Origin of the sequence: Streptomyces sp. NBC_00414 (genome assembly GCF_036038375.1) — a bacterium.
GTDB lineage: Bacteria > Actinomycetota > Actinomycetes > Streptomycetales > Streptomycetaceae > Streptomyces.
Window position 1 is genome coordinate 3,213,831 of sequence record NZ_CP107935.1, and the last position, 115,097, is coordinate 3,328,927.

102 protein-coding genes, 5 tRNA genes and 2 pseudogenes (2 of these 109 cut by a window edge) are annotated in these 115,097 nt (G+C 70.4%); 37 read left to right on the forward strand and 72 right to left on the reverse strand.

Annotated features, from left to right (window positions below):
* Nucleotides 1-483: the final stretch of a glycoside hydrolase family 76 protein gene (locus tag OHS59_RS13615; protein ID WP_328493675.1), read on the forward strand. The gene continues 1,434 nt to the left of window position 1, outside the view; 483 of the gene's 1,917 nt are visible here — the last part of the coding sequence; its start codon lies off the left edge, out of view; the stop codon is at nt 481-483.
* Between the two features lie 213 nt (nt 484-696).
* Here OHS59_RS13615 and OHS59_RS13620 read toward each other — a convergent pair whose 3' ends face one another.
* The 3 genes from OHS59_RS13620 to OHS59_RS13630 form a co-directional block, all read right to left on the reverse strand.
* Complete coding sequence (locus OHS59_RS13620; RefSeq protein WP_328493676.1) at nt 697-1,860, reverse strand: ABC transporter substrate-binding protein; 1,164 nt, start codon at nt 1,858-1,860, stop codon at nt 697-699.
* Between the two features lie 300 nt (nt 1,861-2,160).
* Nucleotides 2,161-3,450 carry a sensor histidine kinase gene (locus tag OHS59_RS13625; RefSeq protein ID WP_328493677.1) on the reverse strand — a complete coding sequence of 430 codons (1,290 nt, stop codon included), beginning with the start codon at nt 3,448-3,450 and terminating at the stop codon, nt 2,161-2,163.
* Nucleotides 3,447-4,100, reverse strand: coding sequence for a response regulator transcription factor (locus OHS59_RS13630; protein ID WP_328493678.1), 654 nt, complete (start codon nt 4,098-4,100; stop codon nt 3,447-3,449). Before OHS59_RS13630 ends, OHS59_RS13625 begins: the two co-directional genes overlap by 4 nt.
* 173 nt (nt 4,101-4,273) lie before the next feature.
* On the opposite strand from OHS59_RS13630, the gene OHS59_RS13635 reads away from it, so the two are divergent.
* Nucleotides 4,274-4,840, forward strand: a complete 567-nt coding sequence (locus tag OHS59_RS13635; RefSeq protein WP_328493679.1) for a hypothetical protein — start codon at nt 4,274-4,276, stop codon at nt 4,838-4,840.
* Nucleotides 4,841-5,065: 225 nt separating this feature from the next.
* Here the strand turns inward: OHS59_RS13635 and OHS59_RS13640 are convergent, their stop codons facing one another.
* Complete coding sequence (locus OHS59_RS13640) at nt 5,066-6,502, reverse strand: gamma-aminobutyraldehyde dehydrogenase (RefSeq protein ID WP_328493680.1); 1,437 nt, start codon at nt 6,500-6,502, stop codon at nt 5,066-5,068.
* A gap of 275 nt (nt 6,503-6,777) precedes the next feature.
* On the opposite strand from OHS59_RS13640, the gene OHS59_RS13645 reads away from it, so the two are divergent.
* The 7 genes from OHS59_RS13645 to OHS59_RS13675 all read left to right on the forward strand — a co-directional run bounded on the left by OHS59_RS13645 (nt 6,778) and on the right by OHS59_RS13675 (nt 13,938).
* Complete coding sequence (locus OHS59_RS13645; RefSeq protein WP_328493681.1) at nt 6,778-7,293, forward strand: Lrp/AsnC family transcriptional regulator; 516 nt, start codon at nt 6,778-6,780, stop codon at nt 7,291-7,293.
* Complete coding sequence (locus OHS59_RS13650) at nt 7,278-8,675, forward strand: aspartate aminotransferase family protein (RefSeq protein WP_328493682.1); 1,398 nt, start codon at nt 7,278-7,280, stop codon at nt 8,673-8,675. Before OHS59_RS13645 ends, OHS59_RS13650 begins: the two co-directional genes overlap by 16 nt.
* A 270-nt stretch (nt 8,676-8,945) precedes the next feature.
* Nucleotides 8,946-9,755 carry an ABC transporter ATP-binding protein gene (locus OHS59_RS13655; RefSeq protein WP_328493683.1) on the forward strand — a complete coding sequence of 270 codons (810 nt, stop codon included), beginning with the start codon at nt 8,946-8,948 and terminating at the stop codon, nt 9,753-9,755.
* Nucleotides 9,737-11,362 carry a hypothetical protein gene (locus OHS59_RS13660; protein ID WP_328493684.1) on the forward strand — a complete coding sequence of 542 codons (1,626 nt, stop codon included), beginning with the start codon at nt 9,737-9,739 and terminating at the stop codon, nt 11,360-11,362. Before OHS59_RS13655 ends, OHS59_RS13660 begins: the two co-directional genes overlap by 19 nt.
* A 154-nt stretch (nt 11,363-11,516) precedes the next feature.
* Nucleotides 11,517-11,924, forward strand: a complete 408-nt coding sequence (locus OHS59_RS13665) for a VOC family protein (protein WP_328493685.1) — start codon at nt 11,517-11,519, stop codon at nt 11,922-11,924.
* Between the two features lie 57 nt (nt 11,925-11,981).
* Nucleotides 11,982-13,115 carry an LOG family protein gene (locus OHS59_RS13670; RefSeq protein WP_328493686.1) on the forward strand — a complete coding sequence of 378 codons (1,134 nt, stop codon included), beginning with the start codon at nt 11,982-11,984 and terminating at the stop codon, nt 13,113-13,115.
* 166 nt (nt 13,116-13,281) lie between these two features.
* Entirely contained in the window at nt 13,282-13,938 is a 657-nt protein-coding gene (locus OHS59_RS13675) for an LAETG motif-containing sortase-dependent surface protein (RefSeq protein WP_328493687.1), read from the forward strand.
* A 189-nt stretch (nt 13,939-14,127) separates the two neighbouring features.
* Here the strand turns inward: OHS59_RS13675 and OHS59_RS13680 are convergent, their stop codons facing one another.
* The 5 genes from OHS59_RS13680 to rlmN all read right to left on the reverse strand — a co-directional run bounded on the left by OHS59_RS13680 (nt 14,128) and on the right by rlmN (nt 20,149).
* A complete protein-coding gene (locus OHS59_RS13680) occupies nt 14,128-14,937 on the reverse strand; it encodes a maleylpyruvate isomerase N-terminal domain-containing protein (protein ID WP_328493688.1) in 810 nt (269 codons plus the stop codon).
* 10 nt (nt 14,938-14,947) lie between these two features.
* The gene (locus tag OHS59_RS13685; RefSeq protein WP_328493689.1) at nt 14,948-15,979 is read right to left on the reverse strand and encodes an ABC transporter ATP-binding protein; all 1,032 of its coding nucleotides are present in this window, start codon (nt 15,977-15,979) and stop codon (nt 14,948-14,950) included.
* A gap of 2 nt (nt 15,980-15,981) precedes the next feature.
* Entirely contained in the window at nt 15,982-17,727 is a 1,746-nt protein-coding gene (locus OHS59_RS13690; RefSeq protein ID WP_443061437.1) for an ABC transporter permease, read from the reverse strand.
* A complete protein-coding gene (locus OHS59_RS13695) occupies nt 17,703-18,806 on the reverse strand; it encodes a thiamine ABC transporter substrate-binding protein (RefSeq protein ID WP_328493690.1) in 1,104 nt (367 codons plus the stop codon). The genes OHS59_RS13690 and OHS59_RS13695 overlap by 25 nt, the downstream gene beginning before the upstream one ends.
* A 236-nt stretch (nt 18,807-19,042) precedes the next feature.
* Complete coding sequence (rlmN, locus tag OHS59_RS13700) at nt 19,043-20,149, reverse strand: 23S rRNA (adenine(2503)-C(2))-methyltransferase RlmN (RefSeq protein ID WP_328493691.1); 1,107 nt, start codon at nt 20,147-20,149, stop codon at nt 19,043-19,045.
* 347 nt (nt 20,150-20,496) lie between these two features.
* On the opposite strand from rlmN, the gene OHS59_RS13705 reads away from it, so the two are divergent.
* Complete coding sequence (locus OHS59_RS13705; protein ID WP_328493692.1) at nt 20,497-20,838, forward strand: DUF6233 domain-containing protein; 342 nt, start codon at nt 20,497-20,499, stop codon at nt 20,836-20,838.
* Nucleotides 20,839-20,894: 56 nt separating this feature from the next.
* Nucleotides 20,895-21,116, forward strand: a complete 222-nt coding sequence (locus OHS59_RS13710) for a hypothetical protein (RefSeq protein ID WP_328493693.1) — start codon at nt 20,895-20,897, stop codon at nt 21,114-21,116.
* Nucleotides 21,117-21,158: 42 nt separating this feature from the next.
* On the opposite strand, the gene OHS59_RS13715 is transcribed toward OHS59_RS13710, so the two are convergent.
* The 5 genes from OHS59_RS13715 to rpsB form a co-directional block, all read right to left on the reverse strand.
* Entirely contained in the window at nt 21,159-22,295 is a 1,137-nt protein-coding gene (locus tag OHS59_RS13715) for a phosphatidate cytidylyltransferase (protein WP_328493694.1), read from the reverse strand.
* Nucleotides 22,295-22,852: a ribosome recycling factor gene (gene frr, locus OHS59_RS13720; protein WP_107021830.1), complete on the reverse strand. Its 558-nt coding sequence runs from the start codon at nt 22,850-22,852 to the stop codon at nt 22,295-22,297. Before frr ends, OHS59_RS13715 begins: the two co-directional genes overlap by 1 nt.
* 120 nt (nt 22,853-22,972) lie before the next feature.
* Nucleotides 22,973-23,746, reverse strand: a complete 774-nt coding sequence (gene pyrH / locus OHS59_RS13725) for a UMP kinase (RefSeq protein ID WP_328493695.1) — start codon at nt 23,744-23,746, stop codon at nt 22,973-22,975.
* Nucleotides 23,747-23,956: 210 nt separating this feature from the next.
* A complete protein-coding gene (tsf, locus tag OHS59_RS13730) occupies nt 23,957-24,793 on the reverse strand; it encodes a translation elongation factor Ts (protein ID WP_328493696.1) in 837 nt (278 codons plus the stop codon).
* Nucleotides 24,794-24,944: 151 nt separating this feature from the next.
* Entirely contained in the window at nt 24,945-25,907 is a 963-nt protein-coding gene (gene rpsB, locus OHS59_RS13735) for a 30S ribosomal protein S2 (RefSeq protein WP_328493697.1), read from the reverse strand.
* A 281-nt stretch (nt 25,908-26,188) separates the two neighbouring features.
* On the opposite strand from rpsB, the pseudogene OHS59_RS13740 reads away from it, so the two are divergent.
* Nucleotides 26,189-26,857, forward strand: a pseudogene (locus OHS59_RS13740) (peptidoglycan DD-metalloendopeptidase family protein); the annotation flags it as partial.
* Nucleotides 26,858-27,000: 143 nt separating this feature from the next.
* Here the strand turns inward: OHS59_RS13740 and OHS59_RS13745 are convergent.
* The 17 genes from OHS59_RS13745 to OHS59_RS13825 all read right to left on the reverse strand — a co-directional run bounded on the left by OHS59_RS13745 (nt 27,001) and on the right by OHS59_RS13825 (nt 40,512).
* Nucleotides 27,001-27,558, reverse strand: a complete 558-nt coding sequence (locus OHS59_RS13745; protein ID WP_328499194.1) for a TetR/AcrR family transcriptional regulator — start codon at nt 27,556-27,558, stop codon at nt 27,001-27,003.
* A gap of 320 nt (nt 27,559-27,878) precedes the next feature.
* Entirely contained in the window at nt 27,879-28,718 is an 840-nt protein-coding gene (whiG, locus tag OHS59_RS13750; protein WP_328493698.1) for an RNA polymerase sigma factor WhiG, read from the reverse strand.
* 278 nt (nt 28,719-28,996) lie between these two features.
* Nucleotides 28,997-30,139 carry a DNA-processing protein DprA gene (dprA, locus tag OHS59_RS13755; protein WP_328493699.1) on the reverse strand — a complete coding sequence of 381 codons (1,143 nt, stop codon included), beginning with the start codon at nt 30,137-30,139 and terminating at the stop codon, nt 28,997-28,999.
* Complete coding sequence (locus OHS59_RS13760) at nt 30,136-31,758, reverse strand: YifB family Mg chelatase-like AAA ATPase (protein ID WP_328493700.1); 1,623 nt, start codon at nt 31,756-31,758, stop codon at nt 30,136-30,138. Before OHS59_RS13760 ends, dprA begins: the two co-directional genes overlap by 4 nt.
* The gene (locus OHS59_RS13765) at nt 31,758-32,183 is read right to left on the reverse strand and encodes a YraN family protein (RefSeq protein ID WP_328499195.1); all 426 of its coding nucleotides are present in this window, start codon (nt 32,181-32,183) and stop codon (nt 31,758-31,760) included. The genes OHS59_RS13760 and OHS59_RS13765 overlap by 1 nt, the downstream gene beginning before the upstream one ends.
* Before the next feature lie 201 nt (nt 32,184-32,384).
* A complete protein-coding gene (locus OHS59_RS13770) occupies nt 32,385-32,693 on the reverse strand; it encodes a DUF2469 domain-containing protein (RefSeq protein WP_055510545.1) in 309 nt (102 codons plus the stop codon).
* Nucleotides 32,694-32,748: 55 nt separating this feature from the next.
* Nucleotides 32,749-33,225 carry an NUDIX hydrolase gene (locus OHS59_RS13775; protein WP_328499196.1) on the reverse strand — a complete coding sequence of 159 codons (477 nt, stop codon included), beginning with the start codon at nt 33,223-33,225 and terminating at the stop codon, nt 32,749-32,751.
* Nucleotides 33,226-33,325: 100 nt separating this feature from the next.
* Nucleotides 33,326-34,072: a signal peptidase I gene (gene lepB, locus OHS59_RS13780; RefSeq protein WP_328493701.1), complete on the reverse strand. Its 747-nt coding sequence runs from the start codon at nt 34,070-34,072 to the stop codon at nt 33,326-33,328.
* A gap of 78 nt (nt 34,073-34,150) precedes the next feature.
* On the reverse strand, nt 34,151-35,101 hold the full coding sequence (gene lepB, locus OHS59_RS13785) for a signal peptidase I (RefSeq protein ID WP_328493702.1): 951 nt from the start codon (nt 35,099-35,101) through the stop codon (nt 34,151-34,153).
* Entirely contained in the window at nt 34,989-36,071 is a 1,083-nt protein-coding gene (gene lepB, locus OHS59_RS13790; RefSeq protein WP_328493703.1) for a signal peptidase I, read from the reverse strand. The genes lepB (OHS59_RS13785) and lepB (OHS59_RS13790) overlap by 113 nt, the downstream gene beginning before the upstream one ends.
* Complete coding sequence (lepB, locus tag OHS59_RS13795) at nt 36,064-36,822, reverse strand: signal peptidase I (protein ID WP_328493704.1); 759 nt, start codon at nt 36,820-36,822, stop codon at nt 36,064-36,066. The genes lepB (OHS59_RS13790) and lepB (OHS59_RS13795) overlap by 8 nt, the downstream gene beginning before the upstream one ends.
* Nucleotides 36,823-36,867: 45 nt before the next feature.
* On the reverse strand, nt 36,868-37,218 hold the full coding sequence (gene rplS / locus OHS59_RS13800; protein ID WP_107021806.1) for a 50S ribosomal protein L19: 351 nt from the start codon (nt 37,216-37,218) through the stop codon (nt 36,868-36,870).
* Between the two features lie 135 nt (nt 37,219-37,353).
* On the reverse strand, nt 37,354-38,175 hold the full coding sequence (trmD, locus tag OHS59_RS13805; RefSeq protein WP_328493705.1) for a tRNA (guanosine(37)-N1)-methyltransferase TrmD: 822 nt from the start codon (nt 38,173-38,175) through the stop codon (nt 37,354-37,356).
* Nucleotides 38,175-38,807, reverse strand: a complete 633-nt coding sequence (gene rimM, locus OHS59_RS13810; RefSeq protein WP_328493706.1) for a ribosome maturation factor RimM — start codon at nt 38,805-38,807, stop codon at nt 38,175-38,177. The genes trmD and rimM overlap by 1 nt, the downstream gene beginning before the upstream one ends.
* A 105-nt stretch (nt 38,808-38,912) precedes the next feature.
* Nucleotides 38,913-39,152 (reverse strand): RNA-binding protein, encoded by a 240-nt coding sequence (locus OHS59_RS13815; RefSeq protein ID WP_005479813.1) that lies wholly within the window; start codon nt 39,150-39,152, stop codon nt 38,913-38,915.
* 2 nt (nt 39,153-39,154) lie between these two features.
* Complete coding sequence (gene rpsP / locus OHS59_RS13820; RefSeq protein ID WP_328493707.1) at nt 39,155-39,574, reverse strand: 30S ribosomal protein S16; 420 nt, start codon at nt 39,572-39,574, stop codon at nt 39,155-39,157.
* A 341-nt stretch (nt 39,575-39,915) separates the two neighbouring features.
* Nucleotides 39,916-40,512 (reverse strand): hypothetical protein, encoded by a 597-nt coding sequence (locus tag OHS59_RS13825; protein WP_149515389.1) that lies wholly within the window; start codon nt 40,510-40,512, stop codon nt 39,916-39,918.
* A gap of 865 nt (nt 40,513-41,377) precedes the next feature.
* On the opposite strand from OHS59_RS13825, the gene OHS59_RS13830 reads away from it, so the two are divergent.
* Entirely contained in the window at nt 41,378-42,235 is an 858-nt protein-coding gene (locus OHS59_RS13830) for an SAM-dependent methyltransferase (RefSeq protein ID WP_328493708.1), read from the forward strand.
* Between the two features lie 148 nt (nt 42,236-42,383).
* Here the strand turns inward: OHS59_RS13830 and ffh are convergent, their stop codons facing one another.
* The 5 genes from ffh to nsdA form a co-directional block, all read right to left on the reverse strand.
* Nucleotides 42,384-43,940 carry a signal recognition particle protein gene (gene ffh, locus OHS59_RS13835; protein WP_328493709.1) on the reverse strand — a complete coding sequence of 519 codons (1,557 nt, stop codon included), beginning with the start codon at nt 43,938-43,940 and terminating at the stop codon, nt 42,384-42,386.
* Between the two features lie 207 nt (nt 43,941-44,147).
* Entirely contained in the window at nt 44,148-46,601 is a 2,454-nt protein-coding gene (locus tag OHS59_RS13840; protein WP_328493710.1) for a [protein-PII] uridylyltransferase, read from the reverse strand.
* A gap of 25 nt (nt 46,602-46,626) precedes the next feature.
* The gene (locus OHS59_RS13845; RefSeq protein ID WP_143640660.1) at nt 46,627-46,965 is read right to left on the reverse strand and encodes a P-II family nitrogen regulator; all 339 of its coding nucleotides are present in this window, start codon (nt 46,963-46,965) and stop codon (nt 46,627-46,629) included.
* The gene (locus OHS59_RS13850) at nt 46,962-48,302 is read right to left on the reverse strand and encodes an ammonium transporter (RefSeq protein WP_328493711.1); all 1,341 of its coding nucleotides are present in this window, start codon (nt 48,300-48,302) and stop codon (nt 46,962-46,964) included. Before OHS59_RS13850 ends, OHS59_RS13845 begins: the two co-directional genes overlap by 4 nt.
* A gap of 410 nt (nt 48,303-48,712) precedes the next feature.
* A complete protein-coding gene (gene nsdA / locus OHS59_RS13855) occupies nt 48,713-50,200 on the reverse strand; it encodes a transcriptional repressor NsdA (protein ID WP_328493712.1) in 1,488 nt (495 codons plus the stop codon).
* Between the two features lie 440 nt (nt 50,201-50,640).
* Here nsdA and OHS59_RS13860 point away from each other — a divergent pair, with 440 nt between their 5' ends.
* Nucleotides 50,641-51,294 (forward strand): bifunctional DNA primase/polymerase, encoded by a 654-nt coding sequence (locus OHS59_RS13860; protein ID WP_328493713.1) that lies wholly within the window; start codon nt 50,641-50,643, stop codon nt 51,292-51,294.
* A gap of 177 nt (nt 51,295-51,471) precedes the next feature.
* Here OHS59_RS13860 and ftsY read toward each other — a convergent pair whose 3' ends face one another.
* Entirely contained in the window at nt 51,472-52,659 is a 1,188-nt protein-coding gene (gene ftsY, locus OHS59_RS13865) for a signal recognition particle-docking protein FtsY (protein WP_328493714.1), read from the reverse strand.
* 151 nt (nt 52,660-52,810) lie between these two features.
* On the opposite strand from ftsY, the gene OHS59_RS13870 reads away from it, so the two are divergent.
* Nucleotides 52,811-54,268 (forward strand): cytosine permease, encoded by a 1,458-nt coding sequence (locus OHS59_RS13870; RefSeq protein ID WP_328493715.1) that lies wholly within the window; start codon nt 52,811-52,813, stop codon nt 54,266-54,268.
* An 86-nt stretch (nt 54,269-54,354) separates the two neighbouring features.
* Nucleotides 54,355-55,329, forward strand: a complete 975-nt coding sequence (locus OHS59_RS13875; protein ID WP_328493716.1) for an LLM class flavin-dependent oxidoreductase — start codon at nt 54,355-54,357, stop codon at nt 55,327-55,329.
* Between the two features lie 89 nt (nt 55,330-55,418).
* On the opposite strand, the gene OHS59_RS13880 is transcribed toward OHS59_RS13875, so the two are convergent.
* The 4 genes from OHS59_RS13880 to OHS59_RS13895 all read right to left on the reverse strand — a co-directional run bounded on the left by OHS59_RS13880 (nt 55,419) and on the right by OHS59_RS13895 (nt 61,962).
* On the reverse strand, nt 55,419-56,834 hold the full coding sequence (locus OHS59_RS13880) for a sugar porter family MFS transporter (protein ID WP_328493717.1): 1,416 nt from the start codon (nt 56,832-56,834) through the stop codon (nt 55,419-55,421).
* A 405-nt stretch (nt 56,835-57,239) separates the two neighbouring features.
* On the reverse strand, nt 57,240-60,851 hold the full coding sequence (gene smc, locus OHS59_RS13885) for a chromosome segregation protein SMC (RefSeq protein WP_328493718.1): 3,612 nt from the start codon (nt 60,849-60,851) through the stop codon (nt 57,240-57,242).
* Between the two features lie 232 nt (nt 60,852-61,083).
* Nucleotides 61,084-61,287 carry a hypothetical protein gene (locus OHS59_RS13890; protein ID WP_314412480.1) on the reverse strand — a complete coding sequence of 68 codons (204 nt, stop codon included), beginning with the start codon at nt 61,285-61,287 and terminating at the stop codon, nt 61,084-61,086.
* Nucleotides 61,288-61,680: 393 nt separating this feature from the next.
* Nucleotides 61,681-61,962 carry an acylphosphatase gene (locus OHS59_RS13895; protein ID WP_328493719.1) on the reverse strand — a complete coding sequence of 94 codons (282 nt, stop codon included), beginning with the start codon at nt 61,960-61,962 and terminating at the stop codon, nt 61,681-61,683.
* A 131-nt stretch (nt 61,963-62,093) separates the two neighbouring features.
* On the opposite strand from OHS59_RS13895, the gene OHS59_RS13900 reads away from it, so the two are divergent.
* Together OHS59_RS13900 and OHS59_RS13905 are read left to right on the forward strand one after the other, a co-directional pair.
* The gene (locus OHS59_RS13900) at nt 62,094-63,230 is read left to right on the forward strand and encodes a CAP domain-containing protein (protein ID WP_328493720.1); all 1,137 of its coding nucleotides are present in this window, start codon (nt 62,094-62,096) and stop codon (nt 63,228-63,230) included.
* Between the two features lie 69 nt (nt 63,231-63,299).
* Nucleotides 63,300-63,698, forward strand: a complete 399-nt coding sequence (locus tag OHS59_RS13905) for a winged helix-turn-helix transcriptional regulator (RefSeq protein ID WP_328493721.1) — start codon at nt 63,300-63,302, stop codon at nt 63,696-63,698.
* Here OHS59_RS13905 and mutM read toward each other — a convergent pair.
* The 8 genes and pseudogenes from mutM to recG all read right to left on the reverse strand — a co-directional run bounded on the left by mutM (nt 63,671) and on the right by recG (nt 71,559).
* Nucleotides 63,671-64,531 (reverse strand): bifunctional DNA-formamidopyrimidine glycosylase/DNA-(apurinic or apyrimidinic site) lyase, encoded by an 861-nt coding sequence (gene mutM / locus OHS59_RS13910; protein WP_328493722.1) that lies wholly within the window; start codon nt 64,529-64,531, stop codon nt 63,671-63,673. The genes OHS59_RS13905 and mutM overlap by 28 nt on opposite strands.
* Nucleotides 64,532-64,794: 263 nt before the next feature.
* Complete coding sequence (gene rnc, locus OHS59_RS13915) at nt 64,795-65,670, reverse strand: ribonuclease III (protein WP_328493723.1); 876 nt, start codon at nt 65,668-65,670, stop codon at nt 64,795-64,797.
* Nucleotides 65,671-65,677: 7 nt separating this feature from the next.
* Entirely contained in the window at nt 65,678-65,851 is a 174-nt protein-coding gene (gene rpmF, locus OHS59_RS13920; protein ID WP_006139588.1) for a 50S ribosomal protein L32, read from the reverse strand.
* A gap of 2 nt (nt 65,852-65,853) precedes the next feature.
* A complete protein-coding gene (locus OHS59_RS13925) occupies nt 65,854-66,504 on the reverse strand; it encodes a YceD family protein (protein ID WP_328493724.1) in 651 nt (216 codons plus the stop codon).
* 160 nt (nt 66,505-66,664) lie between these two features.
* Complete coding sequence (locus OHS59_RS13930) at nt 66,665-67,756, reverse strand: cell division initiation protein (protein WP_328493725.1); 1,092 nt, start codon at nt 67,754-67,756, stop codon at nt 66,665-66,667.
* A 143-nt stretch (nt 67,757-67,899) separates the two neighbouring features.
* Entirely contained in the window at nt 67,900-68,379 is a 480-nt protein-coding gene (gene coaD / locus OHS59_RS13935; RefSeq protein WP_189775483.1) for a pantetheine-phosphate adenylyltransferase, read from the reverse strand.
* Nucleotides 68,380-68,405: 26 nt separating this feature from the next.
* Nucleotides 68,406-69,002 (reverse strand): annotated as a pseudogene (gene rsmD, locus OHS59_RS13940) (16S rRNA (guanine(966)-N(2))-methyltransferase RsmD); the annotation flags it as partial.
* Nucleotides 69,003-69,345: 343 nt separating this feature from the next.
* A complete protein-coding gene (recG, locus tag OHS59_RS13945) occupies nt 69,346-71,559 on the reverse strand; it encodes an ATP-dependent DNA helicase RecG (protein WP_328493726.1) in 2,214 nt (737 codons plus the stop codon).
* A 163-nt stretch (nt 71,560-71,722) separates the two neighbouring features.
* Here recG and OHS59_RS13950 point away from each other — a divergent pair, with 163 nt between their 5' ends.
* Nucleotides 71,723-73,561, forward strand: coding sequence for an HSP90 family protein (locus tag OHS59_RS13950; RefSeq protein WP_328493727.1), 1,839 nt, complete (start codon nt 71,723-71,725; stop codon nt 73,559-73,561).
* Nucleotides 73,558-76,656, forward strand: coding sequence for a tetratricopeptide repeat protein (locus OHS59_RS13955; RefSeq protein WP_328493728.1), 3,099 nt, complete (start codon nt 73,558-73,560; stop codon nt 76,654-76,656). The genes OHS59_RS13950 and OHS59_RS13955 overlap by 4 nt, the downstream gene beginning before the upstream one ends.
* Before the next feature lie 148 nt (nt 76,657-76,804).
* On the opposite strand, the gene OHS59_RS13960 is transcribed toward OHS59_RS13955, so the two are convergent.
* A complete protein-coding gene (locus OHS59_RS13960; RefSeq protein ID WP_328499197.1) occupies nt 76,805-78,532 on the reverse strand; it encodes a DAK2 domain-containing protein in 1,728 nt (575 codons plus the stop codon).
* A gap of 250 nt (nt 78,533-78,782) precedes the next feature.
* On the opposite strand from OHS59_RS13960, the gene rpmB reads away from it, so the two are divergent.
* A complete protein-coding gene (rpmB, locus tag OHS59_RS13965; RefSeq protein WP_107021922.1) occupies nt 78,783-78,968 on the forward strand; it encodes a 50S ribosomal protein L28 in 186 nt (61 codons plus the stop codon).
* Between the two features lie 127 nt (nt 78,969-79,095).
* Here the strand turns inward: rpmB and thiD are convergent, their stop codons facing one another.
* Together thiD and OHS59_RS13975 are read right to left on the reverse strand one after the other, a co-directional pair.
* Nucleotides 79,096-79,908 carry a bifunctional hydroxymethylpyrimidine kinase/phosphomethylpyrimidine kinase gene (gene thiD, locus OHS59_RS13970; protein WP_328493729.1) on the reverse strand — a complete coding sequence of 271 codons (813 nt, stop codon included), beginning with the start codon at nt 79,906-79,908 and terminating at the stop codon, nt 79,096-79,098.
* Nucleotides 79,905-80,870: a thiamine-phosphate kinase gene (locus tag OHS59_RS13975; RefSeq protein ID WP_189775452.1), complete on the reverse strand. Its 966-nt coding sequence runs from the start codon at nt 80,868-80,870 to the stop codon at nt 79,905-79,907. The genes thiD and OHS59_RS13975 overlap by 4 nt, the downstream gene beginning before the upstream one ends.
* Before the next feature lie 297 nt (nt 80,871-81,167).
* Between OHS59_RS13975 and OHS59_RS13980 the strand changes: the two genes are divergently transcribed.
* A complete protein-coding gene (locus tag OHS59_RS13980; protein ID WP_081219627.1) occupies nt 81,168-81,401 on the forward strand; it encodes an Lrp/AsnC ligand binding domain-containing protein in 234 nt (77 codons plus the stop codon).
* Between the two features lie 20 nt (nt 81,402-81,421).
* Nucleotides 81,422-81,931, forward strand: a complete 510-nt coding sequence (locus tag OHS59_RS13985; protein ID WP_328493730.1) for a DUF3515 domain-containing protein — start codon at nt 81,422-81,424, stop codon at nt 81,929-81,931.
* A 111-nt stretch (nt 81,932-82,042) separates the two neighbouring features.
* Here OHS59_RS13985 and OHS59_RS13990 read toward each other — a convergent pair whose 3' ends face one another.
* Genes OHS59_RS13990 through OHS59_RS14000 form a run of 3 tightly spaced genes read right to left on the reverse strand, consistent with a single transcriptional unit; the run spans nt 82,043 to nt 85,126 of the window.
* Nucleotides 82,043-83,200 carry a D-alanine--D-alanine ligase family protein gene (locus OHS59_RS13990; protein WP_328493731.1) on the reverse strand — a complete coding sequence of 386 codons (1,158 nt, stop codon included), beginning with the start codon at nt 83,198-83,200 and terminating at the stop codon, nt 82,043-82,045.
* A gap of 58 nt (nt 83,201-83,258) precedes the next feature.
* Nucleotides 83,259-84,278, reverse strand: coding sequence for an NAD(P)H-dependent glycerol-3-phosphate dehydrogenase (locus tag OHS59_RS13995; protein WP_328493732.1), 1,020 nt, complete (start codon nt 84,276-84,278; stop codon nt 83,259-83,261).
* Nucleotides 84,275-85,126 (reverse strand): lysophospholipid acyltransferase family protein, encoded by an 852-nt coding sequence (locus OHS59_RS14000; protein WP_328493733.1) that lies wholly within the window; start codon nt 85,124-85,126, stop codon nt 84,275-84,277. Before OHS59_RS14000 ends, OHS59_RS13995 begins: the two co-directional genes overlap by 4 nt.
* Nucleotides 85,127-85,270: 144 nt before the next feature.
* Here OHS59_RS14000 and cofC point away from each other — a divergent pair, with 144 nt between their 5' ends.
* The gene (gene cofC, locus OHS59_RS14005; protein WP_328493734.1) at nt 85,271-85,903 is read left to right on the forward strand and encodes a 2-phospho-L-lactate guanylyltransferase; all 633 of its coding nucleotides are present in this window, start codon (nt 85,271-85,273) and stop codon (nt 85,901-85,903) included.
* 135 nt (nt 85,904-86,038) lie between these two features.
* Complete coding sequence (locus OHS59_RS14010) at nt 86,039-86,242, forward strand: hypothetical protein (RefSeq protein ID WP_328493735.1); 204 nt, start codon at nt 86,039-86,041, stop codon at nt 86,240-86,242.
* A 121-nt stretch (nt 86,243-86,363) separates the two neighbouring features.
* On the opposite strand, the gene OHS59_RS14015 is transcribed toward OHS59_RS14010, so the two are convergent.
* From OHS59_RS14015 to leuC, 4 genes are all read right to left on the reverse strand, one after another.
* Nucleotides 86,364-87,056 carry an HU family DNA-binding protein gene (locus OHS59_RS14015; RefSeq protein ID WP_328493736.1) on the reverse strand — a complete coding sequence of 231 codons (693 nt, stop codon included), beginning with the start codon at nt 87,054-87,056 and terminating at the stop codon, nt 86,364-86,366.
* Nucleotides 87,057-87,195: 139 nt separating this feature from the next.
* Nucleotides 87,196-87,426, reverse strand: coding sequence for a hypothetical protein (locus OHS59_RS14020; RefSeq protein WP_328493737.1), 231 nt, complete (start codon nt 87,424-87,426; stop codon nt 87,196-87,198).
* Nucleotides 87,427-87,692: 266 nt separating this feature from the next.
* Nucleotides 87,693-88,286: a 3-isopropylmalate dehydratase small subunit gene (leuD, locus tag OHS59_RS14025; RefSeq protein ID WP_328493738.1), complete on the reverse strand. Its 594-nt coding sequence runs from the start codon at nt 88,284-88,286 to the stop codon at nt 87,693-87,695.
* A 5-nt stretch (nt 88,287-88,291) separates the two neighbouring features.
* The gene (gene leuC / locus OHS59_RS14030; protein WP_328493739.1) at nt 88,292-89,722 is read right to left on the reverse strand and encodes a 3-isopropylmalate dehydratase large subunit; all 1,431 of its coding nucleotides are present in this window, start codon (nt 89,720-89,722) and stop codon (nt 88,292-88,294) included.
* Nucleotides 89,723-89,912: 190 nt separating this feature from the next.
* Here leuC and ndgR point away from each other — a divergent pair, with 190 nt between their 5' ends.
* On the forward strand, nt 89,913-90,629 hold the full coding sequence (gene ndgR / locus OHS59_RS14035; RefSeq protein WP_328493740.1) for an IclR family transcriptional regulator NdgR: 717 nt from the start codon (nt 89,913-89,915) through the stop codon (nt 90,627-90,629).
* 150 nt (nt 90,630-90,779) lie between these two features.
* Here the strand turns inward: ndgR and OHS59_RS14040 are convergent.
* The 9 genes from OHS59_RS14040 to OHS59_RS14080 all read right to left on the reverse strand — a co-directional run bounded on the left by OHS59_RS14040 (nt 90,780) and on the right by OHS59_RS14080 (nt 94,831).
* Nucleotides 90,780-90,852, reverse strand: a tRNA-Glu gene (locus OHS59_RS14040).
* 20 nt (nt 90,853-90,872) lie between these two features.
* Nucleotides 90,873-90,944, reverse strand: a tRNA-Gln gene (locus OHS59_RS14045).
* A gap of 20 nt (nt 90,945-90,964) precedes the next feature.
* A tRNA-Glu gene (locus OHS59_RS14050) sits at nt 90,965-91,037 on the reverse strand.
* Nucleotides 91,038-91,099: 62 nt separating this feature from the next.
* Nucleotides 91,100-91,172: transfer RNA gene (locus OHS59_RS14055), tRNA-Glu, on the reverse strand.
* Between the two features lie 42 nt (nt 91,173-91,214).
* A tRNA-Gln gene (locus tag OHS59_RS14060) sits at nt 91,215-91,286 on the reverse strand.
* Nucleotides 91,287-91,375: 89 nt separating this feature from the next.
* Complete coding sequence (locus OHS59_RS14065) at nt 91,376-92,143, reverse strand: HAD family hydrolase (protein ID WP_328493741.1); 768 nt, start codon at nt 92,141-92,143, stop codon at nt 91,376-91,378.
* A 94-nt stretch (nt 92,144-92,237) separates the two neighbouring features.
* Nucleotides 92,238-93,752, reverse strand: a complete 1,515-nt coding sequence (gene gltX / locus OHS59_RS14070; RefSeq protein WP_328493742.1) for a glutamate--tRNA ligase — start codon at nt 93,750-93,752, stop codon at nt 92,238-92,240.
* Complete coding sequence (locus tag OHS59_RS14075; protein WP_328493743.1) at nt 93,745-94,533, reverse strand: fumarylacetoacetate hydrolase family protein; 789 nt, start codon at nt 94,531-94,533, stop codon at nt 93,745-93,747. The genes gltX and OHS59_RS14075 overlap by 8 nt, the downstream gene beginning before the upstream one ends.
* Before the next feature lie 109 nt (nt 94,534-94,642).
* Nucleotides 94,643-94,831 carry a hypothetical protein gene (locus tag OHS59_RS14080; protein ID WP_328493744.1) on the reverse strand — a complete coding sequence of 63 codons (189 nt, stop codon included), beginning with the start codon at nt 94,829-94,831 and terminating at the stop codon, nt 94,643-94,645.
* 599 nt (nt 94,832-95,430) lie between these two features.
* On the opposite strand from OHS59_RS14080, the gene OHS59_RS14085 reads away from it, so the two are divergent.
* The 9 genes from OHS59_RS14085 (at nt 95,431) to OHS59_RS14125 (ending at nt 109,267) form a co-directional block, all read left to right on the forward strand.
* Nucleotides 95,431-99,234, forward strand: a complete 3,804-nt coding sequence (locus OHS59_RS14085) for a nitrate- and nitrite sensing domain-containing protein (protein ID WP_328493745.1) — start codon at nt 95,431-95,433, stop codon at nt 99,232-99,234.
* A 9-nt stretch (nt 99,235-99,243) separates the two neighbouring features.
* Nucleotides 99,244-99,657, forward strand: a complete 414-nt coding sequence (locus tag OHS59_RS14090; RefSeq protein WP_055520031.1) for a roadblock/LC7 domain-containing protein — start codon at nt 99,244-99,246, stop codon at nt 99,655-99,657.
* A gap of 102 nt (nt 99,658-99,759) precedes the next feature.
* On the forward strand, nt 99,760-100,158 hold the full coding sequence (locus tag OHS59_RS14095) for a DUF742 domain-containing protein (RefSeq protein WP_055520025.1): 399 nt from the start codon (nt 99,760-99,762) through the stop codon (nt 100,156-100,158).
* Nucleotides 100,139-100,714 (forward strand): GTP-binding protein, encoded by a 576-nt coding sequence (locus OHS59_RS14100; protein ID WP_055520027.1) that lies wholly within the window; start codon nt 100,139-100,141, stop codon nt 100,712-100,714. Before OHS59_RS14095 ends, OHS59_RS14100 begins: the two co-directional genes overlap by 20 nt.
* Nucleotides 100,715-101,088: 374 nt before the next feature.
* Nucleotides 101,089-104,385: a sensor histidine kinase gene (locus tag OHS59_RS14105; RefSeq protein ID WP_328493746.1), complete on the forward strand. Its 3,297-nt coding sequence runs from the start codon at nt 101,089-101,091 to the stop codon at nt 104,383-104,385.
* A 10-nt stretch (nt 104,386-104,395) separates the two neighbouring features.
* Nucleotides 104,396-104,809: a roadblock/LC7 domain-containing protein gene (locus OHS59_RS14110; RefSeq protein ID WP_033321188.1), complete on the forward strand. Its 414-nt coding sequence runs from the start codon at nt 104,396-104,398 to the stop codon at nt 104,807-104,809.
* Nucleotides 104,810-104,901: 92 nt separating this feature from the next.
* Nucleotides 104,902-105,483, forward strand: a complete 582-nt coding sequence (locus OHS59_RS14115; protein ID WP_267027418.1) for a DUF742 domain-containing protein — start codon at nt 104,902-104,904, stop codon at nt 105,481-105,483.
* Nucleotides 105,464-106,045 (forward strand): GTP-binding protein, encoded by a 582-nt coding sequence (locus OHS59_RS14120; RefSeq protein WP_006375305.1) that lies wholly within the window; start codon nt 105,464-105,466, stop codon nt 106,043-106,045. The genes OHS59_RS14115 and OHS59_RS14120 overlap by 20 nt, the downstream gene beginning before the upstream one ends.
* A 117-nt stretch (nt 106,046-106,162) precedes the next feature.
* Complete coding sequence (locus tag OHS59_RS14125) at nt 106,163-109,267, forward strand: NACHT domain-containing protein (RefSeq protein WP_328493747.1); 3,105 nt, start codon at nt 106,163-106,165, stop codon at nt 109,265-109,267.
* Between the two features lie 29 nt (nt 109,268-109,296).
* Here the strand turns inward: OHS59_RS14125 and OHS59_RS14130 are convergent, their stop codons facing one another.
* On the reverse strand, nt 109,297-109,839 hold the full coding sequence (locus OHS59_RS14130; protein ID WP_328493748.1) for an ATP-binding protein: 543 nt from the start codon (nt 109,837-109,839) through the stop codon (nt 109,297-109,299).
* A 169-nt stretch (nt 109,840-110,008) separates the two neighbouring features.
* On the opposite strand from OHS59_RS14130, the gene OHS59_RS14135 reads away from it, so the two are divergent.
* Entirely contained in the window at nt 110,009-110,863 is an 855-nt protein-coding gene (locus OHS59_RS14135) for a helix-turn-helix domain-containing protein (RefSeq protein WP_328493749.1), read from the forward strand.
* Nucleotides 110,864-110,875: 12 nt separating this feature from the next.
* Entirely contained in the window at nt 110,876-111,061 is a 186-nt protein-coding gene (locus OHS59_RS14140) for a DUF397 domain-containing protein (protein ID WP_328493750.1), read from the forward strand.
* A 64-nt stretch (nt 111,062-111,125) separates the two neighbouring features.
* Here the strand turns inward: OHS59_RS14140 and OHS59_RS14145 are convergent, their stop codons facing one another.
* From OHS59_RS14145 to OHS59_RS14155, 3 genes are all read right to left on the reverse strand, one after another.
* Nucleotides 111,126-111,323 (reverse strand): acyl-CoA carboxylase subunit epsilon, encoded by a 198-nt coding sequence (locus OHS59_RS14145; protein WP_328493751.1) that lies wholly within the window; start codon nt 111,321-111,323, stop codon nt 111,126-111,128.
* Between the two features lie 61 nt (nt 111,324-111,384).
* Nucleotides 111,385-112,977: an acyl-CoA carboxylase subunit beta gene (locus tag OHS59_RS14150; protein ID WP_328493752.1), complete on the reverse strand. Its 1,593-nt coding sequence runs from the start codon at nt 112,975-112,977 to the stop codon at nt 111,385-111,387.
* A 154-nt stretch (nt 112,978-113,131) separates the two neighbouring features.
* On the reverse strand, nt 113,132-115,097 hold the 3' portion of the coding sequence (locus OHS59_RS14155; RefSeq protein WP_328493753.1) for a polysaccharide lyase 8 family protein. Its footprint extends 389 nt past the window's final position; 1,966 of the gene's 2,355 nt are visible here — the last part of the coding sequence; its start codon lies off the right edge, out of view; its stop codon occupies nt 113,132-113,134.

Consider the following 115,097-nt stretch of genomic DNA (forward strand, 5'->3'; position numbering starts at 1 on the left):
TCCTCCGGCCTTGTGAACGACGGGCTGAACTCGTCCTGCGCCAACAACGGCAGCACGGTGTGGAGTTACAACCAGGGACTGGCCATCGGCGGCTTCACCGAACTGTGGAGGGTGACCGGGGACGGTTCCCTGCTGACCACAGCGCGGACCCTGGCCGACGCCGCCGTCAGCAGTCCTGCGCTGACCCGGGACGGAGTGCTCACCGAGTCCTGCGACGTCGGCTCGGCGTCCTGCGACGACAACCAGAAGCAGTTCAAGGGCATCTTCATGCGGCACTTCGCCGACCTCGCGAAGGCCACCGGTTCCAGCACCTACCGGAGTTACGTCCAGAAGCAGGCGGACACGCTGTGGGCGAAGGACCGCACCTCCCTCAACGCCCTCGGCCAACGCTGGTCCGGCACCGGCACCGGCACCGGCCCCAACCAGACCGACTGGCGCACACAGGCGAGCGCCCTCGGAGCGTTGACCGCGGCGGCGGGGTGAGGACCGCGCGCTGACGGCCGCGGGCTGACGGCCGGTGACCTGCGGTCTGCTTGCCGTCCCGCTGACCTGCGGCCGGGGTGCGCTCACCGTCGTCGGCGTCGTCGTCCCCGTACCCGTCCCCGTACCCGTCCCCGTCGCGAACCTGGCCGTTCGTGGCCGTGCGCCGGGGACCCGCCGACCGGCTCCGGCCGCCGGGCGGGGGCGCACCGCGTTCTACAGCCCCGCGATGGCGTTCCACCGTTTCGCAAACTCCGTGCGCTCCTTCGCCGTGATGTCGCGGGCGATCGTGAGCCTCTCGCGCATGGCGCCGTCGGGGAAGATGAGCGGGTCCTCGGCGAGGGCGGCGGTCTCCTTGTCCTTGGCGGAGCCCAGGACGTCCTGGGCGGCCGGGACGGGGCAGACGTAGTTGACCCAGGCGGCGAGTTCGGCGGCCACGGCCGGCTCGTAGTAGTGGTCGACCAGTTTCTCCGCGTTCGCCTTGTGGCGGGCGAGGTTCGGGACCATCAGGGACTCGGACCAGAACTCGGCGCCCTCCTCCGGCACGACGAACTCGATGTCGGGATCGTCGGCCTGGAGCTGGATCACGTCGCCGCTGTACGCCTGGCAGGCCAGCACGTCGCCGCTCGACAGGTCCTTGATGTAGTCGTTGCCGGTGAACCGGCGGATGTGGTCCGCGCGGACGAGGTCGTCGACCTGGTCGCACATCGTGTGGAAGTCGTCCGCGGTCCACCGGGCGATGTCGACGCCGTTGCCCTGCATGAGCAGCGCGAACGCCTCGTCGAGCCCCGACAGGAGCGTGACGCGGCCCTTGAGGTCGTCGGCCCACAGATCGGACACGTGCCGTATCTCCCGGCCGAGCCTGCGGCGGTTGTACGCGATGCCGGTGATCCCGGACTGCCAGGGCACGGTGTACCGGCGGCCCGGGTCGAAAGCCGGGGAACGCAGTTGCGGATCCAGGTACTTGGCGATGTTCGGCTGCCTGGAGCGGTCCATCTCCTGGACCCAGCCGAGGCGTACGAACCGTGCGCACATCCAGTCGCTGATCACGATCAGGTCCCGGCCGGTCTCCTGGTGGTTCATCAGGGAAGGGCTGACCTTGCCGAAGAACTCGTCGTTGTCGTTGATCTCCTCGGTGTACGTGACCGTGATCCCGGTGCGCTTCTCGAAGGCGTCCAGGGTCGGGCGCCTCGACTCGTCCTCGTCGTCGGTGTCGATGTAGAGCGGCCAGTTCGCCCAGGTCAGACGCTTCTCCCTGGCCGACAGGTCGCTTCTCGCGCGGTCTCCTGGGGCGACGTACGCGGCCGGCACGCCGCAGCCCGCGGCGAGCGCGGTGGCTGCGCCCACGCCGAGGGTGCGCAGCAGGGAGCGGCGGGTCACCGGATTCCTCCGGATCGGACCGCTCGGACTCGGGCCGCTCCGGATCAGGCCGTTCGGGATCAGGCCGTTCGGGCTCGGGCTTCTCGGGTTCGCTCGCACGTGGGCAGCATGGCGGGTGCCCTGGCGGGCGGGCAATGGACGCTCTGTCCACCGGTGCGCCCGCCGGACGACAGGGTGTCGCCCCCGCCGCCCCTCCCCCCACCGTCACCGACTCGGGGGCGCTGCCCCCGAACCCCCGGTCCTCAAACGCCGGACGGGCAGAAACCTATTCAGCCCGTCCGGCGTTTGAGGACGAGCGCGTCAGCGCGATTTCGGGGGCGAGGGGGCGAAGCCCCCATGCGGGACGGGAACGGGTAGGGGCGGCGGGGGCGGAAACAGCACCTCCACCCACAACCCCCCTTCCCCCCGGGCACGGGCCCGCACCTCACCCCCGTGCGCCGCAGCGATCGCCGCCACGATCGACAACCCCAGCCCCGCCCCCTCCCGGGCACGGCCCCGCACCCGCTCCACCCCCAACCGCCGGAACGGTTCGAACAGCACCCCCACCTGATCGACCGGCACCACCGCACCACTGTTCACGACCCGCAGAGAGGCCCGCCCACCGACGACCCCGGTCCATACGGTGACCCAGCCCCCCTCCCCCTCCCCCTCGGGCACGTTGTGACGGACCGCGTTCTCCAGCAGGTTGCTCACCAGCCGCTCCACGAGCTGCGGGTCCCCGAGGAGCGGCGCGGAGGAGAGCTCGGCGTCCACCCGGGGCCCGCCCTCGGGCAGCAGGTCACCCGCCAGGACCGCGAGATCCACCGACTCCCGTTCGCACACGCCCCGTTGGCCGCGCGCCAGCATGAGCAGCGCCTCGATCAGCCGCTCCTGTTCCTGCCCGGCGGCCCGCACCCGGAGGCAGGCCGCCCGCAGCGCCGCGGCGTCGGCGTGCGGGTCGGCCAGCACCACGTCGACGATGGCCTGCTGAAGGGTGAGCGGTGTGCGCAGTTCGTGCGAGGCGTTGGCCACGAACCGCCGCTGTGCCTCGAAGGCGCCCTCAAGACGGGCGAGCAGGTCGTCGAACGTGTCGGCGAGACCCTTGAGTTCGTCGTCGGGCCCGGACACGGCGAGCCGCCGGTGCAGATCGTCCGCGGAGATCCGCCGGGCCGCGACCGCCATGTCCCGCAACGGCGCGAGCACCCGCCCCGCGACCAGCCAGCCGAGGATCAGCGAGGCGATCACCATGACGCCGAGCGCGATCCCCGACTCGATGAGCAACTGGTGGAGCTGGTCGCCGCGCTGGACGGCCAGCCGCTCGCGCACATAGCTCTCGATCGCGGCGCCACCCGGCTTCGGCACGGGCCCGGAGACCGTGGGCCCGCTGCCCGCGTCGCCGGTTTTCGGCCGGGCGCCCGACCCGGACACGGCCAGCGACTGGTCCTCGGCCACGAGCGCGTACGTGAGCCCCAGCAGCACCGCCCCCGTCACCACGAACAGCCCGCCGTAGAGCAGGGTCAGCCGCCACCGGACGCTCTGCGGCCCCCGGCCCCGGCCCTCGCGCGATCCCCGGATCCTCCAGGCTCCCGGGAACGCGAACCGCCCGCTCACACGCGGTACCCGGCCTGCGCCACCGTCTCGATCAACGGCGGGTCACCGAGTTTGCGCCGCAGCCTGCTGACCGTCACCTTCACGGTCTGGGTGAAGGGGTCGGCCGCCTCGTCCCAGGCGCGCTCCAGCAGTTCCTCGGCGGAGACGACCGCCCCACTGGCGGCCATCAGCAGCTCCAGGACCGCGAACTCCTTGGGGCTGAGCGGCAGTCGGCGCCCCTCACGGGTCGCCACCCGGCGGGCGGGGTCGAGCCGCAGGTCGCCGCGGACCAGAACCGGCGGCAGCGCGGGCTGCGCGCGCCGCCCCAGGGCCCGTATCCGCGCGACGAGTTCGGTGAAGGCGAAGGGCTTCGGCAGATAGTCGTCGGCGCCCATACCGAGCCCCGCGACCCGGTCGGCGACCGTGCCGGACGCGGTGAGCATCAGCACCCGCGCCCGGCTGCCCCCCTCGGCCAGGGCCCGGCACACCCGGTCGCCGTGCAGTCCGGGCAGGTCACGGTCGAGCACGACGACGTCGTATCCGTTGACCGTGGCCCGCTCCAGCGCCGCGTGGCCGTCCAGTGCGATGTCGACGGCCATTCCCTCCCTGCGCAGTCCCGCCGCGACGGTCTCGGCGAGCTCCTCGTGGTCCTCGACCACCAATACGCGCATCGGCATCTCCGGCTGCGTCTCCGGCTGTTGCGAACCCTGCGGCCAGCGTGCCCGCCGGGTGGTAACAGGGTGGTAAGAGCGCCCGTTCCCGTGCCGTAACCGCCCGCGCGCTGAGGTGTTCCCGAGGACACCCGTCCTCGGAACAGCCGAACACCCGGTACGAGGAGGAACTCATGCGAAGTTCGACGAAACCGCACCGCCGACTGGCCGCGGCCTGCGCCCTGATCAGCGCTCTCGCGCTCGGCGGGGTGTACGCCGGTCAGTCCGTGGCCGCCGGTTCGCCCTCGCCGTCCGACGGTGACTCGTCGTCGTCGAAACCGCCGAAGGACGACGAGTCGACGGACTGGAAGCGCCAGGACAAGGCGTCCCGCGCGTACACCGAGTGCATGCGCGACAACGGCCTGGAGGACTTCCCCGACATCGTCATCCACACGGCGGACGGCGGCCACGGCGTGAAGGTACGGATCGACAGGGACAAGGGTGACCGGTCGAAGCACCCGGACCCGTCCTCCAAGGAGTTCCGAAAGGCGGCCAAGGCCTGCCAGGACGTCCTCGACGACATCGGCGTCAAGCTGCCGGTCCCGCCCGGGGACCTGCCCGGTAGGGGCGACGGCCCCTTCCCGCCCGGCTGCGGCGAGATCAGGCAGCACGAGAAGGGGAGCGACGGGAAGGGCGGCGACGAACAGCGCGAGGACGGCGACGCCGAGCCGAGCGACGCGGGCCTCGTCCTCAGCGGCTGAGCCACCACGGCAGCCGACCGAGGTGCGGCAGCCCACCCACGTTCGGCAGCCGATCCGCGGACGCGGTGGATCCGCGGACGGCAGCCGATCGCAGACGGCGGCGGATCCGCGTCCGGCTACCGACCCACGTTCGGGGCCCATCCGCGTTCGGCTGCCGGGCCCGTGCCCGGCAGCCGAGCCCGCGCTACCACCCGTATCCGCTCTCGCTCTCGCCGACGGCGAATGTCAGCCGAGCGAGGTCATGACGTGCTTGATCCGCGTGTAGTCGTCGAACCCGTACCCCGACAGGTCCTTGCCGTAGCCGGAGTGCTTGAAGCCGCCGTGCGGCATCTCCGCGACCAGCGGGATGTGCGTGTTGATCCATACGCAGCCGAAGTCGAGGACCTTGGACATGCGCATCGCGCGTGCGTGGTCCTTCGTCCAGACGGAGGAGGCCAGGGCGTACTCGACGCCGTTCGCGTACTCGACGGCCTGCGCCTCGTCCGTGAAGGACTGCACGGTGATGACCGGGCCGAAGACCTCGTTCTGGATGATCTCGTCGTCCTGCTTCAGACCGGAGACGACGGTCGGGGCGTAGAAGTAGCCCGTCTCGCCGACACGGTGGCCGCCCGCCTCGACCCTGGCGTGCGCGGGCAGCCGCTCGATGAAGCCGGTGACCTGCTTGAGCTGGTACGGGTTGTTGAGCGGCCCGTACAGCACGTCCTCGTCGTCCGGCATGCCGGTCTTCGTGTCGGCGGCGGCCTTGGCGAGCGCGGCCGTGAACTCGTCGTGGATGGACTCCTGGACGAGGACGCGCGTGGCGGCCGTACAGTCCTGCCCGGCGTTGAAGAAGCCCGCCACCGAGATGTCCTCGACGGCCTTGGCGATGTCGGTGTCCTCGAAGACCACGACGGGCGCCTTGCCGCCCAGCTCCAGGTGGACCCGCTTGACGGCCTTGGCGGCGGACTCGGCGACGGAGATGCCCGCCCGTACCGATCCGGTGATGGACGCCATCGCCGGGATCCTGTGCTCGACCATCGCGCGGCCGGTGTCACGGTCGCCGCAGATGACGTTGAAGACACCCTCGGGGACGACCGAGCCGATGATCTCGGCGATCAGGACCGTGGAGGCCGGGGTGGTGTCGGACGGCTTGAGCACGACCGTGTTGCCCGCGGCGAGCGCCGGGGCGAACTTCCACACGGCCATCATCATCGGGTAGTTCCACGGCGCGACCTGCGCGCAGACGCCGACCGGCTCACGGCGGACGATCGAGGTCAGGCCCTCCATGTACTCGCCGGCCGACCTGCCCTCCAGCATGCGCGCCGCGCCCGCGAAGAAGCGGATCTGGTCGACCATGGGCGGGATCTCCTCGGACCGGGTCAGACCGATGGGCTTGCCCGTGTTCTCGACCTCGGCGGCGATGAGTTCCTCGGCGCGCTCCTCGAAGGCGTCCGCGATCTTGAGGAGGGCCTTCTGGCGCTCGGCGGGGGTCTGGTCGCGCCAGGCGGGGAAGGCCGCGGCGGCGGCCTCCATCGCGGCGTCGACGTCGGCCTGACCGGACAGCGGCGCGGTGGCGTACGCCTCGCCCGTCGCGGGGTTGACCACGTCCGTGGTCCGTCCATCGGCGGCATCGCGGAACTCTCCGGCGATGTAATTGCGCAGACGTCGCAGCTCGGTGCTCACTGCCCGGCCCTCCTGTCGGATGTCCTACGGGTGTTTCCACGGGTGTCTTACGGCGTGCTCGGACAGCCGTCCACGACCGCCCTGCGGCTGCCCCACGACTGTCCTACGACCCGGGCGTCCACTTGTCCACTGGCTGAGACGCCCGGGCTCCCACCCTAATCCTCGCCCCCACGTTTTCAATACCCCCACTTGCCCCAGAACTGCGAAATCCGCAGACTTGGAACACGTAGACAACGAATTTCATCGATCACACCTTGCGGAACCGACGAGCCCTCGTGCACAGTGAGCGCGTGGCCAGTCGAAGCGCAGACCCCAAGGACTCCCGCGAGTCCAGGAACGGCACTCCCCAGCTGGATGCCGTCTCCCTCGCCATCATCGAGCAGCTCCAGGAGGACGGCCGCCGTCCGTACGCCGCGATAGGCAAGGCCGTCGGCCTCTCCGAGGCGGCCGTGCGCCAGCGCGTCCAGAAGCTGCTCGACCAGGGCGTGATGCAGATCGTCGCCGTCACGGACCCGCTCACCGTGGGCTTCCGCAGGCAGGCGATGGTCGGGATCAACGCCGACGGCGACCTCGAACCGGTGGCTGAAGCGCTGACCGCCATGCAGGAGGTCGAGTACGTGGTGATGACCGCGGGCTCCTTCGACATCCTCGCCGAGATCGTCTGCGAGGACGACGACCACCTGCTGGACGTCATCAACAAACGCATCCGGATCCTGCCCGGCGTGCGCTCCACCGAGAGCTTCGTCTACCTGAAGCTCAAGAAGCAGACCTACATGTGGGGAACCCGATAGCCGTGACTGCCAAGGACCTCAGCCGCACCGCGTACGACCACCTGTGGATGCACTTCACCCGCATGTCCTCGTACGAGAACGCGCCCGTCCCCACGATCGTCCGTGGCGAGGGCACCTACATCTACGACGACAAGGGCAAGCGCTACCTCGACGGTCTGGCCGGTCTGTTCGTGGTCCAGGCGGGCCACGGCCGGGCCGAGCTGGCCGAGACGGCCGCCAAGCAGGCCAAGGAGCTGGCCTTCTTCCCGATCTGGTCCTACGCCCACCCGAAGGCGGTCGAGCTGGCCGAGCGCCTCGCGCACCACGCTCCCGGCGACCTGAACAAGGTCTTCTTCACGACGGGCGGCGGCGAGGCCGTCGAGACCGCCTGGAAGCTCGCCAAGCAGTACTTCAAGCTCCAGGGCAAGCCGACCAAGTACAAGGTCATCTCGCGTGCGGTCGCCTACCACGGCACCCCGCAGGGCGCCCTGTCCATCACGGGTCTGCCCGCCCTGAAGGCCCCGTTCGAGCCGCTGGTACCCGGCGCCCACAAGGTGCCGAACACCAACCTCTACCGCGCGCCCGCGTTCCTCGACAGCGGGTCGGGCGTCGACCCGGAGGTCTTCGGCCGCTGGGCCGCCGACGAGATCGAGCAGCAGATCCTCATGGAGGGCCCCGAGACGGTCGCGGCCGTCTTCCTGGAGCCCGTGCAGAACGCCGGCGGCTGTTTCCCGCCGCCGCCCGGCTACTTCCAGCGGGTGCGCGAGATCTGCGACCAGTACGACGTGCTGCTCGTCTCGGACGAGGTCATCTGCGCCTTCGGCCGCCTCGGCACGATGTTCGCCTGCGACAAGTTCGACTACGTACCGGACATGATCACCTGCGCCAAGGGCATGACCTCGGGCTACTCCCCGATCGGCGCCTGCATCATCTCGGACCGGCTGGCCGAGCCGTTCTACCAGGGCGACAACACCTTCCTGCACGGCTACACCTTCGGCGGTCACCCGGTGTCGGCGGCCGTGGGCCTCGCGAACCTCGACATCTTCGAGCGCGAGAAGCTCAACGAGCACGTCCTGGAGAACGAGAGCGCGTTCCTCTCCACCCTCCAGAAGCTGCACGACCTGCCGATCGTCGGCGACGTCCGCGGCAACGGCTTCTTCTACGGCATCGAGCTGGTGAAGGACAAGGCCACCAAGGAGACCTTCACGGACGAGGAGTCGGAGCGCGTGCTCTACGGCTTCGTCTCCAAGAAGCTCTTCGAGTACGGCCTCTACTGCCGCGCCGACGACCGCGGCGACCCGGTCATCCAGCTGTCGCCGCCGCTGATCTCCGACCAGTCGACGTTCGACGAGATCGAGGGCATCGTCCGCCAGGTGCTGACGGAGGCCTGGGCGAAGCTCTGAGCCGAACCTGTCTGCGCGGACGGCCGCTCACCGGCCCGCCTGACCGCCCGCTGAACCTTTGAGCTGAACAAGTGATCAACACCGGCCCCGGTGGCGCCCGTTCGAGTGAGAATGAGCGCCCCGGGGCCGCGTGCTGTCCGGCCTCCGGGCCCCGACTCCCTAGCGTGCCCAGTGACCGATCGGCCCTGCCTTCGTTCCCCCGACCGGGGGACCCGACGACCTTCCGAGGCCGCCCGGGCAGCGCAAATCAGATCTGAAGAGGTGTACGCGATGGCGGCTCCGCCGGACAACGACGTGCTCTGGGCACGCGCCCTGCACGTCAAGCACAACGGCTCACCCGCACTCACCGGCGTATCGCTCGGGGTTCGCGAGGGCGAGATCCTCGCCGTCGGCGGCCCGCGCGGCAGCGGCAAGACGACCCTCCTCCAGTGCCTGTCGGGACAGCTCCTTGCGCAGCAGGGCGAGGTCTGGTTCAACAGCACGGCCGTCCACACCATGAGTCCGACGCACCGCGAGCGGCTGCGCCGCGACCGCTTCGGCTGGATCGACCCGGCACCGGTCCTCGTCCCCGAGCTGAACGCCTGGGAGAACGCCGCCCTGCTCCTGATGCTGCGTGGCGTGAGCCGTCGCCGGGCCAGGACCACCGCCCTGGAGTGGCTGGACCGCCTCGACATCGGCGACTGCGCCCGCAAACGCCCGTACGCCCTGCTCCAGTCGGAGCGCCAGCGGGTGGCCATCGCCCGCGCCCTGGCCCCCGCGCCGACCGTGATCTTCGCCGACGAGCCCACCGCGCCGCTGCACCGCGCGGACCGCGCCCAGGTGCTGCGGACGCTCACCACGGCGGCCCGCTCGCACGGGATCACCGTGGTCCTGGCCACGCACGACGCGGACACCGCGGCGCTCGCCGACCGCACGGTGTCGCTCCTCGACGGGCGGCGCGTGCACACCGTCCATCTGCCGCCGGTCGCCGAGCCGGCCGAACCCACCGCACGCACCGAACCCGCCAAACCCACGGATCCCAGCAATCCCACCGATCCCACCGAGACGGAAGGCCGGGCCGCGTGCTCGCTCTCCGCCTAGCCCTCGGGGCGCACCCCGGCGTCCAGTTCCGCAGGCTCCTCGTCGCCGCGGCGGCCGCGGGCACCGGCTTCCTGCTCCTGTGCACGCTGGGGTACGCGCTGGGGCATCCGGGCGCGTCCGCGGCGGCCGTGCTCAGACTCGCGTGGTGCGTCGCGCCGATCGCGGCCACCGTGCAGTTCGCGGTCGCCGTCGCCCGCACCGACCCGGCCACCCGGCCCCGGCCCGGGCTCGCGGCGATCGGCCTGGGACCCGGCCGGCAGATGGTCCTGGCGGCCGTCTCCACCGCCGTTTCCTGCACGCTCGGCTCGATGGTCGCCCTGCTGTTCTTCCTGCACCTGCGCGGCGATCTGGCCGGTCTCCCCTTCGACGGCGACGCGGCCGGCCTGCTGGCCGCGAACCAGTCGCTGCCCCTGCCCGCCGCGCTCACGCTCCTGGCGCTGGTGCCGGTCGCCGCGTCGGCGGCCAGCGCGCTCGTGCTGCGCCCTCGGGGGCAGCACCCGACCGGCGCCGTGGCGGGCGGGCGCCCGGGACGGCTGGGCGGATTCGGCGGCTACGGACGCTCCACCGAACGCGTCGGATTCGGCGCCTACGGACGCTTCGGGGCCCGTACGGACACCGGCACGAACCCGCGCGCGGCCGGCCCCACCGAATCCGCGGAAGACCGGGAGGCAGTCACTCAGACCGCTCCCGACCCCTCCGGCAGGGGCAGTGGTTTCGAGGAATCGGACACGCCCGAATTCCCCGACGCAAACGCCGGGCGCACCGGGCGCGGCACCCCTGAAGGACCCGGCCGCGTCGTCCCGCTCGACGTGCCCCGCCGCTCGGGCGCCCGAGGCAGCGCGAGGACCGACGACCACCCGGACGACCGGGACTTCCCCACCGCGCAAGCCCCCGCCCCCACCGGCCCACCCGTACACCGGGCCCCGCGAGGGGCGCGGGGAACCACGCGGCCGGCCCCCGCCGGCCCGCAGGCCCATGACCACCCCCTGGCCCCGCTCCCCGCTCCCGGCGGCCTCCCCTGGGGCGCCGCCGTGCTCGCCGCCGGTCTCGCGGTGGAGACGTACGCCGGCCGTGGCGCCGCCGCTCACGCGGGGCCCGCGCTGCCCGGCGGCCTCACCGGAGGCCCCTTCGGGGTGCTGGTCGGCTGGGCGCTCACCGCGATCGGGCTCGCGCTGGCCGGGCCGGCGCTCACGCACCTCTGCGGCAGGCTGCTCCAGTCGGTACGACCGGGCGCTCTGCGGCTGCTCGCCGGGCGCGTGCTGATGGAGGAGGCGACCCGCATCGGACGCCCCCTCGGCGTGGTGTGCGCGGTGGCGTCGGGCGCGTACGCCATGGCCGTGCTCCGGACCGGCGCACAACCCGGTGTCGGTCCCCTCACCACGCTCGGCACGCTGCTCGTCGCCGGGTGCGCCGTGGCGACGCTGCTGACCGCCGCGGTCGAGGCGAGGAACGCGCGCGCCGGCACCACGGCCGCGCTGCTGCGGATCGGTGCGCCCGCCTCGACGCTGCGCGCCGCGGCAGCCCTCCGCGCCGGCGCCCTGATCGTCGTCCTGACCCCGCTGACCTGGGCGATCGCGCAGCTCGCGGCACTGCCACTGGTCCACTGAGCCGGCGTACACGAAGAGACCGATCGCGCGGTCGTACGCACGACCGACCGCACGCCCGACCGCGCGTACGAAAAAGATTGGCGCGGGCCGATGATTTTCCCGCGGCCCGCCGGTCTCCCTCTCCGAACAGCAACTCACCTGACGGAGGACCCCCATGTACCAGCAGATGATCTTCGTGAACCTGGCCGTGAACGACGTGGAGGTGTCCAAGAAGTTCTTCTCGGAGCTGGGCTACACGATCAACGCCCAGTTCTCGGACGAGAACGCCGCGTCCGTCGTCATCAGCGACACGATCGTCGCGATGCTGCTGAACAAGCAGCGCTACTCGGACTTCACGAAGAAGGAGATCGCGGACTCGACGAAGACCAGCGAGGTGCTGCTGTGTCTCAGCGCCGAGAGCCGCGAGAAGGTCGACGAGCTGGTCGACAGGGCGATCGCGGCGGGCGGTTCGGCGAGCGGCGAGACCCAGGACCACGGTGTCATGTACGGGCGCGCCTTCGACGACCCGGACGGCCACACCTGGGAGGTCATGTGGATGGACCCGTCGGTCGTCCAGGGCTGAATCCCGCGGTCTCGCCCGAGCGAGCCGTGCCGGAACGGGCCGTGCTTACATGGGCGGGTGCAGACGAGCCCCGCCCATGTGGCCCACCACGGTGACCGAGAGATCGAGACGCTGGAGGAGTTCGACGCGACCGTCTCGGCACGCGGCACCCTCGCCGGCTTCCGTGTCCAGGCCGTCGACCTGACAGACCGTACGAGAGAGCTGCTCGTCAGCGACACCGCGGGCGCCGTCTTCCTGGGCTGCCCGATGCGGGAGAACGCGGCGGCGAAGATCCGGGCCGACGGCGCCCTCGTCTTCCCGCCCCTCCCGAACGTGCCGTTCGACCCGTACCGCGGTCACCTCTACACGCCCGACGAGCTGTTCGGCTCCCTCGACAAGGGCTACGGGGCGACGCCGGACGCCGTCGCGTACGACTGGTTCCGGCGGACCCGGGCCGACGGGGACATCTACGCGTCGATGCTGCGCTCCGTCCACGACGACGCCGTCTCCGACGCTCTCGACGAACTCCTGCGCTCGGCCCGGGTGGTGGGCGTGATGGGCGGTCACGCGCTGGCCCGCGGCACGGACGGGTACGGGGACGCGGCCCGGCTCGGCCGCGCGCTCGCGCGCGCCGGGTTCACGGTGGCGACGGGCGGCGGCCCCGGCGCGATGGAGGCGGCGAACCTCGGCGCGTACGCGGCCCCGTACCGCGACGGCATGCTGGACGAGGCGTGCGAACTGCTCGGCAAGGCACCCTCGTTCGTCCCGTCGGTGACCGACTGGGCACGCACCGCCTTCGAGGTGCGCGAGCGCTGGCCGAAGGGCAACGCCTCGGTCGGCATCCCCACCTGGTTCTACGGTCACGAGCCGCCGAACGCCTTCGCCTCCCACATAGCCAAGTACTTCGCCAACGCAACCCGTGAGGACGGCCTGCTGGCCCGCTCGAACGCGGGTGTGGTCTTCCTGCCCGGCGCCGCCGGAACGGTCCAGGAGATCTTCGACAACACGACGCCCAACTACTACGAGTCGCGCGGCGAACCCACCCCCATGGTCCTGGTGGACCGTGCCCACTGGACGGAGCGCCTGCCGGCCTGGCCGCTCCTCCGAGCCCTCGCCCGGGACCGCCCGATGGAGTCCCGGATCGCGTTGGTGGACCGCATCGAGGAGGCACCGGAGGTGCTCGACCGCCTGTCGCGTGTAAATGAAACCTAAAAGCCAAGGGTCAAGACGGACACACGGATTGACAACCGGAGACGGTGCGCCATAAACCTGTGAGGCGGCTGGGATTGCTGTTTCGCAGCAGCTCCCAGCAACCCCCCTCGTTTTGAGCATCCCGTGAAGGGCAATCGTGTCCATATCTCGCCGTACCGCACGTTCTGTGCGCATTCTCGGAGTTGCCTCCGCCTCGGCCGCGCTCACGCTCGGTCTGGCCGGCAACGCGCTCGCCTGCAACATCAGCGAGTTCTCGGCCGTCGCCAAGTGCGACGGCACGAAGGGTGTCATCAGCGTCACCGACAAGGACCCATCGGGCGTCAAGGCCAAGGTCAGTGTCTTCCTCCAGTCGAACGGTGCCGACGCGAAGCTCGTCGGTGAGCAGGAGGTCGAGGGCACACGCGAAGGCGTGACCATCGACTTCTCCGAGGACTGGAAGCCGAACGCGACGTACCGCGTGCACGTCAAGGCCGGCAACCAGGTCGACGAGGACATCAAGCCGAACCTCGTCACCCCGTCCGAGGCGTGCAAGTCCCCGGAGACGACCACGCCTCCGGCGACCCCGAAGCCCTCGGAGAAGCCTTCCGAGCCCGCCGAGGAGCCCTCGGAGCCCGCCGAGTCCCCGGAGCCGTCCGAGTCGGAGAGCACTCCGGCCGCGTCGACCGGTGACAACGCACCGTCGCCCGCGGGCGACTCGAACCTCGCCGAGACCGGTTCCAGCTCCAACACCGGTGCGATCGCCGGCATAGCGGCCGCGCTCGTGGCGGCCGGCGCCGGCGTGATGTTCGCGCTGCGCCGCCGCGGCGCAGCGAAGACCCGCTGACACCACCCGCAGTAGTGGCCCGTCCCCTCCACGAGGGGACGGGCCACAGCGCTGTCCAGAGCCGCAACCCTCCAGGGCCACCCTCAGAGGCGCGGAGTCGTCAGGGGCGCGGGGAACGGCGCGACCAGCCCCCACCACCCCGCAGAGGCCACCGCGCCTCCACCACTCCCCCTCCCACCCAAGAACCCCTCACCCGAACGACGCCCGCTCCAGCCAGAAGTCCAGCAACTCCCGCTCCCCCAAAACCTCCAACCGCCCCCCGTCCACCGGAACCCGCCGGTAAAAGGCGAGCAACACCTCGGTCAGCGGCCCCCGCAACGCGACCGTCGCCTTCTCATGCCCCCGCCGCCAGTCGATCCCCTCGTCGCCGAACTCGACGATCCACTCGGCGTCCAGACCCGGCTCACTGTCGGTGGCATGGAGATGAATACTGCGCCCCGCCCCACGCAACTCCCGCGCGGCATCATCGGGATACCGCTCCTGCGCGAACCGCACGATCTGCAGCCACTCGTCGATCGCGTCGGCCGCAAGATCCTGCGCAACCTCGAACGCCACCCCGGCCGTTCCGACCGTCCCGACCGTTGCGGCCGCGTCGGCCCGGTGGATCACCGTCTCGTGCGCCATCCGCCGCGCCCAGAACCCGGCCGTGTGCTCCCAGGCCCAGGACCAGGCCGGCGTACCGGCTCCGGCGTCACGGAAGGTCTCCGCGGCCAGCTCCGCGCCTTCCGCGAGCCAGGCGTCCAGGGAGGCGGGATCGTCGTCCTCGGGCCCCACGGCGCCCGCCACGTCCTCGACAGGCACGTTCCTGGCCGCCCCCGTCCGGACGATGTGCTCGGACCACCGATGCGCCTCACCCACATGCACGGCGAGCTGCCGCAGCGTCCAGTCCGGACAGGTCGGCACGGTCGCGGTGAGATCGGCGCCGGCGAGACGGCCCCTCAGCAGCGCGGTCTGCCCGACGATTTCGTCGCAGTAACGGTCGTGCCCGAGTAGCGTCATGGCCCGCACCCTAGGACCCGGGGACCCCTCCGAGTACGACGATTTCGGCTGTGTCGAAGGCCACCCCGACCTCTTCCCCGGTCTCCGGCGCGTCCCGCAGCGCACACGCCGCCTCAAGCCGCGGCGCGCCCCCGGGCTGCAGCTGTACGGCGACATGGGTGCCCCGGAAGGTCCGCGCGGCCACCGTGCAGCGCAGCCCCTCGTCGGCCGGTACGAGCCGTACGCCCGCGGGCCTGACGAGCAGCGTGACCTCGCCCTGCGGGGTGCCCTGGGGCACCGGCACCTTGCCCCAGGGGGTGTCCGCGGCCTCCCCGGAGACGGTCGCCCCGGTCACGTTCTCGAAGCCGAGGAAGCGGGCCACGAACTCGTCGGCCGGACGCTGCCAGACATCGAGTGGCGTACCCGACTGGGCGATCCGCCCGTCCCGCATCACGACGACCCGGTCGGCGAGCGCGAAGGCCTCACCCTGGTCGTGGGTGACCGCGAGCACGGTGGTGCCCAACTCTGCGAAGAGTTCGCGCAGTTCGACCACCAGCCGTTCTCGCAGCGAGCGGTCCAGCTGGCCGAGCGGTTCGTCGAGCATGAGCAGCCGGGGCCGCGGAGCCAGCGCGCGGGCGAGAGCGACCCGCTGCTGCTCGCCGCCGGAGAGGGAGGCGACGGCCCGCCCCTGCGAGCCGGGCAGCCCCACGAGTTCGAGCAACTCCCCCACCCGCACCGCCTGTCGCTGCTTCGACTCACCGTGCATACGCAGGCCGAAGGCCACGTTCCCGGCGACGTCCCGCTGCGGGAACAGCTGATGGTCCTGGAACATCAGACCGACGCCCCGCTTGTGCGCGGGTACGCCGCCGAGGTCGCGGCCGTCCAGGAACACCCGCCCGTCGTCCAGGTCCTGGAGCCCGGCGACGGCCCGCAGCAGCGTCGACTTGCCGCTGCCGCTGGGCCCGAGGACGCACACGATCTCGTGCTCGGCGACATCGAGGCCGACCTCGTCGAGCACGGCCCGCCCGCCGAACCGTACGGTCGCCCCATCGAGCTTGAGCATCGTCAGAACTCTCCCGTCCGGTCGGAGCGAAGGTCGGTGCGAAGGCGTTCGAGGGCCAGCAGCGCCACCGCGCACACCACCATCAAGATCGTCGAAAGGGCCATGGCCTGCCCGTAGTTGAGTTCGCCGGCCCGCCCGAGCAGCCGCGCCACGGCGACCGGCAGTGTCGGGTTGTCGGGCCGTGCGATGAAGACGGTCGCGCCGAACTCGCCGAGCGACACGGCGAAGGCGAACCCGGCGGCGATCAGCAGCGCCCGCCGCACCAGCGGCAGGTCGACCTCCCGCCACACCCGCCAGGGCGAGGCTCCGAGCACGGCCGCCGCCTCGCGCAGGCGTCCGTCCACCGCGCGCAGCACCGGCAGCATGGTGCGTACGACGAAGGGGACACCCACCAGCGCCTGCGCGAGCGGCACCAGGATCCAGCTGCTCCGCAGGTCCAGCGGTGGCTCGTCGAGCGCGATGAGGAAGCCGAAGCCGACGGTCACCGCGGAGACGCCGAGCGGCAGCATGAGCAGCGCGTCGAAGCCCCGTACGAGACGTCCGAGCCGTCCGGTGTCCCGGCGGGTGAGGGCGGCGGCCGCGAGTCCGCCGATGAGCAGCGCGATGGCGGTGGCGGCGAGCGCGTACCGCAGCGAGTTGCCGACGGCGTCGATCGGCGGGACCAGGAAGAGGCTGCCCTCGTTGCTGGTGAGCGCCTTGTAGTAGCCGAATCCGGGGGCGTCGAGCGAGCGCTCGACCAGGACGGCCAGCGGCAGGACGAGCAGGACGGCGATGGAGCCGAGGACGGCGGCGAGCAGCGCCCACTGCCCCGCCCCGCGCGGCCGTCGCGCGGTCGTGGCGGCGTCGACCAGCCGCAGGGCTGTCTCCCGCCGCCGTACGGTCCGGGCGTGCACGGCGAGAATCGCGCCGACCGCGACGAACTGGAGAATCGTCAGCACGGCGGCCGTCGAGAGGTCGAAGATCTCCGAGGTCTGCCGGTAGATCTCGACTTCGAGCGTCGAGAAGGTGGGGCCGCCGAGGATCTGCACGACACCGAAGGACGTGAAGGTGAAGAGGAACACCATGAGCGCGGCGGCGGCCACGGCCGGGCCGAGCGCCGGGAGCGTCACGGTGCGCCAGGCCGCGAACCGTGAGGCGCCGAGCATCCGCGCGGCCTCCTCCTGGCGCGGGTCGAGCTGCGACCAGAGGCCGCCGACCGTGCGGACGACGACCGCGTAGTTGAAGAAGACGTGCGCGAGCAGGATGGCCCACACGGTGGTGTCCAGGCGTACGCCCCACAGCTCGTCCAGCAGTCCCCCGCGCCCGAGCAGCGCCAGGAAGGCCGTGCCCACGACGACCGTCGGCAGTACGAACGGAACGGTCACGACGGCCCGCAGGATCTGCCTGCCCCTGAACTCGAAGCGCGCGAAGACGTAAGCGCCGGGGAGCGCGATCAGCAGCGTGAGCGCGGTAGAGGCGAGCGCCTGCCACGTCGTGAACCACAGGACGTGCCTGATGTCGGGCTGCCCGAGCACGTCCCAGATGCGCCCGAACCGCCAGACCCCGTCGACCTTCAGCCCGCGGACGGTGATCGCGACGACCGGGTAGGCGAAGAAGACCCCGAAGAACGCGACGGGCACGACCATGAGCCCGAGCCGCGCCACGCTCCCGCCTGTGCCTGTGCCTGTGCGCGGGCGCGTGCGCGGCTTCGTCCCGGCACGGGGATCGCCGGGCTCGCGAGCCGCTACTTCAGTACGAGCGAGGTCCATGACTTGACCCACTCGTCACGGTTGGCGGCGATCCTGGCGGGGTCCAGGGTCTCGGGGTTCTCGGCCTTCGGCCCGTACTCCGTGAACGATTCGGGCACCTGAGCGCCCTCACGGACCGGGTACACGAACATGTTGAGCGGCATGTCGTCCTGGAACCGCTTGGTGATGAGGAAGTCGACGAGCGCCTTGCCGCCCTTGGTGTTCTTCGCGTTGCTCAGCAGGCCCGCGTACTCGACCTGACGGAAGCAGGTGCCGTCGGCGACACCGGTCGGCGCGGTCTTCGGCTTCGGGTCGGCGTAGATGACCTCGGCGGGCGGCGACGAGGCGTACGAGACGACGAGCGGCCGCTCGCCCTTGGCCTTCTTGCCGCCGGCGGACCCGGAGAACTCCTCGTTGTAGGCCTGCTCCCAGCCGTCGACGACCTTCACGCCGTTGGCCTTGAGCTTCTTCCAGTAGCCCTCCCAGCCCTTGTCGCCGTACTTGGCGGCGGTGCCGAGCAGGAAGCCGAGACCGGGCGAGGACGTGGACGCGTTCTCGGTGACGAGAAGATCCTTGTACTCGGGCTTGATCAGGTCGTCGAAGGACGTCGGCGGGGCCAGCTCGTGCTCGCTGAAATAGGCCTTGTCGTAGTTGACGCAGATGTCACCGGAGTCGATGGGCGTGACCCGGTGCTTGTCCTGGTCGACCCGGTACTCCGGCAGGATCAGATCCGAGCCCTTGGCCTCGTACGACTGGAAGAGCCCGTTGTCGAGCGCGCGCGAGAGCAGGGTGTTGTCGACGCCGAAGAAGACGTCGCCCTGCGGGTTGTCCTTGGTGAGGATCGCCTTGTTGACGGCCTGCCCGGCGTCGCCGTCCTTGAGGACCCGGACCTTGTAGCCGGACTCCTTCTCGAACGCCTTCAGTACGTCCTTGGTGTAGGCGAAGGAGTCATGGCTGACGAGGGTCACGGTCTTGGACCCGGAGCCCTCGCCGTCACCGCTCCCGGAGTCGGACGAGCCGCACGCGGACAGCACGGCGAGGCCGAGACCGGTGACCGCGACGACGGCCGTGATCTTCTTGGTGGTGCTGGTGGTGCTCATTGTGTTCCTCCTGGGTTGACCAGGAAGAGACGCGGCCCTGCCCGGGATCGCGATCGGATCCCGGGCAGGGCGCAACAGCTTGAGTAGTGACCGAACTTCCTACCCAGAATGACCTGGGCAAGGTTCAGAGGGTCTGCGGGCTGTCCCGCACTCTCAGCGCTGTGGCGCTCCCCTGTCGGAATATGAAGATGTAGACACGCGCGGGTGGCCGAAAGAACCCACCCGCGCCCGCCAGACTACCGCTCGGTCGCCGCGAGCTGTCCGCACGCCCCGTCGATCTCCTGGCCACGGGTGTCCCGGACGGTGACGGGCACGCCGTGGGCGGCGATCGCCTCGACGAACGCCTTCTCGTCCTCGGGCCGCGAGGCGGTCCACTTGGAGCCGGGCGTCGGGTTGAGCGGAATCAGGTTCACATGCACCGGCTTGCCCTTGAGCATCCGCCCGAGCCGGTCACCACGCCACGCCTGGTCGTTGATGTCCCGGATGAGCGCGTACTCGATGGAGAGCCGGCGCCCCGACCGGGCCGCGTACTCCCAGCCGGCGTCCAGTACTTCCCGTACCTTCCACCGCGTGTTGACCGGTACGAGGGTGTCGCGCAGCTCGTCGTCCGGTGCGTGCAGGGAGATGGCGAGGCGGCACTTGAAGCCCTCCTCGGTGAACCGGTTGATGGCGGGGACCAGACCGACGGTCGACACGGTGATCCCGCGCTGCGACAGCCCGAGCCCGTCCGGCTCCGGGTCGGTGAGGGCCCGGATGGACTGGACGACCCGCTTGTAGTTGGCGAGCGGCTCGCCCATGCCCATGAAGACGATGTTGCTGAGCCGCGCCGGGCCACCGGGGATCTCTCCGTCGCGCAGCGCCCGCATGCCGTCGACGATCTGGTGCACGATCTCGCCGGTCGACAGGTTCCGGTCGAGGCCGGCCTGCCCGGTCGCGCAGAACGGGCAGTTCATCCCGCAGCCCGCCTGTGAGCTGATGCACATGGTGACCCGGTCCGGGTAGCGCATCAGCACGGACTCGACGAGCGTGCCGTCGAAGAGCCGCCAGAGGGTCTTGCGGGTGGTGTCGTCGTCGGTGGACAGATGCCGCACGACCGTCATCAGCTCGGGCAGCAGCGCTTCCTGCAGCTTGACGCGCGACCCGGCAGGGATGTCGGTCCACTGCTCGGGGTCGTGCGCGAACCGCGAGAAGTAGTGCTGCGAGAGCTGCTTGGCGCGAAACGGCTTCTCACCGACCGCGGCGACGGCCTCTTTACGCTCGGCAGGCGTGAGATCGGCAAGGTGCCGCGGCGGCTTCTTGGCTCCGCGGGGGGCGACGAATGTAAGTTCTCCGGGCTTAGGCATGGCTGTACCAGTGTCGCAGATCGAATCATGTGACCTGAGCCTCGGCGCCGGGCGCCCACTCCGGCGGGGCGGGATCGCCGGAAGGCCGCCCACCGGGTGTTCCCGGCGGGCCGCCGGGCACGCGCAGGGGATGACCTCTTACTACGCGGCATCGGTTCACCTGGCGGAGCGCTGGCAAGGCCCCCCGTGGTTCAAGTGGGCCTTCCTGGGCGTGTGGGCACTGTGCGGGGTGTACGTCCTCTTCAGGCTCCGCCGGAACGGGTGGAAGTTCCCCAGCCGACGCTGAAGCGGGCTACTTCGGCCGTCGCGTTGCCATGTAGGCCACACTTGGACCTAGAATCGAACGCGTGTCCGATAAAGTGCCTCGCCTGGATCGTCTGCGCAGCGTCCGCGAATGGCTGGCCTGGCAGCTGCGCCGTACAGACGACACCATCGCCGAGCTCGAACGTCAGGAGGCAGCCACGGCCCGTACGGCACGCACACCGCCCTCGCCCACGCCCGGCTGGAAGCTCGCGATGCGGCGAGCGGGCGGCAGACCCAGCCCCGACGCCGTCCATACGAGCGACTGCGGCATGGCCGGCAAGAACACGAGGCCGCTGCCCCGCGAGCAGGCGCTCCGGGCGCTCACGCAGGACGGCGTCACCGCGTGCCCCTACTGCCGGCCCGACAACGACCTGGGTGTGCTGTGAACGGCGAACGGCCGCAATCCGACGACACGAGCACGGCCCCCATCGTCGTGCACCGCATGACGGGCGCCCGCGGGCGCCGGGTCACCGTCCGGGGCCAGGTCTTCGGCCTCGCCCACGGCGACACCGACGTGGTGGAGTTCCTGCGCCGCGCGGGTCTGCCGGACGCCTGGGAGCTGCTGGACGACCCGCGGTGGGTGACGTGGCAGGGCGGCCGGGCACACGAGTACGACCCGGCAGCGGGTTCGGCGGGCCCGGACGCCGAGAACCCCCGGCCCTGATCGGCCGGGGGTTCCCTGACGCATACGGCGCGCTCGGTTCGATCAGCCCGATCCGACGAAGATCACAAAGAGCAGCCAGACCACCGGAGCGGTCGGCAGCAGTGAGTCCAGGCGGTCCATGATTCCGCCGTGGCCCGGGAGCAAGGTGCCCATGTCCTTGATCCCCAGGTCCCGCTTGATCATCGACTCGCCGAGGTCGCCGAGTGTGGCGCTGGCCGCGACCGCGAGGCCGAGGAGCAGCCCCTGCCACCAGGTGCCGTCGTCGATCAGGAACTGCATGCACAGCGCGCCCGCCACCATCGCGAAGGCGATCGCGCCGAGCAGGCCCTCGCGGGTCTTGCCGGGGCTGATGCGCGGGGCGAGCTTGTGTGTGCCGAAGCGCCACCCGACGGCGTACGCCCCCGTGTCGCTGACCACGGCCAGCATCAGGAACGTGAGCACACGCCACGCGCCGTCGTCCGCGGTCAGCATCATCGCCACGAAGGTGGCGAGGAACGGGATGTAGAAGGCCGCGAAGACTCCCGCGGTGACGTCCTTGAGGTAGCCCTCGGGCGGTTCCGTCATCCGCCAGACCAGGACCGCGAGCGCGGTGAGCGCCATCGCCACCCAGGCACCCTCGGGCCCCCGGACGTATCCGGCGATGACCATCGCCGCGCCGCCCAGCGCCAGCGGCACGAGCGGGGCCTTGATGTCCTTGCGCTCCGCGAGCCTCGACGTGAGTTCCCACAGACCGACCACGACGGCGACCGTTATGACGCCGACGAAGGCGGCCTTGACGACGAACAGCGACGCGACGATCACCACGCCGAGCCCGACACCGACCCCTATGGCAGCGCCCAGGTCGCGGCCCGCGCTCTTCTTCTGCGGCGCGGGTGCGGGCTGTGCGGCGCTGGTCATGGGCTCCTGCGAATTCTGCGGATTCTGCGACGGTGCCTGGTGGGGCGGCGTCGGCGGCGTCTCGTCGCGGAACAGGGGGCCGCCCGTCCGAGCAGCCCCCCGGTCGTCATCCTGGTCTCCGCCATGCGCGGGTACGTCGGGCACGATGGGCATGGGGCGAGTCTGCTGCGCGTTGTGCGCATCGTACGCGGGACCCGCCGGGGCAGCCCCCTGGACAGGCCCCTGGTCGGACGGCCCCCAGTACCCGGCTTGTGGCGGTGCCCCCCAGGAAGAGTCGTTCATCAGACTTCGAGCAGCTCTGCTTCCTTGTGCTTGAGCAGCTCGTCCACCTGCGCGACGTACTTCGCGGTGGTGTCGTCGAGCTCCTTCTCCGCGCGGCGGCCCTCGTCCTCGCCGACCTCGCCGTCCTTGATCATCTTGTCGATGCCGTCCTTGGCCTTGCGGCGCACGGAACGGATCGAGATCTTGGAGTCCTCGGCCTTGGTGCGGGCCACCTTGATGTAGTCCTTGCGGCGCTCCTCGGTGAGCTCGGGGAACACCACCCGGATGATGTTGCCGTCGTTGCTCGGGTTGACGCCGAGGTCGGAGTCGCGGATCGCCTGCTCGATGTTGCGCATCGCGCTCTTGTCGAACGGGGTCACCACGGCCATACGCGGCTCGGGCACCGAGAACGAGGCCAGCTGGTTGATCGGGGTCAACGCGCCGTAGTAGTCCGCCACGATCTTGTTGAACATCGCCGGGTGCGCACGGCCTGTGCGGATCGCGGCGAAGTCCTCCTTGGCGACCACGACGGCCTTCTCCATCTTCTCCTCGGCTTCGAGGAGGGTCTCTTCGATCACCACTTGCTCCTGCGTGTCTTGAGTAGGCCCGGCTGCGGTTCCCTGGCGGTTAGGCGGCCGGCTGCGTCGCGTCTTATTCCTGAACCGTTCCCGACCGGCGGGACATTGTCCATCCCCCGGTCAGGCCCGACTGCCCTGGTCACCCACAAGCGTGCCGATCTTCTCACCCTTGACCGCCCGAGCGATATTGCCCTCTGCGAGAAGCTCGAAGACGAGGATCGGGAGCTTGTTGTCACGGCACAGGGTGATCGCGGTCATGTCGGCGACCTTCAGGTCGCGAGTGATGACCTCGCCGTAGCTGAGCGCGTCGAACTTGACCGCTCCGGGGTTGGTCTTGGGGTCGGAGTCGTAGACCCCGTCCACCCCGTTCTTGCCCATCAGCAGCGCTTCGGCGTCGATCTCCAGAGCGCGTTGGGCGGCGGTGGTGTCCGTGGAGAAGTACGGCATGCCCATCCCGGCACCGAAGATGACCACACGGCCCTTCTCCAGGTGGCGCACGGCCCGCAGCGGGATGTACGGCTCGGCGACCTGCCCCATGGTGATGGCGGTCTGCACGCGCGAGTCGATGCCCTCCTTCTCCAGGAAGTCCTGGAGGGCGAGGCAGTTCATGACCGTGCCGAGCATGCCCATGTAGTCGGAGCGGGCCCGGTCCATGCCGCGCTGCTGGAGCTCGGCTCCGCGGAAGAAGTTGCCGCCGCCGATGACGACGGCGATCTGGGCACCGCCGCGGACCACCGCGGCGATCTCCCTGGCCATCTTGTGCACCACGTCGGGGTCGACGCCGAGCGCTCCGCCACCGGCGAACGCCTCGCCGGAAAGCTTGAGCAGAAAGCGGCCGGAGCCCTTTCCGGAGTCGCTCTTTTCGTCCTTGTCGGCGGCCTTGGTGGTGGTCATGGAGATCTCGCCTCTTCTACGTGTCGCGCATACGTGTCGCACATACGAAGAAGGCCACTGCCGGTGGGGTGTTGTTCGCATCCCATGCTCGGCAATGGCCTCCTCGTCAGATCTGCTGCCGTCCGCGCGTCCGCGGGCGGCGGGATACGCGACCACTACGGACGACTGCTGTCGACCCTAGCGGGATCGCGCGTCGATCGCGGTACGGACTCAGATGCCGACCTTGATGCGCGAGAAGCGCTTCAGGGTGACACCGGCCTCGTCCAGGACCTTCTGGACGGACTTCTTGTTGTCGAGCGCGTACGGCTGGCCGAGGAGCGTGGCCTCCTTGAAGAAGCCGTTGACGCGACCCTCGACGATCTTCGGGAGCGCGGCCTCGGGCTTGCCCTCGGCGCGCGTGGTCTCTTCGGCGACGCGACGCTCGGACTCGACGACCTCGGCCGGAACGTCCTCACGGGAGAGGTACTTCGGCGCGAAGGCGGCGATGTGCTGCGCGATGCCCTTGGCGAGGCCGGCGTCGGCCTTGTCCAGCTCGACCAGGACACCGATCTGCGGGGGCAGGTCGGGCATGGTGCGGTGCATGTACGCGGCCACGTAGGCGCCGGAGAACTGGGCGAAGCGGTCGAGGACGATCTTCTCGCCCAGGTTCGCGTTGGCCTCGTCGACGAACGCCTGGACCGTCTTGCCGGACTCGATCTCCGAGGCGAGGAGCGCCTGGATGTCGGCCGGGGAGGTCGCGGCGGCGTGCTCGGCGATCTGGTTGGCGACGACCTGGAACTTCTCGCTCTTGGCGACGAAGTCCGTCTCGCACTTCAGCTCGACCAGGACACCGGCGGTGTTGTCGTCGGCGATGATGGAGACCACGGCGCCGTTCTCGGCGGAGCGGCCCTCGCGCTTGGCGACGCCCTTCTGGCCCTTGATGCGCAGCGCCTCGACGGCCTTGTCGACGTTGCCGTCGGCCTCGTCGAGCGCCTTCTTGCAGTCCATCATGCCGGCGCCCGTGAGCTCACGGAGCTTCTTGACGTCGGCGGCGGTGTAGTTCGCCATGATCTGTGAATCTCTTCTCGGAGTTCGAAGTCTCGGAGTCGGCGTCCGCCGCTGATCGGGCGGGCGTCCACCGAAGATCTACGGGCTGGGGGTGAACGGCGGGCGACGCACGAGGCGCCGCCCGCCCTCACTCAACCGTGACGCTGGATCGTCAGGCCTGCTCGGCCGCGGCCGGCTTCTCGGCCTCGGCCTCGGCGGGAGCCTCAGCGGCGGCCGGAGCCTCAGCCTCGGGGGCCTCGGCGGCGGGAGCCTCAGTCGGGGCCTCGGCGGCGGGCGCCTCGGCGTCAGCGGCCGGAGCGTCGGCGGCGGGCGCCTCGGCAGCGGTCTCGTCGGCCTTCTTCTCGCCGCCCTCGAGCAGGTCGCGCTCCCACGCGGCGAGCGGCTCGCCCGCGGCCTTGTCACCCTCGGCGGCCTTGCCGGCACCGGAACGGGAGATGAGGCCCTCGGCGACGGCGTCGGCGATCACGCGGGTGAGCAGGGTGACGGAGCGGATCGCGTCGTCGTTGCCCGGGATCTTGTAGTCGACCTCGTCGGGGTCGCAGTTGGTGTCGAGGATGGCGACGACCGGGATGTTGAGCTTCCGGGCCTCACCGACCGCGATGTGCTCCTTCTTGGTGTCCACGATCCAGACGGCGCTGGGCACCTTGGACATCTCGCGGATACCGCCGAGGGTCTTCTCCAGCTTGGCCTTCTCGCGGGAGAGGACGAGCAGCTCCTTCTTGGTGAGGCCGGACGCGGCCACATCCTCGAAGTCGATCTGCTCAAGCTCCTTGAGGCGCTGCAGGCGCTTGTAGACGGTCGAGAAGTTGGTGAGCATGCCGCCCAGCCAGCGCTGGTTCACGTAGGGCATGCCGACGCGGGTCGCCTGCTCGGCGATGGCCTCCTGCGCCTGCTTCTTCGTGCCGACGAACATGACCGTGCCGCCGTGGGCGACGGTCTCCTTGACGAACTCGTAGGCGCGGTCGATGTACGACAGCGACTGGAGCAGGTCGATGATGTAGATGCCGTTGCGCTCCGTGAAGATGAAACGCTTCATCTTCGGGTTCCAACGACGGGTCTGGTGACCGAAGTGGACGCCGCTTTCCAGCAGCTCCCGCATCGTGACGACGGCCATGGCCGTACTCCTTGGTGTGCTCGGTTGTGCCGCGACCACCGGACGGCGGTCGCGCCTGACGCCCGCATTGCGCCTTGCCACGAGGGACCGAGGGGCGCTGACATCGGCTGTTCTAGGGCCGGATGCCGGGGCGTGCGAAGTCGACCCGGTGACCCGGATCGCCACAAGAAGTGTACGGGACCCGCGAGGCGCCGGATGACGCCGTTGTCCACAACCGACGGGTACTCCACAGATCCCGGCCATGATCCCCTTTTCCGGATCGTTCGAGGCACCGTTCTCGCATGCGAGCAGATCGTTTTCTTCGTACGCGGCCGGTGTGGCGGCCCGCCCTGACGTCGGCCGCCGTGCTGGTGCTGGGCCTCCTGCTGGGCCTCGTCCTGGGCGGTCCCGCGGCCACCGCCCGCGACGGCGACCCGGCCGGAGGTCCCGGTGGGGGTTCTGTCGGCGGTTCCGGCGGAAGTGCTGTCGGCGGGTCCGATGGAGTGGCCCCGCCGGTCCCTGCCGTCGGCCGCGCCTGGCCGGTGGGGTCGCGCCCGCCGGTGGTGCGCGGCTGGGAGCCGCCGGCGACGGCCTACGGCCGGGGCCACCGGGGCGTCGATCTCACCGCGGCCCCCGGCACCCCGGTCCGGGCCGTCGCTCCCGGCCGCGTCTCCTTCGCCGGCCGGGTCGCGGGCCGCGGGGTCGTCTCGGTCGAGCTGACCGGCACGGGTTCCCCGCCCCTGCGCACGACGTACGGACCGGTGCGGGCGACGGTGAAGAAGGGTGCCGAGGTGGCCGCGGGCGAGGTGGTGGGCGTACTGGAGCTGCCGACGTCCCACTGCCCGACGGCGTGCCTCCACTGGGGCCTGCTCCGTGGGGACGCCTATCTGGACCCGCTGTCCCTGCTGCCCCCGTGGCTGCTGACCAGGGGTCCGTCACGTCTGCTGCCGGTCACGGGAGTCCCCGAGCCTGGACCGACGACCGCACCTCCTGCCGACGAGGCCCGGGCCGCCGAACCGTCCGCGCGTTTCGGTCCTCGGGGCCGGCTGCCCGAGCGGGGACCACCGGCCCACCGGGCGGGTCGAAGAGGCACCGGACGGGGCGCCGGAGCGGCTCAGCCGCTCACGCCTCGCAGGGCCATCGCGACCGCGGCCTCGGTGATGACTCCGGGTTCCTCGGCCGCGCCGATCTCGATCCTTCGCACCGCCGCGTCCGCGATCCCCTGAAGGAGCATCGCGGCCATCCGGGGCTGCTCGTGGCCCATGTCCCGCAACGCCTCCACGATCATCGCGACGAGCCCCCCGTGCGCGGCGCGGATCTTCTCGCGCGCGCCCGCGTCGAGTTCACTCGCGGAGATCGCCACGACGGCCCGGTGCCGCCGGTCCCCCACCAGGGCGAGCTGTCGGCGGACGTACGCCTCGACCTTCCCCTCGGGTGTCCCGGCCAGCGACATCGCGGTCTCGACCTCGGCGGCCCAGAGCGGGAAGTCGACCTCGCAGAGCTCTTCGACCACCGCCGCGCGGGACCGGAAGTACTCGTACACGGAGGACCGCGCGAGCCCTGTCCGCTCGGCGAGCGCCGGGAACGTCAGGGCCTCCGTCCCGCCCTCGGACAGCAGTGACCGCGCCGCGTCCAGCAGGGCGGCTCGCTGCATCGACCGGTGCTCGGCCACGGAGGCCGCTCGAATCCTTGGCACGCTCCCACTTTACGGACGCCCCGCCCAGGACGGGAGACTCTCGTCCGCGAGGGCTCGATCAATAGCTACCGGGCCGGGAGGATTCCTGCCGCCCGGACCACACGTCCGACGGCGTCGGCCCCCACGTGAGAAGTCGTGGCAAGGTGCGCCGCCGCACCCTGGCAGGGCACGATCGCCGAGGTCAACGAGGTCAGCCAGATCGGCGAAGTCGGCGAGGCAGACACAGCCGACAGGGCCCGTCCGGTCGGGAGGCAGCAGAGTCGGTGAGGCCGGCGGAGTCGGCGGGGTCAGCCGAGTCAGCGCCCGAAGCTCGCCAGCTTCGCCCGGAGCTGGAGCACGGACTTGGTGTGGATCTGGCTGACGCGGCTCTCCGTCACCCCGAGCACATTGCCGATCTCGGCGAGCGTGAGCCCCTCGTAGTAGTAGAGGGTCACGACGGTCTTCTCCCGCTCGGGCAGCGTATTGATGGCCCGCGCGAGGAAACGCCGCAGCTCACGATCCTCCGCGACCTCCACCGGGTTGTCGGCCGCGGTGTCCTCAAGGGTGTCCATCAGGCTCAGCCGGTTGCCGCCCTCACCGCCGACATGCAGCAGCTCCTCCAGAGCCACGACGTTGGCCAGCGACAACTGGCCGAACACCGCGTGCAGTTCGTCGACCGCGATGCCCATCTCCGCGGCCACCTCGCACTCCGACGGCGTACGCCGCAGCCGCGCCTCCAGTGTCGCGTAGGCCCGCTCGACGTTGCGGGCCTTCTGCCGCACGGACCGGGGGATCCAGTCCAGCGCCCGCAGTTCGTCGATCATCGCGCCCCGGATCCGCGTGATCGCGTACGTCTCGAACTTGATCTCGCGCTCGATGTCGAACTTCTCGATGGCGTCGATGAGCCCGAACACGCCCGACGAGACGAAGTCCGCCTGCTCCACATTGGGGGGCAGCCCCACACTCACGCGGCCGGCGACGTACTTCACCAGCGGTGAGTAGTGCAGGATCAGCTGCTCGCGCAGCCGCCCGTCGCCCGTGGTCTTGTAGGACCTCCACAGCTCGTCGAGCGTCGAGGGGGCGGGCGGCCGCACGCCGCCGTCACGGGCGGCGGGGGTAACCGCCGCCCGGTCGGACCCGGAGGTGTGCTGGGGCATGCGTCGCCTTGTGCCGTTCTGCAGTGAACTGTGAGTAACTGCGTGAGCTGTCGGTCTGATGTCGAGTTGCCTGTCTGAGTCGGATTCCATGTGAGCGTAGCGTGACTGGAGAGTCGCAGTGTGCGAACAGTGGTGGACTCACCGTGCGCAGATACGTTCCGCTGGGCGCCCCCCAGAGGCACGGTCATCGCCGTGCGTGACCACCGCGGGGCGTCAACTGCGGGAAACCCCAAGGACTTCGGGAGGTCGCCCGGACGGCCGAACACGCTCGGTCAGCATCACCCCTGATCCGTGCCGATGGACATAGCGGCCTGGCGTGTCAACTTCCAGCCGTCGCCGTGTCGTTCGACGAACCCAAGTGAGCGGAGTTCGTACAGTTTCGCGACGGCGTCGTCCTCGGTCGTCCCGGCGTCCCTGGCGATCTCCTGCCGCGACGCCGCCTCCCGGGCCGGCAGCGCGGCCAGCACCCGGGCGGCATCCGCGTCCAGGAGGTCGCGCGGCAGTACGGGTCCGCGCCGGGCCGGGGCCAGCTCGCCCATGTCGCCGACGAGTTCGGCCACTTCCGCGGCGTCGGTGACCAGCACCGCGTCCCCGCGCAGGAGTTCGTGCACGCCCGCCGAGAGCCCGCTGGTGGCCGGCCCGGGTACTCCCATCGTGAATCTGCCCAGCCGCTGAGCGGCCCGGGCGGTCGCCAACGCACCGCTCCGATACGCCGCCTCGACGACCACCGTGCCGCGTGTCAACGCAGCGATGACCCGGTTCCGAAGAATGAATCTGCTCGGGGTCGGGTGGTCACCGGGCGGCAACTCCCCGACGACCAGTCCCTGTTCGGCGATCCTGCTGATCAACTGTGTGTGGCCGCGTGGATAGGGCCGGTCGACCCCGCAGGCGAGCACGGCGACGGTGGCGCCGCCCGCCCCGAGCGCTCCTCGGTGGGTCGCGCCGTCCACTCCGTAGGCACCTCCCGACACCACGACCCATCCCCGCTCGGCCAGCCCGGCGCCGAGCGTCGACGCCATGTGGGCGCCGTACTCGGTGCAGGCCCGTGACCCCACAACCGCGACGGAGCGCAGCGCCCATATCCGCAGGCTGGGCCGCCCCCGCACCCACAGCCCGACGGGCCTCGCGTCTCCGAGGTCGTCCAGCTGTGCGGGCCACTCCGGGTCGCCGGGACACACGAACCGGGTCCCGCTGTCCCGCGCCAGCGCCAGGTCCCGCTCCGGATCCGCCCGCTCGGCCCGGGCCCGCAGACCGGCCCATCGCGTGTCCGTCACGCCCGGCAGCTGTGGTCCGCCTCCGGCGAGGCTTCGGACCACCTCCCCCGCCCCGCTCTCACGCAGCCATCGCCCGCAGACCTCGTCCCCCGGTTCGACGACGCGGGTGAGGAGAGCCCGGTGGAGCCGCTCCTCGTCCCCGCTCACGACGAGGCCCCGATCGCCATCGGCACCCCCCGGGGGACCCCGGTGCGCAGTTGCAGCGCGAGGGTCACGTCCGCGGCCCCTGGCCGGTCACGGCCGGCGAGGTCCGCGACGGTCCAGGCGACCCGCAGGACACGGTCGAGTCCCCGGGCGGTGAGCACACCGCGCTCCAGGCTGCGCTCCGCGTCGTCCATGGCGCCCGGGCACGCGTGCCACCGGCTGCGCAGCTCGCGGCCCGGTACCTCGCTGTTCGTGTGCCAGGGGGTGTCCGCCAGGCGCGAGGCGGCCCTCTCTCTGGCCTCCCGGACCCGGTCGGCGACCGTCTTGGTGGATTCGCCCCGCGCGCCCCGCTCGGTCAGCTGGGAACGGGTGACGCGGTCCACCTCGACCCGCAGGTCGACGCGGTCCAGCAGAGGTCCGGACAGCCGGGACTGGTAGCGGCGGATCATGGAGGGCGAGCACTCGCACAGGGAGTCCCGCTGCGAGAAGCGGCCGCAGGGGCAGGGATTGGCGGCGAGGACCATCAGGAAACGTGCCGGGAAGCGCACGACACCCGCACTGCGGGCGATCACCACGTGTCCCGACTCCAGGGGCTGGCGCAGTGCGTCGAGGGCACGGCTGCTGAACTCGGGTGTCTCGTCGAGGAAGAGCACTCCCCGGTGGGCGAGCGACACCGCACCCGGCCGTGCCACCCCCTGGCCGCCCCCGACCAGGGCCTGCATGGTCGCCGAGTGGTGCGGGGCGCAGTAGGGAGCGACGTCGACCAGGGGTTTGCCGGGTGGCAGCAGGCCCGCGACCGAGTGGACCGCCGTGACCTCCAGGGACTCGCCCCGGCCGAGCGGCGGCAGGATGGCGGGCAGCCGCTCGGCGAGCATGGTCTTGCCCGCTCCCGGTGGCCCCTCCAGGAACAGGTGGTGTCCACCGGCGGCGGCGACCTCCACCGCGGTCCGTGCCGAGAGCTGGCCGACGACGTCGGCGAGGTCGTGTTCGTGGTCGTACTGCGCGGCGCTCGTGCCGTGCATGCCCGTGGCCGCGCCGGTGCCCGGCAGGCGCAGGCCCGCGAGCGGATCGGTGCGGCCCTGCTCGTCCGGGTCCTCGTCGGGCACCGGTTCGTCCGTGAGGACGGCGATGAGCTGGCGCAGGCTGCGGACGCCGAGCACGGACACACCGGGCACCAGGGAGGCTTCGGCGGCCGCGCTCTCCGGCACCACCACCTGCTCGTATCCCGCCTCGGCCGCGGCCAGCACGGCCGGCAGCACTCCTCGTACGGGCCGGACCCGGCCGTCCAGGCCCAGCTCTCCGATCATCACGATGTCGGCGAGCACGCGTGGATCGATGCGCTCGGAGGCGCCGAGGGCGGCACACGCGATGGCCAGGTCGAAGCCGCTCCCGCCCTTCGGCACCGAGGCCGGGCTGAGGCCCACGGTGAGCTTCTTCTGCGGCCACTCGCCTCCGGAGTTGACGACCGCGGCCCTGACCCGGTCCTTGCTCTCCGTCAGGCTCTTGTCGGGCAGTCCCACCAGGGTGAACGCCGCGACCCCCGGTTCCAGGTCCGCCTGTACCTCGACGACGACACCGTCCACGCCCACGAGGGCGACCGAGCACGTACGCGCGAAGCCCATCAGGCCGCTCCTCGCACATGCTCCACGACGGGGGCGCCGCGGTCGGGCAGCAGAACACCCACGACGTCGATGCGCACGCCGCCGGGTGGAGCTCCCCCGTGTTCCTGCAGCCAGCGCTCGGCGAGGCCGCGCAGGCGTCGGGCCTTGACGGGGGTCACGGCGGCCATCGGGTGTTCGAAGGATCCCGCACGGCGGGTCTTGACCTCGCAGACGACCAGTGCGTCGCCGTCGCGGGCCACGATGTCGATCTCGCCGGCCCTGCCCGCGCGCCAGTTGCGCTGCAGGATCGTCATTCCGGCCTCGGTCAGCTGCCGCGCGGCCAGGTCCTCGCCGTACTTGCCGAGTGCGTTGCGCGCCTTGGACGCCTGCGATGGCTTGGACGCCTGTGACGGCTTGGGCGGCTTGGGCGGCTTGGGCGGCTTCAGCGGCTCGGACGCCTTTGACGGCTTGAGCGGCGCGGACGCTTTGAATACTTCGGATGCCTCGGACGTCTTCATGTCGGCACCACCTCCGGCGCCAACACTGAGCCCATGACGATCCGCTAGTGGATCTTGGTGGACGGCCGCTCGATTGTGGACAACTCACTCACCCACACGAGCGGCCGCCGTAGGCCTTTTGAGCCCGTCCTAGCTGCTCGGCAATTCGAGGTCGCTCTTGTTCAGCTCCTCGATGTTCACGTCCTTGAATGTCAGGACGCGCACCTGTTTCACGAACCGAGCAGGCCGGTACATGTCCCACACCCAGGCATCCGCCATGGACACCTCGAAAAACACCTCGCCCTGAACCGAGTGCACCTGCATCTCGTAATCGTTGGTGAGGTAGAAGCGCCGTTCGGTCTCGATCACATATTTGAACAGACCGACGACATCGCGGTACTCCCGGTAGAGCTTCAGCTCCATCTCGGTCTCGTACTTTTCGAGGTCCTCGGCGCTCATGGCATGTTCCCCTTCAGCCGTGCGTCCCCCTATTGTGCGCCAGCCCCGCGAGCCCCTAGACGATTTCCGTGTCGAGGGTCTCGGGCCTGGCCGGGGGCCCTTCGTCGAGCAGCCTGCGCAGCAGCTCGGCGAGTCTGGTCGGATACACCGTCTCATGTGCCCGGGCAAGTTCCTGGCACGTCCACCAGCGCGCTCCGGCGACACTGCGCCGTTCCAGCTCGGTCAGCCCTGTGGCCCGGGTCGCCGTCTGCGTCGTACGGCCGAGGTAGTACCACTCGTCCTGGTGCCAGCGACGCCCCGCGAACGGAAACGAACAGGTCCGCCGCCACAGCACCGGACCCAGCTCGACCTCGGTGACGCCGGTCTCCTCAACGAGCTCCCGCAGCGCGGCCTCCTCCCGCGTCTCGTCGCCCTCCACACCGCCGCCCGGCGTGAACCACCAGTCGTCCGAGCGGTCCTCGGGCTCGTGGCCGTGCAGCAGCAGGATGCGGTCCTGCGGGTCCAGCAGCACCACCCGGGCGACTTTTCGCAGCTCACCGAGATCACCGAGGTCACCGAGGTCACCGACCGCCGGAAGCGCTCCGGTCCCGCCCGTCTCCGCGGTCGGCCTGTCGCCCGCCGACGGGGACCCCTCAGCCGGCAAGTGCGCGCTCCCTCGACCCCGTACGGCTGCGCCTGCGTCCCGCACGATTGGCGATCGGCCCGTACGCGGCCCCGCCGAGGACGAGCACCGCGCCCGCCACGACCGCGGCAAGGACCAGTCGCAGGGGGCCAGGCTCGGAGGTGGCGCCGAGCGTCTCGAAGCCGGTGGGGCGGGCCAGCATGCCGTTCATGGGCCAGGCCACCGCGTCGACGCGCGCGTTCACCGCGCTGCGGGGCACCGTGCCGTTGCCCGCCTCCGTCAGATGGGCGGTGGAGTCCAGCGAACCGCTGCGCTCGTCGCCGAGCAGGAAGAGCCGGTTCTTGGGCACCTCGATGGAGGGGATCGTGGACGACTCGGCCGCACTGCCCTTCGGCAGATACGGTTCGTCGATCTTCTTGCCGTTGACGGTCAGCTTGTCCTGCGTGCAGCAGGCGACCGTGTCCCCGCCGACGGCGACGACCCGCTTCACCATGGGGAGATTGCCCCAGCTCGCCTGCTTGAAGACGACGACGTCACCGCGCTGCACCTCGGAACCGTCGATCCGCTCGGCGAGCACCCGGTCGCCGCCCGCGATGGTCGGCGACATCGAGTCGGTCGGCACGGTGTACGGCTGGTAGACGACCGCTCCCCAGGCGAAGCCGCCGAGGAAGAGGACACAGCCGAGGGCCACGGCCAGCCCCGACAGCTTGCTGCCGAGCCGTCCGTGGCCCTCGTCCGTACGACTTGTCCCGCTCATCCCAGTGCTCCCCAACTCGGAGAATCGACCTCGCGGCCCAGGTCCGGGCAGCGGAAGATCGGCGTCTGGGACGGCACCCTACCCGGCGGTACGCGACCCAGAAACCCTGGTGTTCCCGACGGTAAGGCGACGCCTGCGCCACAGCACCAGCGGCACGGCGCCCACGAGCGCGAACGCGCCCGGAGCGGCGGCGGTGAGGTTCTGGTCGAAGGTGTCCGGCACCGGAAGCGTGGACCAGCGGGTCGGCGGCCAGGCGACGACGACCGCGCGGCCCACCACGTTGTCCACGGGCACGAAGCCCCTGTGCTTGTCCTGCTGGTGGTAGCGGGAGTCCAGCGAGTTCTGCCGGTGGTCGCCCATGACCCAGATTTTGCCTTCGGGAACCTTCACCTTGAACTGGCCGCCGCCGTCGTCCACGGTGCAGGGCGTGTTGCCCGGGTAGACGTAGGGCTCGTTCAGCGCCTTGCCGTTGACCTTCAGCGGGCCGGTGCCGTTGCACTCGACGGTGTCGCCGCCGACGCCGATGACACGCTTGATGAGGTCCTTCTCCTCGGAGGAGGGCATCAGGCCGATCCAGCTGAGGGCCGTCTGGATCGCGTTCGGATTGGGCGTCGGCTCGCCCGCCAGCCACTTGTCGGGGTCGTGGAAGACGACGACCTCGCCGCGCTCGGGCTCCGAGCCGAACCACGGGGTCAGCTTGTCGACGAGGACGCGGTCACCCTGCTGCAGGGTGTTCTGCATCGAGTCCGAGGGGATCGAGAACGCCTGCACCAGGAAGGACTTGATCAGCAGCGCGAGGACCAGCGCGATGCCGATGAGCAGGGGAAGTTCCTTCCAGAAGGACCGCTGCTTCTTCGGCGCCGGAGAAGCTCCTTCGGAGTCCCGCCCGTCCCTGCCGTCGCCGTCCCCGGAATCGTCACCGGAGGGCACGGCGTCCTCGCCGACCGGCGGGACCGACTCTTCGGATCGTCCCGGTCGTTCCTCGGGCCCCTCGTGTCCGGATCGTGCGCCGACCGCCAAATCCCCCACATCCACTCCTCACTCCGTGCCGCCGCCCGCGCCGGATACGACGCAGGCCCACCACTCCCATAACGAGCGGGAGTTCCGCAGGGGTCGGGAGCGGGATCAATCCGTATCGATCCGCGGTGGCCACCCTATGCGACGTGTCGAGTGCGGTGGTCGCTCCGCCGGCCACGTCCGGCACGGACGCGTAGGTGTCCGGTTCCTTGAGCCGGGTCCAGTGTCCGATGGGCCAGGCGATGACCATGGCACGGCCCACGACGTCCTCGGAGATCGTGCCGCCGCCCTTCTCGTCGCGGTGGAAACGGGAGTCGGCGGAGTTGGACCGGTGATCACCCATCACCCACAGGCGCCCCGCCGGCACCTTCACCTCGAAGACGAGCGAGGAGGGCTTGTCGCCGGGGTTGATGTAGGGCTCGTCGAGCGGCATGCCGTTGACGGTGACGCGCCCCTGGGTGTCGCAGCACTTGACGGTGTCACCGCCGACCGCGACGACCCGCTTGATCAGGTCCCGGTCGTTGTCCGAGGGCAGCAGGCCGATGAAGGTCAGCGCCTCCTTGACCTGCTTGACGACGATGGGGTCTTCCTTCTTCGCCGTCGGCTGTTCGTCCTCCAGCCAGCCGCCGGGGTCCTTGAAGACGACGACGTCGCCGCGCTCGGGCTTCGAACCGAACCACGGAGTGAGCTTGTCGACCAGGACGCGGTCACCGATCCGGATCGTCTGCTCCATGGAACCCGAGGGGATCACGAAGGCCTGGACGAGGAACGTCTTCAGGACGAGCGCGATGAGCAGCGCCACCCCGATCAGAAGAGGTATCTCCTTGACCGCGGAGCGCTGTCTGCGCCGCTTGACCCGCCGGGCCAGCTTGCGGCGGTCGGCCCGGCCGGGCATCACGGGGCCGCCCGTGCGCCGGGAGCCCGTGGGCAGGAGGTCCTCCGCGGCACTGTGGGTGCCGCGGGGCTTGCCGCGGTTACCCATGGACACCGTCCACGGCTTCCCGCCCGCTCGACCCGGGGAGGAGCGGGCCCGCGGCGGCGGGCACGCGCGCGTAGCCGTCGGCGCGTTCGAGGCCGGTCCAGTGGCCCAGGGGCCAGGCGATCCAGTCGGCTCTGCCGATCACGTCGCCGACGGGGATCATGCCGCCGCCCGGGGAGCCGAGGTGGTCGCGGGAGTCGCTGGAGTCGCCGCGGTGGTCACCGAGGACGAAGAGGGTCCCGTCGGGGACGGCGACGTCGAAGGGCACTTCGGACGGCTCGTTCCCCGGGTACAGAAACGTCAACTCGTCGACCGAGCGGCCGTTCACCTCGATCCTCCCCTGCCTGTCGCAGCAGACCACATGGTCTCCCCCCACGCCGACGACACGTTTGATGTAGTCGGCGTCGCCGAAGTAACCGGTGCCGTCGAACACGACGACGTCACCGCGCCTCGGCTCAGCACCGAAACGGTACGCCAACTTATTTACGAGAACGCGGTCCCCGATCCTCAATCCGGGCTCCATCGAGCCACTGGGAATTTGGAACGGCTGGATCACGAACCGGGTGAGCAGCAGCAGGGAAAGCAGACAGAACAGCACGGTCAGGCTGATACGCCCGCCCGGCACCCGGTCGGCGACCCGGTCCACCAACGCGAAACGCGACCGTCCCTCCACCCCCTGTGTGTCCGAGATCTCCTCGGACACTGCGGGGTGGGAGGAGCGGTCGCGCTCCGTGTGCTGTGCTTCGGCGTCCATGTGGGCCAGATGCTATCCGGCCCGCACGAGGGACCCGGCGCTGGCTCAGTTGTCGCGCTTCTCCTTGATCTTCGCGGCCTTGCCGCGCAGCTCACGGAGGTAGTAGAGCTTCGCGCGGCGCACGGCGCCGCGGCTGACGAGCTCGATCTTCTCGACGATCGGGGTGTGCACCGGGAAGGTGCGCTCGACGCCGACGGAGAAGGAGACCTTGCGGACCGTGAAGGTCTCGCGGACACCGGCGCCCTGGCGGCGGATGACTACACCCTTGAACTGCTGCACACGGGAGCGGTTGCCCTCGATGACGCGGACGTGGACGTTGACGGTGTCACCCGGGCGGAAGGCCGGGACGTCGCTGCGCAGCGACGCTGCATCGACGGACGCGAGCAGGTTGGACATGATCGTCTGCTTTCTTCGGCGATGCCACAGGTCATCGACGGAAGTCGGTGGTTCCAGAAGGGGGCTGTTCTCGCCGGGGCGGGCGTCGTGTCCCCCTGTGGCAGGGGCGCACGCCGGACGACGTACAGCAGCCGCCTATTCTTCCACGGTGTCGGGCCTGCGCCCAAATCGGCCGTCGGGGCCGGGCTGCCAGCCGAGGATGGAGAGCATCTCGCGGTCCTTCTTGTCGAAGGCGGCGGGGTCGCAGCGCTCGATGAGGTCCGGCCTGTTGGCGGTGGTCCGCCGCAGTGCCTCGTCCCGGCGCCAGCGGGCGATCTTGCCGTGGTGGCCGCTGACCAGCACGTCGGGGATCTCCCGGCCGCGCCACTGGGGCGGCTTCGTGTAGACCGGGCCCTCCAGGAGGTTCGCCATGGCTCCCGGCGCGAACGAGTCGTCCCGGTGCGACTCGGCGTTGCCGAGGACGCCCGGCAGCAGCCGGGCCACGGCCTCCGTGATCACGAGGACGGCCGCCTCGCCGCCGGCCAGCACGTAGTCGCCGATGGAGACCTCGTACACGGGCATACGGGTCGCGTACTCGTCGATGACGCGGCGGTCGATGCCCTCGTAGCGGGCGGGCGTGAAGACCAGCCAGGGGCGCTCGGAGAGCTCGACGGCGAGTTCCTGGGTGAAGGGACGGCCGCTGGGCGTGGGGACGACCAGGACGGGCCCGTGGGAGTCCGTCTCGTAGCCGTCGGCGAGGACGGAGTCCAGTGCGTCGCCCCAGGGCCCGGTCTTCATGACCATGCCGGGCCCGCCGCCGTACGGGGTGTCGTCGACCGTGTTGTGCCGGTCGTAGGTCCACTCCCGCAGATCATGCACGTGCACATTCAGCTGTCCACGCGCGCGTGCCTTCCCCATGAGGGAGACGTTCAGGGGGTCCAGGTACTCGGGGAAGATCGTGAGGACGTCGAGCCGCATCAGGCGTCGGCTCCCGAGGGGCCGCCCGCGCCGGAGGCGCCTTCCGCCTCGCCGGAGGAGCCCGATGAGCCCGAGGAACCCTCGGCTTCGGCGTCCGCGTCCCTGGCGGAGGCGATCTCCGCCCTGTCGTCGATCAGACCGGGCGGCGGGTCGATGACGGCCCGCTGCTTCTCCAGGTCGATCTCGACGACGATCTCCTCGACGAAGGGGATCAGCACCTCGGAACCGTCCGCCCGCTCGACCACGAAGAGGTCCTGGGACGGCAGGTGCGAGATCTCGGTGAGCCGTCCGACCTCGGTGCCGTCCTTCAGGACGACGTCCAGGTCCATGAGCTGGTGGTCGTAGTACTCGTCCGGGTCCTCGGGCACCTGGTCCGGGTCGACCTCGGCGATCAGCAGGGTGTTGCGCAGCGCCTCGGCGGCGTTGCGGTCACGTACTCCCTCGAAGCGCAGCAGGAGACGACCGCTGTGCACCCGTCCGGTCTCGATGGTCAGCGGACCGGCCGAGGCGGGGTCCGTGGCCAGGACGGCACCGGGCCCGAGCCGCAACTCCGGCTCGTCGGTACGTACCTCGACGGTGACCTCGCCCTTGATGCCATGGGCCCGGCCCACCCGCGCGACTACCAGCTGCACTTGCTTGATCTCCTGTCGTGTGTCCACTGCTCCGCCGCGTGGACGACCACGGGCCGGGGACGGCCCAGAGGCCCTCCCCGGCCCGAGCCGGTGCTGCGTGTTACTTCAGCGGACGTGATCCACGTCGACGAGGTCGACGCGGACACCTCGTCCGCCGATGGCGCCTACCACGGTTCGCAGGGCGCGCGCGGTGCGGCCGTTGCGGCCGATCACCTTCCCGAGGTCGTCGGGGTGAACCCTGACCTCAAGAACGCGTCCACGACGCAGGTCACGCGAGGCGACCTGTACGTCGTCCGGGTTGTCGACAATGCCCTTCACGAGGTGCTCAAGAGCCTCCTCAAGCATGCTCAGGCCTCGGTCGACGCGGACTCGGCGGCAGCCTCGTCCTTCTTCTCAGCCTTCTTCTTCTGCGTGATGGCCTCGCCCTTGCTGTCGTCGTCGCCGCCCAGGGCGTCGAACAACGGGCGCGCGGCCTTCGGCTCGGCGACGAGCAGCGGCGGCGGGGCGGGCTCGCCCTTGTGCTTCTGCCAGTCGCCGGTCAGCTTGAGGATGGCGAGAACGGGCTCGGTCGGCTGTGCGCCGACACCCAGCCAGTACTGCGCACGCTCGGAGTCGACCTCGATGCGCGACGGGTTCTGCACCGGGTGGTACAGGCCGATCTCCTCGATGGCCCTGCCGTCACGGCGGGTACGGGAGTCGGCGACGACGATGCGGTAGTGAGGCGCGCGGATCTTGCCCAGACGCTTCAGCTTGATCTTGACTGCCACGGAAGTGGTGTCTCCTGGTCTTGACGGGGTTGGGCACGGCGAGATTGCCGCGTGGGGTTGCGGTACCCGAGTGCCCGATGGACGCGTCAGCCGGAGGAGAGAGGGGTCCTGTGCGGCTGCGAGTACAGCTGACCATTCTGCCACACCCTGAAGGGCCCCTCGACCCGGGCGTACCGACCCCGGGCGGCTCCCGGGCAGCCCCCGGCCGGCCCGCCGCAGGGCCCGGCACGGGTGTCGCCGTCGAGGTGGGCCACCGCACGACCCGGCACCCACGAAGTGCCGCCGCGCTCTTCTGCACCACCCCGGCGGGACGACGGCCCGCCGCTGCGTCGGCTGTCCGCTCAGCCCGCTGCCGCGCCGACCACCTCCGGAATGCGGAACGGCTTCCCGCACCCTCCGCACACGATCGGCGCCTGCGCGAGGACCGACGGAACGACGCGGACGTTGCGTCCGCAGTCGCAGACCGCCTTCACGCGCACGCCCCCTCCGGAGGAGCCGTGCCGGGCGGCCGGACCCCTGAAGCTCTGGGCCGTGTCCGCGGCGGTCGCGACCGTGTGCGCCTTGAGGGCGCGCTGGAGCCGCTCGATCGTCGGGCGGTAGCGCCGCTTCGCCTCGGGGTTGAGCGTGACCAGCGAGAATCCGCTGCTGGGATGCGGCTCCTCGGGGTGGTCCAGACCCAACTCCTCGGCGATCGCGAGGAATCTGCGGTTGTGGTACCGGCCGGCGCGGGAGGTGTCACGGACTCCTCGGGCGGCGGCGATGCCGTGGACTGCCTCGTGAAGCAGTCGTTCGAAGGAGAGTTCGTGTCCGCAGGCGGACGACGACTCCCCGATCAGGGACTCTGGCGCGGCAAGATCGGGCAGCTCGGGGTGGTGCCGCTGAATGTCGGCCCACGCCCCTGCCAGCTCTGCGGCGAGAACAGGTGGTGTCGTGCTCACGTAATGACAACGAGCCGAGGTGCCTCTGTGTTCCTATTCCGGGGCATCCCAAATATTTTGCACGTACCCGTCAGTTGCCGCTGATGCGTCCTGACGAGGGCGGGTGCGCTGATCTGCGGAGAAGCCTCACAGTTCGCACCCAGCCGGTACGTAGTGACGTGTACGTCCGGGCCAGTAGGCGCTGTCTGCGCGCCGGGGCACCTGGGGTCATCGAATGCGCAAGAGGCGTTTCGGTCCTTGTTGCGGCGGAATGCCGGGGCCCAGTAGGCAGGGGCCACGACGGCGACGTTACCGGGTCCGCCGTCGGCCCGGGGCACCGGCCCGTCCCCGGCCACCAGACACCGTACGGTCACCGCGCGCCCGGCGAGCCCGTTTCCCCTCCGTGCCGGGGGTGACCGACGGGACGCCCGCCCGGCCGCCGTCGGCAGTGGCCTCACCGGTCCCTCATCGCCCCCTCGCGGACCCCTCACCGATCCCCTCGGCAGCCGGTCGCCGCACTCGCGGACCTTGGCCGGAACCGCATCGTCGTCCTCCGCGGCGGGACCCGTGTCCCGTACAGGGCGGGGCGCGGTGGCACGCGCAACCCACTGTCATCGCCGTGCGACGTGAACAGGCCACCCACTGCGCGGGCGCATCTGCCGGCAAACAGCGCTCGCCCGCCGGTCGTCCAGGAACACAAGGCGCACATGTTGCCGGTATGTGAATTTTCGCGGCGCGCGCCGATGGTACGCAAACCGGGCTCCGTAACCCCTGGACGCCACGACGAGCGCGGAGTTTCCTGGCATACGGGGGGAGTGCGAGCGCACTGCACGGGGGTGAAGGAACGGGGCACAAACGCAACTCTCGGCGGATTGGGGCACATTCGATGACACCTACGCTCGTGCGGCAGCACCTACCTCACTCGGGGGCCACGCCCCAGGTGGATCAGTGGGCACGCGCGCGTGACTGGGCCGAGATTCAGGAGCGGATGCTCGTTCCGCTCTACGAGGCCGTCTACGAGCGACTCGAAGTGGGCTCCTCGACCAGGCTGTTGGGGCTCGGCTGCGGGTCCGGCCTGGCGCTGCTGATGGCTGCGGCGCGGGGCGCTTCGGTCACCGGACTGCAGGCCCACGCGCCGGAGCGACTGGCACTCGCTCGCGAGCGCCTGCTGCCCGAGGCATGGGGCACGCGTGCGCGTGCCGGTGCCCGGCTGACGGACGGGGAGCCGGCCGACATCGACGACGACGGGGCTGCGGCGGCGTACAACCTGGTGACCGCTTTCGAGCCGGTCGGGTGCGTGGCCGGCGACTCCGAAGGTCTCGCCGGGGCGCTGGCCGCGGCGAGTCCGCTCGTCGGCCTAGGGGTTCCCGTGGTCCTCGCGGGCTGGGGGCCTCCGGAACGGTGTGCCACGTCCTCGGTGCTTCGGGTCGCCGCCAAGCTGGCGGATCCCCTGCGGGGTACGGGCAGTTGGCGCCCCGCTCTGCGTGACGACCTGGAGGAGGTCGCCCAGCGGGCCGGCCTTCGGCCCGACGGGTCCGGGCGGGTCGCCTGCCCCTTCGGGTACGCGGACGTGGACAACGCGGTGCGTGGGCTGCTGTCCACAGGGCTCTTCGACGCCGCCGTCGCGGCCACGGATCCGGAACAGGTCGACAAGGAGGTGCGGGAGGCTCTGCATCCGTACAAACGGCGGGACGGGACGGTGTGGATGCCGAACGTCTTCCGGTATCTGATCGCTCGGACCTGAGGGCTGCGCCCCCGGACCCCCCTGTCGCGCTTCGCGCTCGTCCTCGGACGCCGGACGCGCTGAATACGTTTCAGCCCGTCCGGCGTCCGAGGACGAAGGGAGTTCGGGGGCAGCGCCCCCGAGGTGCCCCGAGGCCGGTGGCGAAGAATCAGCCCATGAACTTCTTGAACTCGTCGGGGAGTTCGAAGTTCTGCGGCTGCTGCTGGCCGCCCGGCAGGCCGAGCGCGCCGCCCGCCTGCCCCCCGGCCTCCCGCCGAGCCGCAGCCTCTTCCTCCTGCTGCTTGCGCTTCATCGGGTTCCCGGACCGCTGCTTGCCCTTGCTCTTCTTGGGCTGCTTCTTCGTCCGGCCGGCCCCGCCGCCCATGCCAGGCATCCCGGGCATCCCCGGCATGCCACCGCCCTGGGCCATGCGGGACATCATCTTGCGGGCCTCGAAGAACCGCTCGACGAGCCCCTTGACCGCGCTGACCTCGACACCGGAACCCTTCGCGATACGGGCGCGCCGCGAGCCGTTGATGATCGTCGCGTCCTGGCGCTCGGCCGGAGTCATCGACTTGATGATCGCGGCCGTGCGGTCGACGTCGCGCTCGTCGAGGTTGCTGATCTGGTCCTTGATCTGGCCCATGCCGGGCAGCATGCCGAGCAGCTTGGAGATGGAGCCCATCTTCCTGACCTGCTCCATCTGGGCCAGGAAGTCGTCGAGCGTGAAGTCCTGGCCCTTCTTGGAGGCCAGCTTCTCGGCCATCTGCTCGGCCTCTTGCTGCGAGAAGGTCTGCTCGGCCTTCTCGATCAGCGTGAGCATGTCGCCCATGCCGAGGATGCGGGACGCCATGCGGTCCGGGTGGAACGCGTCGAAGTCGTCCAGCTTCTCGCCGTTGGAGGCGAACATGATCTGGCGGCCGGTGACGTGCGCGATGGAGAGCGCCGCACCACCGCGCGCGTCGCCGTCGAGCTTGGAGAGGACCACGCCGTCGAAGCCGACGCCGTCGCGGAAGGCCTCCGCGGTGTTGACCGCGTCCTGGCCGACCATCGCGTCGACGACGAAGAGGATCTCGTCGGGCGAGACCGCGTCGCGGATGTCGGCGGCCTGCTGCATCAGCTCGGTGTCGATGCCGAGGCGGCCCGCGGTGTCGACGATGACGACGTCGTGCTGCTTCTGCTTCGCGTACTCGATGGAGTCCTTGGCGACCTGGACCGGGTCACCGACGCCGTTGCCCGGCTGGGGCGCGTAGACGCCGACGCCCGCGCGCTCGCCGACGACGCTCAGCTGGTTGACCGCGTTCGGGCGCTGGAGGTCGCAGGCGACGAGCAGCGGGGCGTGGCCCTGGCCCTGCAGCCACTTGCCGAGCTTTCCGGCGAGGGTGGTCTTACCGGCACCCTGCAGGCCCGCGAGCATGATCACGGTCGGCGGCTGCTTGGCGAAGCGCAGCCGCCGGGTCTCGCCGCCGAGGATGCCGACGAGCTCCTCGTTGACGATCTTGATGACCTGCTGGGCGGGATTGAGCGCCTGCGAGACCTCGGCCCCGAGGGCCCTCTCCTTGACCTGCTTGATGAAGGCCCGGACGACCGGCAGCGCGACGTCCGCTTCCAGCAGGGCGATACGGATCTCGCGCGCGGTGGCGTCGATGTCCGCCTCGGACAGGCGCCCCTTGCCGCGAAGGTTCTTGAATGTCGCTGCGAGGCGATCGGAGAGAGTGTCGAACACGGCGGTCGCGAATCCTCAAGTAGGGGGCAGGGGGGCAGGTCCGCCCTCCAGAGTATCTGCCCACACCGGAAAGGGTCTCCACCCCGTCGTCACGGGCTTCCGTCCAGCGAACGGACGCCCCAGGTGCGCCCCGTCAGGGGCGCGGGGAACTGCGCGCCCAGCCACGACCGGCCCGCAGCCATGGAACAACCGGTCCCGGCCGGACATCTACTCCCGCAACGTGTCCTCCAAAGCCCGCGCCAGCGACGCCGCCTGCTCCCCCGGCAACGGGGACCCGTCGGGCCCGGTCACGTAGAACGCGTCCACCGCGTTCGCGCCCAGCGTGGAGACATGGGCGCTGCGCACCCGGACCTGCGCGTTCTCCAGCGCACGCCCGATGCGGTGCAGCAGCCCGGGGGCGTCGTGGGCGCGCACCTCGATGACGGTGGCGAGCCGGGACGCGGCGGCGGCCACGCTCACCCGGGCCGGCGGCGCGACGATGCCCCGCCTGCGCGGGTAGGCGGCGTCCCGCTCGGCCAGGCGTCCGGTGATGTCGAGGGAGCCGTCGAGGGCGCGTACGAGATCGGCGCGCAGGCGGGCGGCCTGCGGCAGGGACCCGTACTCGGCGGCGACCCGCCAGTCGAGGAGAAGTACGGAGCCGGAGACACCGTCGGGCAGTTCGAACGCCCGCAGTTCCGCGGTCCGCACGGTGAGCCGGTGCATGGCGAGGACACCGGCCACGGCGGGCAGGACGCCCTTCTGGTCCGGTACCGCGATGAGCAGTTCCACACCGAGGGGCTCCGGATCCCGGTCCTCGGAGGGCTCCTCGGTGGGCGGTTCGGTCTGGGCACGCAGCGCGAGCACGGGGCCGCCGGTGCGGAACGCCTCGATGGCGAGCCGTTCCTGTTCGGCGGTGGGCGCCGCGGCCTCGGGCTCCTCGGGGTCGTCCCCGGCGAGCACGGCGGAGACCCGCTTCACCAGGTCCGCGACGAGGGACGCCCGCCACGAGGACCAGGCGGCCGGACCGGTGGCCAGCGCGTCCGCCTCGGTGAGCGCGTGGAGGAGTTCCAGCGTGCCCTGCGATCCGACGGCCTCCGCGACCGCGCGCACGGTCGCCGGGTCCTCCAGGTCACGCCTGGTCGCCGTCTCGACGAGCAGCAGGTGATGGCGTACGAGCGCGGCGAGGGTGGCCACGTCGGTGCGGTCGAAGCCGATGCGGGCCGCCACGTCCCGCGCGATGATCTCGCCGGCCACGGAGTGGTCGCCGGGCCAGCCCTTGCCGATGTCGTGCAGCAGGGCGGCGACCAGCAGGAGGTCGGGGCGGTGGACGCGCCGGGTGAACTCGGCGGCGCGGACCGCCGTCTCGATCAGGTGGCGGTCGACGGTCCAGATGTGGACGGCGTTGCGCTGCGGCCGGCAGCGGACGCGCTCCCAGTCGGGCAGCAGCCGGGTGATCAGGCCCTCCGCCTCCAGTGCCTCCCAGACCTCGATGGTCGAGGGGCCGGAGCCGAGCAGCGTGATGAGTTGCTGACGGGCCTCGGCGGGCCACGGGGTGGGCAGCGGTCGGGCCGCGGCGGCCATGCGGCGGACCGCGTGCAGCGAGAGCGGCAGGCCCGCCTGGGCGGCAGCGGCGGCGGCGCGCAGCGGCAGCACGGGGTCGCGGTCGGGTCGGGCGGCGCGGGCGAGGACGACCTCGCCGTCCTGTTCGACGACACCCTCCGCCAGCGGGGAGCGTTCGGGGGCCGGTTTGCCACCGCCCAGCATGGCGCGCAGCCGCGGCCGCACGGCGCGCGAGCGCAGCACGCGCCCCACCTCGCGCCAGGTGACATCACTGGCGTACGAGACGACGCGGGCGGCCTCGTACACCTGGCGCAGCAGGGTGTCGGCGTCCAGGAGGCCGAGTTCCGCGGCGACCTGGTCCTGTTCCTGGAGGGCGAGGCGGTCGGTGGCGCGGCCGGTGGCGAGGTGCAAGGCGTCACGGACGTCGAGCAGGGTCTTGCGGGCCTCGGAGAGTCCCTCGCGCGGGGCGTCGGCGAGCCAGGAGGCGGCGACGGCGCGCAGGGCGGTGGCGTCGCGCAGTCCGCCGCGCGCCTCCTTGAGGTCGGGTTCGAGGAGGTACTGCAGTTCGCCCTGGCGCTCGGCGCGCTCGGCGCACAGTTCCTGGAGTTCGGGGAGACGTTTCGGCGCCTGGTTGCGCCAGTCGGCGAGGACGGCCGTGCGCAGTCCGGCGGTCAGGCCGAGGTCGCCCGCGATGTGGCGGGCGTCGAGGAGTCCGAGCTGCACCTTGAGGTCCTCGCCGGCCGTCTTGCGGGCCTCGGCGGGGGTGCGGACGGAGTGGTCGAGGTCGAGGCCGAGGTCCCAGATCGGATACCAGATGCGGTCGGCGAGGGAGGCCACCGCGCCCGGGTCGGCGCTGCCGTCGTGCAGGAGCAGCAGGTCGAGGTCGCTGCGCGGGGAGAGCTCGCCGCGGCCGTAGCCGCCGACGGCGACGAGCGAGATGCCGCGCAGTTTGTCGGCGCCCGCGTCGAAGAGACCGGTGAGCCAGTCGTCGGTCAGTTCGGCGAGGGCCGAACGGCGCGGCGGCCCGGACCGCGCCCCCTCCTGGAGGAGGCGCAGCCGGGCCGCCGCGTAGCCGCTGGGTCCCGAGTCCTCTGCTTCCGTACGCATGTCCGTACTCGTCACCCAGTGGCTCCTGTTCGTCTTCTGTCTACAGCGCGTCGGGTCCGCGCTCGCCGGTCCGGACCCGGACCGCCGTGTCGACCGGGACGGACCAGACCTTGCCGTCTCCGATCTTGCCGGTACGGGCCGCCTTCACGATGACGTCGAGCAGCTGCTCGGCGTCATCGTCCTCGACCAGTACCTCGATACGGATCTTGGGAACGAGGTCGACGGTGTACTCGGCACCGCGGTAGACCTCGGTGTGGCCCCGCTGACGACCGTAACCGCTCGCCTCGGTGACCGTGAGTCCGTGGACGCCGAAGGCCTGGAGGGCCTCCTTGATCTCGTCGAGCCGGTGGGGCTTGACGACGGCGGTGATGAGCTTCATGCGTCCACCTTCTTGCTCGCGGATTCGGCGACCGGGCCCGTGGCCGAGGTGCGTGCGGAGCCGCCGCCGGCGCCGCTGAAGTCGTATGCGGTCTCGGCGTGCTCGGCCTGGTCGATGCCCGCGACCTCGACGTCCTCGGGAACGCGCATCCCGATCGTCTTGTCGATCAGGAAGGCGAGGACCGCGGAGGCCACGAGGGAGTAGGCGAGGACACCGAAGACACCGGCGCACTGCTTCCAGAACTGGTCGAGGCCGCCGCCGTAGAAGAGGCCCGCGACGTCGGACTGGCCGCCGCCGGTGGCGAAGAAGCCGATCAGCAGGGATCCCGCGACACCGCCGACGAGGTGGACACCGACGACGTCGAGCGAGTCGTCGTAGCCGAACTTGTACTTGAGGCCGACAGCCATGGCGCAGAGCACACCGGCGATGACGCCCACCGCGATCGCGCCGAGCGGGGAGACCGCGCCGCCGGACGGGGTGATCGCGACCAGACCGGCGACCGCGCCGGAGGCGGCACCGAGGGTGGTGAACGCGCCGTGGCGGATCTTCTCGTAGGCGAGCCAGGCCAGCATGGCGGCGGCGGTGGCGACCTGCGTGTTGACGAACATCAGCGCGCCGACGCCGTCGTCGTTGCCGAGCCAGGAGCCGGCGTTGAACCCGAACCAGCCGAACCACAGCAGACCGGCGCCGAGCATCACCAGCGGGAGGCTGTGCGGGCGCATCGGGTCCTTCTTGAACCCGACGCGCTTGCCGATGACGAGGATGACACCGAGCGCGGCGGCGCCCGCGTTGATGTGGACCGCCGTACCGCCGGCGAAGTCGATGACGCCGAGCTCGAAGGCCCAGCCGCCGGTGCCCCAGACCCAGTGGGCGACCGGGAAGTACACGACCGTGGCCCACAGGGCGATGAACAGGGACCAGGCGGTGAACTTCACGCGGTCCGCGAGCGCGCCGCTTATCAGGGCGGGCGTGATGATCGCGAACATCAGCTGGAAGACGGCGAAGACGTAGATCGGGATGGTGTAACCGTCCCAGAGCTCCATCTTCCCGATGCCGCTGAGGCCCACGAAGTCGGAGGACCAGCCGACGATGCCGCCCGAGTCGGTACCGAAGGCGAGCGAGAAGCCGTAGAGCACCCACAGGATCGTGATGATCCCCATGCTGATGAAGCTCATCATCAACATGTTCAAGGTGCTCTTGACCCTGACCATGCCTCCGTAGAAGAAGGCGAGACCGGGAGTCATGATCAGCACCAGGGCGGAGCAGATGAGCATGAACCCGGTGTTGGCGGCAGACAGCGTGGGAGCGTCTGCGGCAAGCGTGATGGCTGGTGCCATCGGCGTCTCCTCGTCGTTGGTACGGCCCCGTGCGGGCGAAGCCATGAGCGGTTGTGAGGGGTGGGCCGGTTATGTGCCAGAGATTGGCGCAGCGCGGTTTCGACCGGCGCCCCTGCATGTTTCGCCCGGGTGACGAAGAGAACGTGCGTGTTACGCGTCGATGAACCGCCGGATTGTGGTGCCTCCGATCGTTATCGTGGCGCAACCTTCCCCGGCCTCGTCCGAAGTCGTGAACAGACACGGACCCGAGCCACCGATTGCGCAACCCCGACGGCGCTCAGCCGCCTCCGCGAGAGCGGCGCCGGTCCAGGCGCAAAGAGGGACCGGCCGCGGCCGTCCGTCCGATGACCTGGCATGGGGGAGCCGAGTCGGGCTGTTATGGACGGCGGTCGCGGCCGGCGTACTGGGGGTCAGACCGCCTCTGCGGTCTCGGGCAGGTCGATGGCGAGCTGGTCGGTCAGATCCACGACGGCGGCGAGGTCCCCGAAGTCGCGGACGGCCGTGTCGACGGTTTTTCGGATACGAGTGTTGACCCGCTCGGAGCGCACCTTCTTGGCGATCGCGAGGGCCTTGCGCACCAGGACCGTGCTCTGCTCGGGTTCCCGTCGGAGCAGGTGCACCGTGCCCATTCCGACGAGGTTGAGCGCGTATGAACGCTGGTGTTCGGTGTCCTTCTCGAAGAGGTCGACGGCCTTCTGCATGACGGGCTCGGCCAGCGACGCGTACGCGGGGCTGCGGCCCGCGACGTAGGCGAGGTCGCGGTAGGAGTGGGAGTTCTCGCCGTGCAGTTCGGCCTCGGAGAAGAAGCGGATCCAGTCGGGCTCGGGCTCGCCGAACTCCTCGGCGTCCTCGAAGGTGTCCTCGGCCATCCGCACGGCCCGCTTGCACTTTCCGGGCTGCCCCATGTTGGCGTAGGCGCGGGCCTCCATCGCATACAGCATGGACTGGGTGCGGGGGCTCGCGCAGTCCCGGCTGCCGTACTGGGCGAGGTGGATCAGCTCCAGCGCGTCGTCGGGCCGGCCCAGGTGGATCATCTGGCGGCTCATGCTGGAGAGGATGTACGAGCCCAGCGGCCGGTCGGCGGCTTCCTTGGCGGCGTGCAGGGCGAGGACGAAGTACTTCTGGGCGGTGGGCTGGAGCCCCACGTCGTAGCTCATCCAGCCGGCCAGCTCGGCCAGTTCGGCGGCGACCTTGAACAGCCGCCTCGTGGTGGCCTCGGGCTGGGGCTCCTGGAGCAGGTCGGTCACCTCGTGCAACTGGCCGACGACCGCTTTGCGGCGCAGGCCGCCGCCGCACTGGGCGTCCCACTGGCGGAACATGACGGTGGTGGATTCGAGGAGGTCCAGCTCGGGCTGGGAGAGCCGGCCGGGGCGGCGGGAGGCGGCGGCGGAGAGCGCGGGCTCCGCGCGGGGGGCGGTGGGGCTGGGCACCAGCCAGCGCTGCATGGGCTCGATGAGCGTGGGGCCGGCGGAGAGGACCAGGGAGGTGCCGAGGAATCCGCGGCGCGCCAGCATGAGGTCGCTGCGGGAGAACTCGCTGATCAGGGCGACGGTCTGGGGACCGGTCCAGGGCAGATCGACGCCCGACACGGACGGTGACCGGTGCGCGGCGCGCAGGCCCAGGTCCTCGACGGCGACGACACAGCCGAAACGCTCGGAGAACAGCTCGGAGAGGATGCGCGGGATCGGCTCGCGGGGGTTCTCCCCGTCGAGCCAGCGGCGGACGCGCGAGGTGTCCGTCGAGATGTGGTTGGCGCCCAACTGGCGTGCTCTGCGGTTCACCTGGCGTGCCAGCTCGCCCTTGGACCAGCCGCTGCGCACGAACCACGAGCCCAACAACTCATTGGGGCGCTTGTCCGTGCCAGTCGCGGTCCTCCCGCTTCCGCCGTTGCCGCCCACTGGAACGCCCCCATCCCTGAACCCACTTGCGCGCTGTATGCGCCAAGCCCTACCAGAATGCCGGTAAACAGGGCCGCCCGTCCGGCTGTTCTCACCCATCGAACGGGAAGCCGGGTTGCCTCCGGCATACCCACAAGTGCATGCGTCCCCAGGACTCGTGCACTCACAGTAATCCTACGATCACCGCTCCAGCCATGGCGATCCCTGAAACGCCACCATTCGCCACCCCTTCGAATGAACTCGCGGTGGCCGCTCCGCGATTCACTTGACACATGACGGCCGAGAGTGGGCGCAACGATGCACATCGGGGCGCACGAAGCCCGTCGCACCACCCGTGGCACAACCGGGCGCCGCATTTGAACGGCACACCGATGGGAACTGAGAGTTACGACTTGATTCCGTGACGTAACCACGCGCGCGCTGGACCCGTTGGAGGGGGCATGGGCTTCACGATCGGCGGCATCCGCGAAATTCGGTCCGGCTCGCGTCGCCGCGGCCGCTCCTCAGAGTGCACCGCCGTGGCCGAGTTCACCGGGCTGTGGGGCTGGGACGTGGTGCCCGGCGCCCGGACTGCCGCGGGCGCCTGCTCGTGCGGCCGGGCGGACTGCTCCCGGCGCGGCGCGCATCCCCTGGACTTCGCGCCCGTCGTCCCGGCGCGGGCCACGCTGGACGAGGTGACGGATGCCTGGGGCGAATTCCCCGGCGCCTCGGTGATGCTCCCCGTGGGCCGCGCCTTCGACGTCATCGAGGTCGCCGAGTCCGCAGGCCGCCGGGCCCTGGTCCGGCTCGAACGGATGGGGCTCCCCCTGGGCCCCGTGGCCGTCACCCCCGAGGGCCGCGCCCACTTCTTCGTCGCGCCGGGCGCCGCGGCCGAACTGCCCGAGCTGCTCTACCGCATGGGCTGGGACGACGCCGCGCTCGACCTGCACGGCCTGGGTCCCGGTACGCACATCACGGCGCCGCCCTCCGACCGCGGCGGACTCGGCCCGGTCCGCTGGCTCCGCTCCCCCGCACTCGACTCGGCGACGAAGCCACCGGCCGCGCGACTGCTGCTGGGGACGCTGGCGTACGTGGCCCACCGGTCACGCGCCTAGGCCTGGCGGCACCGACCTGACACACAGGCCCGACGCACAGACCCTGACGCACAGATCCACGCAGAGACCTGTCGGCACAGGCCTCCTCCACAGAGGCCTGCCGATACGGAAGGGCCCCACTCCATCTGCACCATGGAGTGGGGCCCTTCATCACTCACGTCCGCGCGTGAGGCGTACTCACTCTCCGATAAGGGCATCCACGAACGCCTCCGGCTCGAACGGGGCCAGGTCGTCCGCGCCCTCGCCCAGACCGATGAGCTTGACGGGGACGCCCAGTTCACGCTGGACGGCGATGACGATGCCGCCCTTGGCCGTGCCGTCGAGCTTGGTCAGGACGATGCCGGTGATGTTGACGACCTCGGCGAAGACGCGAGCCTGCACCAGGCCGTTCTGACCGGTGGTGGCGTCCAGGACGAGCAGCACCTCGTCGAGCGGGGCGTGCTTCTCGACGACGCGCTTGACCTTGCCGAGTTCGTCCATGAGGCCGGTCTTGGTGTGCAGCCGGCCCGCCGTGTCGATGAGCACGACGTCGGCACCCTCCTGGATGCCTTCCTTGACCGCGTCGAAGGCGATCGAGGCGGGGTCGCCGCCCTCGGGCCCGCGTACGGTGCGGGCCCCGACGCGCTCGCCCCAGGTCTGCAGCTGGTCGGCGGCGGCGGCACGGAAGGTGTCGGCCGCGCCCAGCAGTACGTGCTTGCCGTCGGCGACGAGCACGCGCGCGAGCTTGCCGGTGGTGGTGGTCTTGCCGGTGCCGTTGACGCCGACGACCATCACGATGCCGGGGGTGTCCAGCGGGGACTCGGTGTGCACCGTGCGGTCGAAGTCGGGCACCAGTAGCGTGAGCAGCTCCTCGCGCAGCAGGCTGCGCAGCTCCTCGGGCGTCCGGGTGCCGAGCACCTTCACGCGCTCGCGCAGCCGCTCGACCAGTTCCTGGGTGGGCTGCACGCCGACGTCTGCGGTGAGCAGCGTGTCCTCGATCTCCTCCCAGGTGTCCTCGTCGAGGTGCTCGCGTGCGAGGAGCGTGAGGAGCCCCTTGCCGAGCGCGTTCTGTGAGCGGGAGAGCCGGGCGCGCAGGCGTACCAGGCGCCCCGCGGTCGGTTCCGGGACCTCGATCGGGGGTGCTACGACGACCGGAGCGGTCGCCGAGGTGTCCGGAAGATCCACCTCCTCTATCGTGCGGCGCGGTTCGTCGCGCGGCGTCTCGGCCTCGTCGCCGATGTGCGGCTCGGCCGGCGGAGCCGTGATGTCGGGGGCGGCGGGGGGCGGCGGGGGCAGCTGCTTGCGCCTGCGGCTGCCGATGACGAGCCCGCCGAGCGCGCCGATCACGACCACGGCGATGACTACAGCAAGGATGACGATTTCCATAACGCACCCAGTATCGGCCATGGGCCCCGAACGGCTACTGCTTGTGTTTTCCTCCGAAGGACATAAGCCGTTTGAGGGAATCAGTCGGTCTAAAGTACGATGATTCCTCGTCCCTCACGGTCTCGCCCCCACGGCACGGAGCCCCACCTCCATGAGCCCCACCCCGCACGACGGCACCCTGGAAACGCGTGGTCTGGAAACGCGTGGCATCGAACCCGTGCCGGAGGCGGAGCGCACCGCCCGCACCCGCGAGCTCTTCCCCACCTGGGTCGCCGCCAACATCAGCGTGCTGCTCCTCACGATGGGTGCCAGCCTCGTCGTCTCGTACGGGCTGAACCTCTGGCAGGCGCTGGTGGTGGCCACGGTGGCGCCCGTCGTGTCGTACGGGCTGGTGGGGCTGATCGGGATCGCCGGGAAGCGGGGCGGCGCGCCCGGCATGATGCTCTCCCGGGCGGTCTTCGGCCAGCGCGGCAATCTGCTGCCGGGCTCGCTCATCTGGGTCGCCCGCTGGGGCTGGGAGACGATCAACGCGGTGACCGGCGCCTACGCCCTGCTCACCGTGCTCGACATCCTCTTCGGCGTCCGCGGCAACACGCTCCTGACCATCGTGACGCTGCTGCTCTTCGTGATCACCACCTTCGCGATCTCGGGGCTCGGCATCAACGCCGTACGGACGTGCAACAAGTACGCGAGCTACCTTTTCGGCGGCTTCTCCGTCCTCGTCCTCGGACATCTGCTCGTGGACACCGACTGGAGCAGGGTCCTCGGGCAGGGCGCGGGGCCGACGTCCCTGATGGTCACGGGGGTCGGGCTGCTCGCTGCGGGCGGCATCAGCTGGGCGCCCTCCTCCCCCGACTTCACCCGCTACCTCCCGCGCACGGCCTCCTCGAAGGCGATCGTCGGGACGTCCGTGGGCGGCGCCGGCATCGTCGTACTGCCGATGGTCCTGATGGGTGCGGTCATGGCGGTCTCCACGCCCGACCTGGCCTCGGCCGCCGACCCGGTGTCGTTCCTCGGCGAGATCCTGCCGCTGTGGATCGCGGTCCCGTACCTGCTGATCGCCCTGATCGGGATGCTCCTGATCAACGCGATGTCGATGTACTCGGCGGGCTTCACCGCGCAGACCCTCGGCTTCCGGATGCCGCGGCACTGGGCGGTCTCGGTCAACGCCGTGATCTCGCTGGTCCTCGGCGGTGTCCTGATGCTCGCCGCCACCGGCTTCATGGGGTCGTTCATCGCGTTCCTGTCGATGCTCGCGGTCGCGTTCTCGGCCTGGGTCGGCGTCTTCGGCGCGGACATGCTGCGCCGCCGGGAGTACGACGCGAAGGCGCTGCTCGACACCACCCGCACCAGCGCCTACTGGTACCGGGGCGGCTTCGCCCCGGCCGCGGTGGCCGCCTGGGCGGCGGGTCTGGCCGCCGGGCTCCTCTTCACCACGTCCGACTGGTTCACCGGACCGCTGGCCTCGGGCAATCCGGTCGGCGAGAACGGCCTGGGCTGGGTGGCCACGACCGTCGTGTCCTTCGCGCTGTACGCCCTGCTGCCCAAGCCCGCGGTGGCCGTACCCGCACCGGAGCCCGTCGGGGAGCCCGCCCCTCTGGCCGTCTGACGTTCCGTCAGCTACCGTCCCCCTGCACCGGAGCCATGCGCCGGAGTCACCGGCACCCCACCCGCTCGGCGAAGGGGGACTTTCCCATGCCCGTAACGGTCGTACGTTTCAACCTCGTCGAACCCGGCGCCACGGCGGCCTCGCTCAGTGAGCGCTACAAGGCCGCGCTGGAGATGGCCGCTTACGCCGACGACCGCGGCATGACCACCGTGCAGACCGAGGAGCACCACGGCGCCGCCAACAACTGGCTGCCCTCGCCGTTCACCTTCGCGGGCGCGGTCTTCGGCGCGACCCGGAAGATCGCCGTCACGGTCTCGGCGATCATCGGCCCGCTGCACGATCCGCTGCGCCTGGCCGAGGACATCGCCGTGCTCGACCTCCTCAGCGGCGGCCGGCTCGTCACGGTGGCGGGCATCGGCTACCGCCCCGAGGAGTACGCGCTCTTCGACGTGGACTGGAAGCGGCGCGGCGCCCTCCAGGACGAGCTCCTGGAGACCCTGCTGAAGGCGTGGACCGGCGAGGACTTCGAGTACCGCGGCCGTACCGTACGGGTCACTCCCCGGCCGTTCTCGGATCCGCACCCGCTGCTGCTGGTGGGCGGCTCCTCCAAAGCGGCGGCCCGGCGCGCGGCGCGGCTCGGGCTGCCGTTCTTCCCCAGCGCGCATCTGCCGGACCTTGAGGCCTACTACAAGGAGCGGCTCGTCGAGTACGGCACCCAGGGCTGGACCATGATGCCCGCGGCGGTGACCCCGCTGCTGCACCTCGCCGAGGACCCGGACCGCGTCTGGGCCGAACACGGCGAGCACTTCCTGCACGAGGCGCGGACGTACGCCTCCTGGCAGTCCTCCGACATCCGCTCGGCGGTGAAGTCGGCGGCCACGACGGTGGAGGAGCTGCGCGCCGAGGGTGTCTACCGGATCGTGACGCCGGAGGAGTGTCTGGCGCAGGGCCTCGACAGCTATGTACTGCATCCGCTGTCCGGCGGGATGTCCGTCGACGAGGGGTGGCGCAGCATGCATCTGTTCTGCGAAAACGTGCTGCCCCGGCTCAAGGCCCTGTAGGCCTTCGAACCGGGGCGGCACGCCCTCTTACGAGTACAGGGAGAAGGGCAGCGGGGACTTGGCCCGTCTCCCCGGGTTCAGGTGACGGGTCAGCCCATCTCCTCCAGGGTCTTGCCCTTCGTCTCCTTGACGAACTTGAGCACGAACGGGATGGAGAGCGCGGCGAAGACCGTGTAGATCACGTAGGTCATGGAGAGGTTCCAGTCGGCCAGTGACGGGAAGCTCGCGGTGATGGCCCAGTTGGCGATCCACTGCGCGGCGGCGGCGACACCCAGCGCGGCGGCCCGGAGCTTGTTCGGGAACATCTCACCGAGGAAGACCCACACCACGACACCCCACGAGAGGGCGAAGAAGAGCACGAACACATGGGCGGCGATCAGCGCGACCCAGCCCTGGGTGGCGGGCAGCTTGCCGTCGACGAGGTCGTAGGAGAACGCCCAGGCCTCCAGACCGAGCCCGATGACCATGCCCACGGAACCGATGAGCGCGAGCGGCCGGCGCCCGATCCGGTCGACGAAGATCATGGCGATCACGGTGCCGATGATGTTGATGATCGACGTGGTGAACGAGTACAGGAACGAGTCCGTCGGGTCCACGCCCACCGACTGCCACAGCGTCGAGGAGTAGTAGAACGCGACGTTGATGCCGACGAACTGCTGGAACACCGACAGCCCGATACCGATCCAGACGATCGGCTTGAAGAAGAAGGTGCCGCCCAGGAGGTCCTTGAAGGTGGACTTGTGCTCGCTCTTCATCGCGTGCTCGATCTCGGCGACGCGGGCGTCCAGGTCGATGTCGCCCTCCACCTCCCGCAGCACCTCACGGGCCCGCTCGTCCCGGCTCGCGGAGATCAGGAAACGCGGCGACTCGGGGATCGCGAAGGACAGCAGCCCGTAGATGACAGCCGGGATCACCATCACACCGAGCATGACCTGCCAGGCCTCCAGGCCCATGACCTTGCCGCGCTGGTCGCCGTCCGCGGCGTTGAGGATGCCCCAGTTGACCAGCTGCGAGATCGCGATGCCGATGACGATCGCGGCCTGCTGGAACGAGCCGAGCCGCCCGCGGTAGGCGGCCGGGGACACCTCGGCGATGTAGGCCGGGCCGATGACCGAGGCCATACCGATCGCGAACCCGCCGATGACCCGCCAGAACGCCAGGTCGTACAGGGCGAAAGGCAGAGCGGAACCCACCGCGCTGACGGTGAACAGCACGGCCGAGATCTGCATGCAGCGGATCCGCCCGATACGGTCCGCGATCCGGCCCGCGGTCGCGGCACCGATCGCACAGCCGATCAACGCGATCGCGATGACCTGGGCCAGCGCCGCCGAGCCGACCTCGTACCGGTCACGGATGGCCTCGACCGCACCATTGATCACGGCACTGTCGTAACCGAAAAGGAAACCGCCCATCGCGGCCGCCGCCGCGATGAAGATGACATGCCCGAGATGCTCGGGATGAGCCCCTCGGGCTCCGGACTGGGGTGGCTGCGCTGTGCTGGTCACGTGTAACTCCTCGGGCCACCGGCCTCACTGCCGGGGGTGGGGGCGAGCCCTTCCGGACGGTGTCTCCAGTGGCGCACACGTTTACGCCACCCACCACCTGAAGGTAAAAGCAACGAAGCAGAGACTATGCCTTCAAGTTTCGAAGTCAAGAGGGGGTCCCTCGTAAGGGAGTGCAGCGGGGAACCACCCGAGGTGATGGACTTGTGTTCAAGACTTGAAGAGATAGGGGCTGCGTAGCTACGGATACCCCGTAACTCGCGCGGGGAACGCCACAACCGCTGTCGGGCGCCCACAGCCGTTCCCGGGCCGCCGGGATGCGGCTTGCGTTCGGCTCGTACCGCCGTTCGAGCGAAGGGACGCCGGGTGAGGGGTGGGGCGTGAGACGTGGGGCGTGGGGCGTGGGAGTCAGCGCAGTCGCTGGCTGATGACCTTCGACACCCCGTCGCCCTGCATGGACACGCCGTACAGCGCGTCGGCGACCTCCATCGTCCGCTTCTGGTGCGTGATCACGATCAGCTGCGAGGCCTCCTGCAGCTCGCGCATGATCCCGATCAGCCGCTGCAGGTTGGTGTCGTCGAGCGCCGCCTCGACCTCGTCCATCACGTAGAACGGGCTGGGCCGCGCCTTGAAGATCGCCACCAGCATCGCGACGGCGGTCAGCGAGCGCTCGCCGCCGGACAGCAGCGACAGCCGCTTGACCTTCTTGCCCGGCGGCCGTGCCTCCACATCGACACCCGTGGTGAGCATGTTGTCGGGATCGGTCAGGATCAGCCGTCCGTCGCCGCCCGGGAACAGCCGCCCGAAGACCCCTTCGAACTCCCGCGCCGTGTCCCGGAACGCCTCGGTGAAGACCTGCTCGACCCGCTCGTCGACCTCCTTCACCACCTGAAGGAGATCGATACGCGTCTTCTTCAGGTCCTCCAGCTGCTCGCTGAGGAACTTGTGGCGCTCCTCCAGCGCGGCGAACTCCTCCAGCGCCAGCGGATTGACCTTCCCGAGCTGCTGGTAGGCGCGCTCGGCCGCCTTGAGCCGCTTCTCCTGCTCGGACCGGTGGAAGGGGCGCGGCTGGTTGCGCGGATGCTCCGGGTCGTCCGGCAGCTCCTCCCCCTCGGCGGGCAGCGACGGCGGGACGAGCTGGGTGGGCCCGAAGTCCGCGACCAGCCCCGCCGGTTCGACGCCCAGCTCCTCCAGCGCCTTCGCCTCCAACTGCTCGATCCGCAGCCGCTTCTCGGCCCCGAGCACCTCACCGCGGTGCACCGAGTCCGTGAGCTTGTCGAGCTCGCCCTTGAGGTCGCGGCCCTGGTTGCGGGCGACGACGAGATCCTGCTCGCGCCGCGCCTTGGCGCTCTCCGCGGCCGTCCGCTCCTCGTCCGCCCGGCCGAGGGAGACCTCGACGTGGGCGAGCAGCTGCCGCGCGCCGGAGGCGACGGCCTCGGCGACCGCGGCCTCGTGCCGCAGCCGCGCCCGGCGCTGCTCGGCGCGGGCCCGGGCCTCGCGTTCGGCGCGCGCGGCCCGGTCGAGCGAATCGGCCCGCCCGGCAAGCCCCTTGACCCGCTCCTCGTGCGTACGCACCTGGAGCCGGGCCTCCATCTCGGTCTGCCGCGCGTTGGCCCCGTCGGCCGCGAGCCGGTCCCGTACCGAGGTGTCGGGCTCCTCCTCGACCGGCATCTCCTCGGCGACGACGAGCCGTTCGGCCAGCTCCTGAGCCTCCTCCACGGCCCGGTCGAGGGCTTCCTGCGAACGCGCCGCCGCTGCGGTGCCGCGCTCGGCCTCGCCGGCGGCGCCCCGCGCCTGCCCGGCCAGCCGTCCGAGGTGCTGCGCGACCTGGGACCTCTCCCGCTCACCCGCGCGCCGCCGCTCGCCCAGCTCCTCGACGAGAGCGGCCCGCTCCCGGCGCAGCTCGGTGGCGCGCTGCTGGGCCTCGCTCAACTCCTCGCACAGCAAGCCCAGTTCTTCGAGCTCGGCCGCCGCCTCGTCGACCGACGCCTGCACTTCGAGCAGACTGGGCGCCCCGGCGGAACCGCCCTGCGCGAAGTGCGCCCCCAGCAGGTCCCCCTCGGCGGTCACGGCGGTCAGCTCGGGCCGCGCGTAGACCAGGTCCTCGGCGTCCTCCAGGGTCCCGACGACGACGATGCCCCGAAGCAGCCGCCGCACGGCAGGCATCAGCTCGGAGGGCGCACGCACGAGATCGGCTGCGTACGGGGGGTTGGCGGGGGGCGGCTGGGGGCGGCCACCGGAGATGTCGGCAGGACCAGCTGGGTCGGCCGGTTCCGGGACCGACCCGCTCCCGTCACTGTCCCCTCCCGCGAGCAGCAGCGCCGCCCGGCCCGCGTCCTGCTTGCGGAGCAGGCGGATGGCGTCAGCGGCCGAGGCGGGCGTGGTCACCGCGATCGCGTCCGCCGCAGCGCCGAAGGCGGCGGCCAGCGCGACCTCGTGGCCCGGTGTGACGGAGAGCAGTTCGGCGGCGGGGCCGAGCAGGCCCGACAGCCGGTCCTTCGCCGCGAGCAGCGCCCCGGTGCCGTCCTTGCGGCGCAGGCCCAGGGCCAGGGCGTCGCGCCGGGCCTGGGTGGCCGCGCGCCTGCGTTCGGCCGCGGTGGCCGCCTCGCGGGCCCCGGTCAGCGCGGACTCGGCGTCGGCGAGGGAGCTCCTGGCCGCCTCGTGCTGTGCGGCGAGTTCCTCGTCACCCGCGTCCAGTCCCTCGACCTCCGCCTTGAGCTGCTCGTACTCCTCCTGGGCGGTGGCCGCGCGGTCCTGCGCCTCGTCGCGGGCGGCGGCGAGCCGGTCGATCTCGGACTGGGCGGAGGCCGCCCGCGAGCGGGCCGCGTTGACCTGGCCGCTCAGCCGGGCCAGGCCCTCCCGGCGGTCGGCGATGGCGCGGGCCACGTCCTTCAGCCGGCGCTCCTCCACCGCCAGTTCACGCTCCAGGTCGGCCCGGTGGGCGACCGTGTCCTCCAGGGCGTGCTCGGCCGCCTCCAGAGCCGCTTCGAGCTCGGCCTCCTGCTCACGCACCCGCGCGGCCTCGCGCTCCATGTCCTCGGGGTCGCGTCCGCGCCGCTCGTCCGGCGGCTGGGCGGTGGCGCTCTTCACCCGGGCGTCGGCCAGCGAGACCGTGCCGCGCACCCGCTCGGCCAGCTGCGACAGCTCGTACCAGGTCTGCTGGGCCCGCTGCAGCCGCGGGGCGAGCCGCCGCACCTCGTCCTCCAGCGTCGCCTCCCGCTGGAGGGCCTTCTTCAGCTCGGCCTCGGCGGCCTCCTTGCGCTCCTTGAGCGCGGCCTCGTCCGCGACCTCGGCCTGGAGCGCCCCCCTCAGGCGTACGAGATCGTCGGCGAGCAGCCGCAGACGGGCGTCCCGCAGGTCGGCCTGGATGACGGCGGCCCGGCGCGCGACGGCGGCCTGCCGGCCGAGCGGCTTCAGCTGCCGCCGCAGCTCGTCCGTGAGGTCCTGCACACGCGCGAGGTTGGCCTGCATCGCGTCCAGCTTCCGCAGCGCCTTCTCCTTGCGCTTGCGGTGCTTGAGGACGCCCGCGGCCTCCTCGATGAAGGCGCGGCGGCCCATCGGATCGGCGTGCAGGACGGAGTCGAGCTGGCCCTGCCCGACGATGACATGCATCTCACGGCCGATGCCGGAGTCGGACAACAGCTCCTGAATGTCCAGCAATCGGCATGTATCGCCGTTGATCTGGTACTCGCTGCCGCCGTTGCGGAACATGATCCGCGTGATGGTGACCTCGGCGTACTCGATGGGCAGGGCGCCGTCGGAGTTGTCGATCGTCAGCGAGACCTCCGCGCGGCCCAGCGGGGGCCGCCCGGTGGTGCCGGCGAAGATGACGTCCTCCATCTTGCCGCCGCGCAGCGACTTGGCGCCCTGCTCCCCCATGACCCAGCTGAGGGCGTCCACGACGTTGGACTTGCCGGAGCCGTTGGGCCCCACGACGCAGGTGATACCCGGCTCGAACCGCAGCGTGGTGGCCGAGGCGAACGATTTGAACCCGCGCAGGGTCAGGGCCTTGAGGTGCACGCAGCCGGACTTTACCTCCCGGGTCGGTCGAACCGGTCGGTCTCACTCCACGAACGCTCGGTTTCACCCATGAACGTGCAGGGCACACCAGACGTTAAAGAGGGTGAACAGCGAGCGGTGGAGTACGCGGGGGTCAAGAAAAAAAAGGGACGCCGAAGCGTCCCTTGAAACTCTGTTAGCGGCTGACACGGGCAGCCCGTTCACTGATGGTGGTGCGTGTGCTCTTCAGTGATCAGGTGAGCGCAGGCTCCGCCTGGGGTACGTCGATGCTGTCGAGAAGCGAGTCGTGAGAAGCGGCAGCCGCGAGCGCGTCGTTCTCGGCCTGGATTCGTCCGAGTTCGGATTCCAGGTCCTGGACGCGCTGCTGGAGCCGTCGCATCTCGGCAATGAGTCGCGGGTCGGAGCCGCCGACGTAACCGAGAAGCGCCTTTGCCATGATGGATGGTCCTCCACACTGAGTGACCGACCGAAGCGGTGTGGGTCGTGAGGGAATCGCACCCGCGATGCTTGGCAATCTTGGGTTCTTGCTGCCGCTCTTACATGCCAAACAGCTAAGGTGCGCGGGGACTTTCAGCGTCTCACCAAAAAGTTTGACGGTCAACACGATCACACCCCGTATTGGCGGGCACCCGCGGCGCGCGGCCTTGGAACGGGCGGCGCTGCCTGACTGTCGGGACCCCTGGGGCGTGGAGATCATCCTTGTCGGCGGAGCCTGCCACGACAAGGGGTTTCTTGGCAACCACCTGGTGCTTTCTCCCCGGGACAGGTGCCCGGCGCCCGCCCCGCGCTCCCTGCGGAAGGGGTCGCGGACACCCCGTCGGAGTGGACCTCAGCGGATGGCGAAGCCCTCGTAACCACCACGGGGCGTGTCCCAGATCTCAGTGACTCCGTCGACCCGGCCCGGCGTGTCGTCCCCCACGAGCCAGTCGAGCAACCCCTGACACCCCTCCCGGGGGCCCTCGGCGACCACCTGGACGCGTCCGTCCTCAAGATTGAGAGCAAAACCACTCAGGCCGCCGATCTCCAGGGCCCTGGCCCGCGTGTACCAGCGGAAACCCACTCCTTGCACGCGCCCGCGTACCCAGGCGACCAGCCTCGCATGCTCATTCATGGCTGCACGCTAACCGGCCAATTGCTCTCGGAGCACTTCCTCCCCTTGCGCCATGGGGTACCGTCCCGACCCAATGAGCCTCACTCGTTCGGGTGAGGAACGTTGACCGCAAGGATGAGGAAGGCCAGGAGATGGGACGCCACCGACGCTCCGCCGCCGGCCGCGCCGCCACAGGCCGCGCCACCGGGGTCACAGATTTGTACGAGCCGTACACGGGCGGCCACGCGCCGGACGACGCGAGCCAGTACGCGAGCCTGGGCGACTACGCCACCGCGGGCGACCACCGCACCGCCGGGGACTACCTGACCGGCGGCCCGTACTCGACCGCCGGTCTGTACGACTCGCCGGGCGGCATCCACGAGACGGGCGACCTCTACTCGAAGAGCGACGCCTACCTCTTCACGGAGGACGAGACCGCCGGCCACCCGTCGGGCGACTACGCACCCGACCGCGGTCCCCGGCGAGGGGGCCAGCGCCGCCGCAGGAAGGGCGCGACGCCCGTACGCACCGGTCTGCTCGGCGTCTCGGCCGCCGTCGCGATGGGCGCCGTAGCCGTCGCCTCCGGCGTGATACCCGGCAGCGACTCCCTCTCGATCGGCGGCGGCGCGGACAAGGTGCGCGCCCAGGACACCCCGAGCGACGTGGAGACGCAGGGCGGCACGAACGGCGCCGCGGACGACCGCGTGGACTCGGGCACGAGCCGCGACCTGGAACGCTCCCCCTCTCCGTCGGTCTCGCCGACGAAGGCCCCGGAGAAGGCCGCCAAGAAGCCTTCCGCGAAGCCGTCGACCAAGGCGCCGGCCGCCGAGGAGTCGAAGACGGAGAAGCCCGCCACGAAGGCCCCGGTGACGAAGGCTCCCGAGACGACACCGTCGAAGGCCGCGTCCGCACCGTCCACGGCCGAGGCGGCTGTCCTCTCGCTGGTCAACGACGAGCGGGCCAAGGCCGGCTGCAGCCCGGTGACCGCGTCCAGCTCGCTGGCCTCGCTGGCCGAGGCCTTCAGCGAGGACATGGCCGCCCGGGACTTCTTCGACCACACGGACCCGGACGGGGCCTCCCCCTGGGACCGCGCGGAGAAGCTCGGCGTAGCGAACCTCGGCGGAGAGAACATCGCCCGCGGCCAGGCCGACGCCGCCGCGGTGATGGAGGCCTGGATGAACAGCCCCGGCCACCGCGCGAACATCCTGAACTGCGACTTCAAGACCCTGGGCGTCGGCGCGCACTTCGCGTCCGGCGGCCCCTGGTGGACGCAGGACTTCGGCTACTAGCCCACGAGGGCGCTAACTACCGGTTAGTGCCCTCTTCTGGTTAGCGCTGCATGGGCGTACGCTCGGGGCGTGGACCTCACCGAGCGGCCTGACCTCGCGTACGACGTGTTCTCCAAGGCGTGCCCGTCCAGAGGCACCCTTGAGCACGTCACGGGACGCTGGGGCGCGCTCACACTGGGGGCGCTGGCAGCACTGCCCGAGGGATCACTCCGCTTCAACGAACTGCGCCGGCGCGTCGACGGCGTGAGCGAGAAGATGCTCTCCCAGACCCTGCACGCGCTGGAGCGCGACGGGCTGGTGCACCGCGAGGCACAGCCGACGAACCCGCCGCGGGTGGACTACGAGCTGACGCCACTGGGCCGCGAGGTCGCCGGACGGCTGCTGGCCCTCATCCACTTCGTGGAGGGGCGCATGGACGAGGTACTGGGGGCGCGCGAGCGCTACGACACCACGCGCGGCGGACGCTGACAGCGCGGGCAGAAATAGCTGGACCGGTTCATCCAGGGCCTGCGCCGCATCACGGTGCCACAGCGCCGGCAGGGCTCGCCCTCACGTCCGTACGCGTCGAGCGAGCGGTCGAAGTAGCCCGACTCGCCGTTCACGTTGACGTAGAGGCTGTCGAAGCTGGTGCCGCCGACGGCGAGGGCCGCGTTCATCACATCCCGTACGTGACCCAGGAGTTCGGCCGTGCGCGGGCGCGTGAACCCGGTGGTGGGGCGCTCGTAGTGGAGCCGCGCGCGCCAGAGCGCCTCGTCCGCGTAGATGTTGCCGACGCCGCTGATCAACGACTGGTCGAGCAGGGCGCGTTTGACGGTCGTGCGCCGGCGCCGCAGCGCCCCGTGGAACGCGTCGTCGTCGAACAGCGGGTCCAGGGGGTCACGGGCGATGTGCGCGATGACGTCGGGCAGTCCGTCGGGCGAGGTCTCGTGCAGCGAGAGCCCGCCGAAGGTGCGCTGGTCGACGAAGCGGAGTTCCGTGCCGAGGGCGTCGTCGAAGCGGACGCGGATGCGCAGGTGCTTCTCGTCCGCCGCGTCCTGCGGCTGGACGAGGAGCTGTCCGCTCATGCCCAGGTGGGCGAGGACGGCGGTCGGCGAGTCCGCGAGCGGGAGCCAGAGGTACTTGCCTCGGCGCTGGACCGGTCCGATGCGGTGTCCCTTGAGGCGGGCTCCGAAGTCCTCGCCGCCGGCGATGTGGCGCCGCACCGCGCGGGGGTGCAGGACCTGGGCGTCCGCGACGGTCCGGCCGCTGACCCAGCGGTCGAGGCCTCGGCGTACTACCTCGACCTCGGGCAGTTCTGGCACGGGCTCTCCTCCGGAGGGGGTGGCTTGTGAAGGTGCGTTGCGCTGCGCGGGCCGTTGTCGGGTGCGGGTCGGTGGGGGCCGGTCGCGCGGTTCCCCGCGCCCCTGGAGGGCGAAGGGCAGAAGATCGCGCCGTTCCCCGCACCCCTGGAGGCGAAAGGCGCAAGACCGCGCCGTTGCCCCCGCCCCTGGAGGCAGTGAATGACTTCGCCCGCCCCCGGTGGCCGGGGGCGGGCAAGTGCATACAGCTTGGGGCTGTGGGTGGGTCAGGCGGAGGCCGGGTCGGATGCTGTCGTGGGGGAGGCTTCGGGGGCCTCTTCCTCGACCGCGACCGTCGGTGCTTCCACCTCTGCGGCGGCGGCCGCCTCGGCCCGCTCGTCCGCGGCGGAGCGGATGGCCCGCCAAGCGGACTCCGCGGCCTGCTGCTCCGCCTCCTTCTTGCTGCGGCCGGTGCCGGTGCCGTACGAGACGCCTCCGACGCGGGCAGCAGCAGTGAAGGTCTTCTCATGGTCCGGGCCGGTCTCGGTGACCAGGTACTCGGGAACTCCGAGCCCCTCGGTCGCCGTGAGTTCCTGGAGACTGGTCTTCCAGTCCAGGCCCGCACCCAGATTCGAGGATTTCTCGATCAGGGGATCGAAGAGCCGGTGAACGAGTTCGCCCGCCGCTTCCAGACCCTGGTCGAGATAGACAGCGCCGATCACCGCTTCAAGGGTGTCGGCGAGGATGGAAGCCTTGTCCCGGCCACCTGTGCCCTCTTCGCCCCGGCCGAGCCGGATGAAGGAGCCGAGGTCGAGCTCACGGCCCACCTCCGCAAGCGCACGCGAGTTGACCACCGCGGCCCGCAACTTGGCCAGCTGGCCTTCGGGCAGGTCGGGATGGGTCGTGTACAGCGTGTCCGTGACCACGAGGCCGAGCACGGAGTCCCCGAGGAACTCCAGACGCTCGTTGGTCGGCAGACCGCCGTTCTCGTACGCGTACGAACGGTGGGTCAGTGCACGCACCAGAAGGGCGGACTCAAGCTTGTACCCGAGCCGCCCTTCCAGAAGAGTGTGGGACGAGGCTGTGTTCTCCGCCTTTTTCTTGGCGCTTACTTCCGCCTTGGCGTCGTCCGCCTTCTTGGGGCTAGACACAGTGCCTCTCACCAGCCGCTCAGACCTCGAGGACCTGGCGCTTGTTGTAGGTGCCACAAGCGGGGCACGCGATGTGCTGCAGCTTGGGCTCGTGGCAGCGCTCGCACGCAACCAGGGTGGGGACCGCAGCCTTCCACTGCGACCGGCGGTGGCGCGTGTTGCTGCGCGACATCTTCCGCTTCGGAACAGCCACGGCTACTTCTCCTGCTTCTCGGCGGCGCGTGTTGACTCGGGCGCTTCGCCGCTCTTGTCCTTCTCGCCATCTTCGAGTGAACCGGCGAGTCCCTGCAGTGCCGCCCAACGGATGTCGACGGCGTCATGGTGGTGGTCCGGGTCGTCCGCGAGCCGGGCTCCGCACTGGGAGCACAGGCCGGGGCAGTCGTCCTGGCACACCGGCTGCATCGGCAGTGCGAGCACCACCGCATCACGCAGCACGGGTTCGAGGTCGAACAGGCCGTCCTCGATGAAAAGCGTGTCCTCGTCGTCCTCGGCGTCGTCGGCCGGCTCCGCTTTCACACGGCCCCGGTCGTCGGCGTCAGGGTACGAGAACATCTCCTGGAAATCCGTTTCGAGCTGCTGCTCGACCGGCTCCAGACACCTTACGCACTCCCCCTTGGCCAGTGCACGGGCGGTGCCTGTGACAAGCACACCTTCCATGACCGACTCAAGACGGAGGTCGAGCTTCACCGGGGCGCCTTCCGGCACTCCGATGACTCCCTGCAGACCGAGGTCCTTGGGAGCGTCGATCTCGCGGGTCAGGCGCTGCAGCGCACCGGGACGCCGCCCCAGCTCGTGTGTGTCGAACACGAGAGGATTGCGGTGGTCGAGGCGGGCGTTCAGAGCCATTCCTGCTTTCGATCTCGAAACTCGGGGTACTGCCCTCGATGTTTCCCGGGCAGCGTTGATCGCGGACGTGCACACGACCGAAGAGCCAGGATACTGGACCTTTCGCTCACGGCCCAATCCGGTACCGGCACCCCTGCCGGCACCCCCGTCGGCGCCTCGGTCAGCGTCCTTGTTCGTACGCCCGCAACTGCTCCGCGCTGATCATGGTGGTGTCGAAGAGACTGGTCTCGTCGAGCGCGTTCTCGTGCGGCTGGGGCGTCTGCGGGGCCTGGCCGTACGCCTGCTGCTGCCCGCTCTGGTCGTACGCGGCCTGCTGGTCGTAGCCCTGCTGCGGATACGCGGCGTACGGGTCGGCGTTCTGCTGGTAGCCGTATCCGTCCTGCTGCGCGTACTGCTGCTGGTAGCCGTACGGGTCGGCGGGCTGCTGCTGGTAGGCGTAGGCGTCCTGCTGCCCGTACTGCTGCTGGTGGGGCAGCTCCGCCGGCGGCTGGGGCTGTTCGGCGGCCCGCGGCCGGGCGGACTGCTCGGGGATCTCCGCGAGGCCGTCCAGGTACTCGGCGTCCGTGGTGTGCTGCCCCGTCGTCCCGTCCTCCCCGAAGGCGCCCAGGTCGCTCAGGTCGTCGCTGGCGATCCGGCCGTGCAGCTTCTGCCGGCCGCGGCCGACGGCGTCCAGGGTCTTGGCGAGGACGGCCTCGAAGGCACCGAGCTTGACGTCGACGTATTCGTCGGCGTTGCGGCGCAGGGTCTCCGGGTCATGGCTGCGCTCGGGAGCGTCCTCGTCCTCGTAGCCCTGCTCGTCGGTGCCGGGCCCGGTGCCGAGGAGCTTCTCGCGGCCGCGGCCGACCGAACCGAGGGTCTTGGTGAGCACGACCTCGAAGTTGGCGAGCTTGGAGTCGACGTACTCGTCGGCCTCGGCGCGCACGTCCTCGGCCTCCTTGCGGGCCTCGGACAGGATCCGGTCGGCCTCGTTCTGCGAGCGGCGGGCGACCTCGGTGTCGGAGATCAGCGAGCCGCGCTCGGCGTGGGCGGACTCGACGATCCGCTCGGCCTCCAGACGGGCCTGCTCGACCATCTGCTCCCGGCCGCCGATCAGCTCCTCGGCCTGGGCCAGCGAGCCGGGCAGTGCCTGGCGCACCTCTTCGAGCAGGGAGAGCAGCTCGGCGCGGTTGACCACGCACGAGGCCGACATGGGCATCGAACGGGCGCTTCCGACCGCCGAGACGATCTCATCGAGCTTCTTCTGCACGTCCACCGTGTGCTCGCCACTCTCTACAGCTGTGATGGAGACGGACGGTTCGACTGTACGACCACTCCCGCCCCGCCCGACACCGGATGACGCACTGTCAGGCCCACGAATACCCGCCGGGCGCCCGTCAGTCGTCTTCCGGTCGCCTCTCAGTCCTTCTTGAGGCGTTCCGTGAGTGCCCCGAGGACCAGCGGCGGGACCAGGTGGGAGACGTCTCCGCCCCAGGTCGCGACCTCCTTGACCAGCGAGGAGGAGAGGAAGCTGTAGGTGGGGTTGGTCGGCACGAAGAGGGTCTCGACGCCGGAGAGGCCGTTGTTCATCTGGGCCATCTGCAGCTCGTAGTCGAAGTCGCTGACCGCGCGCAGGCCCTTGACGATGGCCGGGATGTCGCGCTCCTTGCAGAAGTCGACGAGCAGTCCGTGGAAGGACTCCACCTCGACGTTCCCGAATTCGGCGGTGACCTGGCGGATCAGGTCGATGCGCTCCTCGATCTCGAAGAGGCCCTTCTTGGACTGATTGATCATCACCGCGACGTGCACGACGTCGTACAGCTTGGAGGCTCTGGCGATGATGTCGAGATGTCCGTTGGTAATCGGGTCGAACGACCCGGGACAGACGGCGCGGCGCACTACAGATCCCTCGCTCTCCGGTCCGGTCATCGTGCGTCTTCGCACGTAGAGGCGGCGCGACCGTACCAAAACGTTCCCTCGCCGTAGCGACGGGAGCGCAGTGCCTCAAAGCCGTCCGGCCATCGGAATTCGCCGCCTCTTGTACTGCGTTCAACGGTGACGAGCGCTTCGCCCGCGAGCCAGCCCCCCGCACGGAGTGTGAGCAGGATCTCCCGAAGATCGTCGTTCGTGACGGCATACGGCGGATCGAGGAACACCAGGTCGTACGGGGCTTCCGGGGCGCCGGTGCGGATGATCTGTTCCGCTTTGCCGGACCTCACCTCGGCGCCGGGCAGGCCCAGCGACTTCACGTTCTCGCGGATCGTGCGGGACGCGCGGGCGTCGGCCTCGACGAGCAGGGTGTGTCCGGCGCCGCGGCTCAGCGCCTCCAGGCCGACGGCGCCCGAGCCGGCGTACAGGTCGAGGACGCGGTCGCCTTCCAGAGGGCCGCCGAGCAGGGACTGCCAGGTGGAGAAGAGACCCTCGCGGGCGCGGTCGGAGGTGGGCCTTGTGCCGGTGCCCGGCGGGACTGCCAGACGTCGTCCGCCTGCTGTGCCGGCGATCACGCGGGTCATCGCGGGTCCTTGCTGGAGGGGGTGGTCACGGGGTCAGTCTGGCAGGTGGGGGGTGGTTTGCGTGGTGGGCGGGTGCGGGTCCGCTGCGCTTGCCCGCGCCGTTCCCCGCGCCCCTTGCGGAGCGGGGCCGCGCCCCTGGACTGGTGGGCTGGGTTGGCGGGTGCGGGTCGCCCGGGGCTGGCCGCGCCGTTCCCCGCGCCCCTGAAAAGCCGGCTTCGCCTTGCTTTTGGCGCGCTCGCGCTCGGGTGGGAGGCGGGGGTACTCCCCCGTTTTCAGCCCGTCCGGCGTTCGAGGACGAGGCCGTTCAGGCCGACGCGGGGGTCCGGGGCTCAGCCCCGGGGGACGGAACCTCTCAGCCCTTTTCCAGGTACTGCTCCCTCTCCTCGTCCAGCAGCGCCTGGAGTGCCGTGCGCAGGGCGGGAAGACCGTCGAGTTCAGGATCGGCGGCCACCACCGCGGTCGCCTCCTCGCGGGCCTCGGCGATGATCTCCTCGTCCTCGATGACGGTCAGCATCCGCAGCGAGGTGCGGGCCCCGGACTGGGCCTGGCCGAGGACATCGCCCTCGCGTCGCTGTTCGAGGTCGATACGGGAGAGCTCGAAACCGTCGAGGGTCGAGGCCACCGAGGTCAGCCGCTGGCGGGCCGGGCTCGCCTCCGGCATCTCGGTGACGAGCAGGCACAGCCCGGCGGCGGAACCACGGCCCACCCGGCCACGCAGCTGATGGAGCTGGGACACGCCGAACCGGTCGGCGTCCATGATCACCATCGCTGTGGCGTTCGGCACGTTCACGCCGACCTCGATGACCGTCGTGGCGACCAGGACGTGCGTCTCCCCGCCGGCGAAGCGGCGCATCACGGCGTCCTTCTCGTCCGGAGGCATCCGGCCGTGCAGCACTTCGACCTTCAGCCCCTGGAGCGGGCCTTTGGCGAGCTGGTCGGCGACTTCGAGGACGGCCAGGGGCGGGCGCTTCTCGGCCTCGTCCTCGGGCGAAGGCTTCTTCTTGCCCTTCTTCTTCGGGTCGTCGTCCTCGTCGCCGATGCGGGGGCAGACCACGTACGCCTGATGGCCGTTGGACACCTCCTCGCGCACGCGCTCCCACGCGCGCGAGAGGAAGTGGGGCTTGTCGGCGGCCGGGACGACATGACTGGCGATGGGCGAGCGTCCGGCGGGGAGCTGGTCCAGGACCGAGGTGTCCAGGTCGCCGAAGACGGTCATGGCGACCGTGCGAGGAATGGGTGTGGCGGTCATCACGAGGAGATGCGGGGGCTGCTTGCCCTTGCCGCGCAGTGCGTCGCGCTGCTCGACGCCGAACCGGTGCTGTTCGTCCACCACGACCAGGCCCAGGTCGTGGAACTGCACCTTGTCCTCGATCAGCGCGTGCGTGCCGATCACGAGCCCCGCCTCGCCGGTGACCAGGTCGAGCAGGGCCTGCCGGCGGCCGGCCATGCCCATGGAGCCGGTGAGCAGCACCACCTTCGTGGAGGTCTCGGCCCCGCCGAGCATGCCGCCCTCGGCCAGCTCCCCCATCATCTCGGTGATCGACCGGTGGTGCTGCTGGGCGAGCACCTCGGTGGGCGCGAGCATCGCCGCCTGCCCTCCCGCGTCGACCACGGCGAGCATGGCGCGCAGGGCCACCATGGTCTTGCCCGATCCGACCTCCCCCTGCAGCAGCCGGTGCATCGGGTGCTCGGTGGCCAGGTCGTCGAAGATCTCCTTGGAGACCTTCTGCTGGCCGTCGGTGAGGGTGAAGGGGAGCTTGGCGTCGAAGGCGGACAGCATCCCGTCCGGCTTGGGCCGCCTTGCCACGGCGGGCAGTTGGGAGTCCGCGTGGCGGCGGCGGGCCAGGGCCACCTGGAGGACGAAGGCCTCGTCCCACTTGAGGCGGGAGCGGGCGTCCTCGATGTCCGCCTTGGTGTGCGGCCGGTGGATCTTCAGCAGGGCCTCGGGCAGGGAGACCAGGCTCCGGCCGGCCTGGAGCGGCTCGGGCAGCGGGTCGAGGGCCTCCTGCGCGCTCGGCAGCACCGTCTGCACGGCCTTGGCGATCTTCCAGGACTCCAGCTTGGCGGTGGCGGGGTAGAGCGGGATGAGCGCTCCGGCCCAGGTGTCCACCGTCTCGTCCGCGTCCTCGCCGCGCAGCAGCTCGTACGCCGGATGGGCCAGCTGGAGGCGGCGGTTGAAGACGGAGACCTTGCCCGCGAAGAGCGCGCGCGTGCCGGGGAGGAGCTCCTTGTGGGGCTTGTGCACGCCGTTGCCGAAGAAGACCAGCTTGAGCTGGCCGCTGCCGTCCGTGATGGTCACTTCGAGGCGCTGGCCCTTGCCGCGGGGGGCCTTGGCCGAGGCGAACGTGAGCAGGCGGGCGTCGGCGACCTGCGCGACCACCGTCGCGTGCTCGTCCAGGGGCAGGTCCGCGAGGTGGGTGAGCTGCCCGCGCTCCTCGTATCTGCGCGGATAGTGGTGCAGGAGATCGCCGACGGTGTGCAGTCCGAGGTGCTCGGCCATCACCTTCGCGGTGGCGGGTCCGAGCACCTTCTTCAGTGGTTCTTCGAGCGCGGGCACGAGATCCATTGCACACCACACCACTGACAATGCCGTATACGTCCTGGAAATCCGCTGGTCAGACGGCTCGTTCGGGGCCTACCATGGCCGCCTCCGGCACTGTTCGCGGTCGCCTCGTTCCGGGACCGCCCGACCCCGCGCCGTCGCACGTCCCCCCACCGGCGCAGCGACGATGGATTCCCAGACCTCACAGCCCTCTCCGGCATCCGAGTCACCCCATACGTTCCAGGTCGACCTGCGCGGCCTCGTGGACCTTCTCTCCCATCACCTCTACTCCAGTCCCAGGGTCTATCTGCGCGAACTGCTGCAGAACGCCGTGGACGCGATCACCGCCCGGCGCGCGGAGCAGCCGGACGCGCCCGCCCTGGTGCGGCTGTTCGCCGAGGGCGGCACCCTGCGCGTCGAGGACTCCGGGATCGGGCTCACCGAGGAGGACGTGCACAGCCTCCTGGCGACCATCGGCCGCAGTTCCAAGCGGGCGGACGGCCTGGAGTCGGCCCGTTCCGACTTCCTGGGCCAGTTCGGCATCGGCCTGCTCGCCTGCTTCGTGGTCGCCGAGCGCATCCGGGTGGTCAGCCGCAGCGCGCGCCTGCCGGACGCCCCGCCCGTGGAGTGGACGGCGAGCGACGACGGCTCCTACCGGGTCCGTACGCTGCCGCCCGAGGCCCGTGCCGAACCGGGCACCACCGTGTACCTGGAGGCCCGTCCGGGCGCCGCCGACTGGCTGGCGGAGGAGCGGGTGCTGTCGCTGGCCCGGGACTTCGGTTCGCTGCTGCCGTACGACATCCGGGTGGGCGGGGAGGCGGTGGCGGATCTGCCGGCGCCCTGGGACCGGTCGTATCCCGGTCCCGCCGCCCGGCGGGTCGCCCTCGCCCGGCACTGCCACGACCTGTTCGGGTTCACACCGCTGGACTCGATCGAGCTGAACGTGCCGCTGGCCGGGATCCGCGGAGTGGCGTACGTGCTGCCGTCCGCGGTGAGCCCCGCCCAGCGCGCCGGTCACCGGGTGCATCTGAAGGGCATGCTGCTCACCGAGCGGGCCGAACAGCTGCTGCCCGACTGGGCGTTCTTCGTGCGCTGCGTGCTGGACACGGACAGCCTGCGGCCCACCGCGTCCCGGGAGTCGCTGTACGAGGACGAGACCCTGGCGGGCGTACGGGAGGCGCTGGGCGAGCGGATACGGTCCTGGCTGACGGGGCTCGCGGCCGGTGATCCGGAGCGCCTCGCCGCCTTCCTCGCGGTGCACCACCTGGGGGTGAAGTCCCTGGCGCGGCACGACCGCGAGATGCTGCGCACGATGCTGCCGTGGCTGCCGTTCGAGACCACCGACGGGCCGCTGTCCCTTGAGGAGTTCGCGCGGCGGCACCCGGTGGTGCACTTCACCCGGACCGTGGAGGAGTACCGGCAGGTCGCGCCGATCGCGTCCGCCCAGGGCGTGGGCGTCGTCAACGGCGGCTACACGTACGACAGCGAACTGATCGAGGCGCTGCCCTCCGTGCGCCCGGGGACGGTCGTGGCGGAGCTGGACGCCGACACGGTGACCGCGCACCTGGACGCGGTCGACCCGGCCGTGGAGCTGGCCGTGGCGGCCTTCCTGGGGGCCGCGCGGGCGAAGCTCGACCCACTGGGGTGCGATGTCGTCCTGCGGGCCTTCCACCCGGTCTCCGTGCCCGCGCTGCACCTGGACGACCGGGCGGCCCGCCACGAGCAGGCCCGCGCGGACGCCGAGGAGCAGGCCGACGACCTGTGGGCGGGCATCCTCGGCTCGCTGCGCGGCAGTGCCCCCCGCGCGCGGCTGGTGCTCAACCACCTCAACCCGCTGATCCGGCGGATCAGTTCGCTCGACGACCGGGAACTGATCGGCACGGCCACGGAGTCGCTCTACGGACAGGCCCTGCTGATGGCCCAGCGTCCCCTGCGGCCCGCGGACTCGGCGCTGCTGAACCGCTCGTTCTTGGGCCTCCTGGAGTGGGCCACCCACAACGACCCCCCGGAGGAGGGCCACCGATGAGCGAGCCCACGGACCTGGACTTCGACGCGCTGCGCCGGGCGATGCAGGACAACTACGAGCAGCCTGAGGGTCCCGCCCGCAACGCGCGCGCGGAGCAGCTGCTCGTCGAGGCCGAGAAGCTGAACATCCCGCTCGCGGTGATCGAGGCGCTCGGCCACCAGCTGAAGGTCTACAACTACAGCTCCGAGAAGGACCGGATGTTCGTCCCCTTCGCGCGCCTGCTGCGCATGTGGGACGAACGGCCCGAGGACTTCGACGAGTACGAGATCCACTCCCTGCACTGGGTCTTCAAGTGGGTGTCCTCGGGGATGCTCGGCCAGCCGCACATACCGCTCGCCTCCATAGAGAAGTGGCTCGGCGAGATGGAGTACCGCTACCGGCTCGCCGGCCACTCCGAACGGGCCGTGCGCGGCGCCGAGTTCAGCGTGGCCAGGGAGGTCGGTGACCTGGCGCGGGCCGAGCGCGCGTACGCGGCGTGGCTGGCCGCGGACCGGGACCGGATGGCCGACTGCCACGCCTGTGAGCTGTGCGAGCAGGGCGGCTGGCGGGCCGAGCGGGGCGCGGACGCCGAGGCGCTGGAGCTGTGGCGACCGGTGCTGGAGGGCGAGTACACGTGCGCCCACGAACCGCATGCCGTCCTCGCGGCCTCGCTGCTGCCCCTGCTGCGGCTCGGCCGCACGGACGAGGCACGCGCCCACCACCTGCGCGGCTTCCGGCTCGTGCGCTCCATGGAGAGCATGCGCGGCGCGTACGCGGACCACGTGGAGTTCTGCGCGCTCACCGGCAACGAGGCGCGCGCCCTGGAGCTGCTCGCGGAGCGGCCCGCGTACTTCACGGACAGCGGCGAGCCGCGCAGCCGGATGGGCTTCCTGGCCGTGGTCGCCCTGCTGGCGGACCGGCTGACGTCCCTCGGGTTCGACACACAGACCGTGCCCGGTCCGGCCGGACGTGCCTGGACCGCGTCCGAACTCGCCGTCCACGCGCGCGTGGAGGCCCTTTCCCTGGCCGGGCGCTTCGACGAGCGCAACGGCACGACGCGGGTGAGCGAGCGCGTCCGGCAGCGCATGGACCAGCGGCCGCTGGTGGACCGCCTGCCGCTGGGCGTACGGGCGGTGCCGACCGTCCCCGCTCCGGTGCGGCCCGTGCCGACTCCCGAGACCGACACCGACACCGACGCCGACGCCGATGCGGGACCGGATCTGCCCGCACTGCCCGCGCTGCTCACCGAGGCCCGGCGGCTCGCCGCGGCGCTGCATCCGGAGTCCGTCGCGGCCTGGGCGGCGGTCGCCGAGGCCGTCGGGGACGAGGAGGCCGGGGCCGAGGAGTTGACCCTTCGCGACCGGGCGGAGATGACCGATCACGAGGCGATGGGTCTCGGCCCCGAGGGTGTGGAGCTGTTCGCCCGCGCCGCCGAGCTGTACGAGGAGGCGGGCGACCCGGGCGAGGCCCTGGCGGCACGCGCGCGTGGAGCGTACGCACTGGCCCTGTCCGGCCGCAGCCAGGAGGCACTGGCCGCGGCCTCGGAGCCGTACGAGCTGGTGCTCGCGCTCTTCGCGGAGGACGCGACCGGACTCCGGCAGGCCGCTTCCGTGCTGGTCGGGCGGGCCCGGATCCTGCTGCAGCGGGTGCACGAGGCGGCGGAGACGAACGGAGCCGGGGCGGGCGAAGGACCGCGGCGGGGACCGAAGGCTCGGGCCGCCGCGGAGACCGCCGCCCGGGAGTTGCTGGCCCTCGCCGGGCCGGGCGCCGGGGACGACGTGCTGGTCGCCGCGCGCGCGGCGGAGGCACAGGCGATGCTCGGGGAGCTGGCGGCGCTCTCCGGAGACGCGGAGACCGCCGCGGAGCTGCTCACACGGGCCTCGGAGGAGTTCGTCGCGGCCGGGGTGCCCTGGTTCGCGGTGGAGTACGAGGCCAGGCTGACCGGGCTCGCGCGCCACCTGGGCGACGCCGAGGCCGCCGAGCGGGCCGCCAGGGCCGCGCTGGAGCACGGGGCGCCCTTCATGGAGGCGACCGGCCATGCCCAGCTGCATCTCCAGCTGGCCGAGATACTCGGCGCCACCGGGCGGTTCGGGGCCGCGGCCGATCACGCCCTGGAGGCGTCGCACTGGGCCGACGAGGGCGGCGAGAGCGCCACGCTGGGCGCCTGGGCACGGCATCAGCTGGGCGGCCTTCTGCTGCGCCAGGAGCGGTGGGCGGAGGCCGCGGAGGTCCTGGAGTCGGCGCTGCCCGAACTGAGCGCGCGGACGCACGGCGACGAGGCGATCGTGCAGACCCGGTGGTGGCTCGGCGACTGTCTCACCGAGCTCGGTGAGCACCGCGAGGCCGCCGAGCACTGGCTCCGGGCCGCCGACATCGCCCGGCAGTGGCCCGAGCAGCAGGACCACGCGACGCTCGCCCACCTCGCCGCGGAGGCGCTCAGCCAGGCGGGGCTGCTTTCCGAGGCGGAGCGGGCCTACGAGCGCGCCGGTGATCTGTGGGGAACCCTCGGCAACGCCCCCGGGCTGATCCGCTCGCTGCGGGCCCGCGCGTGGCTCGCGGTGCGCGGGCGGGACGCCGAGGAGGCCGCTGGCTCCGAGCGGCCGGAGGGTACCGGGCTCGACGCGGCGCGGGAGTTGATGGGCAGGGCGGTCAGTGTGTGCGAGGCCGCCGTGTCCGAGGGCGGGGTGTCCGAGGACGGTGTGTTCGAGGACGGTGTGTTCGAGGACGACGGGGCCCGTGAGCTGCTCGTGTCCGAACTCGCCCACACGCATCGGCAGTTCGGTGACCTGGTCGCCCGTTCCGTACCCGACGACGCCGAGGACGAGGCGATCCGTGCCCTGTTCGAGGAGGCGCTGGCCCATCTCACTCTGGCTGTCTCCGGGTTCCTCTCGCTCGGTGAGGACGCTCTCCACGACCGGACGGGGGCGCAGCTTGCCGCCGGGTGGCTGGAGGCCGACCTCGACCATCCGGGGTGGGCGGGGGCGCGGGCTCGGGCGGTGCTTTCCGCGTATGCCGGTCCCGGCGCCGGCGCTGATGTCGGTGTCGGTGCCGACGAGCTCGTGGGTGCTCGTCTTGCCGAGGCGGAGCGGTTGTTGCGGGCGGTGGAAGGGGGCTGAGCGGCGGATTTCGGGTGCGGGTCCGCTGTGGCTGGTCGCGCCGTTCCCCGCGCCCCTGGAGGGCGAAAGACTGCGCCGTTCCCCGCGCCCCCGAAAAGCCAAAGACTGCGCCGTTCCCCGCGCCCCTTTCGGGGTGTGGTCGGCGGGGTTACTCCACGCCGATCAGCAGCAGTGCTCCCTGGCGGCCGCCGCGGTACACGACCGTGTCCACGGCCAGGTAGGACTCGCGGACCCGGGCTTCCAGGTGGTCCGCGATCGTGTCGGGGGCCTCGTCGCCCAGGACCAGGGTGACCATCTCGCCACCCGCCGAGAGCATCCGGTTCAGGACCGACTCGGCGGTGGCCGTGACGTCGGAGCCGATCACGGCCACGTCACCGTCGATGAGGCCGAGGACGTCGCCGGCCTGGCAGATGCCTGCCATGGTCCAGGACTGGCGTTCCGCGACCTCCACCTCGGCGTAGCGGGTCGCGCCCGCCGCCGAGGTCATCGCGACCACGTCCTCGTCGAAACGTCTCTCCGGCTCGTGCACGGCGAGCGCGGCGATCCCCTGCACCGCGGAGCGCGTGGGGATCAGCGCGACCCGCACGCCCTCGGTACGGGCCTGCTCGGCCGCCGCGGCGGCCGTGTGGCGCAGCTCGGCGTCGTTCGGCAGCAGGACCACTTCGAGCGCGTGGGCCCGCCGTACCGCCTCGACCAGTTCTCCGCTGGCCGGCGGCTCTCCGGGGCGCGCGAGGACGGTGGTGGCTCCGGCCTCCGCGTACAGCCGCGCGAGGCCTTCTCCGGGGACGACGGCCACGACCGCGCGCTGTGCCCTCTCCCGGACCGGTCGGACGGTCGAACCCGTGGTGTGCGCGTCGGCCGGCCCGAAGTGCGTGATCCGGATCCGGTGCGGGCGGCCGGCCTCGACGCCCGCCTCGACGGCCGCGCCCGCGTCGTCGACGTGCACATGCACGTTCCACAGTCCGTCCCCGCCGACCACGACGAGCGAGTCCCCGAGGGCGTCGAGCCGGTCGCGCAGTCGCGCCACGGCTCTGTCGTCCGCCTCCAGGAGGTAGATCACCTCGAACGCCGGGCCGCTCTCCTCCTCCGGAGCGGGAGCGGGGCCGCCGTCCGCGCACTGCGCGTCCGCCGCCTCCACGCGCGCGTGGGACGCGAGCACCGGGACCGCTCCCACGGCGGGGGCCTCGCCGGTGAACGTCTCCACCAGCGCCGCCAGCACGGCCACGAGTCCGCGTCCGCCCGCGTCGACCACTCCGGCCCGCTCCAGGACCGCCAGCTGCCCGGGAGTCGCCGCGAGCGCCGCCCGCGCTCCCTCGTACGCGGCCCGCGCGACCACCGCGCAGTCCCCCTCGGCGCCCGAGGCGGCGTCGGCGGCGGCGGAGGCGACCGTGAGGACCGTGCCCTCGACCGGGTGCGCGACCGCCTGCCGGGCCGCGTCGGCCGCGTACCGCAGGGCGAGCCGCAGGCCCCGGCCGTCGGTGTGTACGGGGTCGCCGTCGGCGGCGAGCACCTGTGCCATGCCCCTCAGGAGCTGCGCGAGGATCGTCCCGGAGTTCCCCCTGGCCCCGATGAGAGCGCCGTGCGCCATGGCCCGTACCGCGTCGGCGAGCGTGGGCCGCTCGACCTCGGGCCCGCGGGGAAAGGTATCGGGCCCCCCGGTGCCGCCGGAGACGGCGGCGTGCGCCGCGAAGACCGCCTCGACCGCCGCGGCCGCCGACTCGACGGTCAGATAGAGGTTGGTACCGGTGTCCCCGTCCGCGACGGGATAGACATTGATCGCGTCGATCTCCTCGCGCGCGCGGCCCAGGGCCTCCAGCGCGAGTCCGCACCAGGCGCGTACCGCGGATGCGTCCAATGTCTGCGGCACCTGCGGCACCTGCGCCTCCTTGAGCAGCCGAACGTCCGACGCAGCGTAGACCCAGGTGGGGTGCCCGCCGGAAGAGGGCGCCGGGAGGGACGTCGCGCGGGACATGGTAGTTTCGTTGTACGGACGCAGTCGTTGTATGCTGCTCCGGTTGCCCGATCTGATCGGGCCTTCCCCCTGGCAGCGCCACTCAGATCCTACGATCTTGATCTCGGCATGCCGGGATCCACCGTAAGAGCATCTGAAGTCTTTGGAGTGACCCGTGGCTGCCAACTGCGACGTCTGTGGCAAGGGGCCGAGCTTCGGCAACAGCATCTCGCACTCGCACCGCCGTACGTCCCGTCGCTGGAACCCGAACATCCAGCGCGTCCGTACCGTGGTCAGCGGGACGCCGAAGCGCGTCAACGCTTGCACCTCGTGCATCAAGGCCGGCAAGGTCTCGCGCTGATCGCTCTGCAACAGCGCGCAGCCACTGCTGGTCCACCGCTCAAAGCCGGTCCCCCTCACGGAGGACCGGCTTTTTGCTGTTCCTCAGCGCCGCTCAGCTGCTCAGCGCTGCATGGTTGTGCCGCCGCTCAGGTGAGCCGCCACCCGTGACGGACCGGGCCGATCCCGGCCCCGAGCGCGAACCCGGCCTCGATCGCCCCGGTGACGTACTCCTTCGCCGCCACGACCGCGTCCGGTACCGACCCCCCTTTCGCCAGCTCCGAGGCGATCGCGCTGGCGAGCGTGCACCCCGTGCCGTGGGTGTGCCGGTTGTCGAACCGGGGCGCGCGCAGCCACAGCTCGTCGGAGCCGTCGGTGAGGAAGTCCACCGCGTCCCCGCTGAGGTGACCGCCCTTGATCAGCGCCCAGGCCGGCCCGTACGACAGCACGGCCGCCGCCGCCCGCCGCATCCCGTCCTCCGACTCGACCGTCACACCCGTGAGCTGGGCCACCTCGTCCAGGTTCGGGGTCGCCACCGTAGCCACCGGAAGCAGCTTCGTCCGTACGGAGTCCAGTGCGGACGCGGCCAGCAGGGAGTCGCCGTGCTTGGAGACCCCGACCGGGTCGACGACCACGGGCGCGTCGGTGCCGCCGATCAACTCGGCGACGGCCTCGACGAGTTCGGCGGAGGAGAGCATGCCGGTCTTGACCGCCTGGACGCCGATGTCGTCGACCACACTGCGGTACTGGGCGCTCACCGCCTCCACCGGCAGCTCCCAGGCGCCCTGGACGCCGAGGGAGTTCTGCGCGGTGACGGCGGTGAGCACGCTCATGCCGTGCACGCCGAGCGCGAGCATGGTCTTCAGGTCCGCCTGGATCCCGGCCCCGCCGCCGGAGTCGGAACCCGCGACCGTCAGCACGCGGGGCGGGACGGGCCGGGTGCCGCCCGGAGGTGTGCTCATGACTCGATGTCCCCGAAGTGGTCCCAGCCGCCCTTGCTGGTCCAGGGCGCCCCGTCGACGGTGACCTGGGGCAGCGCCGACGGATTGAGGACCTCGCCGATCACCTTCCAGCGGGCGGGCAGTTTCACGTCCGCCGGGAAGGTCGCGACGATCGCGTGGTCCTCGCCGCCGGTGAGCACCCACTGGATCGGGTCGACGCCGACGGCCTGTCCGATGTCGTTCATCTGCGTGGGGATGTCGACGGCGCCGGAGCGGATGTCGATGCGCACCTTGCTGGCCTCGGCGATGTGCCCGAGGTCGGCGATCAGCCCGTCGCTGACGTCCGTCATGGAGGTCGCGCCGAGCCCGGCCGCCGCGGGGCCCGCGTGGTACGGCGGTTCCGGGCGGCGGTGGGCCTCGACGAAGGCGCGCGGCGAGCGGAAGCCACGGGAGAGCACGGCGTGCCCGGCCGCGGACCAGCCCAGCCAGCCGGTCACGGCCACCACGTCGCCGGGCCGTGCGCCGCCCCGGGTGACCGGCTCGTGGTTGCGCAGGTCGCCGAGCGCGGTGATCGCCACCGTGATCGTGTCGCCGCGTACGACGTCTCCGCCGACCACCGCGGCGCCCGCGACCTGGCACTCGTCGCGCAGGCCGTCCATCAGCTCGGAGGGCCAGGTGGCGGGCAGTTCGGCCGGGACGACCAGGCCGAGGAGCAGCGCGGTCGGCACCGCGCCCATGGCGGCGATGTCCGCGAGGTTCTGCGCGGCCGCCTTGCGCCCGACGTCGTACGCCGTGGACCAGTCGCGCCGGAAGTGGCGCCCCTCCAGGAGGATGTCGGTGCTCGCCACGACCCTGCGGTCGGGGGCGGCCACCACGGCCGCGTCGTCACCCGGCCCGACGCGTACCGCCGGGGTGGTGGTGAGCCGGGAGGTGAGCTCCTTGATGAGCCCGAACTCCCCCAGCTCGCCCACGGTTCCCTTCACCGAGTCTCACCTGTTCCCTTCGTGCCCATGAGGCGCGTTGCCTTCTGTTCGTGTGTGCGGCCGGTCCGTTCGTGCGGTCGCCCGGCCGGATCGTGCGTGCGGGCTGATCGTTCGGGCGGGCGCCCGGTCGCGGGCCGTCCCGTACCTCGGTACCGTCGAGTCAACCGTCAACCTGTGCGAGCCGTGTACCCCAACGCGCAAGCCCCCGCCCCCGCGGGTCTCCCCGTGGCGTGCGGCGACGCGATACCGTGGCGTTCCTTTTCCCCACATGATCCTCGTGGCCGCCCTGGAGGTTCCGTGGTACAGGCGTACATCCTGATCCAGACGGAGGTCGGCAAAGCGTCGACCGTCGCCGAGACGATCAGCAAGATTTCGGGGGTGATCCAGGCCGAGGACGTGACAGGGCCGTACGACGTGATCGTGCGGGCCCAAGCCGACACAGTCGACGAACTCGGTCGCATGGTGGTCGCCAAGGTCCAGCAAGTGGACGGCATCACCCGCACCCTGACCTGCCCGGTCGTGCACCTGTAGCCCCCGTCTACGCTGGGCCGGTGGACTTCTTCCCTCACCGGCGTGCTTCTTTGGTCGGGCTGCCAGCCCTCGTCCTGCTGATCGCTGCCACTGGCTGCTCCTCAGCAGACGACAACATCCCGGCCTCGGTTCCCAGTCCGGGTACGAAGGCCACCAAGCTGTGCCAGAACCTGGACAAGTCGCTGCCACGGAAGGTGGACGGCCTCGATCGGGAGGATCCCGAGCCCCGGTCAGCACTGACCGCGGGCTGGGGAAGCCCGGCGATCATACTGCGCTGCGGGGTGTCGCGGCCCGCGAAGATGGTCGACCCCAAGGTGGCCAACGGTGACGACCCCGCGGCGATCGGCGGGGTCGTGAACGAGGTCGACTGGCTGATGGAGAAGCGGGAGGGCGGGGTGACCCGCTTCACCTCCGCGCAGCGGCGCGTGTATGTGGAGGTGACCGTCCCCTCCGGGCGGGACACGTCCTCTGTTCTCGTCGATCTGGCCGGGGCCATCAAGTCCGCGATTCCCAAGGGGATCGCGGACTGAGGACCCCGGTCGGTTCGTGGTCGGGTGCGGGTGCGTCGTGGCTGGTGTTGCGCGGTTCCCCGCGCCCCTGAAAGCCAAAGCCCGTGCCCGTGCCCGTGAAGGCGAGGAGATTCAGCGCAGGCCCGTCGGTCGGCGGAGGGCTGCCTGGATCAGGCGGTCGACCAGTTCCGGGTACGGGACTCCGGTCGCCTCCCACATCTTGGGGTACATGGAGATCGGCGTGAAGCCGGGCATCGTGTTGATCTCGTTGATCACGAACTCGCCGTCCTCGGTGAGGAAGAAGTCCGCGCGGACCAGCCCCTCGCAGGAGGCGGCCTCGAAGGCGTCGACGGCCAGGCGCCGGATCTCGGTGGTCTGCTCGGCAGTCAGCGGGGCGGGCACGATACCGGGCGTCGAGTCGATGTACTTCGCCTCGAAGTCGTAGTAGGCGTGCGACTGCACCGGCGGGATCTCGGCCGGCACCGAGGCCCGGGGCCCGTCCTCGAACTCCAGGACCCCGCACTCGATCTCGCGACCGCGCAGCAGCGCCTCCACGAGGATCTTCGGGTCGTGGTGCTGGGCCTCCGCGATCGCCTCGTCGAGGCCGGACAGGTCCTCGACCTTGGTGATGCCGATCGACGAACCGGCGCGCGCGGGCTTCACGAAGAGCGGCCAGCCGTGCTCCCCAGCGAAGTCGATGATCTTCTTGCGGGCCGCCGACTCGTCCTGCTCCCACTCGCGGGGACGGATCACCACGTACGGGCCGATCGGCAGCCCGAAGGAGGTGAACACCCGCTTCATGTACTCCTTGTCCTGGCCGACGGCCGAGGCGAGCACGCCCGAGCCGACGTAGGGGACACCGGAGAGCTCCAGCAGACCCTGCAGGGTGCCGTCCTCGCCGTACGGGCCGTGCAGCATCGGGAAGACGACGTCGACCTCGCCGAGCGCCTTGGGCACCGAACCCGGCTCGCTGTAGACCACTTCGCGGTTGGCGGGGTCGACGGGCAGGATCACGCCGCCCTCGCTCGACTCGGCGAGTTCCTCGACCTCGGGCGTACGACGCTCGGTGATCGTCATCCGCTCCGGGTCGTCGGCGGTGAGCACCCAGCGGCCTTCCCGGGTGATCCCGATCGGCAGGACGTCGTACTTGGTCCGGTCGATGGCCCGCAGGACGGCTCCGGCGGTGACCATGGAGATCCCGTGTTCGGAGCTGCGCCCGCCGAAGACGACGGCCACGCGCGGCTTGCGAGGCGGCTGCTCAGGGCTCTGGGGAAGGTTCTCGGTGCTCATATCGGGTTGAGGGTACCCGGTGGTAGGGCTCCGAGTCAGCGGCCGGTGGCGGGGTCGCTCAGTGCCGTTCCGGCTTGGCGCTGCGTGACATCAGTTCCTTGACGGCGACGACCGGCGGCTTGCCCTCGTGGACGATCTCGACGACGGTCTCCGTGATGGGCATGTCGACCCCGTGCCGGCGCGCCAAGTCCAGTACGGACTCACAGGACTTGACGCCCTCGGCGGTCTGCTTGGTGACCGCGATGGTCTCCTGGAGGGTCATGCCCCGGCCGAGGTTCGTACCGAAGGTGTGGTTGCGCGAGAGCGGCGAGGAGCAGGTCGCCACGAGGTCGCCCAGGCCCGCGAGTCCGGAGAACGTCAGCGGTTCGGCGCCCATCCTGAGCCCGAGCCGGGTCGTCTCCGCCAACCCCCGTGTGATGAGGGACCCCTTGGCGTTGTCGCCGAGACCCATACCGTCCGCGATGCCGACGGCGAGGCCGATGACGTTCTTGACCGCGCCGCCCAGCTCGCAGCCCACCACGTCGGTGTTGGTGTACGGCCGGAAGTACGGCGTGTGGCAGGCGGCCTGGAGGCGCTGGGCCACGCCTTCGTCGCTGCACGCGACCACGGCGGCGGCCGGCATCCGGGCGGCGATCTCACGGGCCAGGTTGGGCCCGGTGACCACGGCGATCCGGTCGGCGCCGACCTTGGCGACGTCCTCGATCACCTCGCTCATCCGCATCGCGGAGCCGAGTTCGACCCCCTTCATGAGGGAGACGAGCACCGTGCCGGGCGCGAGCAGCGGCGCCCATTCGGCGAGGTTCCCGCGCAGGGTCTGCGAGGGCACGGCGAGGATCGTGAAGTCGGCTTCGCGGGCGGCCTCTGCGGCGTCCGTGGTGGCGCGCAGGTTCTCCGGGAGTTCGATGCCCGGCAGGTAGTCGGGGTTCGTGCGGGTGGAGTTGACCGCTTCGGCGATCTCGGCCCGCCGTCCCCACAGCGTCACGTCGCAGCCGGCGTCGGCGAGCACCATGCCGAAGGCCGTGCCCCACGATCCGGTCCCGAAGACGGTCGCCTTGACGGGCCTGCCGGATGTCGTCACTTGCCGTGCCCCTTTTCGTGCTCTGCCTCGGTCGTGTCCCGCACGGCCGTTTCCCGTGCGGTCCTTTCCTGCTCGTCCAGCCTGCCGTGCTCGTCGTGCGCTTCCTGCTCGTCCTGTTCCCGTGTCCTGCGCCGCTGCTCGATGCGCACCTGGCGCGGGTCGTAGCGCGTGGCCGGCGCCTTCTCCCCGCGGATCAGCTCCAGCTGTGCGGTGATCGCGGCCATGATGACCTCGGTCGCCTCCTTCAGGAGGCCGGGGGTCATCTCCTTGTCGTAGAAGCGCGAGAGGTCCACGGGCGGGCCCGCGAGCACATGGTGCGTCTTGCGCGGAAAGAAGTCGGGCTTCTTCGCGTACGGGGCCAGCAGGTGGTTGGCGCCCCACTGGGCTACCGGAATCACCGGGCACCTGGTCTGCAGCGCGACCCGCGCGGCACCCGTCTTGCCGGTCATCGGCCACAGGCCGGGGTCACGGGTGAGGGTGGCCTCGGGATAGAAGGCGACGCATTCCCCGCGTTCCACGGCGTCGATCGCGGCCCTGTAGGCGCTGAGCGCGTCGGAACTCTCGCGGTACACCGGGATCTGCCCGGTCCCCCGCATGGCCGCCCCCACGAATCCGCTCTTGAAAAGCCCGCTCTTGGCGAGGAAACGCGGAACCCGGCCGGTGTTGTACTGAAAGTGCCCGTAGGCGAACGGATCCGCGTGAGAATTGTGGTTCACCACGGTGATAAATCCGCCATCGGCAGGAATGTTCTCCATTCCGCGCCAGTCCCGCTTGATCAGAACCACCAGCGGCGGTTTGACGAGGACCGCTGAGAAGCGGTACCAGAAGCCGATTCTGCGGCGGGACACGCGAACACCTTCCTCTTGGGCCTGGGGGGCCGCACAAGTGTCGCCCCGGGCCGCCTGTCTGTCGAGAACACCGTACGCCCCGGCCTCGGACCCTTCCCGGTGCCCGGGGGACAATGGACGGGACAAGGGAGGGACGGAGCGCTCGTGCAGTGGATCTTGGTCGTACCCCTCAAAGCCCTTGCGCGGGCGAAGAGCAGGCTGTCGGACACCGCGGCCGACGGTCTGCGCCCCGGGCTCGCCCTCGCCTTCGCACAGGACACGGTGGCCGCGGCGCTGGCCTGCCCGGAAGTCGCGGATGTGGCCGTAGTCACGGGCGACGCGCTGGCCGGACGCGAGCTGGCCGCCCTGGGTGCCCGGATCGTCCCGGACGAGCCCGGGGGCGGTCTGAACGCCGCCCTGAGGCACGCGGCGGCGGTCGTACGCACCAGAAAACCGCACACTCCGCTGGCGGCCCTGAACGCGGATCTGCCCGCGCTGCGCCCGCCGGAATTGGCCCGCGTGCTCACCTCGGCCGCCGAATTCCCCCGGGCTTTCCTCACCGATGCCGCCGGATTCGGCACCACTCTCCTGGCCGCGTCGCCCGGCCACGAATTGCTTCCCGCTTTCGGAACGGATTCCCGCGCCCGCCATCGCGCGTCGGGCGCCATGGAACTTCTCCTGCCCGCGGTGGATTCCGTGCGCCAGGACGTGGATACGGGCGCGGACCTGCGAGCGGCCCTGGCCCTGGGCGTGGGCCCGCGCACGGCAGCGGCGGTCCAACGCCTCACAGCAGCCTGAGCCCCTTCAGAGGCGCGGGGCTGCGACATTGTGCGGCTCCGCCGCGGGGGCGCGACCAGCCCCCACCGGCCCGCGCGTACCCGCCGACCCCAGACACCCCCTCCCCCGGCAAGGGGAACCGCATACTCTTCCCCCATGCAGGCGACCGCGTACACATACGACCCCGAAACCCGCTCCGGCCAGGTGCTGCTGGACGACGGCACCCCCGTCCCCTTCGACGCCCCGGCGTTCGACAAGGGCGGCCTCAGACTGCTCCGTCCGGGCCAGCGCGTACGGATCGAGGTCGACGGCGAGCGGGACGACCGCCGCATCACGCTGGTGACCCTGCAGACCTTCTGAGCTTCTGGCCTTCTGGCCTTCTGGCCTTCTGAGCTTCTGAGCTTCTGAGCTTCTGAAAACGCCGCGGGCCGGGCTCCCCCGTGGGAGCCCGGCCCGGCGCGTTTATGCCCTACGCCCCTGTCTACCTGCGGGCGGTGGCCTTCTTGGCGGTGGTGGTGCTGCGGGCCGCCGACTTCTTGGCCGGGGCCTTCTTGGCCGCCGCCTTCTTCGCGGGGGCCTTCTTCGCCGCCGCCTTCTTCGCGGTGGTCTTCTTGGCCGTGGCCTTCTTGGCCGTGGTCTTCTTGGCGGCCGCCGAGGTCTTCTTGGCGGTCGTCTTCTTGGCCGTGGCGGTGGTCTTCTTCGCGGCCGCCGAGGAGGTCTTCTTCGCCGCGGTCGCCTTCCTGGTCGTCGCCGCGGCCGTGGTCTTCTTCGCGGCCCCCGTCGCCTTCCTGGCGGTGGTGGCCTTCTTGGCCGCGGCCTTCTTGACCGTGGCGGAAGCGCCACCGCTCAGGCTGCCCTTGGGGGCCTTCTTGACCGCGACGTCGTTCTTGGGGAGCTTCTTCGAGCCGCTCACCAGGTCCTTGAACCCCTGGCCCGCGCGGAAACGCGGCACGGAGGTCTTCTTGACCCGAACCCGCTCTCCGGTCTGCGGGTTACGGGCGTAACGGGCCGGACGGTCCACCTTCTCGAAGGAACCGAAGCCGGTGACCGAGACCCGGTCCCCGCCGACAACTGCACGCACCACGGCGTCCAGTACGGCGTCGACCGCGTCAGCGGCCTGCTGACGCCCGCCGACCTTGTCGGCAATCGCTTCTACGAGCTGCGCCTTGTTCACGTCTTCCCCTTCGGAGACATTGCCAGAACGAAAGTGTTCAAGCTTTTTCGCACGTTAGGCAGATATATACCGCAAATCAAACACGAAACGGGCTAATCACCCTTGTGCCGCAACGAACTGGGACTGTCGCCCAAGTTCCTCAGCGTTCCTCTTCGGGGATTCGGCCCTCGTCGAGGTCCGTCGTGAACCGCTCCAGACGCCTTGTCGCATCGGCGAGATCGTGTTTGGCCACGGCCGTAATGACCAGCAGCTTCCGGGTCAGCGCCATCCGTACGCCCTCCGGGACTTGCAGTGCGCGCACCGTTGTGTGCGCTTCCTTGAGTTGGGACGCGACTGCCGCATAGAGGTCGAGTTGGCCGTCGTGTTCCATGCACAGATTGTGCCATCTGGGGCGAGTTGTCGCCTGCGCAGGGGGTAACTACCGCCTCCCGACGGCCTCCCACGCGCCTCTCCACAAGGCTCTGCGGGGTCTCGGCTACCCCATCAAAGACCCTTGAAACAAGGGCAGTTGAGGCCAATCACAAAGGCCGGAACCCCTCTTCCGGAACCGCACACAGATGTACCCCCAACCGTCCACGATTGGGGGTACAGAGGCCTGTTGCGTGGCTGGAATCAGCCCTGCGGGTTCGGCTCCGGTCAGACCTGAACGGTCCGCGGCTTGTAGGAGGGCCGCTTGGACTCGAACGTGGAGATGTCCGCCTCGTTCTGGAGGGTGATGGAGATGTCGTCCAGCCCGTTCAGCAGCCGCCAGCGGGCGTTCTCGTCGAGCTCGAAGGCGGCCGTGATGCCCTCGGCGCGCACCTCACGGGCCTCCAGGTCGACGGTGACCTCGGCCTCGGGGTCCTTCTCGGTGAGCTCCCAGAGCGCGTCCACGATCTTCTGCTCCAGAACCACTGTGAGCAGGCCGTTCTTGAGAGAGTTGCCACGGAAGATGTCCGCGAAGCGGGACGAGATGACGGCCTTGAAGCCGTAGTTCTGCAGGGCCCACACGGCGTGCTCGCGCGAGGAGCCGGTGCCGAAGTCGGATCCCGCGATCAGGACCGTGGCGCCCGTGCGCTCGCTCTGGTTGAGGATGAAGGACGAGTCCTTGCGCCAGGCCTCGAAGAGCCCGTCCTCGAAACCGTCCCTGGTCACCTTCTTGAGCCAGTGGGCGGGGATGATCTGGTCGGTGTCCACGTTGCTGCGGCGCAGCGGGACGGCCCGGCCGGTGTGCTTGGTGAATGCTTCCATGGCTCTCAGACTCCAGCGGGCGTGCGAACGTCGGCGTCGGACAGGTCGGCGGGGGAGGCCAGATGGCCCAGTACCGCCGTGGCCGCGGCGACCTGCGGCGACACCAGGTGCGTACGGCCGCCCTTGCCCTGCCTGCCCTCGAAGTTGCGGTTGGAGGTGGACGCGGAGCGCTCGCCGGGTGCCAGCTGGTCGGGGTTCATGCCCAGACACATCGAGCAGCCCGCGTGCCGCCATTCGGCGCCGGCCTCCTTGAAGACCAGGTCCAGGCCCTCGGAGACGGCCTGCAGACCGACGCGCGCGGAGCCGGGAACCACCAGCATCCGTACGCCGTCGGCGACTTTGCGGCCCCCGACGATCGCGGCGGCGGCGCGCAGGTCCTCGATACGGCCGTTGGTGCACGAACCTACGAAGACGGTGTCCACCTTGATGTCCCGCAGCGGCTGTCCGGCGGTCAACCCCATGTATTCCAGGGCCTTTTCGGCGGCGTGGCGCTCCGAAGCGTCTTCGTACGAAGCCGGGTCGGGGACGGCCGCCGAAAGCGGTGCTCCCTGGCCGGGGTTGGTGCCCCAGGTGACGAACGGCGCGAGGGAGGCGGCGTCGATGACGACCTCCGCGTCGAATTCCGCGTCGTCGTCGGACTTCAGGGTCTTCCAGTACGCGACGGCGGCGTCCCAGTCCTCGCCCTGGGGGGCGTGGGCGCGGCCCTCGATGTACTCGAAGGTGGTCTCGTCGGGGGCGATCATGCCCGCGCGGGCGCCGGCCTCGATCGACATGTTGCAGATGGTCATGCGGGCCTCCATCGAGAGCTTCTCGATGGCGGAGCCGCGGTATTCCAGGATGTAGCCCTGGCCGCCGCCGGTACCGATCTTGGTGATGATCGCCAGGATCAGGTCCTTGGCCGTGACGTCCTCGGGCAGTTCGCCGTCGACCGTGATGGCCATGGTCCTGGGGCGGGCCAGCGGCAGTGTCTGGGTGGCCAGCACGTGCTCCACCTGGGAGGTGCCGATGCCGAACGCCAGCGCGCCGAAGGCGCCGTGCGTGGAGGTGTGGGAGTCACCGCACACGACCGTGGTGCCGGGCTGGGTCAGGCCCAGCTGCGGGCCCACGACGTGGACGACACCCTGCTCGACGTCGCCCAGCGAGTGCAGCCGCACGCCGAAGTCGGCGCAGTTCTTGCGCAGCGTCTCCAGCTGGGCCCGGGAGACCGGATCCGCGATGGGCTTGTCGATGTCGAGGGTGGGGGTGTTGTGGTCCTCGGTCGCGATGGTGAGGTCGAGACGACGCACGGGGCGCCCCGCCTGACGGAGGCCGTCGAAGGCCTGGGGGCTGGTCACCTCGTGCAGCAGGTGCAGATCGATGAAGAGAAGGTCGGGCTCGCCCTCAGCGCGCCGGACGACGTGGTCGTCCCAGACCTTCTCCGCGAGTGTCCTACCCATCGCTTTCCCTCCGGCCGGCCTGTGAGGCGCCGGCCCAACTAGAGATTTCCGAGGCGGCGGGCGCCCGTACCCCCGGTACCGGACGTCTTCCGCCAGGCCCGTCGGTCCACGGGCCGTGTATGTATCAGGGTGGCGCGTTCCACCGAAAATTGAACTTGCGTTTCACAGAGTGAGACGCGAGTATCGTTTCATGGACAACAGTAGCGGCGTCGGCGTTCTGGACAAGGCAGCCCTTGTCCTGAGCGCACTGGAGTCCGGTCCGGCCACCCTCGCGGGACTGGTCGCGGCGACCGGACTGGCACGACCCACGGCACATCGCCTCGCCGTGGCACTTGAACACCACCGGATGGTGGCGCGTGACATGCAGGGCCGTTTCATTCTCGGCCCCCGGCTGGCCGAGCTGGCCGCGGCCGCGGGCGAGGACCGCCTCCTCGCGACGGCGGGGCCGGTGCTCACGCACCTGCGCGACATCACGGGCGAGAGCGCGCAGCTCTACCGCCGCCAGGGCGACATGCGTATCTGCGTCGCCGCGGCGGAGCGCCTGTCGGGCCTGCGGGACACGGTCCCGGTCGGCTCGACCCTCACCATGAAAGCCGGCTCCTCGGCCCAGATCCTGATGGCCTGGGAGGAGCCGGAGCGTCTGCACCGCGGCCTCCAGGGCGCCCGCTTCACGGCGACGGCCCTGTCGGGGGTACGGCGCCGGGGCTGGGCCCAGTCGATCGGTGAGCGGGAGCCGGGCGTCGCGTCCGTCTCCGCGCCGGTGCGCGGGCCCTCGAACCGCGTGGTCGCCGCCGTCTCGGTGTCGGGGCCGATCGAGCGGCTGACGCGCCACCCGGGCCGGATGCACGCCCAGGCGATCATCGACGCGGCCTCGCGTCTGTCGGAAGCCCTGCGCCGCACCAGCTGAGACCGTCCGTCGACTCCCCTGCCGATCGCTTCAACGCCGCAGCGAACGGCCAGGGTTGATGTCCTCACTCGATGCCCTCGGCACTCGATGCCCGCAAGGCGCGCAACACGAAGAAGCCCTCCCCTGGACGGGGAGGGCTTCTTCGATGTGTACCCCCGACCGGATTCGAACCGGCGCTACTGCCGTGAGAGGGCAGCGTGCTAGGCCGCTACACAACGGGGGCGAGGATCACGAGTGATCCAGCTGGGCTACCAGGACTCGAACCTAGAACAACGGAACCAGAAACCGTCGTGTTGCCAATTACACCATAGCCCAATGATGGTCTAGACCACCTGTACCCCCGACCGGATTCGAACCGGCGCTACTGCCGTGAGAGGGCAGCGTGCTAGGCCGCTACACAACGGGGGCCCTAGCGATCCTGCATGAGAGTCAGCGGGTGCGACCCGGACTGACCCCCTGGGAAGGATCTGTACCCCCGACCGGATTCGAACCGGCGCTACCGCCTTGAGAGGGCGGCGTGCTAGGCCGCTACACAACGGGGGCCTTGCAGAGCTGGTCTCTGCTTGTGCAGATAAGCTCTGCGAGCTGGCCTACCAGGACTCGAACCTAGACTAACGGAACCAGAAACCGTCGTGCTGCCAATTACACCATAGGCCACTGAAACTCAACCCCATGGGGTTTTTGTTTTAGCTTGCGCCTCCGGCCTGTGACCTTTCGGCCCGCACTCCGGCGGCGCAGGAAGAACATTACCTGAAGGTGGACGGCGCTCCAAAACGGGTATCGGGCCGGAGGATCGCGGGGAGTTCGGCCAGCGAGACGATGCGGCGCGGGCGGGAGAGCGGACGCACCGGCGGGCCCGCCTCGGCGTCCGGACCGGGGGGTGTGACGGTGCCCGTGCCGGTGCGGTCGATCCAGACGGAGAACAGGCCCGCGTCGGCCGCGCCCCGCCCGTCGATCTCCGGATGGTCCCCGACGTACGCGACCTGGTGCGGTGGCAGTTCCAGCGCCTCGCAGGCCGTGTGGAAGGCCTCCGCCGCGGGCTTGGAGACGCCCAGTTCGGCCGCGCACAGCACCGATTCGAAGCGCTCCCGCACGCCGAGTACGCGCAGCTTGTGGTCCTGGACACGGAGGCTGGAGTTGGAGAGCACCGCGTGGCGGTGGCTGCCCGCCAGGAGGTCGAGGACGGGCAGGACGTCCGGGAACAGCGCCCAGGCCCGCTCGTAGTGGCTCAGGTACCGGACGAACCAGCCCTCCGCCTCCGCGTCGGTGAGGGGCCGGTCCAGGAACGCCCGGACCCGGTCCCGGCGGCCACCCTCCCAGTCCACCTGCCCCGCCGCGAACCTCGCCCACTGCTCGTCGGTGAGCTCGCGCCAGCGGCCGAGGGCCTGCTCGACGGAGGCGTACTCGTCGAGCAGGCCCTCGGCGGCGAGATGTCCGCGCATTCCGGCGCGGTCCGCCGTGGTGTAGTCGAAGATCGTGTCGTCCACGTCCCACAGCACGGCTCGGATCGTCATGCCCCGACGGTACCTCCGGCGCCGCTCCCGGCGGACGTGGGAAGGGGCGGCATCCGCTGCGGATGCCGCCCCTCGTCCGTCTCCCGCGTATCGCCTACGCGGTCAGCTTCGCCAGCGCCGCGTCGATGCGGGCCAGCGACTTCTCCTTGCCCAGGATCTCCAGGGACTCGAAGAGGGGCAGGCCGATCGTGCGGCCGGTGACGGCGACGCGGACCGGGGCCTGCGCCTTGCCCAGCTTGAGGCCGTGGGCCTCGCCGGCCGCGAGCACGGCCTCCTTGAGGGACTCGGCGGAGGTCCAGTCGGCGGCGTCGAGCTTCTCGCGGGCCGTCGCGAGCAGGGCGTCGGAGCCCTCCTTCATCGCCTTGGTCCAGGACGCCTCGTCGACGGCCGGCTCCGGCAGGAACAGGAAGTCGACGTTGTCGGTGATCTCGGAGAGCACCTTGAGGCGGGTCTGGGCGTGCGGGGCGATCGCGTCCCACTTGGCCGCGTCGAAGTCCTCCGGCGCCCAGGGCGCGAAGGGTGCCTTCAGCCAGGGGGCGCAGCGCTCGGCGAACTCCTTCACGTCGAGCAGCCGGATGTGGTCCGCGTTGATGGCCTCGGCCTTCTTGAGGTCGAAGCGGGCCGGGTTGGGGTTGACGTCCGTGACGTCGAAGGCGGCGACCATCTCCTCGATGGTGAAGATGTCGCGGTCCGCCGAGAGCGACCAGCCCAGCAGGGACAGGTAGTTCAGCAGGCCCTCCGGGAGGAAGCCGCGCTCCCGGTAGAGGTTCAGCGACGACTCGGGGTCGCGCTTGGAGAGCTTCTTGTTGCCCTCGCCCATCACGTACGGGAGGTGGCCGAAGGCCGGGGTCTCCTTGGCGATGCCCAGCTCGGTGAGCGCCTTGTAGAGGGCGATCTGGCGGGGGGTGGAGGAGAGCAGGTCCTCGCCGCGCAGGACGTGCGTGATCTCCATCAGCGCGTCGTCGACCGGGTTGACCAGCGTGTAGAGCGGGGCGCCGTTGGCGCGGACGATGCCGTAGTCCGGCACGTTCTCCGGGAGGTACGTGATCTCCCCGCGGACCAGGTCCGTGAAGGTGATCGGCTCGTCGGGCATACGGAAACGCACGATGGGTGTGCGGCCCTCCGCCTCGTACGCGCTCTTCTGCTCGGCGCTCAGGTCGCGGCAGTGGCCGTCGTAGCCGGACGGCTTGCCGACGGCGCGGGCCGCGTCGCGGCGGGCGTCCAGCTCCGGCGTCGAGCAGTAGCAGTGGTAGGCGCGGCCCGCGTCCAGGAGCTTGTCGGCGACGTCCTTGTAGAGGTCCATGCGCTGCGACTGGCGGTACGGCGCGTGGGGGCCGCCGATCTCGGGGCCCTCGTCCCAGTCGAAGCCCAGCCAGCGCAGCGAGTCCAGGAGCTGCTCGTACGACTCCTCGGAGTCGCGGGCCGCGTCGGTGTCCTCGATGCGGAAGACGAACGTGCCGCCGGTGTGGCGGGCGTACGCCCAGTTGAAGAGGGCCGTGCGGACCAGGCCCACGTGGGGGTTGCCGGTCGGGGACGGACAGAAACGTACGCGTGGGGGCACCCCCTGTCCGAGCGGAGTCGAGGACTTGGGGGAGTTCGCGTTAGCCACGCTTGATCACCTTGTTGGTGAGAGTGCCGATGCCTTCGATGGTGACGGCGACCTCGTCGCCGACACTGAGCGGGCCGACCCCCGCGGGGGTGCCCGTGAGGATGACGTCGCCGGGGAGCAGCGTCATGGCCTCGGTGATGTTGACGATCAGATCCTCGATGGAGTGGATCATCTCGCTGGTGCGGCCCAGCTGGCGCTGTTGGCCGTTGACCGTGCACTGGATGGTGAGGTCGGACGGGTCGAGGTCCGTCTCCACCCAGGGGCCGAGGGGGCAGGAGGAGTCGAAGCCCTTGGCCCTGGCCCACTGCTTCTCGCGCCGCTGGACGTCGCGCGCGGTGACGTCGTTGGCGCAGGTGTAGCCGAGGATCACGTCCTTGACGCGTTCGCGCGGCACCTCACGGCACATCCGGCCGATGACCACGGCCAGCTCGGCCTCGTGGTGCAGCTCCTCGGAGAAGGAGGGGTACGCGATGTCGTCGCCGGAGCCGATCACCGAGGTGGAGGGCTTGAAGAAGGCGAACGGGGCGTCGGGCACCTCGCCGCCCATCTCCTTGGCGTGCTCCGCGTAGTTGCGGCCGAAGGCCACGACCTTGTTGGGGAGCACGGGCGGCAGGAGCCGGACCTTGCTCAGCGGGACCTTGGTCCCGGAGAGCTCGAAGTCCGCGAACGGGATGCCCTTGATGATGTCGAGCACGAGGCCGTCGGTCGATCCAGGAGGGCTCTCGCCCTCGACCGCACCGAACGCGACGTTGCCGTCGATGGAGAACCTGGCGATGCGCACGGTGTCCTTGCGCCCCTCACTGAGCTGGCCGGAGTCTGACGCTCCAGGCTAACGCGGCAAGGGGCGGGCGCCTCGCGCACGGCGGGCCGTGGGCCCGCCGGGAGGGTGCCTACTCGGTGACCGCCGCCGCGACCGGTACGTCCATCAGGATCGTGCGCCGGGGGTTGGCGGTCTGCGCGGGGAGCTCGACGGCGTGCCCCTGCCGCTCCGGCGTGCGCAACTCCTCGGCGTCGTCGAGGTGCGCCAGGGTGGTGCGTCGCGGGTTGGCTATGTTGAGGAACGTCATCGTCGTCTTCATCTGGGGTTACAGGCCCTGTTCCATAGTGGCGCCGACCGGTTCGTGAACCGTCACGTAGGCGCGGGTTGTCGGATTTGCCATCCCTGTAAAGCGTCAGGCTAAACATGCGCTTCCCCGTCGAAGCTGTGAAGACGACGTGATCGTCGTGTGAGTTTCCTCACTTACCCCTGGGCATTTAGGTCAATCCGGACTCCCAACTTCAAGCACCTAAACGGACATTGCACCACGGAAGACATCATTCCGCTCCTGATCATGGCGACTGGGACACCGCTTACTCACGAAGGTCTCGTCCCTATGTGTCCGTTATGGATGAGGTCACTTTCTACGTCTCGTAACGCTGCCCTCACAACGCGTCACGGAGGTCACAGCATGACTCATGGGCCTTGTTGGAGATCCGGCACTGTGCTGGAATTCCTCGGACCGCCGCAGGAACGACCCGGCGCGCAGGGGCGCAACGCAGCGCCGAGTGGCGGCGGGAAAGGGGAACCTGCGCCGGTCACTCACGACCACCATGGGAGCGCATTCAGGGCGCTCCCAAGACGCCGACACCGTCCCGCCGTTCACGCGGAGGGGCGCCTGGTCCAGAGGTTGCGACGCTAGTGCAGGGACGTTTCAAGAGGGATGGCAGCGCTTCGGCGGAGCCGGAGCCGCAAGGCGGGACTGGCCCCAGGGCAGTCGGCTCCTCGCCCCAGCACGCCCAGAACCCGGGACCGGCGCAGGCCGGCAACAGCGGTGACCGCTCCACGCGGCCCGGTGCGCCCAAGGGCGCCCAGGGCAAGGGCGGTCCGAGCGCGGGGAACGGTGCTCCCGGCGCCGCGTCCACCGCGCCCCCCAAGGCGAAGGCCCCCGAGGGGCCCGGCTCGCGAATAGCCCTGCGCAACTGGCGCATCTCCACGCGTCTGGTCTCGCTGCTCGCGCTGCCCGTGGTCGCCGCCACCTCGCTGGGCGCGCTGCGCATCAGCGACACCATGGACGAGATCCAGCAGCTTGAGAACATGAAGCTGCTGACCGACATGACGAAGCAGGCGACCCAGCTCGCCACCGCGCTCCAGGAGGAGCGCGACAAGACGGCCGGTCCGCTCTCCAACGGCACCAAGGCCAGCGACGTCTCGATCAAGGGCCTGCGCGACAAGACGGACCGCGCCCGTGCCGCCTTCCTGGAAGGCACCCACGAGCTCGACGACGCGGACAACAACGCGAACCTCGACGGCGTCCGCGACAACGTGGTGGCCATCGCCACCCAGCTGAACACTCTGAGCAAGGTCCGCAACAGCGCCTTCCTGGACGACGACAACTCGTCCCAGTCGGTCGAGGCGTACCACCGGCTCATCGAGCAGCTGCTCGGCCTCTCCCAGGACATGGCCGAGGCGACCAGCAACCCGGAGATGATCCAGCGCACGCGCGCCCTGGCGGCGTTCTCCACCGCCAAGGAGTACGCGTCGATCCAGCGCGCGGTCATCGCCGCGGCCCTGCCGGCCACGGACAAGACGGTCGGCGAGCTCTCGCCGAACGACCGGCAGTACGGTCTCGCCGCCTTCGAGAACCAGCGGTTCGAGCTCACCAGCTTCGCCAACATCTACGAGGGCAACGCGGGGCAGCTCACCAAGCCCCTCGACGACCCGAACCCGACCATCAAGGACGCCGACGGCTATCTGGGCCGCGTGCTCCCGCGCAACAACGGTCTGCAGCTGCAGGCCAAGCGCTCCTACCTGGACTGGGTCGACGCCTCCTCCTCCAGGTACCAGGAGATGTCGAAGATCGAGCTGACGCTCCTCAACCAGATGGAGCAGAAGGCCCGCGAGCTGCGCAACGAGGCCGAGCAGGAAGCGATCATCTCCGGTGCGCTGATCCTGCTGGTGCTCGGTGTCTCGCTGGTCGGCGCGTTCGTGGTGGCCCGCTCGATGATCCGCTCGCTGCGCCGGCTGCAGGACACGGCGACGAAGGTCGCCCAGGACCGGCTGCCCGAGCTGGTCCGGCAGCTGTCGGAGTCGGACCCGCAGGACGTCGACACCTCCGTCGAGTCCGTCGGTGTGCACTCCAAGGACGAGATCGGCCAGGTCGCCGCGGCCTTCGACGACGTGCACCGCGAGGCGGTCCGGCTCGCCTCCGAGCAGGCCATGCTGCGGGGCAACGTCAACGCGATGTTCACCAACCTCTCGCGCCGTTCCCAGGGCCTCATCCAGCGTCAGCTCTCGCTCATCTCCGAACTGGAGTCCCGCGAGGCCGACCCGGACCAGCTGTCCTCCCTCTTCAAGCTCGACCACCTCGCGACCCGCATGCGCCGTAACGGTGAGAACCTCCTGGTCCTCGCCGGTGAAGAGCCCGGCCGACGCTGGACCCGCCCGGTCCCGCTGGTCGACGTTCTCCGCGCCGCCGCGTCCGAGGTGGAGCAGTACGAGCGCATCGAACTCTCCTCGGTGCCCACCACCGAGGTCGCCGGACGCGTGGTCAACGACCTCGTGCACCTGCTCGCCGAGCTGCTGGAGAACGCCACCTCGTTCTCCTCCCCGCAGACCAAGGTCAAGGTCACCGGTCACGCGCTGCCCGACGGCCGCGTACTGATCGAGATCCACGACACCGGCATCGGCCTCTCGCCCGAGGACCTCGCGGCGATCAACGAGCGGCTCGCCTCGCCGCCCACCGTGGACGTCTCGGTCTCCCGCCGCATGGGTCTGTTCGTGGTCGGCCGACTGTCGCAGAGGCACGGCATCCGCATCCAGCTGCGCCCGTCCGACTCCGGTGGCACGACCGCGCTGGTCATGCTCCCGGTCGATGTCGCCCAGGGCGGCAAGAAGGTTCCGGGCAACAAGCAGAACCAGGGTGCCCCGGCCGTCGGCGGTCCGGCGGCGGCGCAGGCCGCGGCCGGTGTCGCGGCGGCCCGCCGGGGCGGTGCCGGAGGCGGTCCCGCCCTCGGCGCCGGTGCTCCGGGCGGTGGCAACGGCGGCCGGCTGAACCCGCCGCCGCAGCGTGGCCAGGTCGGAGCGGGTACCGCGCCGCGGGCCGCGCTGCCCAGGCCCGAAGCCGGCGGGCGTCCGGGCGGACCGGGTGCGCCGGGCGGCGGCAACCGCAACCCGCAGTCTCCGCAGCAGCCCCCGTATCCCCCGCAGGGCAGGCCGGCACCCGCAGGCGCCGGTGCCCAGCAGAGCTTCAACGGCTTCGGGAACAACTCCGGCGGCCAGCAGGACCTGTTCGGCGGCGGTCGCCAGGACACCACGGGCGGCAACCGCGGCCCCGGTTCCTCGCAGCAGCCCCAGCAGCGGCCCGCAGGCAACGAGCAGGGCCGTCGCCCCCAGCAGCAGTCTCCGCAGCTGCCGCCCCGCGGCGGTCCGCGCGCCGAGCTGCCGGGCGGCAACCCGCAGCCGCGGGTGCCCAGCTGGAGCGACGACAACGCGCAGCCGCCGGTGCCGCGTTCCCCGCAGGACGCCCCGCGCGGCCACGAGGAGCCGGACGTCACCTCGCAGATGCCGCGGATCGACGACCGGCAGGGTGGACCCGCGTCCACCGCCGAGTTCCAGCGGCCCGACTACGACGCCCCGCGCCCCGGTACGAACGCGCCGCAGGGCAACGGGCAGTCGCAGGGCGGCGGACAGTTCGTCCGCCCGGACGTGTTCGGTGCGGGGCAGAACCCGCAGGCGGGCGGCCAGTACAACCGCCAGGACCCGGCGCAGTACGCCCCGAACGGCTACGAGACCGGCACCAACGGTCAGTACCCGGCGCCTGCCCAGCAGGACACCGGGCAGTACCCGGCGCAGGGTTACGGCGAGCGGCAGGACGGTGGCACCGGGCAGTACGAGCGGCCCGCCAACGGCAACCGCCCCTCGCAGCAGCGTCCGCAGTCGCGTCGCCGTCCCACGCTCCCCCAGGAGCCGGACAACAGGGCCGCGAACCAGCGGCCCGACGAGGTGCGGGCGTCGAACGACGGCTGGGAACTGCCGCCGGCGACGAGTCCCGGCGACGGGCGCACTCCGCTGTACGACACCCTGGAAACCAACTGGTTCAACCAGGCTCAGGGCGGCGACGGCGCCCAGAACGAGCAGGCACCGCAGCAGCCGGCACAGGCTGCCGCCGCCGCACCGCAGCGTCCGGCACCCGCCGGCGCTTCCGCCTCCTCCTGGCGGACCACCCCCAATGACGAACTCGGCCGTCAGGCCGAGCGGGTACGCCAGCCCTCCGCGGGTGGCGTGACCGTCTCGGGTCTGCCGCGCCGGGTCCCCCGCGCGAACCTTGTCGCGGGAACGGCTCAGCAGCAGCAACAGCACCAAACCGGTCCGCAGGTCTCGCGCGCGCCTGATGACGTACGCGGCCGGCTGACCAATCTTCGTAGGGGCATTCAGCAGGGCCGTCAGGCCGGTACCGGCCAGACCGGCAGCTTCCCCAGCCCCACTCACCAGCAGGAGCGTTAGTTGAGCCAGATGAGCCAGGCGGCACAGAACCTCAACTGGTTGATCACCAACTTCGTTGACAACACCCCCGGGGTGTCCCACACCGTCGTCGTTTCAGCCGACGGACTCCTTCTGGCAATGTCCGAGGGCTTCCCGCGCGACCGCGCCGACCAGCTCGCGGCCGTTGCCTCCGGACTCACGTCCTTGACCGCCGGCGCCTCACGCATCTTCGAGGGCGGCACGGTGGCCCAGACCGTCGTAGAGATGGAACGGGGTTTCCTTTTCCTGATGTCCATTTCGGATGGGTCGTCCCTCGCGGTCCTGTCCCACCCGGACTGCGACATCGGCCTCGTCGGATACGAGATGGCTCTGCTTGTGGACCGTGCGGGCGCAGTGCTCACACCGGATCTGCGGGCAGAGCTCCAGGGCAGCCTGCTCCACTAGCAAGGTTCTACCGAATGTAGGAAAAACCGTCCGGCCGCCCTCCCCCCACCGGCCCCGTCAGACGGCACGACTGACCGACTTGCTGTCCCGCCCGGAGGATCCATGACCCCGCCCACCGCTTCTCATGATCCGTACGCTCATTCGTACGAGGATGAGGGCGACCAGCCGCTGGTACGTCCGTACGCGATGACCGGCGGCCGGACCCGGCCGCGCTACCAGCTCGCCATAGAGGCACTGATCAGCACCACGGCCGATCCGGCAGCGCTCATGGGGCTGCTCCCCGAGCACCAGCGGATCTGCCACCTCTGCCGTGAAGTGAAGTCGGTGGCCGAGGTGTCGGCTCTGCTCTCCATGCCCCTGGGCGTGGCACGGATTCTTGTCGCGGACCTCGCGGAAGCCGGGCTCGTCGCCATCCACCAGCCGGGTGGCGACGAAAGCAATGGTGGCGCCCCGGCCGTGACACTGCTCGAAAGGGTGCTCAGTGGACTTCGCAAGCTCTGACGGAGGGCGGGCGACCACCTCCGCGAAGATCGTTGTGGCGGGTGGCTTCGGCGTCGGCAAGACCACGTTCGTGGGTGCCGTCTCGGAGATCAACCCGCTGCGCACCGAGGCCGTGATGACGTCCGCTTCGGCCGGCATCGACGACCTCACCCACACCGGGGACAAGACCACCACCACGGTGGCCATGGACTTCGGCCGTATCACCCTGGACCAGGACCTGATCCTGTACCTCTTCGGTACACCCGGTCAGGACCGCTTCTGGTTCATGTGGGACGACCTCGTACGCGGCGCGATCGGCGCCGTCGTGCTGGTCGACACCCGCCGCCTGGCCGACTGCTTCCCGGCGGTCGACTACTTCGAGAACAGCGGACTGCCGTTCGTCATCGCCCTCAACGGCTTCGACGGACACCAGCCCTACACTCCCGAAGAGGTTCGCGAGGCTCTGCAGATCGGGCCCGACGCCCCGATCATCACGACGGACGCCCGCCATCGTTCGGACGCCAAGAGTGCTCTGATCACGCTGGTCGAGCACGCCTTGATGGCGCGCCTGCGGTAGGGCCCGCCCGGAGGACCATGTCCTGCCATTCAAGTCGGCAACACCGTACGCAAGTTGTCGTAGACGCATTGGAGCCGGCTGTGTCGTTTGACACGGTCGGCCTCAGTGTTCATAACGTTTCGACAGAGATATCGAGTGGTGCCGCCACGCGTCGCGGTCGTCTGATGCCGCTGTGCTCACAAAAGCCCCGCCTTTTGGCGGGGCTCGTTCTTTATGACCGTTTTATCTGCAGCCTACATCACCCGGAATCTTCGGTTCCGAGTGTTTGGACGAGCACACACTGACGTGCTGGAATGCCAGAACTGCCCAGTAGTAAGGGCCGGAAAGACACACGCGGCACGACGAAGGTGCCGAGCCGAGAGGTTGTTGGTCGAGTGAGGCGAAGCAAGAACGGTCCCGAGCCGTCGGCACGGGGCAACTTCACCCCGCCGCCGCGCGGAGCGGCTCCCGCACATGTGCCCGGCTCGGAGCCGACGGCCGCACCCCCGCCCAGCGGGGGCCGTTTCTCTCCGCGCAACTGGCGAGTACCGACCAGGCTGAACGCGATCCTGCTCATACCCGTGGTGGTCGGCCTCGTCATGGGCGGCTTCCAGGTGAAGAGTTCGATCGACACCTGGCAGGAGGCCGAGGACGCGCAGAACACCGCGCGCCTGGTCCGCGCCGCCCTGACCTACGGCGACAAGCTGTACTCCGAGCGTGACATCACGGCCGCTCCCCTCCTGGAGGGGAAGGGCGCGAAGGACGCGACCGTCGTCAAGGCCCGTCGTGAGACGGACGCCGCGGCCGTCGCCTTCAACGAGGCCGCGAAGAGCATGCCGGCCAAGCCCGGTCTCGAACGCCGCCTCGGAATCTTCCGCAAGCAGGAGCCCAAGCTCGCCGCGCTGCGCGCGGCCGCCTACACCTCGAAGCTCAAGGGTGTGGAGACCGAAGAGGGCTACGTCAACATCCAGCACCCGCTGATGGAGTTCGCCAACGAACTCGGTCTGGGCACCGGAAACATCACCAGCTACGGCCGTACGGTCTACGCGATCTCCCTCTCCAAGGCCGCTCTCTCGCTCCAGCGCTCCATCGGCACGCATCTGCTGATCAAGCCGGGGCCGTCCGACGAGAGCCTGGCCAAGCAGCGCGTCGCGCTCACCTCGTACGCCTACCTCGAAGGCATCGCCATCGAGGAGTACATCGGCGGTGGTACCGACAGCGACGCCGCCAAGCTGGAGCAGGCCAAGAAGCAGATCCAGACCGACGGCGCGGCCCAGGCCAAGGAGGCCGCGGAGGCCGCCCAGGCCGCCGGGCGGACCTATGTCCCGCCGCCGTCCGGCGAGACCGCCATGGTCAGCGGTATCGGCGGCCTCACGACGACGGACGCCGGCGCCCGCGTCGCGCTCGCCGACAAGGGCATCACGGCCCAGAACTGGTGGGCGGTCAACACCGCCAAGTACAACGCCTACCGCACCATCGAGGCGGACCTCGGGGACAAGGCCGTGAGCGAGGCCTCGACCATCGCCTCCGACGCCAAGCGGGACGCCTTCATCACCGGTGCCGCCGTCGTCATCGCGCTGCTCGCCGCGTTCATCCTGGCCGGCATGGTGGCCCGCCAGATGAGCCGCGCGATGCGCCAGCTGCGCAACGCCGCCTTCGGTGTGGCCGAGCAGCGCCTGCCGATGCTGGTCGACCAGCTCTCGCGCACCGACCCGGGCCGGGTGGACACCCGCGTCCAGCCCATCCCGATCAACACCACGGACGAGATCGGCGAGGTCGCCCGTGCCTTCGACCAGGTCCACCGCGAGGCCGTACGACTGGCCGCCGAGCAGGCCCTCCTGCGAGGCAACATCAACGCGATCTTCACCAACCTGTCGCGCCGCAACCAGTCCCTGATCGAGGGCCAGCTGACCCTCATCACCGACCTGGAGAACAACGAGGCCGACCCGGACCAGCTGGAGAACCTCTTCCGCCTGGACCACCTGGCCACCCGTATGCGCCGCAACGGCGAGAACCTCCTGGTCCTCGCCGGTGAGGAGCCGGGCCGCCGCTGGGACCAGCCGGTCCCGCTGGTCGACGTGCTGCGCGCCGCCTCCTCCGAGGTGGAGCAGTACGAGCGCATCGAGCTGTCCGGTGTCCCGGAGGCCGAGATCCACGGCCGCGCCGTGACCGACCTCGTGCACCTGCTCGCCGAGCTCCTTGAGAACGCCACCACGTTCTCCTCCCCGCAGACCAAGGTCCGCGTCACCGCGACCCGGCTGCCGGACGGCCGCATCATGGTCGAGATCCACGACAAGGGCATCGGCCTCACCGCCGAGGACTTCGCGGACATCAACCACAAGCTGGCCAACCCGCCGACCGTGGACGCCGCGATCTCGCAGCGCATGGGCCTCTTCGTGGTCGGCCGGCTGTCCGACCGGCACGGCATCCGCGTCCAGCTGCGCCCCTCGGGCGAGCAGGCCGGCACGACCTCGCTCGTCATGCTCCCCGACGCGATCACCCACGGTGGCGGCGGCGACTACCAGGTGCAGCGCGACGACTTCACGGTCTCGCAGATCATCCCGGAGCACGAGCAGCCGCAGCAGCAGCCGCCGTTCCAGGGCGAGGAGTTCCAGAGCCCCCAGACGCCCCTGCGCACGGCCGCCGAACTGGGCTTCGACGACAGCCGCTACAACCCCGAGGTCCCGGACGACATACGCGAGCTGGACCCGGTGGGCCGCTCCCTCATGCGTGAGGAGCGCCGCGCGGCCCTGGAGGCCCAGACGCAGGGCCCCGAGGGCGAGGCGCCGTCCTTCCAGGGCGAGTTCGACCCCCAGCAGGCCTACGACAACGGCGGCCAGGGCTACGAGAACGGGCAGGCCGCGTTCGACAACGGCGCGGCCCCGTACGCCGAGACGCCCGCGTACGACCCGGAGACCCCGCAGACTCCGTACGAGGAGCAGCAGCAGACGTCGTACGACGAGACGTACTTCCCGCCGGTCGGCGGGTACCCGGAACCCGCCTATGCGGAGCAGGCACAGGACGAGCACCTGCCCGTCCAGGCGGCCGGGCAGGACACGTTCTCGCCCTACCAGGAGCAGTCCTACCAGGACGACTGGCCGCAGCAGGAGTCGTACCAGAACGGCTATCCGGCCGAGTACGCTCCCGAAGCGGAGTCCCCGCAGAACGCTGAGGCGGCGGCGCAGGACCGCGTAGGCTTCGATGCTCCGGGACCGGTCCCCTCCAGCGCCCCCGAGCTGACCGACGCGGGACTTCCGCGCCGCGGCACCACCGAAGCCGGACTTCCCCGCCGCGGAGCCACCGCGGTCGGCAAGCAGTCCACGGGCCAGGAGTCGTCGCCGGCTCCCTTCGCCAACAACGACACCAACGGAAACAGCGGCAACGGCACCGGCGGCAAGGGCGACTGGCGGTCGAACAACGACCAGATGTGGCACCGCGCCGAAGCGCTGAAGCAGCCCAAGGCGGGCGGGGTCACCTCCTCCGGCCTGCCACGGCGGGTACCCAAGGCCAACCTGGTCGAGGGCACCGCGGAATCGACCCCACAGGGCGGCCCCCAGGTCTCCCGCGCTCCCGAGGACGTCCGGGGCAGGCTGAGCAACCTGCGACGGGGCGTACAGCGGGGACGTGATGCAACCAGCGATACGAACGGTCAGGGCTTCGGCTCTGACAGCACCTACAACCAGGAGCGTTAGTGTGAGCCCGATGAGCCAGGCGGCACAGAACCTGAACTGGTTGATCACCAACTTCGTGGACAACACCCCCGGGGTGTCCCACACCGTGGTGGTCTCCGCCGACGGACTCCTTCTGGCGATGTCCGAAGGGTTCCCGCGTGACCGTGCCGACCAGTTGGCGGCCGTCGCGTCGGGCCTGACCTCACTGACCGCGGGCGCGTCCCGCATCTTCGAGGGCGGGAGCGTGAATCAGACGGTTGTGGAGATGGAGCGGGGATTCCTGTTCATCATGTCCATTTCCGACGGATCCTCCCTCGCCGTTCTCGCACATCCGGAAGCGGACATCGGTCTCGTTGGGTACGAGATGGCCCTTCTGGTCGATCGTGCCGGTACGGTCCTCACGCCGGATCTGCGTGCTGAGCTTCAGGGGAGCCTTCTCAACTAGCAGACAAGCGATGCGTTTTGGCGTCCCGTGGCCGTAAGGTTTCGGGACGCGGCTCCACATTGACGGGCCCGGCACATTCGGAGGAGGAGAAAGTGGCAACACCCCCAGGCGGTTCGTCTTCGGGCAACTGGTCCTACGGCCCCGGCCAGGGCCAGGGCGGCGACGGTTCGCCGAACCGGTACAACTTCCCCTCCGCACCGAGCCCGCGACGCCAGCAGCCGTACTCTCCCCAGGGTCCGGGTCCTTCACCGTACGACCAGCCGTCGGCGCCGCGCATCCAGCCCGTGCAGCCGCAACGGCGCTCGCCCGAACCGTCCCCCGCGGGAAGCGCCAGCAATCCGCTGGTACGCCCCTACGCCATGACGGGCGGCCGTACCAGGCCGCGATACCAGCTCGCCATCGAGGCGCTGGTGCACACCACCGCGCAGCCGCACCAGATGCAGGGGCAGCTGCCCGAGCATCAGCGCATCTGCAACCTCTGCCGGGAGATCAAGTCGGTGGCCGAAATCTCGGCCCTGCTGACGATCCCTCTCGGTGTGGCCAGGATCCTCGTCGCCGACTTGGCGGAAGCGGGCCTGGTCGCCATTCATCAGCCCGGCGGCGACGAGAACGCCGGCGGTCAGCCAGACGTGACTTTGCTCGAAAGGGTGCTCAGTGGACTTCGCAAGCTCTAGCGGAGGGCCTTCCCGCTCCACCACGTCCGCGAAGATCGTGGTGGCGGGCGGCTTCGGCGTGGGCAAGACCACGTTCGTCGGGGCCGTCTCGGAGATCAACCCGCTGCGCACGGAGGCCGTGATGACGTCCGCTTCGGCGGGCATCGACGACCTCACCCACACCGGGGACAAGACCACCACCACGGTGGCCATGGACTTCGGCCGTATCACCCTGGACCAGGACCTGATCCTGTACCTCTTCGGTACACCCGGTCAGGACCGCTTCTGGTTCATGTGGGACGACCTCGTACGCGGCGCGATCGGCGCGATCGTCCTCGTGGACACCCGCCGTCTCGCCGACTGCTTCCCGGCGGTCGACTACTTCGAGAACAGCGGACTGCCGTTCGTCATCGCCCTCAACGGCTTCGACGGCAGCCAGCCGTACAACCCGGACGAGGTCCGGGAGGCTTTGCAGATCGGCCCCGACACCCCGATCATCACGACGGACGCCCGCCACCGGGCGGACGCGAAGTCGGCGCTGATCACGCTGGTGGAGCACGCCTTGATGGCGCGCCTGCGCTAGCGCTCGCGCGCACTCGGCATATCTATTGCCTGAAGGGTGGTTACTCCTCATGGAGTAGCCACCCTTTGTCGTTGCCCCTGCCACAATTGACGCTCGTTGGTCTGGCAGGGGGCGGGGATGAGCGGCGCAGAGGTGGCGGCATTACGGCTGGGAACGACCGTGGCGAACACGGCGGCCCAGATGTGGCTGGGCGGCAAGCGGCGGGAACAGGAGCGTCGGCTGTCCCTGGATGAGCTGGTACGGGTGCGAGTGCCCGGCTTGCGGCTCCAGCGCAGTGTCAGCAGACAGTTCGAGGAGATGGCAGACGCGGCGGCCGCTCGCATGGAGCCTTTCCTGGTCCGCGAGTTCCGGGGGCTGGACGAGAGCGGCCGGGAAGCGGCGATCAACGGGGTGTGCGACACCTTCGCAGCGGCGGACCTGTCGGACGAGGCAGTCCTCGCCGCCGACGCCAACCCGGCGGAACTGATCCGCCGGATCACCCGGACGGTGCCGACACCGGTCGGCCTCAACGAGGCGGAGGAGCAGTTCTACCGGCTGCTCTTCACCGAATGCTGCCAGTACTACGTCAGCATCGTGCGGAGTCTGCCGGTGTTCGAGGAGAGGGCGCTCACCGAACTGCTGGAACGCGCCACGTCACTGGGCACCGATGTGGCGCGCATCCTGGAGCGACTGCCCGACCGTTCGTTGTTCGCACCAGAGGGCACCGACCAGGACGCGGGCTTCCGTCGTCTGTACATGGACCTGGTCAGCAACAACCTCGACGAGGTGGAGTTGTTCCGCCGCACGTCCGATCGCGCGGCGGCGCGGGTCCGGCTGTCTGTGGCGTACGTCAGTCTGCGGACCACGGGAGACGGCGGCACGCGCCGTACCGGCCGCCGCTCATCCCTTTTGCTCCGACCCGACATGAGCGACTGGGAGGAGCCCGGCACGGAGAGTTCGGGCATGCGGGTCGAGGCCGCGCTCGGCGGAGCGTCGCGGGTGTTGCTGCGAGGCGAAGCGGGTTCGGGCAAGACGACGCTGCTGCGATGGCTGGCCATCACGGCGGCACGCGGCGCCTTCACCACCGAACTGGCCGACTGGAACGGGCTCACACCCGTGTTCGTCAAGCTGCGCGAGTACAGCGGCCGTCCGCTGCCGAAGAAGCCCGAGGAGTTGCTGGACGGGGTCGCCGGAACCATCACCGGGGTCATGCCAAAAGCTTGGGTGGAGCGGCAGCTTGCCGACGGCAAGGTCCTGCTGCTGGTGGACGGCGTGGACGAGCTGCAGGGCAAGGAGCGACGCTCGGTACGGGAGTGGCTGCGCAGGCTGCTCGGGACGTACGGCGATATTCGGGTCGTGGTCACCTCGCGCCCGACCGCGGCCAGCGTGGACTGGCTGCGGTCGGAGGACTTCACGACCCTCCACCTCGACCGTATGACACCACCGGACCTGGCCGCCTTCGTACGGCGATGGCACCAGGCCGTACGCGAGCTGGGCGACGACCTGCCCTGCGCCGTGGACGAACTCCCCCGCTACGAGCAGTCCCTGCTGAACAGCCTCAAGGACCGGCCGCACCTCCCCTCCCTTGCGGGCACCCCGTTGCTCGCGGCCATGCTCTGCGCCATGCATCTGAACCGTGGCAGTCAGCTCCCGCGCGACCGGATGGAGCTGTACAAGAACGCTCTGGACACGCTCGTCCACGACCGTGACACGGAACGCAACGTCCCGAGCGCCGTCGACAGCAAGCTCAGTCTCGGCGACAAGCTGGTCATACTCCGGGATCTGGCCTGGCGGCTGTCGGACAACAACCGCAGCGAGATCAGCGTGGAGCAGGCCGCTGTCCACGTCGGCAGAAAGCTCACGGCGATGAGGCACCTGGACGTCCAGGACAGCCGTGCGGTCCTCGGGCAGCTTCTGGAGCGCTCCGGGCTACTCCGCGACCCCGCGCAGGGGCGCCTGGACTTCGTGCACCGGACGTTCCAGGAGTACCTGGCCGCTGAGGAGGCCGCGGAGGAGGACCGCATAGGCAACCTTGTCGAGCGTGCTCATCTCGACCTGTGGCGCGAGACGATCATCATGGCCGCCGGCCACGCCAACACCCGCCAGCAGGAGGAACTCCTGGGCGGCATCCTCGACCGGGCAGAGCGGGAACCCCGGCACGCGCGAGTATTGCGGCTGCTGGCGGCTGGCTGCCAGGAAACGCTGCCGTCGATCTCGGACGAGTTGGCCAAGCGCCTGGACGAGGCGGTGTCGGCGCTGCTGCCGGCTCGGCGGGAGACCGACCCGCCCGCACTCGCGGCGGTGGGGACGAGCCTCCTGCGAAGGCTGCCTCGCTCGCTGACGGAGCTGACGGAGAAGGCCGCGGTGCAGACTGTGCGGACGGTGGCGCTGATCGGGGGTGAGGAGGCGTTGTCGCTGCTGGCGGGGTATGTGGATGACAAACGCGAGGACACTCTCGCCGAACTCATCAGGGCTTGGGCATACTTCGATGCGGACGCCTATGCGGACCGGGTCCTGGCATCACTACCACTTAAGGGACGCGTCGTCAGCCTCACGCACGGCGGCCAGCGGGTAGCCGCGACTCGACTGCCTTCGATCACCAACCTGTCGATTGATTATCCGCTCGCAGAGCTCGCCGCCGTGGAACAGTTCCCACACCTTGATCGCCTCTGGGTGGAATCCCTCACCAGCGAGGGTGACATCTCGGTCCTCGCGGTTCATCCAGAACTGCGCGACCTCACGATTATGGGGTGGCAAGGACAGCTGCAGCGCCTCGAAACGTTGGAGAATCTGCAGAATCTTACGCACCTGCGTCTCGGACTCGGTGGTACGGCGCACATCGAAGGTCTACGACTTGGCCAAGCCGTGTCAGGCATCAGCTTGTTCGGGGTGAGCGAAACCACCGATCTAAGGATGTTGCACGGCTACTCCGGCATCTCGTACCTCTACCTGTCCGGCCACAGCACCTGCACGCTGCACGCCCGTATCGGACTAGCCACCATGTCCGGACTTGAGAGCTTAACGTTCAGCCGCTTCGACTTGAGCACCTGGCTGACGGTGAGTAAGCGCCTACCCTCTTCGCTGCAACAACTCACCGTTCGTAACTGCATCATGTCCGGCGACGCTGCCGCACTCAACGGTCTCGACTCCCTGGAGTCGGTCGAGATCGCCCATTGCCGCACCCCCGACGATCAGCCCATCACCGCTCTATATCTGCCAGGCGTGGACGTCAGCATCAGCTGACGCCCAACGCACGGCGGAACCGGTCACCATCAAGCAGCGAGCGTGGAGCCCACCGGCGGCGGCGCAGCAGGCAGGCTCAGCTCGAACCAGATCGTCTTACCGCCCGGCCCGAACTTTCCTTCTCCTATGGCGCATCCGCCCCACCGGTCGGCCACCGTGTCGAGGATGAGCAGCCCGCGTCCGGCCTCCGCGTGCGCCGCGATGTCCGTCCGCCGGGAGCCCGGTGCCGGAGGCAGGTCCGGGCTCATGTCCCAGACGCTGACCCGCAGTACGGGGCACAGCCACTGGAGCCGTACAGATGCGGGGCCCTGCGTGTGCCGGACGGAGTTGGTCGCCAGCTCCGAGGCGAGCAGCTCCGCGCGGTCCACGAGCGGGGTGAGGCCGTGGGCGTCGAGGACTGCCCGGAGGGTGACTCGGGCGATCCCTGGCCCTCTGGGGTCACGGGGGAAGTGCAGCTCGTAGCACCACGGAGCCGTGAAGGGCAGCGGCGGTGGGTGCGGGGTCCCTGACAGTGGGTCGAGGGCGGGGAGGAGAGAGGAGGCCGGGCCGGGGTGGTTCTGTTCGGTGTTCATGTGGCAGCTCCGAGGTGCGCGGTCGCGGTGGATCGTGAATGGCACGCGTCCGACGGTAAGGGACGAACGCATAACGGTGCTACCTAGTCACTCATAAGGGTTAGGTCTGCGAGCGACTGGACCGCGGGCATTCGCGTCGGCACACTGTGCGCGAACGAGGAGAGATTCCATGGCACCGCGACAGGCACCAACCATCCTTCAACGCCGCTTCGGCACCGAGCTGCGGCGGCTCCGCGAAGCGACGGGCATGTCCGCCCCGACGGCGGCGGAGCACCTCGGTACCGACCGCACAGTCATCTCCAATGTAGAGGCGGGCCGGTTCGGCATCAGCGAAGAACGCCTTCGACGGCTCGTCAGCATCTACGAGTGTGATGACCTCGCGCTCGTAGATGCTCTGGTCGAACTGACCGGCGGACGCAAGTCCGGTTGGTGGGAGGAGTACCGAGGCAAGATTCCGCCGAGCTTCCTCGATGTCTCCGCGCTCGAAAACTACGCCACGCGCCTGCGTACGGTTCAAATCGCCCATCTGCCGGGCCTGTTCCACACCGAGGACCACGCACGCGCCATCTTCGAGCTTCCGGCGCCACCCCTGCCGCGTCTGGAGGTCGAGCTACGAGTCGCGCACCGCATCGCCCGTCAGGCGGTGGTTACCGGAGACCACCCGATCCCCTACACGGGCGTGATTCACGAGGCCGCGGTCAGAATGCAGCTCGGAGGACGCGGCGTTGCCCGTGCGCAGCTGCAGTACCTTCTTGAAGCCGGCGACCGGCCGAACGTCACGCTGCGGGTGATTCCGTTCGCGGCCGGGGGCTTCCCGCTGCTCGGTGACTCGTCCGTCATGTACGCCGAGGCTCCGAACAGCCACCTGGACACTGTGCAGATGGACTCGCCCGCAGGAGCCGTCTTCATCGACTCCCCCGCACAGCTCGCCAACTTCCGAACACGACTGGACTTGGTCGAACAGGTGGCGTTGACTCCCTCCAAGTCGAGGGATTTCATCCGCACCGTCGCCAAAGAGCTGTAAGTGGGGTGTCACGTGTCCGGCCTGAACTGGGTCAAGTCCTCGTTCTCCGACGAGGGGGGCAACAACTGCGTCGAGGTCGCCGTCACCGAAGACGGCGCGGCCCTCCGCGAGAGTGACGAGCCCGGTCGAATACTGGCCCTGCCGCGTGAGGGGCTCTCCGCGCTGCTCGTGGCCATCAAGCAGACCCCCTCCCCCTGAGCGAAACGGCGATCGCCGGGCCCGCTCCTCGTGGAGCGGGCCCGGCGATCGGGTGAGCTGGGGGTCAGCCCTGCCAGGAGTGCGGGGCGCGGAAGCCCGGGGTGCGCTCCAGGCGGCGCCAGCCTGCCTTTGCGCGGCCTCGGTGGGCCGGGGCGGCGTCCGTCGGGGCGGCGGCCGCGCGGGCCAGGAGGATCGCCGTCACCGCGGCCAGTTCCTCGGGGCCGGCGTGGCCCTTCTCGACGCGGATATCAGGAATGTCCATAGGTGTCAGTCTCCGTGAGAGAGAGGTACGCGGGGTTGCCGCGATGGGTCCGCCCGGTTACTTACTGGGGCGGGTTTCCGTGCTTGCGGGAGGGCAGGTCCGCGTGCTTCGTGCGCAGCATCGCGAGGGAGCGGATGAGGATCTCGCGGGTTTCCACCGGGTCGATGACGTCGTCGACCAGGCCGCGCTCAGCCGCGTAGTAGGGGTGCATCAGCTCGGCCTTGTACTCCTTGACCATGCGGATCCGCATCGCCTCGGGGTCCTCCGCGTCCGCGATCTGGCGGCGGAAGATGACGTTCGCGGCGCCCTCCGCGCCCATCACGGCGATCTCGTTCGTCGGCCAGGCGTAGGTGAGGTCGGCGCCGATGGACTGGCTGTCCATGACGATGTAGGCGCCGCCGTAGGCCTTGCGCAGGATCAGGGAGATCCGCGGCACGGTCGCGTTGCAGTAGGCGTAGAGCAGCTTCGCGCCGTGGCGGATGATTCCGCCGTGCTCCTGGTCGACACCGGGCAGGAAGCCCGGGACATCCAGCAGCGTGATGATCGGGATGTTGAAAGCGTCGCACATCTGGACGAAACGCGCCGCTTTTTCCGACGCCTCGATGTCCAGCACGCCCGCCAGGGCCTGCGGCTGGTTGGCGACGATGCCCACGACCTGGCCGTCGAGCCGCGCCAGCGCGCAGATGATGTTGCGGGCCCAGCGCTCGTGGATCTCCAGGTAGTCGCCGTCGTCGACGAGCTCCTCGATGACCTTCGTCATGTCGTACGGGCGGCTGCCGTCCGCCGGGACCAGGTCCAGGAGCACGTCTGAGCGGCGGTCCGCCGGGTCCTCGGACTCGGTGGTCGGCGGGTTCTCGCGGTTGTTCTGCGGCAGCATCGACAGGAGGTAGCGGACCTCCGCGATGCAGGTCTCCTCGTCGTCGTACGCGAAGTGCGCGACGCCGCTCGTCTCGGCGTGGACGTCCGCGCCGCCGAGGCCGTTCTGGGTGATCTCCTCGCCGGTGACCGCCTTGACGACGTCCGGTCCGGTGATGAACATCTGCGAGGTCTCGCGGACCATGAACACGAAGTCCGTGAGGGCGGGGCTGTAGGCCGCGCCGCCCGCGCACGGGCCGAGCATGACCGAGATCTGCGGGATGACGCCGGAGGCGCGGGTGTTGCGCTGGAAGATGCCGCCGTAGCCGGCGAGGGCCGAGACACCCTCCTGGATGCGGGCGCCCGCACCGTCGTTGAGGGAGACCAGCGGCGCTCCGGCCGCGATGGCCATGTCCATGATCTTGTGGATCTTCGTGGCGTGGGCCTCGCCCAGCGCGCCGCCGAAGATACGGAAGTCGTGGGCGTAGACGAAGACCGTGCGGCCCTCGACCGTGCCCCAGCCGGTGATGACACCGTCCGTGTAGGGCCTCTTGGCCTCCAGGCCGAAGCCCGTCGCCCGGTGCCGCCGCAGCTGCTCGACCTCGTTGAACGAGCCTTCGTCCAGCAGCAGCTCGATCCGCTCCCGGGAGGTCAGCTTGCCCTTGGCGTGCTGCGCCGCGGTCGCCTTGTCGCTGGGTCCGCGAAGAGCCTCCGCACGGATCGCCTGCAGCTCGGCCACACGCCCACGCGCGTCCGTGGGTTCCCCGGCCAAGGATTCGGTCTCGTCCAAAACGGTCATGTAGTGACCTTACGAAGTCCACCAAGGAAAGCGGGCCGTCGACTCTGTACAGTCTCCGGCCCGTTTTACTGGTAGCCCTGAACAGAACCCTTGCCGCGTGCAGGCGATCCGACTGCTCAGAGGGCCTTTGCCTTGTAGGGGTCACACAAAGCGCTCAACTGAGAGTCACCTCACACTCCATCGTCGCGCATACCTTCCCTGGAGTGACGCGCAGCCTCAGCCGGCGTCCGGTGGCGAGCACCTCGACGCCTGGATCCGCGCGCACGACCCCGCGCACGGGACGGTCCCAGGTCACCTCAAACACCTCTCCGGTACGCAGGGGCTCGCTCACGCAGAGGGTCGCGGTCCCGCCCCGGCGGCGTACCAGCACGCTCGCGGGGGCGGTGGTGCTGAGCGGGCCTGCCGTGCCCGGCTGCCAGAAGTTGGCCGCGAGCAGCCCCAGGGCCGGTACGGACACCGCCTGGCGGCCGGAGTCGTTGGCGAGGACCGACAGCCGGTGGCGATCGGCGGCGCGGGCCGCGACCGTGCGGCGCGAGGCCCCGGGCAGCACGACGTACGCGTACGTGGCGTCCACCGGGTCCGTGCCGTGGTCGATCCAGAGCGTCTGCCAGCGGCGGGTCCGGCGTTCGGTGGTGCTGGTGGTGTTGATGTCGGACCAGGCGCCGGTGCGGTCGTCGCGGAGGGTGTGCGGTTCGGCCCCGTCCAGGAGCACCCAGCCCCCGTGCCCCTCCAGGTGGGCCCAGCCGGGTCCGCGTACGAGGCGCTGCGTGCCGCCCTCCCCCAGGTTCCTGTTGTCGACGACCGTCTCGACCGGAACGCCGTCCGTGGCGGTGATGCCCGCGCCGAGGCAGACGATCGCGTCGTCGAGGCAGAACCACGACTTGCGGGCCTGGAGGGTCGAGCCGAGGCCCAGCAGGTGCTGTCCGACGGCCGCGAACTCCCCGTCCGTCGTGCCGCCGACCCAGCGCGCCGCGGGTCTGGGTTCGCCCCACTCGCCGCCCGCCCGGTCGGCGAGCCGTTTGGTGGACACGGTCGTCCCGGGCAGCCGGTACCAGTCGACGGTCGGCCAGTACCAGTCCGTGTACTGGTCGGTGGGGCTCCCACCGGCCCACCAGTGGAGCATTCCGGCACCCGTGTGCCAGCCGCGCGGGTTCTCGCCGTTGCCGCACTCGTAGTACGCGATCCGCTCGCTCGCCATGGCGATGTTCGCGGTGAAGCCGGGGCCCCCGCCGGAACCCGTCCCGGTGCCTCGGTGGACCGACCTGTCCATGGCGGCGAAGAGGTGGTGACCGGCCGGTTCGGGGGCGGCCGGGAGGGCCGAGCCGGCGACGGCGTGGAGGCGGGCCAGGTCGGCCACCCCGAACTGCCGTGCCGTCAGGATCGGGGTGACGGTGTCCCGCTCGATCCAGCCCTTGATCCTCCCCTGCCAGCGTTCGCGTTCCGCCGCGCTCGCGCCCTGGGCCAGCAGCGCGATCGCGGCGATCAGCGCCTGCCCGTGGAAGTGGTCGCTGCGCATGACCTGCCGGTCGTCGCTCTTGAGGTAACCCCGGCTGATGGCACGCCCGTTGACGCTGTCCATCATCAGCCCGTCGTGGATCAGCGGCGCGTAGGCCTTCTCCACGCTGTCGAGGATGATCTGCCGGCCGGGATCGCTCACCTCCCACTGCGACCCGGCGAGCAGTGCGAAGAGACGGCCCAGCCCGTCGAGCATGACCTGCCCGTACGTCCCCGAGTACGCGACCCAGGTGTGCTGGACGAACGACCCGTCGGCGTAGAGCCCGTCCCCCTTGGTGACGTAGGGGAAGACCGGTGAGAGCGCGTCCCGGGCGAGCGCGATCTTCCCGGGGGCGCGGCCGAGGATGCCGCGCAGGGCGACGGAACGGCACAGGTCGACGCGGTTGGCGCCGGTCGAGGTGCCCGTGTAGTCCCCGAGCATGCTGTCGGGGACGAAGTGGTCGACGGCGGCGCAGGCGGCCTCGATCCGCGTGTCCGTCAGCTCGCCGTACAGGGCGGCCACGATGTCCATGAGGAGGCGGGGGCTGCCGATCTGCCACTCCCACCAGTTGCCGTAGCGGGTGGTCGAGGGGTTGTAGACGGTCGCGGAGAGGTGGTCGAGGCCG

Excerpts from the sequence above, each read along its gene's own strand:
- OHS59_RS13630 (WP_328493678.1), bottom strand. The coding sequence starts at position 4,100 with ATGCGCGTATTGGTGGTCGAGGACCACGAGGAGCTCGCCGAGACCGTC.
- OHS59_RS13635 (WP_328493679.1), top strand. The coding sequence starts at position 4,274 with ATGCGAAGTTCGACGAAACCGCACCGCCGACTGGCCGCGGCCTGCGCC.
- OHS59_RS13655 (WP_328493683.1), top strand. The coding sequence starts at position 8,946 with ATGGCGGCTCCGCCGGACAACGACGTGCTCTGGGCACGCGCCCTGCAC.
- OHS59_RS13665 (WP_328493685.1), top strand. The coding sequence starts at position 11,517 with ATGTACCAGCAGATGATCTTCGTGAACCTGGCCGTGAACGACGTGGAG.
- OHS59_RS13680 (WP_328493688.1), bottom strand. The coding sequence starts at position 14,937 with ATGACGCTACTCGGGCACGACCGTTACTGCGACGAAATCGTCGGGCAG.
- OHS59_RS13685 (WP_328493689.1), bottom strand. The coding sequence starts at position 15,979 with ATGCTCAAGCTCGATGGGGCGACCGTACGGTTCGGCGGGCGGGCCGTG.
- OHS59_RS13690 (WP_443061437.1), bottom strand. The coding sequence starts at position 17,727 with ATGGACCTCGCTCGTACTGAAGTAGCGGCTCGCGAGCCCGGCGATCCC.
- OHS59_RS13695 (WP_328493690.1), bottom strand. The coding sequence starts at position 18,806 with ATGAGCACCACCAGCACCACCAAGAAGATCACGGCCGTCGTCGCGGTC.
- rlmN (WP_328493691.1), bottom strand. The coding sequence starts at position 20,149 with ATGCCTAAGCCCGGAGAACTTACATTCGTCGCCCCCCGCGGAGCCAAG.
- OHS59_RS13710 (WP_328493693.1), top strand. The coding sequence starts at position 20,895 with ATGACGGGCGCCCGCGGGCGCCGGGTCACCGTCCGGGGCCAGGTCTTC.
- OHS59_RS13715 (WP_328493694.1), bottom strand. The coding sequence starts at position 22,295 with ATGAACGACTCTTCCTGGGGGGCACCGCCACAAGCCGGGTACTGGGGG.
- pyrH (WP_328493695.1), bottom strand. The coding sequence starts at position 23,746 with ATGACCACCACCAAGGCCGCCGACAAGGACGAAAAGAGCGACTCCGGA.
- tsf (WP_328493696.1), bottom strand. The coding sequence starts at position 24,793 with ATGGCGAACTACACCGCCGCCGACGTCAAGAAGCTCCGTGAGCTCACG.
- rpsB (WP_328493697.1), bottom strand. The coding sequence starts at position 25,907 with ATGGCCGTCGTCACGATGCGGGAGCTGCTGGAAAGCGGCGTCCACTTC.
- whiG (WP_328493698.1), bottom strand. The coding sequence starts at position 28,718 with ATGCCCCAGCACACCTCCGGGTCCGACCGGGCGGCGGTTACCCCCGCC.
- OHS59_RS13760 (WP_328493700.1), bottom strand. The coding sequence starts at position 31,758 with ATGGGCTTCGCGCGTACGTGCTCGGTCGCCCTCGTGGGCGTGGACGGT.
- OHS59_RS13770 (WP_055510545.1), bottom strand. The coding sequence starts at position 32,693 with ATGAGCGCCGAGGACCTCGAAAAGTACGAGACCGAGATGGAGCTGAAG.
- lepB (WP_328493701.1), bottom strand. The coding sequence starts at position 34,072 with ATGAGCGGGACAAGTCGTACGGACGAGGGCCACGGACGGCTCGGCAGC.
- lepB (WP_328493703.1), bottom strand. The coding sequence starts at position 36,071 with ATGGGTAACCGCGGCAAGCCCCGCGGCACCCACAGTGCCGCGGAGGAC.
- lepB (WP_328493704.1), bottom strand. The coding sequence starts at position 36,822 with ATGGACGCCGAAGCACAGCACACGGAGCGCGACCGCTCCTCCCACCCC.
- rplS (WP_107021806.1), bottom strand. The coding sequence starts at position 37,218 with ATGTCCAACCTGCTCGCGTCCGTCGATGCAGCGTCGCTGCGCAGCGAC.
- trmD (WP_328493705.1), bottom strand. The coding sequence starts at position 38,175 with ATGCGGCTCGACGTCCTCACGATCTTCCCCGAGTACCTGGACCCCCTG.
- OHS59_RS13815 (WP_005479813.1), bottom strand. The coding sequence starts at position 39,152 with ATGCTTGAGGAGGCTCTTGAGCACCTCGTGAAGGGCATTGTCGACAAC.
- OHS59_RS13830 (WP_328493708.1), top strand. The coding sequence starts at position 41,378 with ATGACACCTACGCTCGTGCGGCAGCACCTACCTCACTCGGGGGCCACG.
- OHS59_RS13845 (WP_143640660.1), bottom strand. The coding sequence starts at position 46,965 with ATGAAGCTCATCACCGCCGTCGTCAAGCCCCACCGGCTCGACGAGATC.
- OHS59_RS13850 (WP_328493711.1), bottom strand. The coding sequence starts at position 48,302 with ATGGCACCAGCCATCACGCTTGCCGCAGACGCTCCCACGCTGTCTGCC.
- OHS59_RS13860 (WP_328493713.1), top strand. The coding sequence starts at position 50,641 with ATGGGCTTCACGATCGGCGGCATCCGCGAAATTCGGTCCGGCTCGCGT.
- ftsY (WP_328493714.1), bottom strand. The coding sequence starts at position 52,659 with ATGGAAATCGTCATCCTTGCTGTAGTCATCGCCGTGGTCGTGATCGGC.
- OHS59_RS13870 (WP_328493715.1), top strand. The coding sequence starts at position 52,811 with ATGAGCCCCACCCCGCACGACGGCACCCTGGAAACGCGTGGTCTGGAA.
- OHS59_RS13875 (WP_328493716.1), top strand. The coding sequence starts at position 54,355 with ATGCCCGTAACGGTCGTACGTTTCAACCTCGTCGAACCCGGCGCCACG.
- OHS59_RS13890 (WP_314412480.1), bottom strand. The coding sequence starts at position 61,287 with ATGGCAAAGGCGCTTCTCGGTTACGTCGGCGGCTCCGACCCGCGACTC.
- OHS59_RS13895 (WP_328493719.1), bottom strand. The coding sequence starts at position 61,962 with ATGAATGAGCATGCGAGGCTGGTCGCCTGGGTACGCGGGCGCGTGCAA.
- OHS59_RS13900 (WP_328493720.1), top strand. The coding sequence starts at position 62,094 with ATGGGACGCCACCGACGCTCCGCCGCCGGCCGCGCCGCCACAGGCCGC.
- OHS59_RS13925 (WP_328493724.1), bottom strand. The coding sequence starts at position 66,504 with ATGGCTCTGAACGCCCGCCTCGACCACCGCAATCCTCTCGTGTTCGAC.
- recG (WP_328493726.1), bottom strand. The coding sequence starts at position 71,559 with ATGGATCTCGTGCCCGCGCTCGAAGAACCACTGAAGAAGGTGCTCGGA.
- OHS59_RS13950 (WP_328493727.1), top strand. The coding sequence starts at position 71,723 with ATGGATTCCCAGACCTCACAGCCCTCTCCGGCATCCGAGTCACCCCAT.
- OHS59_RS13955 (WP_328493728.1), top strand. The coding sequence starts at position 73,558 with ATGAGCGAGCCCACGGACCTGGACTTCGACGCGCTGCGCCGGGCGATG.
- thiD (WP_328493729.1), bottom strand. The coding sequence starts at position 79,908 with ATGAGCACACCTCCGGGCGGCACCCGGCCCGTCCCGCCCCGCGTGCTG.
- OHS59_RS13990 (WP_328493731.1), bottom strand. The coding sequence starts at position 83,200 with ATGAGCACCGAGAACCTTCCCCAGAGCCCTGAGCAGCCGCCTCGCAAG.
- OHS59_RS14010 (WP_328493735.1), top strand. The coding sequence starts at position 86,039 with ATGCAGGCGACCGCGTACACATACGACCCCGAAACCCGCTCCGGCCAG.
- OHS59_RS14020 (WP_328493737.1), bottom strand. The coding sequence starts at position 87,426 with ATGGAACACGACGGCCAACTCGACCTCTATGCGGCAGTCGCGTCCCAA.
- leuD (WP_328493738.1), bottom strand. The coding sequence starts at position 88,286 with ATGGAAGCATTCACCAAGCACACCGGCCGGGCCGTCCCGCTGCGCCGC.
- leuC (WP_328493739.1), bottom strand. The coding sequence starts at position 89,722 with ATGGGTAGGACACTCGCGGAGAAGGTCTGGGACGACCACGTCGTCCGG.
- ndgR (WP_328493740.1), top strand. The coding sequence starts at position 89,913 with ATGGACAACAGTAGCGGCGTCGGCGTTCTGGACAAGGCAGCCCTTGTC.
- OHS59_RS14065 (WP_328493741.1), bottom strand. The coding sequence starts at position 92,143 with ATGACGATCCGAGCCGTGCTGTGGGACGTGGACGACACGATCTTCGAC.
- OHS59_RS14080 (WP_328493744.1), bottom strand. The coding sequence starts at position 94,831 with ATGAAGACGACGATGACGTTCCTCAACATAGCCAACCCGCGACGCACC.
- OHS59_RS14090 (WP_055520031.1), top strand. The coding sequence starts at position 99,244 with ATGAGCCAGGCGGCACAGAACCTCAACTGGTTGATCACCAACTTCGTT.
- OHS59_RS14095 (WP_055520025.1), top strand. The coding sequence starts at position 99,760 with ATGACCCCGCCCACCGCTTCTCATGATCCGTACGCTCATTCGTACGAG.
- OHS59_RS14110 (WP_033321188.1), top strand. The coding sequence starts at position 104,396 with ATGAGCCAGGCGGCACAGAACCTGAACTGGTTGATCACCAACTTCGTG.
- OHS59_RS14125 (WP_328493747.1), top strand. The coding sequence starts at position 106,163 with ATGAGCGGCGCAGAGGTGGCGGCATTACGGCTGGGAACGACCGTGGCG.
- OHS59_RS14130 (WP_328493748.1), bottom strand. The coding sequence starts at position 109,839 with ATGAACACCGAACAGAACCACCCCGGCCCGGCCTCCTCTCTCCTCCCC.
- OHS59_RS14135 (WP_328493749.1), top strand. The coding sequence starts at position 110,009 with ATGGCACCGCGACAGGCACCAACCATCCTTCAACGCCGCTTCGGCACC.
- OHS59_RS14145 (WP_328493751.1), bottom strand. The coding sequence starts at position 111,323 with ATGGACATTCCTGATATCCGCGTCGAGAAGGGCCACGCCGGCCCCGAG.
- OHS59_RS14150 (WP_328493752.1), bottom strand. The coding sequence starts at position 112,977 with ATGACCGTTTTGGACGAGACCGAATCCTTGGCCGGGGAACCCACGGAC.